Origin of the sequence: Klebsiella ornithinolytica NBRC 105727 = ATCC 31898 (genome assembly GCF_001598295.1) — a bacterium.
In the GTDB taxonomy this organism is placed as follows: Bacteria; Pseudomonadota; Gammaproteobacteria; order Enterobacterales; family Enterobacteriaceae; genus Klebsiella; species Klebsiella ornithinolytica.
Genome location: NZ_BCYR01000003.1, coordinates 224877 through 340219, shown reverse-complemented (window position 1 = coordinate 340219; position 115343 = coordinate 224877). Strand labels below are relative to the sequence as shown.

99 protein-coding genes, 3 pseudogenes and 2 riboswitches (2 of these 104 cut by a window edge) are annotated in these 115343 nt (G+C 55.8%); of the genes and pseudogenes, 56 read left to right on the top strand and 46 right to left on the bottom strand.

Annotated features, from left to right (window positions below; genetic code table 11):
* A protein-coding gene (gene adhP, locus ROR01S_RS09115) for an alcohol dehydrogenase AdhP (RefSeq protein ID WP_004861757.1) crosses the window boundary here: on the bottom strand, positions 1 to 283 show its 5' portion. 728 nt of this gene lie to the left of the window's left edge; 283 of the gene's 1011 nt are visible here — the first part of the coding sequence; it begins with the start codon at positions 281 to 283; its stop codon lies beyond the left edge, outside the window.
* A gap of 255 nt (positions 284 to 538) precedes the next feature.
* Between adhP and ROR01S_RS09110 the strand changes: the two genes are divergently transcribed.
* Both ROR01S_RS09110 and ROR01S_RS09105 read left to right on the top strand, forming a co-directional pair.
* Positions 539 to 1138: an inorganic diphosphatase gene (locus ROR01S_RS09110; RefSeq protein ID WP_004861761.1), complete on the top strand. Its 600-nt coding sequence runs from the start codon at positions 539 to 541 to the stop codon at positions 1136 to 1138.
* 201 nt (positions 1139 to 1339) lie between these two features.
* Entirely contained in the window at positions 1340 to 2317 is a 978-nt protein-coding gene (locus ROR01S_RS09105) for a bifunctional helix-turn-helix transcriptional regulator/GNAT family N-acetyltransferase (RefSeq protein WP_064357069.1), read from the top strand.
* 65 nt (positions 2318 to 2382) lie between these two features.
* On the opposite strand, the gene ROR01S_RS09100 is transcribed toward ROR01S_RS09105, so the two are convergent.
* The 5 genes from ROR01S_RS09100 to ROR01S_RS09085 all read right to left on the bottom strand — a co-directional run bounded on the left by ROR01S_RS09100 (position 2383) and on the right by ROR01S_RS09085 (position 8615).
* Entirely contained in the window at positions 2383 to 4095 is a 1713-nt protein-coding gene (locus tag ROR01S_RS09100; protein ID WP_064359361.1) for an ABC-F family ATP-binding cassette domain-containing protein, read from the bottom strand.
* A gap of 674 nt (positions 4096 to 4769) precedes the next feature.
* Positions 4770 to 5339 (bottom strand): M15 family metallopeptidase, encoded by a 570-nt coding sequence (locus tag ROR01S_RS25940; protein WP_004861768.1) that lies wholly within the window; start codon positions 5337 to 5339, stop codon positions 4770 to 4772.
* A gap of 256 nt (positions 5340 to 5595) precedes the next feature.
* Positions 5596 to 7293 (bottom strand): NAD-dependent malic enzyme, encoded by a 1698-nt coding sequence (locus ROR01S_RS09095; protein ID WP_064359360.1) that lies wholly within the window; start codon positions 7291 to 7293, stop codon positions 5596 to 5598.
* Positions 7294 to 7465: 172 nt separating this feature from the next.
* On the bottom strand, positions 7466 to 7606 hold the full coding sequence (sra, locus tag ROR01S_RS09090; protein WP_004861775.1) for a stationary-phase-induced ribosome-associated protein: 141 nt from the start codon (positions 7604 to 7606) through the stop codon (positions 7466 to 7468).
* 157 nt (positions 7607 to 7763) lie between these two features.
* Positions 7764 to 8615 carry a Vmh family MBL fold metallo-hydrolase gene (locus tag ROR01S_RS09085; protein WP_064359359.1) on the bottom strand — a complete coding sequence of 284 codons (852 nt, stop codon included), beginning with the start codon at positions 8613 to 8615 and terminating at the stop codon, positions 7764 to 7766.
* A 113-nt stretch (positions 8616 to 8728) separates the two neighbouring features.
* Between ROR01S_RS09085 and ROR01S_RS09080 the strand changes: the two genes are divergently transcribed.
* From ROR01S_RS09080 to ROR01S_RS09045, 8 genes are all read left to right on the top strand, one after another.
* Positions 8729 to 9613, top strand: coding sequence for a LysR family transcriptional regulator (locus ROR01S_RS09080; RefSeq protein ID WP_004861781.1), 885 nt, complete (start codon positions 8729 to 8731; stop codon positions 9611 to 9613).
* Positions 9614 to 9861: 248 nt separating this feature from the next.
* Positions 9862 to 10644: an SDR family oxidoreductase gene (locus ROR01S_RS09075; protein WP_015584377.1), complete on the top strand. Its 783-nt coding sequence runs from the start codon at positions 9862 to 9864 to the stop codon at positions 10642 to 10644.
* On the top strand, positions 10641 to 11018 hold the full coding sequence (locus tag ROR01S_RS09070; protein WP_015584376.1) for a nuclear transport factor 2 family protein: 378 nt from the start codon (positions 10641 to 10643) through the stop codon (positions 11016 to 11018). The genes ROR01S_RS09075 and ROR01S_RS09070 overlap by 4 nt, the downstream gene beginning before the upstream one ends.
* An 11-nt stretch (positions 11019 to 11029) precedes the next feature.
* Positions 11030 to 11899: a fumarylacetoacetate hydrolase family protein gene (locus ROR01S_RS09065; RefSeq protein WP_032717420.1), complete on the top strand. Its 870-nt coding sequence runs from the start codon at positions 11030 to 11032 to the stop codon at positions 11897 to 11899.
* Positions 11899 to 13122 carry a DUF3500 domain-containing protein gene (locus tag ROR01S_RS09060; RefSeq protein ID WP_015584374.1) on the top strand — a complete coding sequence of 408 codons (1224 nt, stop codon included), beginning with the start codon at positions 11899 to 11901 and terminating at the stop codon, positions 13120 to 13122. Before ROR01S_RS09065 ends, ROR01S_RS09060 begins: the two co-directional genes overlap by 1 nt.
* A 189-nt stretch (positions 13123 to 13311) precedes the next feature.
* Positions 13312 to 14616 carry a hypothetical protein gene (locus tag ROR01S_RS09055; protein ID WP_081213135.1) on the top strand — a complete coding sequence of 435 codons (1305 nt, stop codon included), beginning with the start codon at positions 13312 to 13314 and terminating at the stop codon, positions 14614 to 14616.
* A 67-nt stretch (positions 14617 to 14683) separates the two neighbouring features.
* Positions 14684 to 15064: a RidA family protein gene (locus tag ROR01S_RS09050; RefSeq protein WP_015584372.1), complete on the top strand. Its 381-nt coding sequence runs from the start codon at positions 14684 to 14686 to the stop codon at positions 15062 to 15064.
* A 131-nt stretch (positions 15065 to 15195) separates the two neighbouring features.
* Positions 15196 to 16041, top strand: coding sequence for a DUF2218 domain-containing protein (locus tag ROR01S_RS09045; RefSeq protein WP_064359357.1), 846 nt, complete (start codon positions 15196 to 15198; stop codon positions 16039 to 16041).
* A 73-nt stretch (positions 16042 to 16114) separates the two neighbouring features.
* On the opposite strand, the gene ROR01S_RS09040 is transcribed toward ROR01S_RS09045, so the two are convergent.
* From ROR01S_RS09040 to hpaD, 4 genes are all read right to left on the bottom strand, one after another.
* A complete protein-coding gene (locus ROR01S_RS09040; protein WP_015584370.1) occupies positions 16115 to 17161 on the bottom strand; it encodes an amidohydrolase family protein in 1047 nt (348 codons plus the stop codon).
* 45 nt (positions 17162 to 17206) lie between these two features.
* A complete protein-coding gene (locus ROR01S_RS09035) occupies positions 17207 to 18496 on the bottom strand; it encodes an FAD-dependent monooxygenase (protein ID WP_064359356.1) in 1290 nt (429 codons plus the stop codon).
* A gap of 49 nt (positions 18497 to 18545) precedes the next feature.
* Positions 18546 to 19787 carry an MFS transporter gene (locus tag ROR01S_RS09030; RefSeq protein ID WP_064359355.1) on the bottom strand — a complete coding sequence of 414 codons (1242 nt, stop codon included), beginning with the start codon at positions 19785 to 19787 and terminating at the stop codon, positions 18546 to 18548.
* A gap of 87 nt (positions 19788 to 19874) precedes the next feature.
* The gene (gene hpaD / locus ROR01S_RS09025; RefSeq protein WP_064359354.1) at positions 19875 to 20888 is read right to left on the bottom strand and encodes a 3,4-dihydroxyphenylacetate 2,3-dioxygenase; all 1014 of its coding nucleotides are present in this window, start codon (positions 20886 to 20888) and stop codon (positions 19875 to 19877) included.
* Positions 20889 to 21228: 340 nt separating this feature from the next.
* Here hpaD and ROR01S_RS09020 point away from each other — a divergent pair, with 340 nt between their 5' ends.
* The 4 genes from ROR01S_RS09020 to ROR01S_RS09005 all read left to right on the top strand — a co-directional run bounded on the left by ROR01S_RS09020 (position 21229) and on the right by ROR01S_RS09005 (position 26502).
* Positions 21229 to 21660, top strand: a complete 432-nt coding sequence (locus tag ROR01S_RS09020) for an OsmC family protein (protein ID WP_004861784.1) — start codon at positions 21229 to 21231, stop codon at positions 21658 to 21660.
* Positions 21661 to 21784: 124 nt separating this feature from the next.
* Positions 21785 to 22654, top strand: a complete 870-nt coding sequence (locus tag ROR01S_RS09015) for an oxygenase MpaB family protein (RefSeq protein ID WP_004861787.1) — start codon at positions 21785 to 21787, stop codon at positions 22652 to 22654.
* Between the two features lie 415 nt (positions 22655 to 23069).
* Entirely contained in the window at positions 23070 to 23987 is a 918-nt protein-coding gene (locus ROR01S_RS09010) for a bestrophin family protein (RefSeq protein WP_004861790.1), read from the top strand.
* Positions 23988 to 24201: 214 nt separating this feature from the next.
* A complete protein-coding gene (locus ROR01S_RS09005) occupies positions 24202 to 26502 on the top strand; it encodes an FdhF/YdeP family oxidoreductase (protein WP_064359353.1) in 2301 nt (766 codons plus the stop codon).
* Between the two features lie 46 nt (positions 26503 to 26548).
* Here the strand turns inward: ROR01S_RS09005 and ROR01S_RS09000 are convergent, their stop codons facing one another.
* Together ROR01S_RS09000 and ROR01S_RS08995 are read right to left on the bottom strand one after the other, a co-directional pair.
* Positions 26549 to 27169: a LysE family translocator gene (locus ROR01S_RS09000; protein WP_064359352.1), complete on the bottom strand. Its 621-nt coding sequence runs from the start codon at positions 27167 to 27169 to the stop codon at positions 26549 to 26551.
* Between the two features lie 83 nt (positions 27170 to 27252).
* Entirely contained in the window at positions 27253 to 28053 is an 801-nt protein-coding gene (locus ROR01S_RS08995; protein ID WP_064359351.1) for a helix-turn-helix transcriptional regulator, read from the bottom strand.
* Between the two features lie 185 nt (positions 28054 to 28238).
* Here ROR01S_RS08995 and ROR01S_RS08990 point away from each other — a divergent pair, with 185 nt between their 5' ends.
* On the top strand, positions 28239 to 29120 hold the full coding sequence (locus ROR01S_RS08990) for a LysR family transcriptional regulator (RefSeq protein WP_004861802.1): 882 nt from the start codon (positions 28239 to 28241) through the stop codon (positions 29118 to 29120).
* A 135-nt stretch (positions 29121 to 29255) separates the two neighbouring features.
* Here the strand turns inward: ROR01S_RS08990 and ROR01S_RS08985 are convergent, their stop codons facing one another.
* The 3 genes from ROR01S_RS08985 to ROR01S_RS08975 all read right to left on the bottom strand — a co-directional run bounded on the left by ROR01S_RS08985 (position 29256) and on the right by ROR01S_RS08975 (position 34039).
* Positions 29256 to 30665, bottom strand: a complete 1410-nt coding sequence (locus tag ROR01S_RS08985; RefSeq protein ID WP_064359350.1) for an MFS transporter — start codon at positions 30663 to 30665, stop codon at positions 29256 to 29258.
* 219 nt (positions 30666 to 30884) lie between these two features.
* Positions 30885 to 31907 (bottom strand): ABC transporter substrate-binding protein, encoded by a 1023-nt coding sequence (locus ROR01S_RS08980; protein WP_015584362.1) that lies wholly within the window; start codon positions 31905 to 31907, stop codon positions 30885 to 30887.
* An 8-nt stretch (positions 31908 to 31915) separates the two neighbouring features.
* On the bottom strand, positions 31916 to 34039 hold the full coding sequence (locus ROR01S_RS08975; protein WP_064359349.1) for a TonB-dependent receptor: 2124 nt from the start codon (positions 34037 to 34039) through the stop codon (positions 31916 to 31918).
* Between the two features lie 373 nt (positions 34040 to 34412).
* On the opposite strand from ROR01S_RS08975, the gene zapE reads away from it, so the two are divergent.
* Positions 34413 to 35438, top strand: coding sequence for a cell division protein ZapE (gene zapE / locus ROR01S_RS08970; protein ID WP_073972284.1), 1026 nt, complete (start codon positions 34413 to 34415; stop codon positions 35436 to 35438).
* Between the two features lie 51 nt (positions 35439 to 35489).
* Here zapE and katG read toward each other — a convergent pair whose 3' ends face one another.
* Complete coding sequence (gene katG, locus ROR01S_RS08965) at positions 35490 to 37667, bottom strand: catalase/peroxidase HPI (protein WP_004861819.1); 2178 nt, start codon at positions 37665 to 37667, stop codon at positions 35490 to 35492.
* 566 nt (positions 37668 to 38233) lie between these two features.
* Positions 38234 to 38332, top strand: a riboswitch (guanidine-I (ykkC/yxkD leader).
* Between the two features lie 56 nt (positions 38333 to 38388).
* On the opposite strand from katG, the gene ROR01S_RS08960 reads away from it, so the two are divergent.
* From ROR01S_RS08960 to mrdA, 8 genes are all read left to right on the top strand, one after another.
* Complete coding sequence (locus tag ROR01S_RS08960; RefSeq protein ID WP_015584358.1) at positions 38389 to 39447, top strand: putative urea ABC transporter substrate-binding protein; 1059 nt, start codon at positions 38389 to 38391, stop codon at positions 39445 to 39447.
* A 24-nt stretch (positions 39448 to 39471) separates the two neighbouring features.
* On the top strand, positions 39472 to 40287 hold the full coding sequence (locus ROR01S_RS08955) for an ABC transporter permease (protein ID WP_004861825.1): 816 nt from the start codon (positions 39472 to 39474) through the stop codon (positions 40285 to 40287).
* A complete protein-coding gene (locus ROR01S_RS08950) occupies positions 40284 to 41063 on the top strand; it encodes an ABC transporter ATP-binding protein (RefSeq protein WP_015584357.1) in 780 nt (259 codons plus the stop codon). Before ROR01S_RS08955 ends, ROR01S_RS08950 begins: the two co-directional genes overlap by 4 nt.
* Before the next feature lie 4 nt (positions 41064 to 41067).
* Positions 41068 to 41796 carry an urea amidolyase associated protein UAAP1 gene (locus tag ROR01S_RS08945; protein WP_015584356.1) on the top strand — a complete coding sequence of 243 codons (729 nt, stop codon included), beginning with the start codon at positions 41068 to 41070 and terminating at the stop codon, positions 41794 to 41796.
* A 10-nt stretch (positions 41797 to 41806) separates the two neighbouring features.
* On the top strand, positions 41807 to 42442 hold the full coding sequence (locus tag ROR01S_RS08940; protein WP_004861833.1) for an urea amidolyase associated protein UAAP2: 636 nt from the start codon (positions 41807 to 41809) through the stop codon (positions 42440 to 42442).
* 168 nt (positions 42443 to 42610) lie between these two features.
* Positions 42611 to 46216 (top strand): urea carboxylase, encoded by a 3606-nt coding sequence (gene uca / locus ROR01S_RS08935; protein WP_064359347.1) that lies wholly within the window; start codon positions 42611 to 42613, stop codon positions 46214 to 46216.
* A complete protein-coding gene (gene atzF / locus ROR01S_RS08930) occupies positions 46213 to 48012 on the top strand; it encodes an allophanate hydrolase (RefSeq protein WP_064359346.1) in 1800 nt (599 codons plus the stop codon). Before uca ends, atzF begins: the two co-directional genes overlap by 4 nt.
* Positions 48013 to 48235: 223 nt before the next feature.
* Positions 48236 to 50158: a penicillin-binding protein 2 gene (gene mrdA, locus ROR01S_RS08925; protein ID WP_004861842.1), complete on the top strand. Its 1923-nt coding sequence runs from the start codon at positions 48236 to 48238 to the stop codon at positions 50156 to 50158.
* A gap of 146 nt (positions 50159 to 50304) precedes the next feature.
* Here mrdA and ROR01S_RS08920 read toward each other — a convergent pair whose 3' ends face one another.
* The 6 genes from ROR01S_RS08920 to ROR01S_RS08895 all read right to left on the bottom strand — a co-directional run bounded on the left by ROR01S_RS08920 (position 50305) and on the right by ROR01S_RS08895 (position 57396).
* Complete coding sequence (locus ROR01S_RS08920) at positions 50305 to 51684, bottom strand: sugar porter family MFS transporter (RefSeq protein WP_064359345.1); 1380 nt, start codon at positions 51682 to 51684, stop codon at positions 50305 to 50307.
* A gap of 1 nt (position 51685) precedes the next feature.
* The gene (gene rbsD / locus ROR01S_RS08915) at positions 51686 to 52192 is read right to left on the bottom strand and encodes a D-ribose pyranase (RefSeq protein ID WP_004861848.1); all 507 of its coding nucleotides are present in this window, start codon (positions 52190 to 52192) and stop codon (positions 51686 to 51688) included.
* Between the two features lie 79 nt (positions 52193 to 52271).
* A complete protein-coding gene (locus ROR01S_RS08910) occupies positions 52272 to 53654 on the bottom strand; it encodes a sugar porter family MFS transporter (RefSeq protein ID WP_052626740.1) in 1383 nt (460 codons plus the stop codon).
* Positions 53655 to 53668: 14 nt separating this feature from the next.
* Positions 53669 to 54634 carry a 1-phosphofructokinase family hexose kinase gene (locus ROR01S_RS08905; protein WP_064359344.1) on the bottom strand — a complete coding sequence of 322 codons (966 nt, stop codon included), beginning with the start codon at positions 54632 to 54634 and terminating at the stop codon, positions 53669 to 53671.
* Positions 54631 to 55974 (bottom strand): FGGY family carbohydrate kinase, encoded by a 1344-nt coding sequence (locus ROR01S_RS08900; protein ID WP_015584351.1) that lies wholly within the window; start codon positions 55972 to 55974, stop codon positions 54631 to 54633. The genes ROR01S_RS08905 and ROR01S_RS08900 overlap by 4 nt, the downstream gene beginning before the upstream one ends.
* Positions 55975 to 55998: 24 nt before the next feature.
* Complete coding sequence (locus tag ROR01S_RS08895) at positions 55999 to 57396, bottom strand: FAD-binding oxidoreductase (RefSeq protein ID WP_004861858.1); 1398 nt, start codon at positions 57394 to 57396, stop codon at positions 55999 to 56001.
* A 168-nt stretch (positions 57397 to 57564) separates the two neighbouring features.
* On the opposite strand from ROR01S_RS08895, the gene ROR01S_RS08890 reads away from it, so the two are divergent.
* The 7 genes from ROR01S_RS08890 (at position 57565) to ROR01S_RS08860 (ending at position 64956) form a co-directional block, all read left to right on the top strand.
* Positions 57565 to 58416, top strand: coding sequence for a class I fructose-bisphosphate aldolase (locus ROR01S_RS08890; RefSeq protein WP_004861860.1), 852 nt, complete (start codon positions 57565 to 57567; stop codon positions 58414 to 58416).
* Between the two features lie 15 nt (positions 58417 to 58431).
* Complete coding sequence (locus ROR01S_RS08885; protein ID WP_064359343.1) at positions 58432 to 59418, top strand: YhfZ family protein; 987 nt, start codon at positions 58432 to 58434, stop codon at positions 59416 to 59418.
* Positions 59419 to 59578: 160 nt separating this feature from the next.
* Positions 59579 to 60319: a glutamine amidotransferase gene (locus tag ROR01S_RS08880; RefSeq protein ID WP_064359342.1), complete on the top strand. Its 741-nt coding sequence runs from the start codon at positions 59579 to 59581 to the stop codon at positions 60317 to 60319.
* Between the two features lie 186 nt (positions 60320 to 60505).
* Positions 60506 to 61498, top strand: a complete 993-nt coding sequence (locus ROR01S_RS08875) for an alpha/beta hydrolase (protein WP_064359341.1) — start codon at positions 60506 to 60508, stop codon at positions 61496 to 61498.
* An 84-nt stretch (positions 61499 to 61582) separates the two neighbouring features.
* Complete coding sequence (locus tag ROR01S_RS08870) at positions 61583 to 62323, top strand: response regulator (RefSeq protein ID WP_004861874.1); 741 nt, start codon at positions 61583 to 61585, stop codon at positions 62321 to 62323.
* Positions 62320 to 63681 (top strand): ATP-binding protein, encoded by a 1362-nt coding sequence (locus ROR01S_RS08865; RefSeq protein WP_064359340.1) that lies wholly within the window; start codon positions 62320 to 62322, stop codon positions 63679 to 63681. Before ROR01S_RS08870 ends, ROR01S_RS08865 begins: the two co-directional genes overlap by 4 nt.
* 84 nt (positions 63682 to 63765) lie before the next feature.
* A complete protein-coding gene (locus tag ROR01S_RS08860; RefSeq protein WP_064359339.1) occupies positions 63766 to 64956 on the top strand; it encodes a cytochrome c biogenesis protein/redoxin in 1191 nt (396 codons plus the stop codon).
* A 224-nt stretch (positions 64957 to 65180) separates the two neighbouring features.
* Here ROR01S_RS08860 and ROR01S_RS08855 read toward each other — a convergent pair whose 3' ends face one another.
* From ROR01S_RS08855 to ROR01S_RS08830, 6 genes are all read right to left on the bottom strand, one after another.
* Positions 65181 to 66662: a pyridoxal phosphate-dependent decarboxylase family protein gene (locus ROR01S_RS08855; RefSeq protein ID WP_160873090.1), complete on the bottom strand. Its 1482-nt coding sequence runs from the start codon at positions 66660 to 66662 to the stop codon at positions 65181 to 65183.
* 9 nt (positions 66663 to 66671) lie between these two features.
* On the bottom strand, positions 66672 to 68057 hold the full coding sequence (locus ROR01S_RS08850; RefSeq protein ID WP_015584344.1) for a diaminobutyrate--2-oxoglutarate transaminase: 1386 nt from the start codon (positions 68055 to 68057) through the stop codon (positions 66672 to 66674).
* Between the two features lie 306 nt (positions 68058 to 68363).
* Positions 68364 to 69299, bottom strand: coding sequence for an ABC transporter substrate-binding protein (locus ROR01S_RS08845; RefSeq protein ID WP_064359338.1), 936 nt, complete (start codon positions 69297 to 69299; stop codon positions 68364 to 68366).
* Between the two features lie 9 nt (positions 69300 to 69308).
* The gene (locus tag ROR01S_RS08840) at positions 69309 to 70049 is read right to left on the bottom strand and encodes an ABC transporter permease (protein ID WP_004861892.1); all 741 of its coding nucleotides are present in this window, start codon (positions 70047 to 70049) and stop codon (positions 69309 to 69311) included.
* Positions 70046 to 70774 (bottom strand): ABC transporter ATP-binding protein, encoded by a 729-nt coding sequence (locus ROR01S_RS08835; protein WP_048756848.1) that lies wholly within the window; start codon positions 70772 to 70774, stop codon positions 70046 to 70048. The genes ROR01S_RS08840 and ROR01S_RS08835 overlap by 4 nt, the downstream gene beginning before the upstream one ends.
* On the bottom strand, positions 70771 to 71463 hold the full coding sequence (locus ROR01S_RS08830) for a TenA family protein (RefSeq protein WP_004861896.1): 693 nt from the start codon (positions 71461 to 71463) through the stop codon (positions 70771 to 70773). The genes ROR01S_RS08835 and ROR01S_RS08830 overlap by 4 nt, the downstream gene beginning before the upstream one ends.
* 66 nt (positions 71464 to 71529) lie before the next feature.
* Positions 71530 to 71631: riboswitch (TPP riboswitch) on the bottom strand.
* A gap of 292 nt (positions 71632 to 71923) precedes the next feature.
* Between ROR01S_RS08830 and ROR01S_RS08825 the strand changes: the two genes are divergently transcribed.
* From ROR01S_RS08825 to ROR01S_RS08780, 10 genes are all read left to right on the top strand, one after another.
* On the top strand, positions 71924 to 73051 hold the full coding sequence (locus tag ROR01S_RS08825) for a BamA/TamA family outer membrane protein (RefSeq protein WP_064359337.1): 1128 nt from the start codon (positions 71924 to 71926) through the stop codon (positions 73049 to 73051).
* A gap of 17 nt (positions 73052 to 73068) precedes the next feature.
* Positions 73069 to 74028 (top strand): putative outer membrane beta-barrel protein, encoded by a 960-nt coding sequence (locus ROR01S_RS08820; protein WP_015584341.1) that lies wholly within the window; start codon positions 73069 to 73071, stop codon positions 74026 to 74028.
* 53 nt (positions 74029 to 74081) lie between these two features.
* On the top strand, positions 74082 to 75188 hold the full coding sequence (locus ROR01S_RS08815; protein ID WP_064359336.1) for a DUF4056 domain-containing protein: 1107 nt from the start codon (positions 74082 to 74084) through the stop codon (positions 75186 to 75188).
* A 228-nt stretch (positions 75189 to 75416) separates the two neighbouring features.
* Entirely contained in the window at positions 75417 to 76658 is a 1242-nt protein-coding gene (locus tag ROR01S_RS08810) for a GGDEF domain-containing protein (protein WP_064359335.1), read from the top strand.
* Positions 76659 to 76677: 19 nt separating this feature from the next.
* Positions 76678 to 77310 carry a class I SAM-dependent DNA methyltransferase gene (locus ROR01S_RS08805; RefSeq protein ID WP_064359334.1) on the top strand — a complete coding sequence of 211 codons (633 nt, stop codon included), beginning with the start codon at positions 76678 to 76680 and terminating at the stop codon, positions 77308 to 77310.
* Positions 77311 to 77523: 213 nt separating this feature from the next.
* Positions 77524 to 78477, top strand: coding sequence for a hypothetical protein (locus tag ROR01S_RS08800; RefSeq protein ID WP_064359333.1), 954 nt, complete (start codon positions 77524 to 77526; stop codon positions 78475 to 78477).
* A 131-nt stretch (positions 78478 to 78608) separates the two neighbouring features.
* Positions 78609 to 79034: a hypothetical protein gene (locus ROR01S_RS08795; protein ID WP_032724724.1), complete on the top strand. Its 426-nt coding sequence runs from the start codon at positions 78609 to 78611 to the stop codon at positions 79032 to 79034.
* Between the two features lie 5 nt (positions 79035 to 79039).
* Positions 79040 to 79594: an RNA polymerase sigma factor gene (locus tag ROR01S_RS08790; RefSeq protein WP_004861926.1), complete on the top strand. Its 555-nt coding sequence runs from the start codon at positions 79040 to 79042 to the stop codon at positions 79592 to 79594.
* A gap of 202 nt (positions 79595 to 79796) precedes the next feature.
* Complete coding sequence (gene hipB, locus ROR01S_RS08785) at positions 79797 to 80069, top strand: type II toxin-antitoxin system antitoxin HipB (protein ID WP_032717448.1); 273 nt, start codon at positions 79797 to 79799, stop codon at positions 80067 to 80069.
* A complete protein-coding gene (locus ROR01S_RS08780) occupies positions 80069 to 81400 on the top strand; it encodes a type II toxin-antitoxin system HipA family toxin (RefSeq protein WP_064359332.1) in 1332 nt (443 codons plus the stop codon). The genes hipB and ROR01S_RS08780 overlap by 1 nt, the downstream gene beginning before the upstream one ends.
* Here the strand turns inward: ROR01S_RS08780 and ROR01S_RS08775 are convergent.
* Positions 81333 to 82739, bottom strand: a complete 1407-nt coding sequence (locus ROR01S_RS08775) for a glycoside hydrolase family 10-like protein (RefSeq protein WP_015584334.1) — start codon at positions 82737 to 82739, stop codon at positions 81333 to 81335. The genes ROR01S_RS08780 and ROR01S_RS08775 overlap by 68 nt on opposite strands.
* Before the next feature lie 714 nt (positions 82740 to 83453).
* Between ROR01S_RS08775 and ROR01S_RS08770 the strand changes: the two genes are divergently transcribed.
* From ROR01S_RS08770 to ROR01S_RS27490, 8 genes and pseudogenes are all read left to right on the top strand, one after another.
* On the top strand, positions 83454 to 84512 hold the full coding sequence (locus tag ROR01S_RS08770; RefSeq protein ID WP_162180097.1) for a branched-chain amino acid ABC transporter substrate-binding protein: 1059 nt from the start codon (positions 83454 to 83456) through the stop codon (positions 84510 to 84512).
* A 99-nt stretch (positions 84513 to 84611) separates the two neighbouring features.
* Positions 84612 to 85526, top strand: coding sequence for an ABC transporter permease subunit (locus ROR01S_RS08765; protein WP_015584333.1), 915 nt, complete (start codon positions 84612 to 84614; stop codon positions 85524 to 85526).
* A 10-nt stretch (positions 85527 to 85536) separates the two neighbouring features.
* Positions 85537 to 86823, top strand: coding sequence for a high-affinity branched-chain amino acid ABC transporter permease LivM (gene livM, locus ROR01S_RS08760; RefSeq protein ID WP_015584332.1), 1287 nt, complete (start codon positions 85537 to 85539; stop codon positions 86821 to 86823).
* A complete protein-coding gene (locus ROR01S_RS08755; RefSeq protein WP_032717450.1) occupies positions 86820 to 87695 on the top strand; it encodes an ABC transporter ATP-binding protein in 876 nt (291 codons plus the stop codon). Before livM ends, ROR01S_RS08755 begins: the two co-directional genes overlap by 4 nt.
* Positions 87692 to 88408 (top strand): ABC transporter ATP-binding protein, encoded by a 717-nt coding sequence (locus tag ROR01S_RS08750; protein ID WP_004861956.1) that lies wholly within the window; start codon positions 87692 to 87694, stop codon positions 88406 to 88408. The genes ROR01S_RS08755 and ROR01S_RS08750 overlap by 4 nt, the downstream gene beginning before the upstream one ends.
* A gap of 261 nt (positions 88409 to 88669) precedes the next feature.
* A complete protein-coding gene (locus ROR01S_RS08745) occupies positions 88670 to 89545 on the top strand; it encodes an NAD(P)-dependent oxidoreductase (RefSeq protein ID WP_032717451.1) in 876 nt (291 codons plus the stop codon).
* A gap of 718 nt (positions 89546 to 90263) precedes the next feature.
* Positions 90264 to 90422 (top strand): hypothetical protein, encoded by a 159-nt coding sequence (locus ROR01S_RS27015; RefSeq protein ID WP_155728879.1) that lies wholly within the window; start codon positions 90264 to 90266, stop codon positions 90420 to 90422.
* A gap of 156 nt (positions 90423 to 90578) precedes the next feature.
* Positions 90579 to 90945, top strand: a pseudogene (locus ROR01S_RS27490) (ISNCY family transposase); the annotation flags it as partial.
* A 118-nt stretch (positions 90946 to 91063) separates the two neighbouring features.
* Here ROR01S_RS27490 and ROR01S_RS08740 read toward each other — a convergent pair.
* Together ROR01S_RS08740 and ROR01S_RS08735 are read right to left on the bottom strand one after the other, a co-directional pair.
* Positions 91064 to 91546, bottom strand: a complete 483-nt coding sequence (locus tag ROR01S_RS08740; protein ID WP_044351088.1) for a GNAT family N-acetyltransferase — start codon at positions 91544 to 91546, stop codon at positions 91064 to 91066.
* On the bottom strand, positions 91537 to 91815 hold the full coding sequence (locus ROR01S_RS08735; RefSeq protein ID WP_015584326.1) for a type II toxin-antitoxin system TacA family antitoxin: 279 nt from the start codon (positions 91813 to 91815) through the stop codon (positions 91537 to 91539). The genes ROR01S_RS08740 and ROR01S_RS08735 overlap by 10 nt, the downstream gene beginning before the upstream one ends.
* Before the next feature lie 641 nt (positions 91816 to 92456).
* Here ROR01S_RS08735 and ROR01S_RS08730 point away from each other — a divergent pair.
* Positions 92457 to 94382 (top strand): C1 family peptidase, encoded by a 1926-nt coding sequence (locus ROR01S_RS08730; protein WP_064359428.1) that lies wholly within the window; start codon positions 92457 to 92459, stop codon positions 94380 to 94382.
* Positions 94383 to 94539: 157 nt separating this feature from the next.
* Here the strand turns inward: ROR01S_RS08730 and ROR01S_RS08725 are convergent, their stop codons facing one another.
* The 6 genes and pseudogenes from ROR01S_RS08725 to ROR01S_RS08695 form a co-directional block, all read right to left on the bottom strand.
* Positions 94540 to 95088, bottom strand: a complete 549-nt coding sequence (locus tag ROR01S_RS08725; protein WP_004862054.1) for a hypothetical protein — start codon at positions 95086 to 95088, stop codon at positions 94540 to 94542.
* Between the two features lie 164 nt (positions 95089 to 95252).
* Positions 95253 to 97137: pseudogene (locus ROR01S_RS08720) on the bottom strand (potassium transporter Kup).
* A gap of 23 nt (positions 97138 to 97160) precedes the next feature.
* Positions 97161 to 97661 carry a DUF1003 domain-containing protein gene (locus ROR01S_RS08715; protein ID WP_004862067.1) on the bottom strand — a complete coding sequence of 167 codons (501 nt, stop codon included), beginning with the start codon at positions 97659 to 97661 and terminating at the stop codon, positions 97161 to 97163.
* Between the two features lie 340 nt (positions 97662 to 98001).
* Positions 98002 to 98352, bottom strand: coding sequence for a YcgJ family protein (locus tag ROR01S_RS08705; RefSeq protein ID WP_032724357.1), 351 nt, complete (start codon positions 98350 to 98352; stop codon positions 98002 to 98004).
* A gap of 143 nt (positions 98353 to 98495) precedes the next feature.
* Entirely contained in the window at positions 98496 to 98930 is a 435-nt protein-coding gene (locus ROR01S_RS08700; protein WP_054828890.1) for a GNAT family N-acetyltransferase, read from the bottom strand.
* A gap of 257 nt (positions 98931 to 99187) precedes the next feature.
* A pseudogene (locus tag ROR01S_RS08695) lies at positions 99188 to 100084 on the bottom strand (aminotransferase-like domain-containing protein); the annotation flags it as partial.
* Between the two features lie 103 nt (positions 100085 to 100187).
* Here ROR01S_RS08695 and ROR01S_RS08690 point away from each other — a divergent pair.
* Complete coding sequence (locus tag ROR01S_RS08690; protein WP_044351621.1) at positions 100188 to 101078, top strand: DMT family transporter; 891 nt, start codon at positions 100188 to 100190, stop codon at positions 101076 to 101078.
* 257 nt (positions 101079 to 101335) lie between these two features.
* Here the strand turns inward: ROR01S_RS08690 and ROR01S_RS27485 are convergent, their stop codons facing one another.
* Positions 101336 to 101503 (bottom strand): hypothetical protein, encoded by a 168-nt coding sequence (locus ROR01S_RS27485; protein ID WP_249087010.1) that lies wholly within the window; start codon positions 101501 to 101503, stop codon positions 101336 to 101338.
* 109 nt (positions 101504 to 101612) lie between these two features.
* Positions 101613 to 102068: a winged helix-turn-helix transcriptional regulator gene (locus ROR01S_RS08680; protein WP_004862084.1), complete on the bottom strand. Its 456-nt coding sequence runs from the start codon at positions 102066 to 102068 to the stop codon at positions 101613 to 101615.
* Between the two features lie 142 nt (positions 102069 to 102210).
* On the opposite strand from ROR01S_RS08680, the gene ROR01S_RS08675 reads away from it, so the two are divergent.
* On the top strand, positions 102211 to 103446 hold the full coding sequence (locus tag ROR01S_RS08675; RefSeq protein WP_064359331.1) for an MFS transporter: 1236 nt from the start codon (positions 102211 to 102213) through the stop codon (positions 103444 to 103446).
* Here ROR01S_RS08675 and ROR01S_RS08670 read toward each other — a convergent pair.
* A complete protein-coding gene (locus ROR01S_RS08670) occupies positions 103443 to 104327 on the bottom strand; it encodes a LysR substrate-binding domain-containing protein (protein WP_044351616.1) in 885 nt (294 codons plus the stop codon). The two genes, ROR01S_RS08675 and ROR01S_RS08670, sit on opposite strands and share 4 nt — an antisense overlap.
* Before the next feature lie 108 nt (positions 104328 to 104435).
* Here ROR01S_RS08670 and ROR01S_RS08665 point away from each other — a divergent pair, with 108 nt between their 5' ends.
* The 3 genes from ROR01S_RS08665 (at position 104436) to ROR01S_RS08655 (ending at position 106413) form a co-directional block, all read left to right on the top strand.
* A complete protein-coding gene (locus tag ROR01S_RS08665) occupies positions 104436 to 105017 on the top strand; it encodes a nuclear transport factor 2 family protein (protein WP_064359330.1) in 582 nt (193 codons plus the stop codon).
* A 199-nt stretch (positions 105018 to 105216) separates the two neighbouring features.
* Positions 105217 to 105825, top strand: coding sequence for a maltose acetyltransferase domain-containing protein (locus ROR01S_RS08660; RefSeq protein ID WP_004862093.1), 609 nt, complete (start codon positions 105217 to 105219; stop codon positions 105823 to 105825).
* A 39-nt stretch (positions 105826 to 105864) separates the two neighbouring features.
* Positions 105865 to 106413 carry a DUF924 family protein gene (locus ROR01S_RS08655; RefSeq protein WP_004862095.1) on the top strand — a complete coding sequence of 183 codons (549 nt, stop codon included), beginning with the start codon at positions 105865 to 105867 and terminating at the stop codon, positions 106411 to 106413.
* 111 nt (positions 106414 to 106524) lie between these two features.
* Here ROR01S_RS08655 and ROR01S_RS08650 read toward each other — a convergent pair whose 3' ends face one another.
* From ROR01S_RS08650 to ROR01S_RS08630, 5 genes are all read right to left on the bottom strand, one after another.
* Complete coding sequence (locus ROR01S_RS08650; protein ID WP_004862097.1) at positions 106525 to 107340, bottom strand: DNA/RNA non-specific endonuclease; 816 nt, start codon at positions 107338 to 107340, stop codon at positions 106525 to 106527.
* Between the two features lie 86 nt (positions 107341 to 107426).
* Complete coding sequence (locus ROR01S_RS08645; RefSeq protein WP_004862099.1) at positions 107427 to 108227, bottom strand: hypothetical protein; 801 nt, start codon at positions 108225 to 108227, stop codon at positions 107427 to 107429.
* Positions 108228 to 108903: 676 nt separating this feature from the next.
* Positions 108904 to 110148: a two-component system response regulator PgtA gene (pgtA, locus tag ROR01S_RS08640; protein WP_004862101.1), complete on the bottom strand. Its 1245-nt coding sequence runs from the start codon at positions 110146 to 110148 to the stop codon at positions 108904 to 108906.
* The gene (pgtB, locus tag ROR01S_RS08635) at positions 110114 to 112141 is read right to left on the bottom strand and encodes a two-component system sensor histidine kinase PgtB (RefSeq protein ID WP_004862103.1); all 2028 of its coding nucleotides are present in this window, start codon (positions 112139 to 112141) and stop codon (positions 110114 to 110116) included. Before pgtB ends, pgtA begins: the two co-directional genes overlap by 35 nt.
* Positions 112138 to 113394, bottom strand: a complete 1257-nt coding sequence (locus tag ROR01S_RS08630) for an ABC transporter substrate-binding protein (protein ID WP_370312173.1) — start codon at positions 113392 to 113394, stop codon at positions 112138 to 112140. Before ROR01S_RS08630 ends, pgtB begins: the two co-directional genes overlap by 4 nt.
* Positions 113395 to 113857: 463 nt before the next feature.
* Between ROR01S_RS08630 and pgtP the strand changes: the two genes are divergently transcribed.
* Positions 113858 to 115243, top strand: a complete 1386-nt coding sequence (gene pgtP / locus ROR01S_RS08625) for a phosphoglycerate transporter PgtP (RefSeq protein ID WP_064359329.1) — start codon at positions 113858 to 113860, stop codon at positions 115241 to 115243.
* Positions 115244 to 115314: 71 nt separating this feature from the next.
* Here pgtP and oxlT read toward each other — a convergent pair whose 3' ends face one another.
* Positions 115315 to 115343, bottom strand: the 3' portion of a protein-coding gene (oxlT, locus tag ROR01S_RS08620; protein WP_004862108.1) for an oxalate/formate MFS antiporter. The gene runs 1246 nt beyond the window's last position; only the last 29 of its 1275 coding nucleotides appear in the window; its start codon lies off the right edge, out of view; it ends in the stop codon at positions 115315 to 115317.

Genomic DNA, 115343 nt, shown 5'->3' with positions numbered 1-115343 from the left:
AGTAATCGCAGTGCCCACAGCCTTCGAAGAACCACGCCACGCTGGCGCGGTCGCCCGGTTTCAGGGAGGTGACGCCCGGACCAACCTGCTGTACAACGCCCACGCCTTCATGGCCCAGAATCACGCCGGTTTTATCGCCAAAATCGCCGTTTTTCACGTGCAGGTCGGTATGGCATACGCCACAGCACTCCATTTTCAACAACGCCTCTCCATGTTGCAGGGGACGCAGTGTTTTTTCCGTCACATCAACCTGATGATCGTGGGTAACAACGGCTGCCTTCATGTTTACTCCTTGAATTTTGAAGAAAAAATGGGTGTTTACTCTTAAATAATACTCATTAAGGATTAACCCTTATAGTCAGGAATGCAAGGGAGCTAGTGAAATATGTGGTTTAGAGCAGCACTAATAGCGCAAAATTCGAGCATGTGTGTGAATTTTGGCTGTTAATAATTATGCAATGAGGTCGTCATATTCTGTTCATGGCTAAGCGGCAGGCTGTTACAGGCAAATTTCTTATAACAACAGAGTGATACTACAATGCATCTGGTAAAAACTATCCTCGCCGCATCGCTGTTCCTGTCTGCCGCCGCTCAGGCCCACAACGTACTGGACTTTCCGCAGCCGGAGAACAACCCGGAAGAGTTTTACGCGGTCACGGAAATTCCGACGGGCGGTATCATCAAATATGAGACCGACGCGAAGACGGGATTTATTATAGCCGATCGTTTCCAGTCGATGCCGGTCGCCTATCCGGCTAACTACGGTTCACTGACCCAGTCGCTGGCGGGAGACGGCGATCCGCTGGACGTGGTGTTCTACACGCGTGCACCGATGGCGCCGGGGACGCTGATTAAGCTGCGGGCAATCGGCGTCCTGAAGATGATCGATGGTGGGGAAAAGGACGATAAGATTATTGCCGTGCCGGCGAGCAAAATCGATCCGACCTATGATGACATCAAGAATATCAGCGACCTGCCTGCCATTGAGCAGGAGCGGCTGCAGGCCTTTTTCCGCGTCTATAAGCAGCTGCCTGACGGGCGTAAAAAGGTGGAGCTGAACGGCTTTAACGATGCCGCTGCGGCAAAACAAGAGATTAAGCAGGCATGGGATGCGTGGAAAGCCAAAAATCCACAATAAGATAAAAACAGGCACCGCACGGTGCCTGTACTTTTTTAGCCGGGCAATGACCCGTTGCGACCGTGTTTAATCCTGACAAAGAGCCGATGAGCCGGAAGAAAATACCGTTCGTGTGCGCGGGCCGAATGGCGGCGTGGATTGACAGGGAGAACGCAATAATGGTTGTATTGTGCAACTATTAACTCACCTGCACCCATCGCCATGACGCATCCATCGCTTATTAACCAATCGCTCATCACTGAAATACGCCGCTCTTCCCGCCTGATGGTTCGTGAACTCGGCTTCATGAATTCTACGCTGGCAGCCACCGACTATTCACCCTCCGCCGTGCATACGCTGCTGGAAATTTCCGCACACGGGGCGATGACCGCCGCGCAGCTGGTTCAGATCCTCGGCCTGGAGAAATCAAGCGTCAGTCGGATGTTGTCCCGTCTGCTGGCCGCCGGCGAGCTGCAGGAAAAACCCGACGGCGAAGATGCCCGCTTCAAGCAACTAGAACTGACGGAACAGGGACGAGGGACGGTCGGACGGATTAACGATTACGGGGCGATGCGGGTCATTGATGCGCTTATGCATCTAGATGCCGGACAACAGCAAAACGTGGCGCTGGGGCTGACCGCGTACGCGCAGGCGCTGGCGAAATGCCGCGACGTACCAAGGCCCGCTGCGGCAAACAACGTGACGATTGTGCGCGGATACCGGCCGGGTATGATTGGCCGCATTGCGCAGATGCACGGCGAATATTATGCCCGGCACCACGGGTTCGGCCACTTTTTCGAAGGTAAGGTCGCCAGCGGGCTGGCAGAGTTTTCTGCCCGACTTGACGCAGAGTGCAATCAGATCTGGCTGGCCGTGCTGGAGGGCAAAATCGTCGGCTCCGTGGCCATCGATGGTGAAGATCTGGGCAATAACGAAGCGCATCTACGTTGGTTTATTCTCGACGACAGCTGTCGGGGCAGCGGCGTTGGCCGACGTCTGTTGGCCGAGGCGATGGCTTTTTGCGACCGTCGCGCGTTTTCTGCCGTTCAGCTGTGGACCTTCAGCGGGCTTGACGCCGCGCGCGCGCTGTATGAATCATTCGGCTTTACGTTACATAAAGAGTGGCAGGGCGATCAGTGGGGGATGATGATGACCGAACAGCAGTTCAGCCGATACCCGGCGGATGCAGCGTCGGCGTAACCACCGTCCTTGACCGCGTACACCCGGCTAAGCTGCCTCCACCTTAGCCGGGGATTCAGTCTCCTTTAACTCAGTCTGGCGGTAATGGCCGCGATCTCCTCGCGCCACTGCGCCTGCAGGTGGGGTTTCTGGTGCTTAGGTTTACGCGATACATCATCCGCCAGCCGTTGTTCCAGATCGATCAGCCGTTCCAGCAGGGCGTCATGGTCTTCGGAGACGGTGGTCGTCGCATCCGCGTCGGCGGGCCTCCCGGGCAGGGGCGCCCCGCCGCGCAGGCGGGTGTAAACGTCGTCGGCGCTATGCCACTCGCTCAGCCCGTTATCATCAATCAGCCAGAAGCGGTTACAACTCTGGCTTATCAACTGACGGTCATGACTGACCAGCAGCAGACCGCCGGAATACTCGCGCAGCGAGGCAGCCAGCGCCTCTTTGCCTTCCATATCCAGATGGTTGGTGGGCTCATCCAGCAGAAGCAGGCTATAGCTCGCCAGCGACAGCCCGACAAACAGCAAGCGGGAACGTTCGCCCCCGCTGAGGGTGCTGACCTTTTGCCCGTGGCGGCTCCAGCTGAAACCGGCGGAAATCAGCGCCCGCTTACGGCGTTCACCGGCGGGTTCGAAGCGCTCCAGCGCCTCCAGCAGCGTGGCATTATCCGCCAGCTGATGCAGCGACTGGTCGTAGTAGCCCGGATGTAATCGTGGATGCAGACGCAGGCCGACATCCGGCGCCGCCTGCTGCATCTGCCGCCACAGCAGGCGCAGCAACGACGATTTCCCGCCGCCGTTGCGCCCCATAATCGCCACCCGGTCGCCGCTGCGCAGACGCGCCAGCCCGGCGGTGAACAGGGCCGGTAATCCCGGAGCCGGGGGCACCGGCAGCTGTTCAATTTCGAGTAAACGATCGGCCCGCAGGGCGTCACCGTTCAGCGCCAGCCGCCACGGCGTGCCGGCGGTCAGCTCGGTTTGACTCTCCTTCAGGCGCGCGACCTGTTTCTCCATCTGTTTGGCTTTGCGCGAGAGATCTTCGTTGTCGTACACCTGTCCCCAGGTTGCCAGCCGTTTGGCGCTGGTGGTGACGCGGTCGATTTCTCGCTGCTCGGCTTTATGACGCAGGGCATCGCTTTCGTCCCGTTCCGCCAGCGCCTGACGCGCCGCGCTACAGGGAAGAGAGAAGGCGTGCAGGGTTCTGTCGCGCAGGATCCAACTGGCATTAGTTACAGCATCCAGTAAGAGGGGGTCATGGGACACCAGCACGAAGCTCCCCTGCCAGGTTTGCAAGAAGCTTTCCAGCCACAGCAGGGTCGGCAGATCGAGATGGTTGCCGGGTTCGTCAAGCAGCAGGAGATCCGGCTGCTGAATTAACGCTCTGGCCAACAGCAGTCGGGTATGTTGCCCGCCGCTTAGCGTTGCCGCTCGCTGGGTGAACGCCACCGTCGTAAAGCCCATTTCTGCCAGCAGACGTTCTGCCTGCCAGCGCTGTTGTTCACGCCCGCTGGCGGGAAGCCGCGCCAGAACCACCTCAATGAGCGATTGTTGCAGCAGGGCATCCGGCAGGTGCTGTTCAACCCGCGCCATCAGGCAATGGTGCGCCAGCGCCACGCTGCCGGCAGCGGGCGTCAGCGTGCCGTCCAGCACCTGCAGCAGGGTACTTTTGCCGCAGCCGTTATGGCCGATCAGACCGATGCGGTCGCCTTTTTTCAGGGTAAAGGAGAGGTCGGTGAAAAGCGGCCCGAATGCCGTTTCAACATGCAGAGATTGCGCGCTAAATAATGTACTCATAGTGAACTTACTCAAGAGTTACAGGCGTAAAAACGCCTCGTCAAACATCGCTGACGATAACCCGGTAAGCCCGAGGGAAGGGAATTAGTCTGGGGTGTCTTCGCTCAAGCTGAAGTTATCGCAGCACGATACCGATAACGCTTGAGCAGTGACGATTACCAAATGTCAGTGAAAACATAGATATTTCACATAACAGCATGGGGTCCTCCTTTTTCATTCAGTGAGTTGACAGGTGAAGGCAGTGTAGATGAAGAAAGACGTTTTGGCTAGTTAAATGAAATTTAAGGTACTGTTTTATTTAATTGCACATGACATGTAGATTTGACATTCATAAATAATGAGCGGTAATTGTAATAATATCAGGGAATATAAATAATTTAATATGTTACATTGTTAATTTTTATGAAAATTTTATTTAAACTCAAGTGTTCTATCATTGACGTGACATCTTCTTTACTCTGGGTAAGTTAATGGTAATTTAGCATCCTGAACAGCCGAACGTATGCGCTTTCGTTTTGTCAGCCGCTCAATACAATTCGAGTTGAAACTCTTCTGTAATATGATAGCGTTAACCTGGTATGTTCATTGAGTTTATTATTTTGCAATTAGAAATAAAACTCGAATGCGATTTGGTTTTTTTATTAAATTTTAAATCTCAATGTTTTATGTGGAGATTAGATTAAATTTTCATTTCGCCATTTTATTAATGTCGACTCGGCCACCTCAAAATGCATTGCATCTTCATTTGGAAAACTTACTCCCCAATACCATCCTCCGGCATTAAAATATTTTGAGAGGATTAGAAGGCCACGGAAACACTTATCATCACTTTGTTTATCAAGTACACCTGATAATTTGATATCTATTGCTAAACCCCAGGAATGATTAGAAGGATTGTCACCAAGGTGAAGAGTGCCATCTTTCCGCTTAATTTTAACTTTACGGGCACATAACATTCCAGCCGTACCTAGTATTGCATAAAGATCGGGTATTTCATTTTTTACCGAATCTAAAATATCGGTCAATGACTTTAGTGCCACATCCATGCCCGTACACTTAAATGGACCTACTGACTGCGTAATAATTCTATTTTTAAAGGGGCCAGTAACAGACTGGCAATCACCTGTGTAATTATCTCTCGGTTCTCCAAAAAGACTTATCAAAGTTGATAGTTTCGGTGAGCTAAGGCCAACATTTACACTATTAGCTCGGGGTTTATCTATCAGTTCAAGATACTTATTCATTATTCCTCCGATCGGTGCCTGCTAACGTTTCGAAGATGACACTGATAGAATAGATTAAAGATGTTATTTTTTACAATATCCCGACAAACAAAATCATTTATACTTTTATAAAACTAAAACATAACTATTGATATGAATAAATAACTATACTTTTATGAATATATAAAATACTAATTTACCCTGAGGCGAGCAGCATAGCATGATATGCTGCTCTGATACTAAGCCGGGCCTGAGATTCAGGCCCATTGAATACCGGTTAAATCGAGGTCCGGCGGTAGTTGCGATACTCCGGCAACCAGAAGTTATCGCTGATCGCCTGCAACAGCGCCTCGGCGGAGGTTTTCACCGCCACGCCCTGTTCCTGAGCGACTTTACCGACCGCGAAAGCGATCGCGCGCGAGACGGTCTGGATATCTTTCAGTTCCGGCAGCACCGGGCCTTCGCCGTTGTTGACCAGCGGCGAGTGCTTCGCCAGCGTCTCACTGGCCGCCATCAGCATCTCATCGGTGACTCGCGATGCCCCTGAGGCGATGACGCCAAGACCGATACCGGGGAAGATATAGGAGTTGTTGCACTGGGCAATAACGTACTGCTTACCTTTCAGCGTGACCGGCGCGAACGGGCTGCCGGTGGCAACCAGCGCTTCGCCGTCGGTCCAGCTGAGGATGTTCTGCGGCGTGGCTTCCACCCGAGAGGTCGGGTTCGACAGCGGCATTACGATTGGACGCGGGCAGTGCTTATGCATCTCGCGAATAATCTCTTCGGTGAACAGACCCGGCTGGCCGGAGACACCGATCAGGATATTCGGTTTCACATTGCGCACAACGTCAAGCAGGGAGAGCACTTCGTTGGTGGTATCCCACTGCTGCAGATTTTCACGCTTCTGCACCAGTTTGTTCTGGAACGGCAGCAGGTTCGGCATGGCGTCAGTCAGCAGGCCGAAACGGTCAACCATGAACACGCGCTGACGCGCTTCTTCTTCGCTTAATCCTTCGCGTTGGATCTGGGCGATAATCTGTTCGGCAATCCCGCAACCGGCAGAGCCGGCGCCGAGGAAGACGATTTTCTGTTCGCTCAGCTGGCTGCCCGCACCGCGGCTGGCTGCAATCAGCGTGCCGACGGTCACCGAGGCGGTGCCCTGGATATCATCATTGAATGAGCAAATCTCATTGCGATAGCGGTTGAGCAGCGGCATAGCGTTTTTCTGCGCGAAGTCTTCAAACTGCAGCAGAACGTCCGGCCAGCGGTGCTTAATGGCCTGGATAACGTCATCGACAAACTGATAATACTCATCGTCGGTAATACGCGGATGGCGCCAGCCCATATACAGCGGATCGTCGAGCAGCTGCTGATTGTTCGTCCCCACGTCCAGCACAATCGGCAGCGTGTAGGCCGGGCTGATACCGCCGCAGGTGGTGTACAGCGAGAGTTTGCCGATCGGGATCCCCATACCGCCGATGCCCTGGTCGCCGAGACCCAGAATGCGTTCCCCGTCGGTGACGACGATCACTTTGACGTTGTGGTTCGGGACGTTTTGCAGGATATCGTCGAGGTTGTGCCGGTTCTGATAGGAGATAAAAACACCGCGCGAACGACGGTAAATCTCAGAGAAGCGCTCGCAGGCGGCGCCGACGGTCGGCGTATAGATGACCGGCATCATCTCATCGAGATGGTTGCCAATCAGGCGATAAAAGAGGGTTTCGTTGGTGTCCTGAATGTTGCGCAGGTAAATATGCTTGTCGATCTCAGTTTTAAATCCCTGGTACTGGATCCATGCGCGCTCAGCTTGTTCCTCAATTGTTTCAACAACTTCTGGCAGCAGGCCGAGCAGGTTAAAGCTGCAGCGCTCTTCCATGCTGAAGGCGCTACCTTTGTTGAGAAGGGGAAATTCGAGCAGAACGGGGCCTGCGTAGGGGATATACAGGGAACGGTTTTTCTTATGGGTGAATTGCATCGCACTAACTCCTTGATGTTCACTTCAGACCGTGCGCGGCGATAAGCGTGCGGGCTGGCAGGGAATGCAGCGGGAGCAGTATAGAGCAGATGTTATCAAAGAGGGGAAATTGTATTAAAAAAACACCATCCTGACGAAAGGACGGTGTTTTTATCATCATTCAGCTGAGAAATTAACCCGCGCGGCGCTTACGGCCGGTGGCATGAGCGTGGTTAATTGTCGTTTCCACATCGCCGTCCAGCACCACTTTTTTCTGCTGGGACAGTTTATAGTTCAGACCGAGAAGATGACGTGCCTGGTGGTTCGATTTCATTCTTACTCCTTAATCCAGTTCTGTTTCAAGGACAAGCCCGGCGTGGCCGGACGAAATGTAACCCTAAGAACGGCGCGCTAGCGCGACCGTCTATCTATCGTGGTCTATTTTTCCGCCCCTGGCAACTTTATCACCCGGAATCAGGAATAGTCTGCGTTTACCACTTCATCTCGCCGGTGTTCACCTTCGCACTCAGCTCCAGCGAACTGACTTCCGCCAGCTCCGGCCAGCGCTGTTTCATCTCGGCGATCACCCCGGCGGAATCTTTGTGCGTTTTCAGCGCCTGCTCAAACTGCTGCAGATAGTCGCGGGTAAAGGCGATCGCGCGATCCCCGGCCGGCGGTGTGCCAAGATAGTGGCCCGGAATGACCTGCTGCGGATGGAGTGCGGCCATATCGTCGAGCGTTTTGCGCCACTGCAAGCGGCTTTCGGCGCTCTGGGTATCGGCCGTCCATACGTGCATACCCCAGGCTACACCGGTACCGCCGAGGATGGTTTTGTTCGCCGGGATCCAGACGAACGCCGCGTAGTGTTGCGGCTGACGAATTTCAACTTTTTCGCCGTCAATGGTAAAGGTGTTGGCCGCAATCACCTGCGGCGTATAAAGCTGCTTCGGTGCGCCATCTTTCATCTGCGGGCCCCAGAATGCCAGCTTCGCGGCCTGGGTTGCTTCGATGTGCTTGACCACCTCGGCCGTGGCGACAACTTTTGCGTCCGGGAAAGCCTTCACCAGCGGCTCGAGGCCGAAATAGAAATCCGGATCGCCGGAGGTAATGACAATGCGGCTCAGTTTCTTACCGCTTTTGCGGATCATATCGACCAGCTTTTCGCCATCTTTCACGCTAAATTGCGCATCAAACAGCACCGCTTCATGCGGGCCGGAAGCCAGCGTCGAGTTCACGGCGAAGATACCTTTATCCTGCGGGTTATAGGTCTGCAATGTTAAAGGTGCGGCAAACGCAGCGGAGCTGAACAGCGCGGTGGCAACGGCAAGGGCGGATAATTTCATGTTGGTTTTCTCTGTGTCTGTTGAATAACGCTATTTTACGGATTTCCTGATTTGCGAAAATTCCTGAAAAAAGAGATGCTGAGTTTCATAAAACGTGCAGATGGAAGTGAAAGATGGACAGAATTATTGCCGCGCAGGTCTACATGCGGATCTGCGAACTGGGGAGCCTGAGCGCCGCGGCCCGTGCGCTGGGGATGTCACGCCCGATGGTCAGTCGCTATCTGGAGCAGATGGAACACTGGGCGGGTACCCGCCTGATCCACCGTTCGACGCGCAAATTAACCTTAACCGCGGCCGGGGAGAAGGTGCTGCAAAAAACCCGCAGCCTGACGCAACTGTCGGATGAAATTGCCGGGCAGACCGAGCGGGCGGTGCCCAGCGGCACGCTCCGCGTCGCCTGCGCTCACTTTACGGCTATGCAGCTGATTTCACCGCTGTTACCCGATTTTCTCGCCCGTTATCCCCAGCTGCGTCTCGAACTGGATATCAATAATCATCCGGTGAGTCTGATCGGCGAGCGCATCGACGTGGCGATTCGCATCACCGATAACCCGGAGCCAGGAGCGATTGCCCGTCGGCTGGGGGTCTGTCGTTCGGTCCTGTGCGCATCGCCGCGCTGGCTGCAGTTACATGGCCAGCCGCAGACGCCGGCGGAGCTTAGCGAACATAACTGTCTGCACTACAGCCATTTTGTCGCGCCGAGCTGGCAGCTTACCGACTCGCAGGGCGAGGAGGTCTCGGTGACGGTTTCCGGAAACCTCAGCGCCGGGATCTCCTCATTACTACTCGAAGCGGCGGTAGCCGGATGCGGTATCGCGATGCTGCCGGAACTGGAAGCGCAGCGCGCGCTCAACAGCGGGGCGCTGAAGCCGGTGTTGCCGGGCTGGACGCCGAAAGCACTCAGCGTCTACGGCATCTATTTATCGCGCGACTATCAACCCAGCGCGCTACCGCTGTTCCTCGATGAGATCCAACAGCAGCTGGCGCAGCTTAGCTAGCGCGCTTTCGTACCGCCGATCCTGCGTCGCGCCTTGCGGGCGCGTGTGCTTCTGCCATCACTCACCTCGCTACCTGCTACCGGGTGGCGTCCGCACGTCTGTCTCTTGTTCGCGCCGACAGCGTCCTCTTTCGTGAGCCATCTCCGACTTTCATCTAATCCTCCTGTGGATATCTAGACATATCGCAATTTGAGATATATCAATATATGTACATTATTTTACCAATAATTAACATTCAGGAGCGGAGAATGGATCTGGGGATTGGCGGAAAACAGGCTTTCGTCTGCGCATCATCGCAAGGACTCGGTCTGGCCTGTGCGGCGGCGCTGGCGGCAGAAGGCGTGAACGTCACGCTAAACGGGCGTTATGAACAGAAGCTGGCGCAGGCGGCATCGGCGCTGCGCCAGCGCTTTCCTCAGGTTGCCGTCACCACCGTCACTGCCGACCTGACGCAGTCGGCGGGGCGCGCGGCGATCCTGGCGGCCTGGCCAAAAATCGACATTCTGGTGACCAATAACGCCGGGCCTCAGCCCGGCGCACTTGCCGACTGGCATGAAGAGGCGCTGCTGGGGGCGATGGCGGCCAATTTTATTCCTGCTGTACAGCTGATTCGCGCGTGGCTGCCGGCAATGCAGCAGCAGCGCTTCGGGCGGATCGTCAATATCACTTCGGCCATGGTCAAAGCGCCGCACTACATGATGGGGCTATCCACCTCGGCGCGGACGGCGCTGACTGCTATCTGCAAAGCGATCGGTCGTGAAGTGGTAGCCGACAATGTGACCATCAATAACCTGCTTCCGGAGCGGATCGATACGCCGCGCCAGGCATTTATGTTGCAGCGGCTGATGGATGAAGAGGGCATCAGTCTGCAAGAGGCGCGCCGACGCAATGAGGCGACAATCGCCGCCGGTCGCTTTGGCCGCCCGGAGGAGTTCGCTGCGGCCTGTGCCTTTCTCTGTAGCCAGCAGGCTTCCTATATTTCCGGACAAAATCTGCAGCTCGACGGCGGTTCCTATGAGGGGCTGCTATGAATACGGATCTCCTGGCGCTAATGACGCTTGAGACGCAGCGTCAGCAGGCACTGGTGGCCGGTGATAGCGTGCGTCTGGCGGGGCTCCTGGCCGACGATCTTGTTCATATTCACAGTACCGGAATGGTGCAGGGTAAGGCCGAGTTTCTCGAACACGTGGTGAAAATGGGCGGCTTTGTGGCTATCGAGCGGCCAACGCCGGATATACGCCTGCTGGGCGATATTGCCATTATCAGCGGCGAAACGCGCAACGTGGTCCGTGCACTGCACGATGGCGCCGAAAGGGTTCGCCACGGTTTTTCCACGCTGGTTCTGCGACGTTCCCCGCAGGGCTGGCAGATTGTGTTGTCACAAATGACGCCCTTTGCGGCGTAAGAAGGAGTGTTATGAAGCTCGTGCGCTACACCCACCACGGACGTACCCGGCTTGGCAAAGTGGTTGATTCTACGGTCATTGATTTATCCGAAATCACCGGCATCGATCACTCAATGCGCCAGTTGCTCAACGACCTGCCGGCGCTTCGCGAACGGCTTGAGCGGGCCACCGGGCCGGCCATTGCGCTGGAGGAGGTTCGCCTGGAGGCCCCGATTCACGACCCGCAGAAGTTTCTCGGCATTGGTATGAACTATCGCCAGCATGCCGAGGAGGCACGCCGGGCGGGGATCGCCATCCCGCCATCGCAAATGTGGTTTAACAAGCAGGTTTCCTGCATCAGCGGGCCCTTTGATCCGGTCGTTAAGCCGCGCGTTAGCGAGCAGATGGATTATGAAATCGAGCTCGGTGTGGTTATCGGTCGCCGCTGTCGCCATGTCTGTGCCCGCGATGCACACGCGGTGATTGCCGGCTATCTGATCGTCAACGATCTCTCCGCGCGGGACTGGCTGAAAAAATCGCCGACCTTTACGCTCGGCAAATCATTCGATACGCACGGGCCGCTGGGCCCGTGGCTGACGACCGGCGATGAAATTGCCGACCCGTTGGCGCTACAGATGACGCTAACGGTGAACGGTGAACAACGTCAGCACGCCTCAACCGGCGATATGATTTACAACATATATCAACAAATTGAGTATCTCTCATCGGTGATGACGCTGGAGCCGGGCGACGTACTTGCTACCGGAACACCGTCCGGGATTGGCGCGCCGACCGGACGTTTCCTGCAGCCGGGCGATCTGCTGCATCTGACCATCGACGGCCTGGGGGCGATAGAACATCGCGTGGTGGCAGAAGATGACGTCATAGCGTGGGAGGCGTGATGAGCAGCAACTCTTTTCGTGATTATCTTCTGCCTGCTGACGCGCCACGTATTCTGGCCGCGCGTAACGTGGATGTCGCCACCTATGGCGCCAGGATGCTGGCGACGGAAAAAGCGCGTGACCTACAGGCGCAGTGGCAGGCCAGCCTGGATGAAACGTTTCGCGGGATCACGACTGACGGCAGGGTACGCGAGGGGCTTTTCGCGTTAGCCGATGAAGGGTTTGCCGTCGACGAGGCGGTTGCCGCCGCCAGAGAGCTGCTGCGGACGCTGGAGCCGTCGCAGCGCCAGCGCGTCTGCCAGCCGATTGATGCGCCGCAGTGGCGTGCCTGGTATAACCCGGAAATTCCGTTCAATGACTATGGCGTGCGCCTGGAAGCGACGTCTCCGGCGACGCGCGAGGCATTTCTCGGGTTATTGAGGACCTGCACCAGCGAGCAGGGTTTTCGCAAAGTCTCTCGCCTGATGGATGCCAACCATTTCCTTGGCGAGCTGTATGACCTGAATAACATCATGAACCGCTGGAGCTTCCATTTCATGTTGTTCGGCGAGCCTTCGGCGGATCGGCCCTGGGGGTGGAATATCTACGGCCATCATGTCGCGTTTTGCTGTTTTATCGTCGGACGTCAGCTGACTATCGCCCCCACGTTTATGGGCGTGGAGCCAAACGTTATCGATCGCGGTGATGACAGCGATGCGACGCTGTTTACCGACGAAGAGCGCTGCGGCCTGGCGTTGATGCAGGCGTTGACTCCGCGGCAGCAGAAACGAGCAACGATTTTCCAGCAGATGGAAGATCCGGCGATGCCGCCAGAGCGCTTTAACTTCGCCGATCAGCGCCATCTCGGCGGGGCTTTTCAGGATAACCGAATAATTCCTTATGAGGGAATTTGTGTGGCGGAGTTCAGTCCGGCGCAGCGCAAGATGTTAATGGCGACGATTGCCTGCTTCCTTGATTTTTTGCCCGATGCTCCGCGACAGCGGCGGCTGGCGTGCATTGAACAGCATCTTGAGGAAACCTGGTGGTGCTGGATTGGCGGCTGCGGCGATGACGATGTCTTTTATTACCGTATTCAAAGTCCGGTGGTGATGCTGGAGTTCGATCACCATAGCGGGATGTGGCTGACCAATGAGCAGCCGGCGCGTTTTCATATTCACACGATTACGCGGATTCCCAATGGCAATGATTACGGCAAAGCCTTATTGGCACAAACGCGCAAATAAACCTGTCGGGTTTAATTTCTGTTGATATCACCCATCGCGAACGCAGAGCGTAGCGCGGGTGGGCGCATTGACGCGCCATTCTCTATGAGCCTGCGCGAACAGGCTCCGGGCGGTAAATAAAAATATCTCTGTCTCCTACAATGAGGTTATCTGGCAATGGAATTAAACTGTTCATTCAGAGTCTCAACGATGGCGTTATTTCCGCTGGCGTTGATGTGCGGCAGTTGTTACGCGAATACGGTATCTGCCGGTGGCGACTCTGATTCATTCAACGACTGGCTTTCGCAAGGGAATATTTACGGCGAAGTCAAAACTATGCATTTTTTTAAAGAATTTAACGGTACCGTTGCGGATAAACAAACGCACGCCTTTGGGGGTGATATTCAATATGTCAGCCCGGAACTTTATGGCTTTAGTTTTGGTGTTGCAGATTATGCGTCGTGGAATTTAGGTCTCAATCCCGATAACAGTGAAAAAACGGAAGTTTATCTGCCGGCGGATAATATCAATGTTCTGGGTAAGGCCTATCTGCGCTATCGGGGATATGGATTTAATCTACAGGGGGGACGAATTGCACTCGACACGCCTTTCGCCAACGGCGGCGAAGGTCGTACCATGATTCCGGCCTTATATGAGGGGGTTGGCGGCGATTACGCTTTGCTGGATAAGCAGCCGTTAAAGCTGTACGGCTATCGAATCTACCGCTTCAAACCTTTCAGCTCTGATACCTTTGGTAAGGGAGATACCGGGGCGCCAGAGGTTGATGATACGACGATCCCTTCGGTCGACAGCGATGGTTTCTCCACCTTCGGTCTGCGCTATGGCCACCTGTACGATGCCCAGGCCGAGGCCTGGTATTATCACTTTGATAAACGTGCGCAGATGGCTTTTGTCGGCGGCGAGCTGCCGGTACATGGGCTAAGCGTGGGACAATGGACGCCATTTTTCGGCGCACAGTATTTGCATGAATGGGATACATCGGATCAGTCCTGGCCGTATAAAAATATCGACACCGATCTTTATTCTGCCCGACTGGGGATGCGCTCGCGCAATCACAGTCTCTCGGTGATTGCCACTCATGTCCCCAGCAAAGACGGGGCGTTTTTAAATGGCGCCTATTTCGCACCATATAATTTCGGTATTTATGACACCACGCCGATTGAGGCCGGACAACCGCTGGCATCGATGATCACCAGTAATCAGCCCGGCGATGCGCTGGCGCTGCGCTATGTTTATCATAATCAAAACGCGCTGGCGGTATTAGGCTATACGCGTCTGAATTTAAAAGATTCCAGTGGGATTTATTATCCGATTGCCGCTAAGGATATTAATGCCGGGTTTATGATATTAGGCTATAACCTGACCCCGCGATTACATGCTGAATTTGAATTTGATTATATTGACTCGCCGTCGCCGATAACCGGTGATTATCATGCTGAACGCCTGCGTCTGGTTTATAAATTCGGCGCTATGATGCCGGACAGCGAATATTAATCGTGACGACATTGTCCTTTTATTAGTAGCAGGGTCTGCCGGCGGCAGATCCTGACTGGAGATAAATATGAGTAACAGAAAAAGTATTTATAGCGAGGCCTTCGTTCACGCCAATCCCGTTCCTGCCGCCTGTCGGATTGGCAATATGGTTTTTTCCGGTGTGATTTATGGCCGCGATCCGCTGACCCGGCAGGTACCGGATGATCTTGATGCCCAGTGCGCGCTGATGTTTGCCCATATCAAAACGCTAATTGAGGATGCCGGAGGGACGCTGGACAACATTGCCCGATTGACGCTGTTGATGGCGGACAGAAACGAGCGCGAAACGGTGAACCGCCACTGGGTCCGCTATTTCCCTGATCCGGCATCGCGTCCGGCCAGGTACGCCATCGATGCTAAACTGAACGGCAATATTCGCGTACAGTGTGATTTTATCGCCGTTCTTTAACTAACTTTTACTGACCGTTTCTCCGCTTTCCCGCGCGTATTCCGTTGGCGAACAAAATTCAGGCCTGCGTCATCTCTTTAAGATATATTTAAAGTTTAGTTATGTTGCAGTGGATGATAAAGGAGTCGACGATGGAACAAACACAACGCTCCGGAAAAAAGTCCGCCGGTAACGACACTCCGGCTGTCCCGCAGAATGCGGGGCAGACCGGGCGTCGTGGGCGGGTATTCGATTACGGTGAGCTACGCGTGCTGCTCCTGGCGATGCTGTCTGAACAGCCGAGCCATGGATACGAACTAATTCATGACATTAAAGAACGCTTTGGCGGGTTGTATAAGCCCAGCCCGGGGGTCATCTATCCAACCCTGACCTGGCTGTATGACCGCAACTATGCGGTTATCGACCTGGAAAAGGGCGGCCGCAAGCGCTACAGCATTACCGAAGAGGGCCGGGCATGGCTGACGGCTAATCAATCGGTTATGGAAATGCTTAAGTCGCGGGTGGCGCCGCAGGCGAACCGAGCATCGCCGGTGGAGCTGGTAGAGGCAATGGACCACCTGAAACGGGCGCTCAGCCTGCGGATGAAATATGAGCCGCTGCCTGCCGGTATGGTCGTGAGCCTGGCGCAGGCAATTCATCTGGCCGCCGAACGTATTGAACATCTGCTGACTACCCCGGTTGCGACGGAGGGCGTGCACACCAGTATCGCCTGCATCGCGACGCCCAATGCCTCGCGATTTATGCGCCGCATGTGCAGCCATTTCCAACATCGCACGCCGGTCGTCAGCGATGAGCACAGCGGGCAGTTTCGACTGAGCATCGGCGAGGTCCGGCTGGATGTGCAGGATAACCTGTTGCAGATTACGTTGAGCGCCACGGAAACCGACGATCTGGCCGAGATGGAAACCATCGTGGAACGCCATCTGGCGGAAGCGGCAGTGCGCGAAACGCTGGATATTCGCTGGCAGCGGACGTAAAAAAAACCGGCAGCCCTCTGCCGGTTTCTCGCTTTTGGACCCGATAATCTGATGTTTCGCGGGGCCGATTTCGTTAGTCGAGATGGAACATCCGTGCGGCATTCCCGCCGAGAATATTGGCCTTATCTTCCGCTGAAATATCCAGACTCTGAATGGTGTCCACCCCCTGGAAGAACCAGTCCTTGCGAATCGGGTAGGAGCTACCGTAGAGAATATTTTTCCCGCCGATCACCTTCACCGCGGCCTCCAGCTGAGCTTTACCCCATTGCGGCGCGCCGGAAGTATCGAAGAAGATGTTGTTGCTTAACTGCGCGCGCAGATTGCCGGTGCCGGTCTGGAAACGATCGACCGCATCGTTGAACTGATGCTGCGGCGGTACCAGCATATCGGCGAAGGCGTAAAACGCGCCGCCCAGCATGGAGTGGATAAAGCGCAGGTTCGGCAGCTCGTCAAACATGCCGCTGAACAGCTCGCGTCCGACGGCGGTGGCCTGGTCGATGCAGCGCCCGAACTGGCGGCGCTGGTTGGTGTACGGCAGTACGGAGTTAAAATCCACCGGCAGCGGCGTATGGTGAACCACAACCGGAATTTCCAGCGAGTTCAGGTAGTTGAGGTAAGGGCGGAAGGCCGGATCGTCGAGATAGATCTGCCCGTAGTGGGCGACAATCTGCGCGCCGCGGAAGCCGAGCTGATTCAGACAGCGGTCGACTTCGCGCAGACACTCTTCGGTCCCCCACGGCGGAACGACCGCCAGCGCCGACATTTTTCCGCCGCTGCGTTTCACGTATTCGGCCATTCGATCGTTGACCTTTTTACAGGTCTCCAGATCCAGCCACTCCTGCCATACCGGAAGACGGAAAATGGCGTGGTCGACGCCGGCTTTTTCCATGTCTGCCAGCTGACTCTCCAGCGTGTACTGACCTTCGGCGTAGTTGAGATTCACATAGCCTTTCGGCTGTTCGATGATCAGCTGACGCAGCGGTTTTCCTTCGATCTGCTCTACCCGGGTGTGGACCCCGTACTGTTTCGGCACGCAATCCAGAAATGCATTCAGCAGTTTTTCGTCGGAGAACAGGTCGCCTGGCAGCCAGTGCATGTTGGCATCGATAATTTTACTCATGCGTTCTTTCCTTTTGTTTTTGGTGTCATGTTGGTTGGTGGGGGGTTATTTCTGCTCGCTGGCAAAAACGGACTTATATTTACCGGGCGCTACGCTCTCTTTACTTCCAGGAATCCGCATCCCGGCTTTGGCGTGGTATTCGCTGAAGATAGCCAGCGCCTCTTCGTGGGGGAAAATGGCCTCAATATCGTCGAACGGTTTCCCGCTGCTGCGCTCTTCAACAATCCGACGAACCACCTCGGGGCCTTCGCCGCGTGAAGCCAGCACCAGCCAGTTCACCTTCTCGCGTCGTTCTTCCTCGTAGGCCCGCAGCGCCGCAACCGGATCGGCCACTGTGCTGAGCTTCTCAGCCAGCACGCGGGCGTCGACAAATGCCTGACAAACGCTGTTGCCGCCGCGCGGATACATGGCGTGCGCGGCGTCGCCCAGCAGGGTGATACGGCCAAAAGACCACTGGGAGAGGGGATCGTGATCGATCAGCGGGAAGAGGTAGCATTCGCGGGCGCGGCGGATCATTTCGCTGACATCCAGGAAACCGAGCTGGCAGTCATCGAAAACATGTTCAATCTCTTTGACACCGGTTTCCTGATTCCAGTCTTCTTCGCTTTGCGGTTTTTCGGCCTGCTCAATCACCCAGTTGACCAGCTGATTTCCCTGACCATCGACGTTGTCCTGAATGGGGTAGACGATCAGGGTGCCCTGACGAATCGGATCGCCGATGTGCAAAATCGAGCCGCCGGTTTTGATCGGCGGCATTACGGTGACGCCGCGATACAGCGTCAGGCCGGAAAAGTGACTACGCTGAGAGGCCGGGAGCAGCTGGCTGCGCACCACCGAGCGAATGCCATCCACGCCAACCATCACGTCGGCCCGTACCTGCTGCGGGGCCGCCGGGTTCAGGCTGTTATCAAACGTGACGGTCACCCCATGCTCGTCCTGGGTGAAGCTCAGGCAGCGACAACCTAGGGTAATCGCCTCGGGCCCCAATCGTTCCTGTACCGCACGATAGAGCATCATCTGGAGATGGCCGCGATGTACGAAGCGCTGATCGTGTTCATATCCCATATGTCGACCGCACTGTTCGGCGAAAATCTGCTGGCCGTAACCGGTGTAAAAAATCGACTCCTGAGCGTCGACAGAAATGTCGCAAAAAGCCTCGTACAGACCCAGTTCCGTCAGCTCTTTTACCGCGTAGGGTTTGATATCCACCCCGACGCCCAGCGGCTTAATTTCCTGAACGGCTTCGAATAAACGCGGTTTAAATCCCTGCTGGTGCAGACGCAGGGCCGCAGCCAGCCCTGCCGGACCGGCACCAATAATGACGATATCCAACATAATAACTTCCTCAGATTGTGTTATCGGCAGGCCAGCTGGCCTGTCATAGTCAGTTCACGGACGATTTGTTGATGCCAGCGCCGTCCGGGGCGCGGTGTTCAGCGGCAGGTTTATGGTTCGGATCGCGCAGCCAGACGGGAATGCCGACCAGACATACCGCCAGTCCCGCCAGAACCAGCAGCGATAGCGAATGGCCGGTATGATTCTGTAGAGCATGGAAAAACAGCGGCGGTCCCAGGAACACGCCAATCAGCGTCAACTGGGTGATAAGCCCGCTGGTGGCGCCAATGCTGTCGCGTGAAGGAGCCACCACCGGCGCCAGTGCCCACATTCCCACCAGCAGCCCGCTGCCAAAGGTAAAGACCCACGACGCCACCAGCGATGGCCACAGCCCCAGCTGCAGGCTGAAGATGACCAGCGCGGGAATACCGGTCAGTAAGATGCCCAGCGCGCCGATAAGCATCGCCCGGACGCCACGGTTGAGCAGGGCGCCGACCATCAGACAGCCGATGCCGTTACAGACCATCGCCACCACGTTCCAGCGCGAAACCGCCAGCGGATCCACGCCATAGCTTTTCGCCAGCCACGGTGCGAGGGTGGTGATGACGCCGGTTTGCAGAAACGCATCGGCGCCGAAAGAGATCCCCAGCAGCCACGGCAGCGGGCTCTTCAGCACGTCGCGCAGGCCCCGGGTACGGGAGAAGATGATTTTTTCTTCCGCACTGCGTCGTGGCAGGCAGCATTGCGCCACAGCGGCCAGCAGCAGGGTCAAGACCGAGTGGGCCAGGAACGCCACCCGCCAGTCGCCAAAGTGTTCGGCCAGACCGGCCGAGAGAAACGGCAGTAGAAAACTGGCGGGGACAAACGTTGACCACAGCGCCATCGCCATCGTCCTCTGCTTGCCGGTTGTGATGCGAATAAGCAGGGTGACGGCGGCGACGGCGGTCAGGACATAGCCCACGCCGGTAATCGCCCGACAGATCAGCAGCAGCGTAAAAGTGGGGGCAGCAATCACCAGCAGGTCGCCGGCAACAATAATCACCGCGCCAATCAGCAGCACCACGCGATCGCCGAAGCGGTCAACGGTATAGCCTGCCAGCAGCGCGCCGAGAGCGACCATTAAGGAAGGGAGCGACATGATCAGTCCCACCTGGCCGTGCCCGTCGATATGAAACGCGTGTGCAATGGCGCCCAGTTCGGTGACCGCTTCACTGACGGTCATCGCCGCCATCACGCCGAGGGCGTAGGTCACCAGAATTCTGAGATAAGCATTTTGAAAAAATGTAGCCACAATCGTACTCCTGGATGCTGTTAAGTTTGCTCACAGGCCGCGCGCGGCGCCGGAGCGTTGAGGTACAGCGTGTGACGATGTGCAATGTCAGGCGTCGTTGGCCATCGCCAGAAAACGTTCCAGGTCCGGCGGTTCAACCCGCAGCCGCGGAGGCTGCGGCGTCACGCCCACGAACGTTGTGGCCTCGGTAAACCATTTGTTTTGTGCCGGCAGTCCCCACTGATCGGCGCGTTTGGGATCCGCCAGATCCCAGCCGACGGCAGGTTCCGGGTCGATGTGCTGATAGTGGGTGTTGAACAGTTCAATGCGGTGGCCATCAGGGTCGCGAAAATAGATAAACAGCGCGCCGCTGATGCCGTGACGTCCAGGGCCGCGCTCCAGCTGCGGCGCGTAGCCCAACGCTCCGGCCACGTCACAGGCGCGAATCATGTCGTTGCTATCCGGGATGGTATAAGCGAAATGGTGCAGGCGAGGGCCGACGCCGTTAGTAAAGACAATATCGTGCGGGTTGCCTTTACGCTGCATCCACACCCCCCAGAGCTGCTCATTGCCGTCCAGCGTCGACCAGGTGTATTCGCTAGTGCGAAATCCCAGGCGCTGGTAGAAATCAAACGCGGTGCGCACGTCGCTGGCCTGCAGCTGATAATGATCGAGACGCTGGGCACAGGCGCCGCGGTAGCGATCGTACTGTTTAAACATCCGTTCGCGCGGCTCCATGGTCGCGCAGAACTCCAGCGGCACGCCGATGCTGTCGCTGACGTGCAGCGTCAGACCCTGCCAGGGGACATCAACCAGTTTGACATTCGCTCCTTGTGCGGCGAAATAATCCCGCGCCCGTTTGACATCGTCGTCACTGTGGACCCGCATGCCGATGCGCGCGCAGCCAGGCTGTGCGCTTTTACGTAGCACCAGACTGTGGTGACCGCGCTCTTCCAGGCCACGCAGCCAGACGGTGGAGGCATCTTCATCGCTGACGATCAGGCCCACCAGCTCGCGATAAAAATGTTTACTTGCTTCAAGGTCCCGTACGTTCAGGACGACATGGCTGGCCCGGGTCACATTAAAAGGAGGCTGGCCGACTAGCTCATTGATCTGCTGCATTGTAGGGTTCTCTCTTTCAGTCATCGCTACAGGTATCGGATACGTAGCAGCTCTGTGGCCGCCTGATCTTCTCAAGACAAAGCTCAATTGAGATATATCTTTTATCTCGATATATCTAGTTGTGAACTGATAGTAGATGAGCGGAAAAAATTCGCTATGGCGCGATGATGAAAATGTGATCTGTTGCGCGAATGTTAATCATTGTCATTTTCGTGTTAAAAATAACGACAGAAGGCGCCACCTGATAATTTTTTGTTTTATAGGGGATTTTCCTAATCCACACCCGAAAGACGCCTCACCATCTATACTTTGGGTTCGACATATCAACAGGAGCGATTACATGGCAATCCATAAGAAAGGTCAGGCGCACTGGGAAGGGGATTTAAAAAGTGGCAAGGGGACCGTTTCGACAGAAAGCGGGGCGTTGAGCCAGCAGCCGTACGGTTTCAATACCCGTTTTGAGGGAGTAAAAGGGACCAATCCGGAAGAGTTGATAGGCGCTGCGCATGCGGCCTGCTTCTCGATGGCGCTGTCGCTGATGCTCAGTGAAGCCGGCTATACGGCCACGGCGATTGATACGGTGGCGGTGGTGACGCTGGATAAATCCGGCGGCGGTTTTGCGATTACCCAGGTGGCGCTGCAGAGTCAGATTGTTCTGCCGGGCATTGAAGCCGATGTCTTTGACGGCATTATCCAGAAAGCGAAAGCCGGCTGCCCGGTATCGCAGGTGTTGAACGCTGAGATTAGCCTCGACTACCAGCTGAATCCTTGAGTCTTTAGTGCCCGTTGCTGGCGGGCACTCTGCATCCTCGCTGCGGATAAAGTCACGGCCTGCACATGAGTCCCGCGCCGAATAGTGGTATGTTTTGCTGTCACGGAGAGAATCAGGCAAAACAATGACCAGCATACGCGGAATGATAGAAGCTCAGGTTCTGGGCTTAACCGGCATGGCGCTGAAAGAGATTGATTTCGAGCACCCGCAAGGGGAGCCGGGGCTGTTCGGCCCCCGATCGGCCATCTGGCAGGTACACGGCGACTTTACGTCGATGCTATGCGGAGGCGTGAGCGCACTGTTGCTCCAGATGTTGCACCCGCTGGCGCTGGCCGGCGTCTGGGATCACTCCAATTTCCGCGACGATATCTTCGGCCGCCTGCGGCGCACCAGCCAGTTTATCTCCGCGACCACCTTTGGCACCACCATCGATGCGGAAAGGCTGATTGCCAAAGTGCAGGGCATTCACCTGCGGGTCAGCGGGCAGGATAAAGACGGCACGCCGTATATGGCCAGCGATCCGGCGCTGCTGACCTGGGTACACGTGGCCGAATGCAGCAGCTTTATGGCATCGCATCTGCGCTATAAGCGTACGGTGGTCAGCGAGGAGCGACAGACGCAATATTTCCACGAGGCGGCTGAGATTGCCCGCCGTCTGGGCGCGCGCGATATCCCGGTGACGCCGCAGCAGGTGACGGAATATCTGCAGGATATGCGCCCGCGTCTGCGCTGCGATGAGCGTACGCGGGAGGTGGCGAACGTGCTGCTGACCACCCGTTTACCCGGCCGTCTGACTCAGCCGGCAGGCCAGTTGATGATGCGTGCCGGGATTGATCTGCTGCCGCCCTGGGCGCAGGAGATGCTCTCTCTGACGCTGACTCCCTGGCAGCGGCATACCGCCCGGCTCGCGGTACAGGGTATCGCCAGGGTGCTTCGCGCATCGGTACGCAACGGCGCCTATCATTGTGCGATGCGCAGAATGGCCGTGAATTAACGTTTTTGTCGCGGATAGCACCTGTCGGCTATTATTTCAGAATAAAAAAGTCGGCGCGATTTATATTTTTATGCGCGTTTTCGGCCCTCTGTGAATTAAATTATCGGCTCGCTGGAATCGATTGCGTGTGGGCCCCGCGACAGGTGCGTTAACTGTCCAGAGGAGGCCGACGCCGGCAGGTTGATAATGTAGCCACATTAATCTCAGGGTTGATTCATTGGCGCTCTACCTCGCATCCCCGCAGTGGTTTTCATATTGCCCGATAAATAAAAAAGGACCATAATTATTGCGCCATTATTCCATCGCATATTAATGGTTAATAACAAACGCATTGTCGTGTTTATGTTCAATAAAATAATCCAATCGGTTAATAGATATTATCTATAGCCAGACTGGGCATTCAGGAAGTCATACAATGATCATCCGACCAGAACAACACTGGTTCCTTCGTCTGTTTGACTGGCACGGCTCCGTGCTGTCAAAAATCATTTTTCGCCTGCTGCTTAACGTCCTGATGTCGATTATCGCCATCATCAGCTATCAATGGTACGAACAGCTGGGTATCCATCTGACCGTGGCGCCCTTTAGTTTGCTGGGGATAGCCATCGCGATATTCCTCGGTTTTCGCAACAGCGCCAGCTACAACCGTTTTGTCGAAGCGCGTAATCTCTGGGGGACGGTACTGATTGCCGAACGCACCCTGATGCGTCAGCTGAAAAATATTCTTCCGACGGAGCACCAAACGCATCAAAAAATCGCCAGCTACCTGATTGCCTTTAGCTGGAGTCTGAAACACCAGTTACGTAAAACCCATCCCGGGGCTGACCTTAACCGGCTGCTGCCCCCCGATACCGTCGCGGAGATCCTCGGCAGCTCGATGCCGACTAACCGCATCCTGTTGCTGGTCGGTCATGAGCTGGGCCAGCTGCGCGAAGCGGGGAAGGTGAGCGATATCACCTATGGTCTGATGGACAATAAGCTCGACGAGCTCGCCCACGTGTTGGGCGGATGCGAACGCCTGGCCAGCACGCCGGTCCCTTTCGCATATACCTTGATTCTGCAGCGTACGGTCTATCTGTTCTGCACCTTGCTGCCTTTCGCGCTGGTCGGCGATCTGCACTACATGACGCCGTTCGTGTCGGTCTTTATCTCTTACACCTTCTTGTCCTGGGATTCGCTGGCGGAAGAGCTGGAAGATCCGTTTGGCACCGCGGCGAACGATTTACCCCTCAACGCCATGTGCAACACCATCGAACGCAACCTGTTGGATATGACCGGTCAGCACCCGCTGCCGGAAACGCTGCAGCCCGACCGCTACTACAATCTGACCTGATGGTTCTCTCTGCGTAACTGTTAAATAAGTTAAATCTAACGCGTGATAGATAACATTGATTATACAGTTGCGATCCCGATTGTTATGCTTTCGTTAACAAAAACGTCCGCCGCGGTGTTCTCCGGCGGACGAACTTTTTCACGTTGCGGATCGCCCTGATTAAGGTGATTCGGCACGTCGTTCTCGCTTATCGACGGCGCATTCTGGAGTAGATATGAATATGAAAAGACGCTCAGTACCTGGCGTGCATCCTTATGATGGCCCGGCTGGCGGCTGGGGCGCATTGAAAGCAACGGCCATCGCCGTGCGGACACAAATGGATGCCCTGGAGGCGCCCGTCACCCTGCTGCGCACCAATCAGCCTGACGGCTTTGACTGCCCCGGCTGTGCCTGGCCGGATAAAGAACACAAATCTACTTTCCAGTTTTGCGAAAATGGCGCCAAAGCGGTGACCTGGGAAGCGACCAGCAAACGCGTTACGCCGAAATTTCTGGCGGCGAACACCGTCACTTCGCTGTTGGCCAAAAGCGACTTTGAGCTCGAAGGCTACGGTCGCTTAACCCATCCGCTGGTCTACGATCGCGCCAGCGACACGCTGCGCCCGACCAGCTGGGAAAGCGCCTTCGCGCGTATCGGCGAAGTGGTCAGCGGCATGCAGCCGGACGAGGTCGAGTTCTATACTTCCGGACGCGCCTCCAACGAAGCGGCCTGGCTGTTCCAGCTGTTTGCCCGTGAACTGGGCACCAACAATTTTCCCGACTGTTCGAATATGTGCCATGAATCGACCAGCGTTGGGCTGCCGCAGTCGATCGGCATCGGCAAGGGAACGGTGTCGCTGGATGATTTTGATAAAACCGAGCTGGTGATTTCCATCGGCCATAATCCGGGAACCAACCACCCGCGTATGATGGGGACGCTGCATGAGCTGGCTCGTCGCGGCGTACCGATTATCGTGTTTAACCCTTTGAAAGAGCGTGCGCTGGAGCGTTTTGCCGACCCGCAGAATGTTATCGAGATGGCAACCCTGCGCTCGACAAATATTGCCTCTACCTATTTTCAGGTGAAGGCCGGTGGCGATGCGGCGGCGCTGAAAGGCATTGCCAAAGCGCTGCTGCAGATGGAAGAAGAGCAGGGTAGCGTCCTCGATCGCGCCTTTATTACTGAACATACGCAGAACTTCCCGGCGTTTGTCGATGATTTGCAGAAGACCTCCTGGCAAGATATCGAACGCGAATCCGGTCTCACCCGCGCTGACCTGCAGCGGGTTGCCGACGCTTACGCTAAATCGAACGCCACGATTGTGACCTATGGCATGGGGATCACTCAGCATAACAAAGGCACATCAAACGTGCGGCTGATCGCCGACCTGCTGCTGATGCGCGGGAATATCGGCAAACTCGGTGCCGGGATCTGTCCGTTGCGCGGTCACTCCAACGTCCAGGGCAACCGCACCGTCGGGATTACCGAGAAGCCGGGCGCCGCCTTCCTGGCGAAGCTGCAGGAGGTGTTTGGGTTCGTGCCGCCACACAAGCATGGCCATGACGCGGTAAAAGCGCTGCAGGCGATGATCGAGGGCAAATCGAAGGCTCTGCTGTGTCTTGGCGGTAACTTTGCGGTGGCAATGCCCGACCATGAGCGCGCGTTCCCGGCAATGCGCGGGCTGGATCTCAGCGTGCACGTCGGGACAAAACTGAACCGTTCGCATCTGCTGGTAGCGAAAGAGACGTTTATTCTGCCGTGTCTGGGCCGCACCGAGCTGGATATGCAGGAGACCGGGCGGCAGTCGATCACCGTGGAAGATTCCATGTCGATGGTGCACGCCTCGTCAGGAAAACTGAAACCGGCCTCGCCGCTGCTGCGTTCAGAACCGGCGATTGTTGCCGGTATGGCGATGGCGACCCTGGCAAACACTAAAGTCGACTGGCGCTCGCTGGTGGCAGATTACGACCGTATCCGCGATCTGATCGAACGCACCATTCCCGGTTTTGATAACTACAACGAGCGTATTCGTCACCCGGGCGGTTTTCGCATGCCGCTGCCGCCGACGGAGCGCATCTGGCCAACGCCAACCGGGAAAGCCATGTTCTCGGTGTTCCACGGCGTACATGAGAACGTCCATGTTGCGGGCGAGGAGGTGCTGCGGCTGGTCACACTGCGCAGCCACGATCAGTACAACACCACCATCTACGCCATGGATGACCGCTACCGCGGTATTTTTGGCCGTCGCGACGTGCTGTTTATGAACGAGCAGGATATGGCCAGTCAGGGATTCGAGCACGGCGACCGGGTGGATATCACCACCGCGCTGCCGGACAGCGATTTGCGTCTGGAGGATATTACGCTGGTGGCCTACAACATCGCGCCAGGCACCGTTGGCGCCTACTATCCGGAAGCCAACGTCCTGGTTCCGCTGGACTACATTGATGAAGAGAGCGGCACGCCTTCTTATAAATCCGTGCCGATTCGTCTGACCCTGCGCTCGAAAGAGATTCGGCCGGTCTCCGGCCTGCGCTAATCTGCCCGCGACCGCTGCCGACCTCAACGTCGGCAGCAAACTCTCGCTATTCTGGCGCCAGTACCAGCTTGATGCCAAGGCCGACAAAACCGGCGGCAAAAGCGACCCGCAGCCCCAGTAACACCCTGGGACGGGTCAGGACATAGCCGCGCATCGCGGCCGCGCAGGCGCCGTATAACATAAAGACCAGTAGCGTCATCAGCATAAAAATCCCGCTCAGCGTCAGCATCGCTTCCCCCGGGGAGGCGGCATCGCTGCGGATAAATTGCGGCAGAAAGGCGAAAAAGAAGAGCGGCAGTTTCGGGTTGAGAAGGTTAATCATCACGGCATGCGTGATGATTTTCAGCTGTGAATCGGCCTTGTCGCGGCTCTCTGGCGTGAGCGCGCCCCGTTGAGCGAGCGTATTCCATGCCATGTACAGCAGCCAGGCGACACCGAGATATTTGATCGCACCGAAGAGTTCCGGAGTGCGGTGGAGCAGCGCCGCCAGACCGGTGACGGCGGCAAGCAGATGCGGAATGATACCCAGGGTGCAGCCGAAAGCGGCCGCGAAGCTCCTGCGTCTTCCGGCAGCGAGTCCGGTGGCGATGGTGTAGAGCGTCCCGGTGCCGGGGGCGAGTACAACCAGCAATGAGGTGAGTAGAAATTCAGGGCTGATGAACGACATGGCGGTGTTCCTGTGAGAGAAATCAGTCGCTCTGAGTATTTCGCCACACCGCGGGCGCGTCTTGAATAAAATTGCAGGCGAGGTTACCGGACGGAGTGATAGCTGCCCGGGGTGGTGCCGAACTGTTTTTGAAAGGCGCGAGTCAGATGGCTTTGATCGGCGAAGCCGGCCATCTGCGCCGCATCGGCGGGGGAATGTCCGGCGCTTAACAGCCGACGCGCCAGCCGTACCCGGGACTGCACCAGATAGGCATGCGGGGTAATGCCCGTTTCGCGGGCGAAGCCGCGGATCAGCTGGAAACGACTCATGCCGCACAGCGCGGCGAGCATGTCGAGGGAGGTTTTTTCCTCCGGCGCATCATCAAGATACTCTTTTGCCAGCGCGATGGTCGGGGAGTAACGGGCCGGTGCCGTCCGGACGAGACGATGGCAGCCGGTTGCCCGCAGCAGACAGAGCAGCAGCCCCTCTTCAAGCGCCGTCTCATCGCCCGTGCGGGCGGTGATTTCAGCGAACAGTCGCTGCATGAGCAGGCGCAGCGGCGGGTCGTCGACCACCGGGCGCAGCAGGATATCCTCACTTTTGACCGCGCCCTGAAATTCATCGACGACGAGCTGCGGATCGAGGTAGAGCATTTGCCAGCTGCGGGGACCGTTCAGCGGTACGCCATCGTGCATTTCTCCCGGGTTGACCATAATGATCTGCCCGGCCGAGGCGTCAACCTGGCCAAGATGACTCCACGAGCGCTGGGCACCGCGAATGAAAATACCGAGGCCAAACTGCTCGTGAGCATGGCGCGAAAAGTGCTGTTCGGTCAGCAGCGACATGGCCTCGAGACCGGGGAGAGGCAAGTGATGCTGCTGGACGTGATGGATGCGGGGCGTCATGTGCTCCTCCCGAAGCGGTTCTGTGCGAGTGTAGTCCGCCGATCGTCACTTCCGCAAGCGCCGGACCGGCTTGTATTTGTCCGATGCTGAACGTAACATTTAACTAACATACTTTTGACCGGGCGAGGGGAGTCTGCATCGCGCCGGCGTTCGCATATAGCGAACGGCAACACACTGGATTAACCATGGATATTAAACAGCTCAAATACCTGATCGCACTCGATCAAACGCGTCATTTTGGCCAGGCCGCGGCGCTGTGCCATATCACTCAGCCGACGCTTTCGATGCGCATCCGCAATCTGGAAGAGGAGCTCAATCTGGTTCTGATTCAACGCGGGCAGCGGTTTGAGGGGTTTACCGCGGAAGGCGAACGTATTCTGGCCTGGGCGCGGGCGCTGCTGGCGGCTCATGACGGGCTGGAGGCGGAAGCGGCGATTTGTCGCGGCCAGATGGTGGGGCAACTGCGGGTAGGGATGGTGCCGCTGGCCAGCCTTAACCCGATGCAGCTGATTAAACCGCTGGCCGGGAAGTACCCGGAGCTGCAGTTCAGCCTGCTTTCTCTCACCTCGGAGCAGATTATCGATGGCGTCAGCCGTAATCAGCTCGATCTGGGCATTTGCTACCTTCACCACGTCGATAGCCAGCTTTTCAACATTAAGCGGCTGCCGGCAACGCGAATGGGGTTGCTGCATGATAAACGCCATTTTCAGTTTGCCGAAGGGACGCCAGACTGGGAAACGCTGGCCGCATTACCGCTTGGTTTTCTCACTAAAGGAATGCATTACCGTGAATCCATTGAGATGAGTTTTAAGAGTAAAGGGTTCACGCCGAAATATGTTTTTGAGAGCGATTCTACCTTCCAGATTATCCAGGCGGTGCAGGCGGGAATTTGCTGCGCCATTATGCCGCTCAACAATGGTCTGGAGGCGTTAAGCGATAATCTGGAGATTATTCCCATCGCCGAAACCGAAGTAGAGTCAATGCTGGCGCTGATCATGCGCAACCAGCAGCCGGTCTCGTCACTGGCGGAGAAATGTTTTGCCGATGCGCAGGTCATTTTTAATTAATATGGCCGGGGGATGGGAGGCCGTCCCTGGGGCTCAATGGCATATTCATTTGGCAGACTACGGCTTAGTGCGCTGACGATTGCCCGCTATGAGCCGACTGCGCCGCCGATAATCACCCGGCGGCGCAGCGGACAGTCAGATATTTTCCAGCTCGATACCGCGGGTTTTCGGGCCGTAAATACCCACCGAGAGCATCACCATCAGCATGCTGGCCACGATGAAGCTAATCACCCCCGGGGTGCCGGCGTATTGTAAAATCAGGCCGATCAGAAGGCTGGTGAGCGCCGTTGACAGGCGGCTGAACGAGTAGCAAAAGCCCACGGCTCTGGCGCGAATCCGCGTCGGGAAGATTTCCGCCTGGTAGGCATGATAGCTGATGGTCAGCCAGGCGTTGGACCAGGTAATCATAAACCCGCAGACAACCAGCATCACCGGGTTATTCTGCAGCGCAAACAGGGTACCGAACACCACCGTCATCAGCGCGGAAAGAACGATCTGCCACTTATTCTCAAACCGGTGGACAAAGCGGGTGCAGAACAAGCAGCCCAGCGGGTAGGCGAGAGTGATAAAAAAGGCGTACAGCAGGCTGTGGGTAATGCTCGCCCCCTGGCCGGAAAGCAGCGCCGGCAGCCAGTTGCCGAAGCCAAAAAAGCCGATCGCCTGAAAGAAATTCATCACCATCAGCATGAGGGTTCGTCTGCGGTATTCCGGCGCCCAGATCTCTTTAAAGGTTCCACTTTTGCGATGCGCTTCCCGGGTGTCCGGGATATGCTGCGGCGAAGGCGTGACGCCACAGCGCCGCTCCATCTGACACATCACCGCGTGCGCATCCGCATGGCGACCTTTCACCTCCAGCCAGCGGGCCGACTCCGGCAATTTTTTGCGGATGACCCAAATGATCAGCGAACACAGTGCGCCAAAGATAATCACCCAGCGCCAGCCGCTCAGGCCGAACAGCGTCGTCGGGACCAGCATCCATGACATCAGCGCGACGGCGGGAACCGAGAGAAACTGGATAAAAAAGGCAAAGGCGAACGCTTTGTTGCGCAGATGGGTCGGGACCCATTCGCTCAGGTAGGTGTCGATGGTCACCAGTTCAATTCCCAGCCCAATACCAACCAGGAAGCGGCACAAGATGACCCCTTCGGCGCTGTTCTGGAAAGCCATCAGCAGTGAAAACGCGCCGTACCAGGCCAGCGCAAACATAAAGGTCAATCGGCGGCCCAGCTTGTCCGCCAGCGGCGCCAGCAGACTGGCGCCGATAAATAATCCGAAGAAGGTGGCCGAGGCAAATGAGGCCTGATCGGAGATGCCAAAAATGCCCTGTTGGTCGGTATGAAAAATATGTTCTGCCAGCAGTCCGGTACTGATATACCCGGTCTGAAAAAGATCGTAGAGCTCAAAGAAGCCGCCCAGCGCCAGCAGAGTAATAAACGACCACAGGCCGACAGAGGCAGGCAGGGCATCAATGCGGCGGGTTAAGCTGGAGTGGGGGTGTTCTGCGGGTGCAAAAGGCGCATCCCCCAGAACCTGGGTGGTAGACATATTATTATTTTCCTCAGATAAAATGTTTGCCTGCTAATGTTATTAGATTGTTAATGGTTTTAAATTTTTAATTCCTCTTTCCATGGGACTTCCACAGCAAAAAATCTCGCCGATATGCAAAATGTCTACTGGATACGCTGGTTTCTTCGTAGGGTGGCCGACGGATTTGAAGTAAATGACCATGACACCGGCGGCCAGCATGATGCGCTGAGCCGCTGCTTAGCGACCCACTTTTACCTGCGGCGGCAGCGCCTGTAATATCCGCTCTGCTTCCGATCCGGTCAGCGAATAATCGAAAAAGCGCTGATAAAAATCGCGGGTGATGGCGATCATATCCAGATCGTTAAAACGCTGTGGTTGCAACCGTTTCGCCGCCCATTGGATCTGCAGCGCGCTTTCCGTGCCGTAGCGATCCCACGGGAACACGCCTGCCGGATTCTGCCAGACCTTGCCGTTTTTTACCGCCCGTAGCGGCGCGAACAGCTTGCCATAAGCCGAGTGCTGTAAATCGCCGCACCCGGCGCCGAGGATGATGATATCTGGCTGCCAGGCGAGCACTTTCTCCGGGGAAATTTCCTGCATATTGCCGGAGATTTCCGCCGCGGCGTTTCGCCCACCGGCCAGGTGAATCCAGGTATCGATTAGCGTATGGCTGCCGTCAACCTTAAGAGGCTTCAGCGACTGGATATGCAGCACCCGCGGCCGCTCGCCGTCCGTCAGATCCCGGTTGCGCTGAGCGGTAACGGCGATAACCTGTTGCAGATACCGGTTGTACGCCTGGGCCCTGGCCCGAACCTGGGGCGTATCGAAGACCGCTGCGGTGGTCTCTACGGCGTGGGCCAGCGACGGGTAGTCGGTAAAGTGCATTTCCATCACGGCTAATCCCGCCTGGCGATAGGCGTCCGCATCGCCATTGCCCTGCGCCACAAAGACCACCTGAGCATCGCGCGTCAGCAGCGCTTCGCTGGTGAAGTGGGGGCCGCGACTTATCAGCACCTGATTGAGCCGGGGAGCGATATGAAACATCCACGGGCGGCTATCCGGACGGTTAACCGTGGCGACGATACGGTCGCCGACGCCGAGCGTCATCAGCAGCGAGTGGTGCGCGAACCACCCCTCTGCCACCTGAGTCACCCGATCGGGCAATATCACCGGGTGCCCGGCATCGTCCGTCACCTGACGGTCGGCCAGCACCGGGAAAGCGAGTAGCAGCGAAAGCAGACCAGCGGCTATCTTTTTCATGTCGTTCCTCAGAAATCAAACTGTACTGACGCCGTCGCTTCGCGCGGTGCGCCGGGCTGAGCGCTGGCGTAACCTGCGCCGGTATAGCCTGTCAGCGCGCCGGGCACGATGTTGGTCCAGTAGTGGCGATTAGTAATGTTAGTAATTGCTAACCTGAAGGTGGTGTCGGTGCCAAACAGTCGGGTGCGGTAGTTGCTGCCGATATCCACGGTGGTATAGCTGGCGACCCAGCTGTCATTGGCATTATCCGTCGCCCGGCGCCCGACGTAGTGAATATTGCCGTTGACGTCGAGTCCAGGAACCGGGTCGATGCTGTAAATGGCCAGCAGGTTGGCGGTGAAGCGCGGCAGGCCGACAACCTGCTTATCATCGGCATCCGCGCTCGAGGTATTATGCAGACGCGGGTCGAGCCAGGTAGCGCCGCCGAACAGTCGTAGGTTAGAGGTGACGTGTCCGTCGGCCATCAGCTCCAGCCCGCGGTTTTTTTGCGTACCGTCTTCGGCAAAATCGCCGCTATCGTTGGTGTAGGCGAACGGACGTTCGGCCTGGAATAGCGCCGCGGTTAAGAGCAGGTCGCGGTGCGGGGCATATTTCGCGCCGACTTCCAGCTGATGGCTACGATAAGGGTCGAGAACCTCTCCGGCATTGCTGGCTCCGGCCGGCGCCGTGTCGCCCTGTTGCATGCTGTTTGCCCAGGTCGTGTAGAGCGTCACATTCTCCACCGGTTTATACATCAGACTGGCTGAGCCGCTGGTACCCCGGTCATCATGATTGCTGCTGCGATTTCCGCTTTTGTTGTAATTGTCGACGGTGAACAGGTTTTCGCTACCCGAGAGCAGCAGGCTCCACTGCGGGGTGAAAGTCAGCGTATCGCTCAGTAAAAAAACGTGCTGCGTGGTGGTGGCCGAATGATAGCGGTCGGTGAAGTCCGGGTAAGCAGGGCGGGCGTAATCAGGATTTTCCGCCAGCGAGGCGTGTCCCAGCGTTTGCGTCCCGCCGTTGCGTGGATTGTCGTTTTTCCACACGAAACCGCGCATGCCGACCGCCAGATCATGCTGCAGCCAGCCCGTCTCGACGCTGCCGGTAAGATTGGCAAGATAGCTGTTGATGGTAAAACGGCTGGCGGCAGAGTTGGCGGTTGTGGTGGTGTAATGGCCGCGATTGTCGGTGAGCGTATTGGTCACGGCGGTGGATTCGCGGTCGGCAATCTGGCGCAGTACGCCAATGTCCAGCAGCCAGTTACCGTCAAAATCATGCTTAATATGCAGGCTTCCGGTTGTGGTGGTGTCGTCGTTGCCGGCGTAGTACTGGCCATATTGGCTTTTGGTCGGATCCAGCGGCGACGGGAAACGGGTGCCTTTTGCGAGGGCAAAAGTACCGGGAAGACCTTTTTGATAGAAGTGGTAGTAGCTGAAATTGCTCTCCAGCACCGTCTGGTCGGTCAGCTGGAAGTCGAGCGCCAGACCCGCATACTGGTTGCGCTGACGGCTACTGTGGGTATAGCTGCTGCCGTCCTGATCCCGCAGATTGAGGCGATATTTTACTCTGTCGGCCGCGTCAACCGGCCCGCTCAGGTCCAACGCGGCATTCGCGCCGGAGGCGGTCCCACCGCCAACGGTTACCCTGCGCAGCGGCACATCGGTAGGCCGTTTCGAGACCAGGTTAAACATGCCTGCCGGGTTCGCCGGGCCATATAACGCGCCGGCCATACCGTTCAGTACCTCAATGCGTTGAAACTGTTCAGCGGGGTACTCGGTGGTCGACACCACGTTCAGGCCATCAATCATGCTGTTCTGGACCACGCTGCCCTGCATACCGCGGGTTTGTGGACGAACGCCGTCGCCCTGGACGGAGGGCAGATAACGGTAGATATCTTTGACGCTGCTGGCCTGCACCTGGCGGGTCAGAGAGTCGGAGAGCGTCTGCACGGACCACGGAACGTTAATCAACTTCTGCTTGCCGAGGTTGCCTACCGTAGCCTGCTGTTCAGCGGCAGGCGTAACATCATCAAGGGATTGCGTAAGCGGTTCTGCGGTGACAACCAGGGTTTCTGCCGCATATACGGGCATCGCCGGCATAATGAGAGAACAGGGAATCATCCCGGTAAATAAAACGAGTTTATATGAGCGCATTAATTTTGAGTTCAGACGAATGAAAGCGGAATGAGGCGGGTAAAATCTCGTCTCTGTCTGAAGGGTACGGTTTTTATTTGTATGACAAAAAGATAAAAAACATCGCTGTATATGTCAATATATAACGTTGGTTTTTGTAGGTCGGCACAGTCAACCTGCTACTGAATAAACAATGCTATTTATCTGTTTTTGCAGGTTTTAGTCTGCTGACGTGCCCCTGAAGAGAGCGATGGATTTTTTTCAGGTCCGCGAGAGGTATAAAACCGTTGTGCTGCAGATAAGCTTGTTATTGTCGTTCAGGGAAGGTGTAATCGATGAGGATTCCTCATCTTTTTCCGGGGCAGATGCGCCGGTAACACCACGAAGAGCGAAAATGACGCAAGGAATGACTGAATTCAGGTTTACTTCGTTTATGGCGCAGCGGGCTCAGGAGCTGGCGTTGGCCCTTGATGCAGATCAGCAGGCGCTGGTTAATCAACTGGACACGCTGGGGAGCGGACTGACCTCAGGCAAGGCCGCCGGCGCCAAAGGGCTATACGTCTGGGGGCGTACCGGGCGCGGCAAAAGTTTTATTATCGATCATTTCTTTACCAGCCTGCCGCTGGCGGAAAAGCGCCGGGTGCATTTCCACTATTTCTTTCGCGAACTGCATCAGCGGCTGAACGCGCAGCCCGCGCTAACCCTGCCTGAGGTGCTGGCACAGATGACCGACGGCTGTCGACTCCTGTGTTTTGATGAGTTCCATCTGCACGATCCGGGCGACGCCATGTTGGTGAAAGCGCTGCTTACGCTGCTGTTCCAACGCGGCATCATTCTGCTGGCTACCTCCAACTATCCCCCGGATCAATTACTGGCTAACCCGCTGTATCACGAACGTTTTGTGCCGTCGATTGCGCTGATCAAACAGCACATGACGATAGCCGCGCTCAATGGTGAAGAGGATTACCGGGCGCGCCATGCGCCGGCGGAAAATCCATTCTGCCGCGGGAGGTTTCTGGTGCAGCCCTCTGCACAAACCCGCCAGCGACTTGAACTACCGGATCCCTGCGTCAGCGCGCAGCCGCTGCAGGTGGGCTATCGTACGCTGCACGCCGCCTCTGCGCCGGCGCATTTTCTGCATTTTACCTTCAACCAACTGTGCATGGCGGCAACATCGGTGATGGATTATCTGGCGCTCTGTGAACGGCATGAGCGCTGGCTACTGGATGCGGTTCCGCCTTTGCGTCAGGCAGGCCCGGCGGCGCAGCAGCGTTTTATTAATCTGGTGGATGTGCTCTATGAAAAGCAGTGTCAGCTGATCGTGGTGGCTGCCTGCGGACTGAGCGAACTGGTGGCGGATGTCGAACAGGAAGATATTCAGCGTACCTACAGCCGGTTATTGCAGCTGGGGAAAACATAAGAGGGGAAGGGGAAAAGCCCCGGCGGGCATAGCGCCAGCCGGGGAGGGAGATTACAGATCGTAACGGTCGAGGTTCATCACTTTGGTCCAGGCCGCAACAAAGTCCTTAACCAGTTTCTCCTGAGCATCCTGGCAGGCGTAAACTTCCGCCAGCGCCCGCAGGACTGAGTTCGAACCGAAGACCAGGTCGGCGCGGGTCGCGGTGTACTTGCTCTCACCGCTCTGACGATCGCGGCCTTCGAACAGTTCGCCCTGCTCGTCGGTAGCGTTCCAGACGGTGGCCATGCTGAGTAAGTTGACGAAGAAGTCATTGCTCAGGACGCCGACGCGATCGGTGAAGACCCCGTGCTGGCTGCCATCATAGTTGGCGCCCAGCACCCGCAGGCCGCCCACCAGCACCGTCATTTCCGGCGCGGTCAGCGTCAGCTGCTGGGCTTTATCCAGCAGCAGCGTTTCTGTCGAGACGCCACCTTCGATACGGCGATAGTTACGGAAACCATCCGCCAGCGGTTCCAGCAGATCGAAAGACTCGATATCCGTCTGATCCTGACGGGCATCCACCCGGCCCGGCGCGAACGGTACGCTGACCTGTACACCGGCAGCCGCAGCGGCCTGTTCGACACCCACGACGCCTGCCAGCACGATGATATCGGCCAGCGACGCTTTACCCGAGGCTTTCTGAATGGCCTGCAGCGTCGGCAGCACTTTTGCAGCAACGGCGTTCACCGGCCACGATTTCTGCGGATCCAGCGCCAGACGCGCACCGTTAGCCCCGCCGCGTTTGTCTCCGCCGCGGAAGGTGGAGGCAGAGGCCCAGGCCACCGACACCAGCTCGCTGACCGACAGTCCGGCATCGGCGATGGCGGTCTTCAGCGTCGCAATATCCGCCGGCGTTGGGTTGTGGATGGCGGCCGGTAACGGATCCTGCCAGATCAGGTCTTCTTTCGGCACTTCCGGTCCGAGGTAGCGCGATTTTGGCCCCATATCGCGGTGGATCAGTTTGAACCAGGCGCGGGCGAAGGCTTCATTAAAGGCCTGCGGATCGTTGAGGAAGCGACGGGAAATCTTGCCGAATTCCGGGTCAAAGCGCAGCGTCAGGTCGGTAACCAGCATGGTCGGCTTGCGTTTTTTCTCCGGATCGAACGGATCGGGGATCAGGTCCGGGGCGTCTTTAGCTTCGAACTGAATAGCGCCAGCCGGGCTGCGGGTCTGGACCCACTCGTATTTGAACAGGTTCTCGAAGAAGTAGTTGCTCCACTGGGTCGGGGTCTGTGTCCAGACCACTTCCAGACCCGAGGTGATCGCATCGGGACCGGCTCCGCTGCCGTAGCTGTTTGCCCAGCCGAGGCCCTGCGCTTCAATCGGTGCGGCTTCAGGTTCTGGGCCTACGTGAGTGGTTACCGCTGCGCCGTGGGTTTTACCGAGAGTATGACCGCCGGCAATCAGCGCGACGATCTCTTCATCGTCCATTGCCATGTTGCCGAAGGTGGCACGAATGGCGGCGGCGGCGGAGAGCGGGTCGCCGCTGGCGTTCGGGCCTTCCGGGTTAACGTAGATCAGGCCCATTTCGGTGGCCCCCAGCGGCTGTTGCGCCAGGCTTTCCGGGTGACGATGTTCGAGCCAGGCCTTTTCATGGCCCCAGTCCACGTCCAGATCCGGTTCCCAGACATCTTCACGACCGGCGCCGAAACCGAAGGTGCGGAAACCGGCGTTTTCCAGCGCGACGTTACCGGCCAGCATATAGAGGTCGGCCCAGGAGATTTTCTGGCCGTATTTTTGTTTTACCGGCCACAGCAGGCGACGGGCTTTATCGAGGCTGACGTTATCCGGCCAGGAGTTCAGCGGCGCAAAGCGCTGCTGTCCACGGCCTGCGCCACCGCGACCGTCAACGGTACGATAGGTGCCTGCACCGTGCCAGGCCATACGAATAAACAGCCCAATGTAGCTGCCCCAGTCTGCCGGCCACCACTCCTGCGAATCGGTCAGCAGCGCTCTCAGGTCTGCCTTCAGCGCGGCATAGTCGAGTTTTTTGAACTCTTCACGGTAGTTAAAGTCTTCGCCGAGGGGATTTGAGCGGTTGGAATGCTGGTTCAGCAGGTCCACGCGGAGTTGATTAGGCCACCAGTCGCGGTTGGCGGTGCCGCCACCGGCACTTTGTGTGGGCTTCCCTGCGTGAAAAGGGCACTTCCCGGCGGATGCGTTGTTAGATGAATCGTTAGACGTGCTCATATCAGGCTCCGTTTGCTTTTGTGAATGCCATTACGATATACACTGCAACCAATAAGTGATACTTGAAAGAATCTACGGAATTAATAGTTATATCCTTTTAACAACAGGTGACAAAGAAATCCATAAAAAATTTGTGGATTAAAGCCAAAATACGTAAAGCAGCTTACGTATTTTCTTATTAGCTAATCAGTATAGGACACTGTAGCGAAGCCTCTGGTGATAAAAGCAGCGGTTGCAAAAAAAGCTAAGCAGGTGAATTCTGGTCATTTACTGGTTTCCGTCGCGACGACAAGAAATAAGATTACCGCGGACGAGTTCCTGCGTTTATATAACCCGGTAGTGCTTGCAAAATGTGCCCAGGCCTGTTTTTGCTTGATTGCCTGCGGCGGGTCGTTGGTCGCACAGATGACCTGCACCAAAGTTACGCATTGCCCCAAAACCACTCCCCATTGTGGTGTGATGCCACGCTACTTTCAGTTATCTCACTGAATTAAAAAGAACAATTTTCTGGCATGCCCTTTGCAATCAATACATCAGAAGGCAGCGCAACAGACAATCAAGATGATCCAATAGCTGGCTAGGGTTCCGGTTCACGCAGGTGAATGTCTGGTCCGAGAGCTGGCGACCTCTGCGAGGTTACACGGCGGGACAAAAGCCCGGGAGACAGCAGCACCGTCAGGTGTCGCGCTGCTCCTGTTTTTGTGCCAACCAGAGGTTCATAATGAAGACATCCCGTGTAATCCGCTCGTTCATGCTGTCGCTGGCGCTGCTGGCCAGTTTCCCTTCCTTTGCCGCCGTAAAAAAAGAGTTCAACGTCTGCTGGACGATCTATGCCGGCTGGATGCCCTGGGGCGCCATCAGCAACGAAAAAATTATTGATAAATGGGCCGCGAAATACGGCATCAAAATCAATATCGTCCAACTCAACGACTATATCGAGTCGATTAATCAGTACACCGCCGGTCAGTTTGATGGCTGCACCATGACCAACATGGATGCGCTGACGATCCCCGCAGCAGGCGGCGTCGATACCACCGCGCTTATTACCGGCAGCTATTCCGACGGCAATGACGGCGTGGTGCTCAAAGGCAGCGCTAAAACGTTAGCCGATCTGAAAGGGATGCAGGTCTATCTCCCTGAGCTGTCGGTTTCGCACTATCTGCTGGTTCGCGGTCTGGAGAAGGCCGGTCTGCAGGAGAAAGATGTCAAAGTGGTGAATACCTCCGATGCCGATATTGTCTCCGCTTTTGGCACCAGCAGCGTCCGCGCCGCCGTGGCGTGGAACCCGCAGCTGTCGGCGATTAAAAAGACCCCGCAGACCAGCGAAGTCTTTAGCTCAGCGCAGGTTCCCGGCGAGCTTATCGACATGATGGTGGTCAACACGCAAACCCTGAAAGATAACCCCGCGCTGGGTAAAGCCCTGACCGGCGCATGGTTTGAGATGATGGCCAAAATGCATGCCGGAGATGGTCAGGCGCTAAACGCGATGGCGGCAGATTCCGGCACCGATCTTGCTGGCTACCAGGCGCAGCTGAAAACGACCCACTTGTTCTGGACCGCCGCCGAAACCCTGACATTCATCTCCAGCCCGGAGCTGGCAAAAACCATGCAGCGCGTGGCGCAGTTTTCATTTGATAAAGGGCTATTGGGTGAAGGGGCGCAAAGCGCCGACTTCATTGGCATGCGCTTCCCCGGCGACGTCACCGTCGGCGATAGCGCCAATACCCGACTGCGCTTCGACGATAGCTATCTGAAAATGGCCGCCGCCGGCCAGCTGTAATCATTGATGACGGGAGTGAACGCCATGCGCCAAATTAACCGCCATCCACAGCAGGGCATGCGGCTGATGCTATTGCTGCTGCCCTTTGTGTTGCTGATCGCCGCCTGGTTTATCGGCTCCGCTATTCGCCTTGAGGCTAACCCGCAGGACAAGCTGTTGCCCGGTTTGTCGCAGATGGCGGCGGCCGTCGAGCGGATGGCGTTTACGCCGGACAAACGCAGCGGCGAATACCTGCTGTGGGGCGATACGCTGATCAGCCTGACCCGCCTGCTCATTGGGCTGGCGGTGTCCGCGCTGATTGGCCTGAGCATCGGGATCGTTGCCGGCGTGTTTCCGCTCTATCGCGCGGCGCTGTCGCCGTTGATGACCGTGGTCTCGATGGTACCGCCGCTGGCGATCCTGCCGGTACTGTTTATCGTCTTCGGTCTCGATGAACTCTCTAAGGTGATGCTGATCGTGATTGGCATCACGCCGATGCTGGCGCGCGATCTTGAACAGCGGGCGCGGGAAATCCCGGCGGAACTGTTTATCAAAGCCCAAACCCTCGGCGCCAACAGCTGGACGGTGGTCCTGCGGGTGGTCCTGCCGCAGCTGCTGTCCCGTCTGATCACCTCGCTGCGTTTGCTGCTGGGATCGGCCTGGCTGTTTCTGATATCGGCGGAGGCGATTTCCGCTACCGCCGGGCTGGGCTACCGCATTTTCCTCGTGCGGCGTTACATGGCGATGGATGTGATCATCCCCTATGTCATCTGGATAACCCTGCTGGCCTGGCTGATGGATCTGGGGCTGCGCCAGCTGCATAAAGTCTGCTTCCCGTGGGCCGAAGGAGGCCGGACATGAGTTTTATCCGCATCAACAATATCTGGCAGGAGTACGGCGACCATGTGGTGCTGGAGCGCATCAATTTAGAGGTCAAAGAGGGGGAGTTTTGTTCAATGGTCGGCGCTTCCGGCTGCGGGAAATCCACCTTTTTGCGCCTGCTGCTGGGGCAGGAGCAACCGACCCGGGGGGCGATTACGCTCGAGGGTCAGCCGCTGGCTCCCGAGCCGGATCGCAGCCGCGGCGTGGTGTTTCAACGTTATTCGGTCTTCCCGCACCTGAGCGTGCTGGATAACGTGACCGTCGGTCTGGAGCTGCCATCTTCGCCGTGCTTTGGCCGTCTGTTCGGTGCCCGCAAGCGCGCTGCCCGCGAACAGGCGGCACAGATGCTGGACAAAGTGGGGCTCGCCCACGCCCTGGACCGCTATCCGGCACAGCTGTCCGGCGGGATGCAGCAGCGGCTGGCGATCGCCCAGGCCTTTGTGATGCAGCCGCGGGTTCTGCTGCTCGACGAACCTTTCGGCGCGCTCGACCCCGGTATCCGTAAAGATATGCACGCACTGCTGCTCCAGCTGTGGAGCGAAACGCGAATGACGGTCTTTATGGTCACCCACGATCTGGCCGAAGGATTCAACCTCGGCACTCGTCTGCTGGTCTTCGATAAGGTACGCCACGACCCGCAGGCTCCCAACGCCTATGGCGCGCGCATTACCTACGATATTCCGCTTAATGAGACCCGGATGTCGCAGATGCTCAGCACCGGTACCGATAACAATGTCTATGCCTTAAGGAGATAGCCCGATGACAGCGCTTTTTCATACCTCACCAAATCTGCGCGAAGAATTTTTGCCGGGCGGGGGCCATACCTCGTTCATTTTACGCCGTGGACAGATCCTGCGTTTGACCGACATCGAGGGCGGTGCGAACGTCAGCATGATGATGCTCAACCCGCACGAGAAAAGCGAGCGCCTGAACCTGCCGGACACCCTCAAGGGACAGCACACCGCGCGACTGACGGCCGGACACTGTTTCTACTCCGATATGGGGCGGGTACTGGCGGGCATTATCGCCGATAGCTGCGGCTGGCACGATCCGTTCGGCGGGGTGCTCAATGCGCAAGAGACGGAAGAAAAATATGGTGCCGGTCGCTACCAGGAACTGCGCAACACCTTCCATCGCAACGGCACCGATAATCTGCTGGTCGAAATGGGCAAATGGGATCTCGGCCTCGAGGATCTGCTGATGGTGGTCAACTTGTTCAGCAAAGTCACCGTCGACAGCGAAGGGCGCTTTCAGTTTTGTGCGGGCCATTCCATCCCGGGTAGCTACGTTGAACTGTTCGCGCCGATGGATGTACTGATGGTCCTCACCGCGCTGCCGCATCCGATGAACCCGTCTGACGAATATGCTCCTCGTCCGGTCCAGCTGGACTGGTATCAGGCCGACGATGAGCAGGCGGCGGTCGAATCGCTGTTTACCCGCGATGAAAACCAGCGCGCCTTCACCAACACCCACCTGTTCGCCCTTTGAGGAGCCTGCGATGAGCCTTGTGACCAGTACCCGTAACCCCGCCGATGCCGTCTATCGCCACGTGATTCCCGCAGGCGAACCCTGGCTGTTCGAAATCAAAAAGGGGCAGACCCTGCGCCTGCTCGATCTGGAAGGCAACCAGGCTGTCGATACCCTGTTTTATTGCGCCGACAGCCCACGCGAGCGTTACGATCCGCAGCGCACGCTGCGCCGCCAGGGCAACGCCTACCTGACGACCGGCAGCGTGCTGTACTCCAACCTCGGGAATCCGCTGTTGACCATCGTGGCCGATACCTGCGGGCGCCACGATACCCTCGGGGGGGCCTGCGCGCAGGAGAGCAACACCGTGCGCTATGCGCTGGATAAACGCTACATGCATAGCTGTCGGGATAATTTTCTCTGCGCCTGTCTGCATGACGGCCGGCTGCATAAGCGTGATATTGGCGCCAATATCAACTTTTTTATGAACGTTCCGGTGACGGAAGCCGGCGGCCTGACTTTTGAAGACGGGATCTCTGGCGCCGGGAAGTACGTCGAGCTGCGCGCGGAGCGCAACGTGATCGTCCTGATCTCCAACTGCCCGCAGCTGAATAACCCCTGCAACGGCTGGAATCCGACGCCGGCGGAGGTGCTGGTATGGAACTGACCCGTTGGCAGCGCTGGCGCCTGCTGGCCTGGCGTCTGTTTGCCGTTCGCGCTGACCGCCTGTTAAGCACACCATCGCGCAAGCCCTGAATGCTTGTGCGCCTCGGGGACGGCCCCGGGGACGTCGAATTTTTTGGCGGGACGACCCGCCACGACGCGAGTCCCTTGTATGTTCAAAACCTTACTGATTGCTAACCGCGGCGCCATTGCCTGTCGAATTTTACGCACCCTGCGCGCCATGCAGGTGAAGGGCGTAGCGGTCTATTCCGACGCGGATCTCAGCAGCCTGCATATCCGTGAAGCCGATGAGGCGATCGGCCTTGGCGACGGCCCGGCGGCGCAAACCTACCTGATGACGGAAAAAATCATCGCCGCCGCTGTAAAAAGCGGGGCCGAAGCGATTCATCCCGGCTACGGTTTCCTGTCGGAAAACGCCGCCTTCGCCGAGGCATGTGAAGCTGCCGGGCTGGCGTTTGTTGGCCCGACGCCCGCTCAGCTCCGCACGTTTGGCCTGAAACACACCGCTCGGGCGCTGGCCAAAGCGCAGGGCGTGCCGCTGCTGGAGGGGACCGGTCTGCTGGCCGATAGCGTTGAAGCGTGCCGGGCGGCGGACGCCATCGGTTATCCGGTGATGTTAAAAAGCACCGCCGGGGGCGGCGGTATCGGGATGCTCGTCTGTCGCGACGCCCGCGAGCTGACGGACGCTTTTGAGACCGTACAGCGGCTGGGGCAGAACAACTTTAGCGATGCGGGCGTGTTTCTCGAAAAATACATTGAACGCGCGCGCCATCTGGAAGTGCAGATATTCGGCGACGGGCAGGGCGAGGTCATCGCCCTCGGGGTGCGCGACTGCTCGATACAGCGGCGCAATCAAAAAGTGATCGAAGAGACTCCGGCGCCCAATTTACCCACCGCAACGGCGGAGGCCCTCTGTGCGGCGGCGGTCGCGCTGGGCAAAGCGGTCAGCTATCGCAGCGCCGGGACGGTCGAATTTGTCTATGACAGCGCGGCGCAGCGCTTCTATTTTCTCGAGGTGAATACCCGGCTCCAGGTGGAACATGGCGTCACCGAGCAGGTGTGGGGCGTCGACCTGGTGCGCTGGATGGTGGCGCTGGCGGCCGGAGATTTACCGCCGCTCACTGCGCTGCTGGCCGATCTGACTCCTCGGGGGCACGCTATCCAGGCGCGTATTTATGCGGAGGATCCGGGCCGGCAGTTTCAGCCATCGCCGGGTCTGCTGACCGAGGTGCTCTTTCCACCGGCGGACGGCGAAACGCTTCGCATCGACCGTTGGGTAGAAGCCGGCTGCGACGTGCCGCCATTTTTTGATCCGATGCTGGCCAAAACGATCGCCTGGCGGCCAACCCGCGCAGAGGCTATCGCTGAACTGGCCCGGGCGCTGGCGAACACCCGCCTGTATGGCGTGGAAACTAACCGCATCTATCTCCAGCAGATTCTGGGCTTTGAACCCTTTACCCAGGGTGAACCCTGGACCCGTTGCCTGGAACAGCTGAACTATCGGGCCGCCACCGTCGAGGTGCTCAGCGCCGGGACGCAGACCAGCGTCCAGGATTTTCCCGGACGGCTGGGCTACTGGGCGGTGGGCGTCCCGCCGTCGGGGCCGATGGACGATCGGGCGCTGCGTCTCGGCAACCGGCTGCTGGATAACCCGCCGGGAGCAGCGGCGCTGGAAATCACCCTGAACGGGCCAACGCTGAAGTTTCATTGCGCAGCCCTGGCGGTGGTGAGCGGCGCCGGCGTCCCGGTCACCCTTGACGGTATCGCGCAAGAGATGAACCGCGTATTGCCGATCCCGGCCGGGGCGACGCTGAAAATCGGCGCCGTCGAAGGGGCGGGGGTCAGAAGCTACCTCTGCCTGCGCGGCGGCATCCAGGTGCCGGATTATCTGGGCAGCAAAAGTACCTTTACTCTTGGACAGTTTGGCGGCCATGGCGGGCGGGCGCTGCGCAGCGGGGATGTTCTGCATCTGGCGCCAGACGGCAAGGGAGAAACTGGCGCCGCGCTGCCTGTTGCGCTGGTGCCGCCGCTGGCAACGGTGCGTACCCTGCGGGTGATTTACGGTCCGCACGGTGCGCCGGAATTTTTTGCCGCAGATTACATCGACACCTTTTTTGCCACCGACTGGGAGGTGCATTTTAACTCCAGCCGTACCGGCGTGCGGCTGATTGGCCCTAAACCGCTGTGGGCCCGCGACAGCGGCGGCGACGCGGGGCTGCATCCGTCGAATATTCACGATAACCCTTATGCCGTCGGCGCGGTTGATTTTACCGGCGATATGCCGGTTATTCTTGGCCCCGACGGCCCGAGCCTCGGCGGTTTCGTCTGCCCGGTGACGGTGATTGAAGCCGATCTCTGGCAGCTGGGGCAGTTGAAAGCCGGCGACAAGGTGCGTTTTGTCGCCGTGGATCTGTCCACGGCCCGTCGACTGGCGGCTGGCTACCGGGAGGAGCTGGCGACGCTGGAGGCAATGCCCGTGGCGTGGCAACCCGCGCGGTTAACTTCCCCCGTGGTGATGAGCTGCGGAGAGGCGGATAAGCGTCTGGTGGCCCGTCTTTCCGGCGATACCCATCTGCTGCTGGAAGCGGGAGAGGCGGAGCTCGATCTGGTGCTGCGCTTTCGCATTCATGCTCTGATGCAGGCGCTGGAAAGCGGCTCCCGCGCGGGGGTGATTGACCTGACGCCAGGTATTCGCTCTCTGCAAATTCATTTCCAGCCGGAAACCCTGACGCTTGACGCGCTGTTGAGCTGGGTGAGCGTGGCGTGGGCGGCGGTGTGCGTCAGCGACGATCTGCAGGTGCCGACCCGGGTGGTCCATCTGCCGCTGTCGTGGGACGACCCGGCCTGTCGCACCGCTATCGATAAATATATGACGACCGTACGGCGCGACGCGCCATGGTGCCCGAGCAACCTCGAATTTATCCGCCGGATTAACGACTTACCGGACGAACAGGCGGTATGGCAGACGGTGTTCGACGCCAGCTATCTGGTGATGGGGCTGGGCGATGTCTATCTTGGCGCGCCGGTGGCGACGCCGCTCGATCCGCGTCATCGTCTGGTGACCACCAAGTACAACCCGGCGCGTACCTGGACGGCGGAAAACTCGGTGGGGATCGGCGGGGCCTATCTGTGCGTCTACGGTATGGAAGGACCCGGGGGCTACCAGTTTGTTGGCCGAACGCTGCAGATGTGGAATCGCTATCACGAGGTCGCCGACTTCGCCGGTAAACCCTGGCTGCTGCGCGTCTTCGACCAGCTGCGTTTCTACCCGGTTTCTGCCGAGGAACTGCAACAGATCCGCCGCGATTTTCCGCTTGGCCGCTATCCGCTGCGCATTGAGCACAGCACTCTGCGGCTGGCGGAGTACCAGCAGTTTCTGCAGCAGGAAGCGGTAAGTATCGACGCTTTTCGCCAGCATCAACAGCGCGCCTTCAATGATGAACGCGAACGCTGGATAGCCAGCGGCCAGGCGCATTTCGATAGCCAGGAAGTCCCGGCTGACGCGGGTGTCGAGGCGCCGCTGCAGCGCGGACAGCAGGGCGTGGAGAGCCCGATCTCCGGCAATCTGTGGCAGGTGCAGGCCGCCGCGGGGAGTCATGTGCGCGCCGGCGACGTTCTGGTGGTGCTGGAGTCAATGAAAATGGAGATCCCGCTGTTGGCGCCGTGCGACGGCGTGGTGCAACAGATGAATGTTCAGCCGGGGGCGTCGGTACGCGCCGGGCAACGTGTGGCGGTGATCCTGGAGGAGAACGTATGAGTCAGCCAACCTTTGATTTACGTCTTGCGACCCTGGCAGAGGCGTATCGCCGCGGCGAATTGACGCCGCGTGCGCTGCTGGCCGATCTCCGCCAGAAGGCGCAGACGCTGAATCCGGAGTATCAGTTGTTCATTCATATACTGACGGCGGAAGAGCAGGAACCCTGGCTGGCGGCGCTGGATACGGTTGCGCCGGAGACGCTACCGCTGTACGGCGTGCCGTTTGCCATCAAAGATAATATCGATCTTGCGGGAATTGCCACCACCGCCGCCTGTCCGGCCTTCGCCCGCACCGCGACTGAGGATGCCACTATCGTGGCCCAGCTGATTGCCCTCGGCGCTATCCCGGTCGGCAAAACCAATCTCGACCAGTTTGCCACCGGCCTGAACGGAACGCGTTCGCCCTACGGCCGCTGCCGAAACGCGTATCATGCGGACTATCCCTCCGGTGGATCCAGCGCCGGTTCCGCGCTGGCTGTCGCGCTCGGAGTGGCCAGCTTCGCCCTCGGAACGGACACCGCCGGCAGCGGGCGGGTCCCGGCTTCGCTCAATAACCTGGTGGGACTGAAGGCCAGCAAGGGACTTATCTCTACCGCCGGGGTGGTGCCGGCCTGCCGGACCCTCGACTGTACGACATTCTTTACCGCCACCGCCGACGAGGCCAGCCGGCTGCTGGCCCTGACCGCACGGCTGGATCCGCGAGATGCCTACAGTCGCCGCAACCCGCAGTGGAACAGCCATCAGGCGTTTGGCGCCCCGACGCCGGGATTTCGCTTCGGCGTGCCGCAGACGCTGAATTTCCTTGGCTGTGCGCAGAGCGAGTCACAGTTTATGCAGGCGAAAGCACGGCTGATAGCCCTTGGTGGCGTGCCGGTCAACCTCGATATGACGCCGTTTCTTGCCGCCGCGCGCCTGCTGTACGACGGCCCGTGGGTCGCAGAACGTTATGCGGTGGTGGAACCGTTGATTACGCAGCAGCCTGAGGCGGTGCTGCCGGTGATTCGCGAGGTGCTGGCGAAAGCGCCGGATACCGATGCCGTGGCCACATTCCGCGCAATGTACCAGCTGCAAGCGTACAAGGCGCAGTGTGACGCGTTGCTGGAGACGCTGGACTGCGTGCTGACGCCGACCTGTCCGCGCCCGGTGACGCTGGCCGAACTGGAGGCCGAGCCGGTGCAGCGAAATGCCGATCTTGGCTACTACACCAACTTTATGAACCTGCTGGATTATGCGGCGGTGAATGTGCCGGTCGGTTTTCTGGCAAACGGATTGCCCTCCGGCGTCACCCTGTTTGGCCGGGCTTTCACCGACCAGTACCTTCTCGGTGTGGCCGACGCGTTCCAGCGCGTACAGCCACTGCCGCTGGTCGGCGGGAATCTGCTGGCCGCATCGTTGCCTGCCGCCACCGGTAGCCACGATCGTATGCCGCTGGTGGTCTGTGGCGCCCATCTTGATGGCCTGGCGCTGAACGGGCAGCTGCGGGAGCGGGGCGGGCGTCTGCTGACGGCCATACAGAGCGCTCCGCGCTATCGGCTGTATGCCCTGGCCGACGGACGTCGTCCGGGGATGGTGCGTGATGAAAACGACGGCGCGGCCATCGCCGTGGAGGTCTGGGAGCTGCCCTCGTCGGAGCTGGGCTCGCTGCTGGCGGCCATTCCCGCACCGCTGGGGCTGGGCAAGGTCGAACTGTCCGACGGACGCTGGCTGAGCGGTTTTATCTGCGAAGGGTACGGTCTGCAGGGGGCTACCGACATTACCGGCTACGGAGGCTGGCGGGCCTGGCTGACCCGCGGCTGACCCCGGGGCCTCTGCCTTAACCGGGCAGAGGCCTTTTTTGTGACAATGTCACACTCATTTCATCCCCCGGGTTTGTGCTGGCGCCTGCCGGGTATCTAACATGCTGAAACATTTCTGCTAAATCATTAGCAACCTTTCTGTAGGGCTGACGCGTCGATAACGCTATTCTGCTGCGCTTTTTCTTTTTTTCGCCTTTTATGCAAACTCAAGTGAATTGCCGCTAATGACCCTATTGAGAGATGAAATTCGCGATCACTCAGCGGAAGAGATGCTGTTTATTCGTCGTGCCGCGATCGCGTTTCTACTGGTGGTGGTCTGCTTTGGCGTGCTGATTTTTAACCTCTACCGTTTACAGGTTAAGCAGCACGATTTCTATCAGACCCGATCGAATCAGAATGACATAAAAATGCTGCCTATCGCGCCAAGCCGTGGGCTTATTTTCGATCGCAACGGTATCCCGCTGGTACAGAACATCACCCTCTACCGCCTGCAGGTGATCCCGAGCAAAATTCCCGATATGACCGCATTGCTGAACGCATTGACACCGATCGTGGATTTGAGCCCCGATGATATCGCCAGTTTCCGCGACGATATGCACCACAACAGTCGCTACAAGCAGGTGACCCTGAAGTCGGCCCTGAGCGATGTTGAAGTGGCGCGATTTGCGGTCAACGAGTTCCGTTTTCCGGGCGTCACGGTGGAGAGCTACCAGCAGCGTGACTACCCCTACGGCGCCCAGCTGGCGCACGTGGTCGGCTATGTATCGAAAATCAACGACAGCGACCTGCAACGCCTGGACAAAAACGGCGAGGCGGAAAACTATGCTGCGGACCATAATATCGGCAAGCAGGGCATCGAAGGCTATTACGAAAAAGAGCTCCACGGCATGACCGGTTATCAGGAGGTGGAAGTCGATAACCATGGTCGCGTGGTGCGCCTGCTCAAAGAGGTGCCGCCGGTAGCCGGGAAGAATATCTACCTGACGCTGGATCTGCATTTACAGCAGTATATTGAAGGGGTACTGAAGGGGCAGCGCGCGGCGGTGGTGGTGGTTGATCCACGCGACGGCGGCGTGCTGGCGATGGTCTCCAGTCCCAGCTATGACCCAAATCCCTTCGTGAAGGGGATTGGCTATAAGGCGTACCGTTCTCTGCTCGATAACCCGGACCGCCCGCTGATTAACCGCGTGACCCAGGGGCTCTATCCGCCGGCATCGACGGTAAAACCCTATATGGCGCTGTCGGCACTTTCCGCTGGCGTGATTACGCCCACCACCACCTTTTTCGGCGCGCCGACCTGGACACTGCCCGGCACCCAGCGCCGCTACCGCGACTGGCTGAAAACCGGTCACGGGATGTTGAATGTCACCAAGGCGATTGAGGAGTCGGCGGATACCTTCTTCTATCAGGTGGCCTTCGAAATGGGCATTGACCGCATTCACAGCTGGCTGAGCAAGTTTGGCTACGGGCAGTTAACGGGGATTGATTTGAATGAAGAGTATGCCGGGGTGTTGCCGAGCCGCGAGTGGAAGCAGAAGGTGCATAAAAAACCGTGGTATCAGGGGGACACCATTTCGGTCGGCATCGGCCAGGGCTACTGGATCGCCACGCCAGTCCAGATGGTGAAGGCGCTGACGACGCTGCTCAACAACGGCAAGGTAAAAAATCCCCATCTGCTCTATTCCATGAAGCGCGGCAATAAGGTTGAACGCTATCAGCCGCCGGATAATACGCCGCAGGTGGGCGACCCGAAATCGCCGTACTGGGGCATCGTGCGCAACGGGATGTACGGCATGGCTAACTTGCCTAATGGCACCGGTTATAAACTGTTTCATACCGCGCCGTACCAGATTGCCGCGAAATCCGGTACCTCGCAGGTCTTCAGCCTGAAAGAGAATCAGACCTACAATGCGAAGATGATCCCGGTCAGACTCCGCGATCATATTTTCTATACCTTGTTTGCTCCGTATCAGCATCCAAAGGTGGCGATGGCGCTGATTCTGGAAAACGGCGGCGGCGAGGGTGTTGTCGCCGGGCCAACGGCGCGCGCTATCCTTGACCACATCTTTGATCCGGCCAACGCGCCTGATGTCGCACAGGGGGCTGAGGCCAGCGTTCCGCAGATAGACAGCGCCGACGCGCAGTAGAACAGGAGAGTATCGCCCGGTGTTGTGCTGGCCGGGCGAGGTTACAGCGGTAAATCGCCGTCAACATGATGTGGTCTGCCGAGGCCGGTGAGGGTACTTGCAGAACGTCAGCCAGAGGCGAGGCTGGCTGACGTTTTAGTGGGGATTCAGGCTTCACTCATTTCTGCACTGATTTGCTCAAGTGATTTGTTTTTTGTTTCAACAACGAAAAACAGGTTAAGTAAAAACCATAACAGGCAACATGCCCCGTACAGTAAGAAAGGGAAGCTGCCGTTAAAGATGTTGTTGAGGATCAGGCTGTTTGTGAGCATAGGAAATGTCTGTGAAACGATAAAACTCCCCGTCCAGATGAGTAGCGTGGCCCACGACATCAATTTATCACGGATCATATTTGGTGCCATTTTCGGGATGATAATCCATAAAATGGGGCCGATAGTCCCACCAAAAAAGAGGATGTAAACTATCATAATAACCAGCATAAGCACGCTGGTGACGCCCATCCAGATTAATATTCCGAGAAGCGTAATGGCAACAAAACAGACAAATGAACCGATTATTAGTAGTTTTCTCCTTCCGTATTTCTCGACGTTATACACCGCCCACACCGCCGCCGCAAAAAAAGCGATACCAATAATAATTTGCTGATAATAAGCCGTTTGTTCATTGGCAATTCCGATGTTCTCGAATAATACATTGCCATAATATAGCACGGCATTTATTCCGCACAGATTGGCCAGTAACGCCATGGCCATGATAGTGAAGGAGACTTTGCGGTATTTTTTAGACAACATCTTTTCATTATTATGCGTTACATTTTGCGGATTAAACGATTTTTTTATCTCCGCAATAGCCGTCTGGCTATCATATTGTTGCCCGTGAATGAACTTAAGAATGACTTCCGCTTCCTCCTCACGATGTTTATTAATCAACCAGCGAGGAGATTCCGGCAAAAAGAATGCTAAACCCATGAACACACAGCCAGGAACCGACATGGCACCGAGCATATAGCGCCAGGAGTACTGCGTCGCCCACTCGGCATCAGGCGTCCAGCCGGCAACCAGGGCATTAACCAGATAGACGGAAAGGATCCCGAAGGCGATCATCATCTGATAAAAACCGAGTGTTTTCCCCCGCACCTGGCTGGCCGAAATTTCACCAATATACACGGGGGCAGTAGCTGAGCCCAGTCCGACACCGATCCCACCGGCAATTCTGCAGAGAATAAACATGGTAAAGTTATAGGGGAATGCAGTACCAATTCCGGCAAGAAAAACCAACCCTCCGGTAATAATCAGCGCCTTTTTTCTTCCCAACCGGTTGGTGATAAATTGACCGCTGAAAGCGCCGATCATAAACCCAAGGACAACAGAAGATACGGCCCATCCCATCCCTATATCATCAAGGGAGAAAAAATTCCTTAAATGTAATATCGCACCGGCAATCACCGCGGAGTCAAATCCATAGAGTAAACCGGCCAGTGAGGCAATAAGGGATAACTTATAGCTCGTGGTATATACTGTTTTCATTTTATTCACCGGTTTTCTTTATGACGGGTACGGCCCCATTTTTGATTTTTGCCGATCTTTCTATATATTCAGGAATGATTTGCATTGAATCGTCAAACCACGCATCAGGATCGGTACTCGCCACCAGAGCAAAGTTGCCCCATGGCATTAAGGATCCTGAACGAATAATGACTCTGGCGCTGCCATAGACTTCAGCAACTAATTGCGCGTGAGGAATTAAAGTGAAATCAGCGCCTGAACCGGTAAATATTTCAGTGACACGCTGCAGGAGTTTCGGGTTTTTTTGCGGTACTTCATCGGCAAAAATTACATTCTCAATAAAAATCTCCTGTCGCAGGACCGATAAAATATCAAGTAAATCAATCATCCCGGCATAAAAAGCGAGATCGATTCGCTGGCTATGGGACGGGATTGGCGCACCTGCGTCGGTAACTAATACAATATCACCATGACCTAAACTGGCCAGCGCTTCGGCGATCTGCGGATGTAGAATTTTACCAGGTCTCATAATATTCTCCGGTTATAGTTATTTAGGCGTACAGAATCAGGTAATGTATTTTTCTATTTATCCAGACGGTGCCTGGTGATTATTTTCGATGTAATTCGGTTTCAATTTCCTCCAGCGTTTTCCCTTTGGTTTCCGGCACCTTCGTCAGGACAAAAAATAAAGCGATGATGGATATACCGGAAAAGATAAAGAAGGTATTTGCCGCGCTAATATTTTCCACCAGAACCGGGAAGTATCGTGAAACCAGGAAGTTTCCTCCCCATAATGCGAAGGTTGCTATTGATACGGCGATGCCACGGACGTGAATCGGGAAAATTTCAGCGATAATGACATAGGCTACCGTGCCGTAAGATACGGCAAAAATAGCCACATAGGCCAGAATGCAAATCAGCAAAAGCGTGGTTTGTGTTTCACTGGCGCGAAACAGAAGTCCGATACAGCCAAGAGCAATGGCCATTCCCGCCGAGCCGAAAATGAGCAACGAGCGGCGGCCAACCTTATCGATTATCCACATTGAAACCAGCGTTGAAATAACCAATACCAGTCCGATAAGTACGGTAAACGACATCGCGCCGCTGACATCAACTCCCGCGGTTTTAAATATTTCCGGGGCGTAATAAAAAATCGCGTTGATGCCTGTTATCTGCTGAAAGAGTGCAACGCAAAAGCCAACCACCAGCGCTTTACGTAAGCGCGGGGTGAAGAGTTCACGCAATCGCGAAGGAGAGTCGCTTAATAAGGCGGACTTAATTGCAGCGAGCTGCTCGCGGGCTGTTGTTTCATCGGGATTTATTTTGCGCAGTATAGTCAGACCCTGCGCATCTCGTCCTTTGCGTATCAACCAACGTGGGCTTTCCGGCACCCAGATCAGTAGCAACAGGAAAACAATTGCCGGTGCGATACCGGTGGCGAAAATAATTCGCCAGCCATGTTCAACATTCCATGCTTCACTGGCGTGACTGGCAATCACTGCGGCAATTGAAAAAATGGCCAGATTACCCACGCAGTTGAAAAGCTGATTAAGTGAGACCAGACGCCCGCGAATATGGGCTGGGGAGACCTCCGCAATATAGAGCGGGGCAATTGTCGTTTCCACGCCGATACCGACGCCCACCAGAATACGGAACCAGACCAACATTTCCGCCGTTGTCGCCATGGCTTCACCCAGAACGCCAAAAATAAAAATCAGCGCCGTTAACAACAGCACCTTTTTTCGCCCTACGGCGTCGGAAAGTGGTCCCGCCAGCGCAACGCCCACAATACATCCAATAATGATGGATGAGGTGACCCAACCAATACCATCGGCATCCAGTGCGAATCTGTTTTGCAAAAAACCAACGGAACCCGAAATGCTACCGTTATCAAAGCCAAACAGAAACCCGCCGACGGCGGTGACGATTGAAATCAACAGGACGTTGCGCATCCAGACATTTTTTGCCGTGACATGTGCATGACTAACCATAGTACCCTCCGTGATTAAGTCGGTGAGCGGAGCGGTGTTGGAATAGTGCGTACCGCGCAGCGCCGTTGTAGTGTTGAAAGCGGGAGTTCGGCAGCGAGGCCTGCCGTCGAGCTGGCGGCATTTGCTGCGCCACAGGCCGCTGCCAGCTTCAGATGTTCCACCCACCCAGCCTGTGGCCTGGAAAGTAGGCTGGCGATCAGTCCTGCGCAGTATGCGTCCCCGGAACCGACCGGGCTGGCTGTCATTACGGAGGGGGCTGTTAGTTCGAAATGGCCATCCGGCGTAAGGGCTAATGTCGGGCGCGGGCCATCGGTGATAATCACGCAACGCACCCCTTGTACCAACCATGTCTCAGGGAGAGGCAGCGACGACTCCGCATTAGCGTGGCGCAGTTCGTCGCGATTGATTTTGATAATATCCGGAAGTGCATTTGCAGAGTGCAGCAGCGCTGCGCCGTGCGTATCGAGTAGCGTAAGCACACCGCAGGCACGTGCCTGCGCTATCCAGTATCCGTACTCGTCAGGAGGCAGATTTTTTGCCAGTGAGCCGGTACAAATTAACGCATCCGCATGGGGTAATTCCTGCGCCAGCAGGGCATGGAGACGCTGATGTTCCTCCTGGCTGATGGGCGGACCGCCGGCGTTATATACGCTGGCTTTCTCTGGCGAGTCCGTTTCCGTAATGACCTCGCAGATGCGGGTGCTGCCGGCGATATCACACCAGCATCCGGCCAGCGCTTCTTGTTGCAAAAGCTCATGGCACAGGCGTCCGGTGGCGCCGCCGAGAAACCCCAGTAACAGCGGCACCGGCGCATCCGGTAAATATGTCGTCAGCTGTTTAAGTACCCGCGCGACATTGACGCCTTTACCGCCGGCCAGCGTTTTGTCATCCAGCAAACGATGAACGTCGCCAGGGCGCTGTTTATCAACCAGTAGCAAACGTTCGATCGCCGTATTCAGTGAAGCGATGATGACTTTCATAGCTGGTCCTCCCTGTGAGTCGCGATAAACCAGCTTTCACGGGCAATCATGGCGGCCCCCATCGCGACGGGTTCGGTTAATGTGCTGGCGAAGAGCGGCATTTTCCAGCGGCGTTTCCGGTGTTCAATCATCTCCGAACGCTGGAATAGCGATCCCATAAGTACGGCGTCCTGGGGGCGTATCGCCCCCATTTCACACATCTGGGTAAGCAGCTGGTAGGCGCGATCGGCGATGTGGTTGAGTGTGGCCTGAACTAATCCGGCGGGGCGAATACCGGCATTCAGGTGGTGTAGTGAAAAAAGGCCTTGAGCTTCGCTCTCATCCACCGACACCGACACCCCACGGGTGTCTGCATCAGTCAATAGATCGTTGAAAAGGTGGTCATAATCCCCCTGATAAAGCAGTTCAGCGAGTGTCTGGATTATTTTCCCGGAAGGGGTCGCGCAACCCATCACAAACTCGCCGGCTTTCCAGGTCCGTTCGATATCGACGCCAAGTTGCCAGGCAGCAGATGTATCAGGAAAATGAGGGGTTAACACCATCAGGTATTCTGATGTGCCTATCGAGTCGAAAACGTGGGTCGGCTGACTGTGTTGCACGGCCAGCGCACCGACGATTTGATCATGCCCGCCAATGAATACGCAGGCGCCCGGATACAGCTCAACACCCGGCAGCATCTGCGCATGGATTTCGCCACAGCACTCGCCGGTATCTGCCGGCGTCGGGAATAATGTTGGCGAAAGTCGCAGCTGTTGCAGCGTAGGTTCGTGCGGCTGCATGCTTTTGAGATCGATGCACTGCGAATGGGTCAGCTGCGAGGAGGGTGCGCGCCATTCTCCCGTTAACCGCCACATGATGAAAGTGCCGAAATCAACCCAGCGATCGATGTGATTCCAGAGTTCTTCATGATGCTGCCGTATCCAGCTCAGCCGTTCCGGACTTTGGTTTGGTCGTGAACGCATACCGGAGATGGCATAGTGCTCCTCGCTGTCCAGCCAGCTTTGCGTCTCGTTATCCAGCGCGGCGGCAGGGTAGTTTTCCCACCAGGCAAGAGAAGGGTAGACAATGTCCCCGCGGAGGTTCACGGCCACGGACTCTTCTTGTCCAAAGGTTCCAATAGAAATTGCGGCCAGCGGTCCGTGAGCCCGGGCCGCTGTACGGGCATAATCTGTTAGCTGGATCACCAGCATTTGCCATACGTCTTGCGCATCGTGGAAGGTCAACCCGTCACGTTGCAGGATGGGAGTGCGGCACTTTTTCACGGGTAAAAGTACACCGTCCTCGCTCAGACCGATGATCTTGATATGTGTCGTGCCAATATCTATACCGAGAAACCACATGGTGAATCCCCCTCGCTGTGCCGTTTATAATCCCAGCTTACCTGGATTCAGCGTTCCGTTAGGATCGAGTGCCTGCTTGACGCGGCGCAATAATAAATGTGCGGAACCGAGAGATTCGCGGGCATAAGGCGAACGAACTAATCCGCCGCCGTGGTGATGCGACAGTTCGGCGTGATGTTCCAGACAAACGCGCATAGTTTCCCGCCAGATGGTGCGCAATTTTTCTACCGCTTCGCGGTCGCTGCTCTCCCGCCCAAGGAGAATCATGTACATCGAGGTCCCCTGAGGATAAACGTGCGAAAAATGCGACAGCACTTCGTCCGCGAGCGGGGTAAGCATCTCGTGCAGAGCGTGATACAGACCGGAGATACCGTCCCAGGTATGCGCAATTTCGATGGTCTCGGCAAATCCCCCATGGCTATCAAGCAGTTTCTCCACGGTTGAAAAATCAAATCGGCGCTCCATCCATTTCAGCACGCCTTCTGAGCCGATGGATTTTCCGCCGTGGCGATGAACAATGGCCATAAAAGCATCCATTTCAGCGTGCGCGACGGCATCCACGCCCTGGGTGCCGAGGAACATCACCGGTTTATCCTGCAGTGGGTTTTGCATTGCATGACGAGCTTCATTGGTATCATACAGGCGCAGCAGGAACGGCCGCAGACCCGCCATGGCCTGCTCACGCATGATCTCGAGACCAGCGTCGATAGAAGGGAGTTCCAGAGAATCGTACAGGCGCGTCTGGGGCAGGGGGAATATTTTGAGCTGCACCGAGGTGACGATCCCAAGCGTACCTTCGGCGCCAATAAACAGCTGGCGGAGATCCGGGCCCATTGCTGCGCGCGGAGAAGCCTTAAGCCGCAGCTTTTCACCCGTAGCAAGAATGACCGTATAGGCGGTAACTAACTCTTCAATACCACCGTAGTAAGATGAAAACTGCCCGGTTGCCAGCGTGGACAGCCAGCCTCCGACGGTGGACTGATACAGTGATTGTGGCGAGTGACCCAGCGTCCAGCCCATCTGCTGGAGCTCATCTTCCAGCTGACCTCCGTTATAGCCGGCAGAAACTTCGACGGTGAGGTTCGTGATGTTGATTTCGCGGTGCTGCGTCATACCGGTTACATCCAATACGATGCCGCCGCGCGTCGGGAGAGGTTGGCCGGTTACTGAGGATGCCAGCGCCCTGGGGGTGACCGGCGTATCATTTGCCGTCGCCAGCGCCAGTACCTGTTGAATCTGTTTTTCGTCGGTGACTTTTACCACTACATCAGCCTGATAATCATGGCATCCTAAGCGTCTGAGCTTTGTGGACAGAGGCCAGGTATCGTGGCTGGATGCCTGCAGCGTTTCACGATCGCTGAGTACCTGTGACTCAGGGAGGATGCTTTTCAGGTCGGTGATGAGATGGGAAACGTCGGACATACTAACTCCTGTTTTTTCAGTTTAAAGGATTTTCCTGGCGCGATGAGACGGGGTAAAACGCACAGGGCATATTTCATTGACAGCACGTTAGTGGCTAATATACGATCAATTTGCAGAAAGCTGCAAATTGCATTTTAATATTTTCCAGACTTTGTGAAGGAGAGCAAAATGGATAGTCGCACCGGTAAGGCAGTTCGTTTAGGTCGTATTTTGCGCCCGGAAACGGGGCGGGCAGTGGTTGTTGCCGCATCCCACGGGGTGATGTCAGGTCCTCCCTCTGGACTGAAAACACGCGATGAAATTGAAACTGTTTTCGCTCAGTTGCGTGATGCAGACGGCGTGATGGTGACTCCTGGGATGATTCCTGTGGTTGAAAAGACCTTTATTGGTCGCGACCGGCCTGGTTTTGTCCTGCATCTGGACTGGAAAAATCATGCCCGTTCTATCTATACCCCGGGTAAAGACGGCCGCAGTGAAGGCGTTCTGGCACAACTAGCGCACATCGAAGAGGTGTCCGCGTGTGGCATTGATGCAGTGATGACCTACATGTATCTGGGGCAGAAAGATACGGCGCTGGAACAGGCCGAGATTGCGCGCAATACGCGTATTGTACGCGAATGTGAGCGGCATGGGATTGGCGTTATTATCGAACCGCGTTCTGCGCTGGAAGGTGTCGATCCCGATGCCCTGAGTGCCAAAGTCATGAGTCTGTATTGCCGTATCGCCGCGGATATCGGCGCGGATCTGGTCAAAGCGCTCTGGCCGGGGTCAGTGGAGGATTTTGCTGCTGTAACAAGCACCTGCTATACTCCGGTGCTACTCGCCGGAGGCGCGGGTGGCGAAGATCCGCACTCAACCCTGCAGCTGGCTGCGGATGCGCTTCGGGCAGGCGCCAAAGGGGTGATGTTTGGTCGACGTATTTTCCGCGCACAGCAACCTGCCGGCGTCCTTCGTGCGCTCAATGCTGTCGTGCATGAAGGTCAAAGCGTTGAACAAGCGTTACAGTATCTGGAACAGTAAAAGTCGGCGAAAACAATGACGGTTATTGCGCGTGAAGCAAAGCATCTTTCTCCGGTCGCATTTATTGCACGCTCGATTATTTCACTCGGCTTGTCCGGACGCCTTCCTACGACCTCCTGGTATCAGGATGTCCTGGAAATCGGTTCCGGGACCGTGCAGAAAGCGCTACAGGAACTAAAAAAATCCGGTGCGGTAACCCTTGTTTCTCGTGGTCATCAGGGGACCTTTGTGGTCTCCTGGGATTTTACATTGCTGTGGAACGCCGCCCGGATACCGCCGGTCCATATGCTACTCCCTCCTCGAGGCTCCCGGGAAGCGACCCAGGTGGCTTCCGCGCTGGTTGAGCAGTGTAGCCAATGGGGTGTCGTCACCACCGTTGGCTATCTGCGCGGCGCGCACTCGCGCCTGTCCGCCTTCAACGAAAACACCGCGGATATCGTTCTGCTCTCGTCCGGTTCGGCGCAAATGCTAATGAAGGATGCGGCTGCTGAAGGCTATGAGTTATTTGAAGTCGGCAACGGCAGCTATTACCGACCAGAAAGTCTGGTGGTGGTGGAAAAAACCGATACCGTGGCGGCGACGCGTTTGCGCGTCGGAATTGATTTTCACTCCAGCGATCATCAGCGTCTTACCCGCGCCCAGTTTCCGGAGACGCAATGCGAATACGTTGAGGTCGATTTTACCTTGCTGCCGCGTTCCGTCTTCCTTGGTGAGATTGATACCGGTGTCTGGCATCAGGAGCCTTCGCTGATCCCGCTGGATAAAATTGGCTTAACGATTCGTGCGCTGGATAATCCTCAGGCGATGGCGTTGGCAGATGAGATTTCCAGCGCTGTGCTGGTTGTTCGTTCAACATCACCGGTTGCTCAGCTATTGCGGCAAGTTGATTTCGATAAGCTCAAACGACAGGCTATGCAACCCGTAAACACGTCTGATCCTTACTTTGCCAGCGTGCCGGATATTCTCCGCTTCCAGAAAATTGCCTCGATCGCGCGTACCTGATAGTGCAATAGGGTGGTGCGTAAATCGTTTCCTTGCCGGCTTCCACGCGGAGCAGCGCTTATTCCCGCATGGTGTCACTCATAGAGATTGGTTATTTGTCGAAACAGCCGCCTTTCTCCATAGTGAAAGGACTGTAGAAAGCATCGAAGGGTAACGGGCTATGGCGTTGAGAAACAAACTTCTTATTGTGCAGACCGGCGCGCCGCCGGCGGAAATTGAGGCCGAACATGGCGATCTTCCGCAGTGGTTTGGCCGGCTGCTTGCCCCCTGGCGTCAGCAGATCGCCACCGTGCGTGTCTATGCGGGGGAAACATTGCCCGATCCGGATAGCCAGACCGTGGCGGTAATGACGGGGTCATGGGCGATGGTCACCGATCGGCTGGCGTGGAGCGAGAAAACCGCCGCGTGGATCCGTTCGGCGATGGCGGTAGAGATGCCGTTATTTGGTATCTGCTACGGTCATCAGCTGATGGCCGACGCGCTCGGCGGCGAGGTGGCGTACCATCCGGCAGGACGTGAAACGGGATGCAAGGCGATTACGCTTTCCGCTGCCGGACGAACGGACCCGTTGCTCAGCGACCGGCCGGCCCATTTCCCCGCGCACCTCAGCCATCTGCAAACGGTCGTCAGGCTGCCGCCGGATGCGACGGTGCTGGCCGCTTCAGCGCACGATCCCCACCAGATAGTGCGCTATACCCGCCATGCGCTGTCCACACAGTTCCATCCGGAATTTACCCCTGAAATTGCGCGTTCATTGATCCACTATCGTGATGACGTGCTGCGAACGGAGGGGATCGATCCCCGGCAACTGCTGGATAAGGTGGAGGCGTGTCCGGTCGCGGCGGGAATATTAACCCGCTTCGTGGCCAACTATCTGGAGCCGGACGTTGCACAGGCTTAACAGGCCGCTGAGGGCTTAACGTAAAGCGTTGGCCCGCACAGCGCGCCTTCCGTCTGTATCACAATGTATCTGCCGGGGGAGCAATACATCGCGATACAAAACCCCGCCATTCTGCGCATATGCCGTATACAAAACGCGGGTTAACTGTCTGGGTACGCTCTTCTCTTTCAGTTAACAGGTGGCTTTATGAACAGTTTATCTCGGGTCCGTAACGGTAGTGCGCTGATGCTGGCGCTGTCGGCTCTGTGGTCAGCCAGCGTTTGTGCGGCGGACGATGCCGGTGCATTCGATCATGTTCAACAGATTCAGGCCGGCGATCTGAATATCGGCTATGTCGATATCGGTCCGCGCGACGGTCAGCCGGTTATCCTGCTGCACGGCTGGCCGTATGATATTCATAGCTATGAGAAAGTGGCACCCGCGTTAGCGCAAAAAGGGTTCCGCGTTATCGTGCCGTATCTGCGTGGATATGGTACCACCCGTTTTCTCTCTGCGAAGACGCCGCGCAACGGACAGCCGTCGGCGATGGCGGCAGATATTATTCACCTGATGGACGCCTTGCAGATAAAACAGGCCGATGTGGCCGGTTTTGACTGGGGGGCGCGTACCGCCGATATCATGGCGGCGCTGTGGCCGGAGCGGGTTAAATCGCTGGTTTCGGTGAGCGGGTATCTGATTGGCAGCCAGCAAATCGGCGCCAGGCCGCTGCCGCCGCAGGCGGAACTCTCCTGGTGGTATCAGTTTTATTTCGCCACCGCGCGCGGCGAGGCGGGCTATCGGCAGAATACGCGCGATTTTGCGCAGCTGATCTGGCATCAGGCCTCGCCGGGCTGGGCCTTCAGCGAAGCCGAATTTGCGCAAAGCGCCAAAGCGCTGACAAACCCGGACCATGTTGCCGTGACCATCAGTAACTATCGCTGGCGGCTGGGCATCGATAAAGGCGAACAGAAATATGCCGCCTATGAACAGAAACTGGCGCTGCTGCCGACGATTGCCGTCCCGACCATTACGCTTGAGGGCGACAACAACGGTGCGCCGCACCCGACGCCGGAGAGCTATCGGGCGAAATTTAGCGGCAAATATGAGCACCGGACCTTAACCGGCAACATCGGTCACAATCTACCGCAGGAAGATCCCGCCGACTTTGTTAAAGCGGTGGTCGATGCCGACCGTCTGTAGCGCGTGCGCCGGAGGCGGCGAGTTGCGCTTCCGGCAACAGCGCATATTCTTGTTGAGTTGCATTCATTCACGACGGAGCCTGCGGTGGAACATATTGACCATATTCTGGTTGTCGATGACGACCGCGATATTCGTGAACTGGTGACCGATTATCTGAATAAGTCGGGATACCGCGCCACGGGTGCTGCAAATGGTAAAGCGATGTGGTCAGTGCTGCAGGGTCATCATGTGGATCTGATTGTCCTCGATATTATGCTTCCCGGCGATGATGGCCTGATCCTCTGTCGCCAGCTGCGTAGCCACGGTCAGCAAAATATCCCGGTTCTGATGTTAACCGCCCGCACCGACGACAGCGACCGTATTCTGGGTCTGGAAATGGGCGCCGATGACTACCTGGTCAAACCCTTCGTCGCCCGGGAGCTGCTGGCGCGGATTAAAGCGATCCTGCGGCGCACGCGCGCGCTGCCACCCAATCTGCAAATTACCGAAGCCGGCAGACTGATTGCGTTTGGCGACTGGCAACTGGATACCTCCGCGCGTCATCTGCTGGATAATGACGGCACTATCGTCGCGCTGAGCGGGGCAGAATATCGACTGCTGCGGGTCTTTCTCGACCATCCCCAGCGGGTGCTCAACCGCGACCAGCTGCTGAACCTGACCCAGGGACGCGATGCCGAGCTGTTTGAGCGCTCCATCGATCTGCTGGTGAGCCGCTTACGCCAGCGGCTGCGGGAAGATGCCCGCGAACCGGCCTACATCAAAACCGTGCGTAGCGAAGGGTATGTCCTCGCGGTCCCGGTTGCCATTCGCGAGGTCCGCGAATGAGGCTGTGGCCCGCTTCTCTGCGGTCACGGCTGATGCTGATGATTTTCTTCACCTTACTGCTGGCTAATGCCCTGACCCTTTCGCTGCTGCTGTATGAGCGGATGAGCAGTGCCCGCAGCGTGATGCTGGGAAACCTGGAGTACGACGTGGCAACCAGCGTGGCGATCCTTGACCGACTTCCCGCCGCCGAGCGTCCGCAGTGGCTGGAGCGGCTGGCGCGTGGCAACTATCGCTACCGGTTGTCCGCCGGCGTCAGCGGACACTATCCTGACAGCTGGCGTTCCCGCGATGCGGTGCGTTCTCTGCAGGAAGCGCTGAGCGGCAGCTATCCGGTCAGCATTATTGCGGTGCCCGGTCCGCGTGAACATATTCAGGCACATATCACCCTGCATGACGGAGCGCCGCTGAGCATTGATTTATGGCCGCGGCTGCCGGCGATTGCCCGCTGGCTCCCGGCGGTGCTGATCGTCCAGTTCCTGCTGCTGCTGGCGTGCGCCTGGTATGCCGTGCGCCAGGTTGTGCGTCCGATGACGCGCTTTACCCGCGCGATTGACGCCCTGCAACCGGCGAACAGCGCGCCAGGCATGATGGCGGAACAGGGGCCGGTGGAAGTACAGCACGCCGCCCGGGCGTTCAACGCGATGCAGACGCGCATTCGCGACCATCTACAGGAACGCGCGCGGATCCTCGCGGCAATTTCCCACGATCTCCAGACGCCGATTACGCGCATGAAGCTGCGACTGGAAATGACCGACGCGCCGGAACTGCGCGATAAACTCCTGCAGGACCTCGACAATATGAGTCGTCTGGTCAGGGAAGGGATTGCTTTTGCCCGCTCGGCGCAGCCGCTGGAAGAGAAGCGCCAACGCCTCGATCTGAACGCGTTTCTGGACAGCATCGCCCTGGATTATGCCGATGTCGGCAGAGCGGTTGCCTTTATCCCCGCCGAAGAGGGGCGCGTCGTGCTGACACAGCCTCAGGCGCTGCGCCGAATCATGACCAATCTGATCGATAATGGCTTAAAGTTCGCTGAGCGGGTCGATATTCGGTTGAGCTATGCAATGAATGGCGACCCCATCATTCAGGTGATGGATAACGGTCCGGGGATCCCGGAAGCGAGCCTGGAGGAGGTGCTGCAACCATTCTTTCGCCTGGAAAATTCGCGCAACCGTGAAACCGGCGGCACCGGGCTCGGCCTGGCGATCGCCGCGCAGCTGACCAGCCAGATGCCGGGAACGCTTCGCCTGGGGAACCGCCCGGAAGGGGGATTAGAGGCGATTATTCGTCTCGACTCCGCCGTTTTGTATCCGTCTGTATCTCGCGCTGAGACAGACAACTTAACAGACAAAAACCCGTAAATTCAGACACTTTATAACGACATTCGCCTGATGTAATACGCCTGCGGCCATGACCGGCCGCATGTTGATAACGAGGTGAATATGATGTCTCTTCCGATCGCTTTTTTCGGCGGTATGTTGACGCTGCTGAGTCCGTGTACTTTACCGGTGATCCCACTCATCTTTGCTAACCTTCGCGGTAAACGCAGCCATCTGCTGCTCCTGCTTGGCGGGATGGTGCTGATGTTTACCGGGATGTCGCTACTGGTGACGCTGGCCAGCAGCGGCATCGTCAGTCTGACCCTGGCCGGGCGCTGGCTGGCGCTGATTTTTCTGGCGCTGGTGGGGCTGAGCCTGCTCTCGCAACGTGTCGCCCAACGGCTTGCTTCACCGCTGGTGGCGCTGGGCAACCGTATCAACGATCGCAGCTATCGCCATGCCGGCGGATTCTCGGCGCTGCTGGCGGGGCTGGCCATCGGGCTGCTGTGGGCGCCCTGCGCCGGGCCGGTACTGGGGGCAATCCTTAGCTTTGCGTTTCTTAATGGCCAGTCGGTGACCACGGGCCTGCTGCTGGCCGCCTACGGCAGCGGTTGCGCCCTGATGCTGGCGCTGCTGTGGTGGTTGGGCTCAAAGCTGGTGGCGCGTCTGCATCGCGGGCTGGCCTTTAGCCAGCGGCTGCGTCAGCTGGCGGGAGGGGCGATCCTCGCCTCGGTGACATTGATTGCCAGCGGAGCGGACCGCTACCTGCAAGGCGCAAATGGTCTGACGCAGTCGCTGGAGCAACGTCTGAGCGCCAGCTTGCCGCAGCGGGCGCAGACAACGGTACTACAACCGGTTGTCGCGCCACAACCAACCAGCGATATACCCGCGCTGCTCGGCGGTAGCGCATGGATCAACAGCCAGCCGCTGCGCCCGGCCGACCTGCAGGGGAAGGTGGTTCTGATCGATTTCTGGACCCGGGGTTGTATTAACTGCCAGCACACCTTGCCGTATGTACGCGCGTGGGTGAACAAATATCGCGCCGCCGGGCTGCTGGTCGTGGGGGTGCATACGCCGGAATACCCGTGGGAACGCTCGTTGCCGGCGCTGCGTGACGCGGTGGCAAAATGGCAGCTGCCGTATCCGATCGTCGCGGACAACGGTTACGCTATCTGGAACGCCTTTGGCAACCAGTATTGGCCGGCACATTATCTGTTTGATGCCAGGGGGAAGCTGCGCTACACCGCTTTTGGCGAAGGGGACTACGTGCAGCAGGAGAAAATGATCCAGCAGTTGTTACAAGAGGCGAAAGCCTGAGTGGGGTAATAGTCCCGCTGGCGTTGCGCTGAAGCGGCCAGTGGCAGACGTTGACAGGTTATCAGTGGCCCGCTCAGCACTCAAATCGTGACGGTGTCACTTATTCCTGCTCCGCAGACAGAAATAAAAAAGCCGATAAGCTAAGTTATCGGCTTTTACCAACAAGTCTCATGGCGAGGATTGTTGAGTGGGGCGGCAGTCAACCACCGTCCCGCTCAAGGATATTACTTCGCCAGCAATTCCTGCGCGGTGCGTTCCACCAGATTCAGCAGCACCTTCACGTCTTCAAGCGTCACGATCGGGTTCAGCAGCGTCAGCTTCAGGCAGGTCATGCCGTTGTGCTCGGTCACGCCGACGTTTGCACGACCGGAGTCGAGCAGCGCATCCCCAACGCGTTGGTTGAGCAGGGCGATAGCGGCATCATCGCTGCCGGCCATCTGCGCCGGACGAGAGCGGAACAGCACGCTCGCCAGCTGCGGCTGCATGACCAGTTCCAGCGTCGGCTGAGATTTAACGTATTCCGCCACCTTTTTCGCCATGGTCACGCCGTGATCGATGATCGCCGCGTACTGTTTCTGGCCCAGCGCTTCCAGCCCCATCCACAGCTTCAGCGCATCGAAGCGACGGGTGGTCTGCAGCGATTTGGAGACCAGATTCGGCACGCCGTGTTCTTCATCGAACTCGGAGTTCAGATAGGCCGCCTGGTAGCGCATCAGCTCGTAGTGGCGCGCGTCTTTTAACAGGAACGCGCCGCAGCTGATGGTCTGGAAGAACTGCTTGTGGAAGTCCAGGGTAATGGAGTCCACGCACTCAATGCCGTCCAGATAGTCGCGGTACTGCTCGGAGAGCAGCAGTGCACCGCCCCATGCCGCATCCACGTGCAGCCAGATCTGATGTTCTGCCGCCACGCCGGCGATAGCACGCAGCGGGTCGATAGCGCCTGCGTCGGTTGTGCCGGCGGTGGCGACGATCGCCATGATCTGCTCGCCGTTAGCCTGCGCTTCGGCGATTTTCGCTTTCAGATCAGCGACGTCCATCCGCGCGAATTCGTCGGTTTTCACCAGCGTCACGGCGCGGTAGCCGAGGCCCATCAGCGCCATGTTCTTCTGCACCGAGAAGTGGGCATTTTCAGAGCACAGCACTTTATACTGACGCACGTCACCCGGCAGACCGTCCTGCTGGATAGAGTGCCCCTGACGAGCGAAGAAGGCGTCGCGCGCCAGCATCAGCCCCATCAGGTTGCTTTGGGTGCCGCCGCTGGTGAAGACGCCGGCGTCGCCGGCCGGGTAACCGACCTGAGCACGCAGCCATTCGATCAGCTTCATCTCAATGATGGTCGCCGACGGGCTTTGGTCCCAGGAGTCCATGCTCTGGTTGGTCGCGTTAATCAGTACTTCCGCCGCCTGGCTAACGACCAGGCTCGGACAGTGCAGATGCGCCACGCACTGCGGGTGATGTACCGACAGGCTGTCTTTCAGGAAGTACTCGATCGCACGTTCAATCGCCGCCTGGTTACCCAGACCCTGCTCGGTGAACTCAAGGGTAATGCGCTCACGCAGTTCGGCGACGCTTTTACCTTGATACATCTCAGGCTGCTGCAACCATTGCGCGACGGCCTGGCTGGTCTGGGCGATCGCCTGCTGATAAGCCTCAATACTTTGCGGCGAACCAGCAAGAATCGGATTCAATTTGGACATTGCGGTCACTCGCTCCACTCAGACCGGTTTGACACCGGCGGCCAGCATGGCCTGTTCAAATTTGTCGAGGAAAATTTCCAGCTCGGCGTTGCTGATCAGCAGCGACGGCAGCAGACGCAGTACGCAGCCGCCACGGCCACCGCGCTCGAGGATCAGGCCCGCTTCGAAACATTTCTTCTGCAACAGGGCGGACAGCGCGCCGTCAGCCGGGTAGCAGCCCATATGATCCTGCTCGCCATTCGGGTTCACGATCTCAATACCGATCATCAGACCCAGACCGCGAATGTGACCCATGACCGGGAAACGCTTCTGCATATCGGCCAGTTTGCCTTTCAGCCATTCGCCCTGCGCGGCCACTTTGCCGGCAATGTCGTTGTCTTTCAGGTGACGCAGGGTGGTCAGCCCGGTGGCCATCGCCAGCTGGTTGCCACGGAAGGTGCCGGTATGGTGGCCCGGTTCCCAGGCGTCAAACTGCTTCTTGATACCCAGAACGGCCAGCGGCAGACCGCCGCCGACGGCTTTCGACATCACGATGATGTCCGGCTCAATGCCGGCGTGTTCGAAGGCAAACAGCTTACCGGTACGGGCAAAGCCAGCCTGAACTTCGTCGATGATCAGCAGAATGCCGTGTTCCTGAGTCACTTTGCGGATGCGCTGCAGCCACTCAACCGGAGCCGGGTTCACGCCGCCTTCGCCCTGAACGGCTTCGAGAATGACCGCCGCCGGTTTACGCACGCCGCTTTCCACGTCGTTGATCAGGTTTTCGAAGTAGTAGGTCAGCGCTTTCACGCCCGCTTCGCCACCGATACCCAGCGGGCAGCGGTACTGATGCGGATACGGCATAAACTGCACTTCTGGCATCATGCCGTTGACGGCTTCTTTCGGTGACAGGTTGCCGGTTACCGACAGCGCGCCGTGGGTCATACCGTGGTAGCCGCCGGAGAAGCTAATCACCGAAGAACGGCCGGTGTATTTTTTCGCCAGCTTCAGGGCCGCTTCTACGGCGTCAGCGCCGGACGGGCCGGTGAACTGCAGGCAGTATTCTTTACCTTCTCCCGGCAGTAATGAGAGCAGGTATTCGGAGAAGCGATCTTTTAACGGGGTAGTCAGATCGAGCGTATGTAACGGCAAGCCGCTGGTAATGACACTTTGGATGCTTTGCAGCACATCAGGGTGGTTGTGACCAAGAGCGAGGGTACCAGCACCGGCAAGGCAATCCAGGTACTGTTTGTTATCCGCATCGGTTAACCACACGCCTTCCGCTTTTGCGATAGCCAGCGGCAGCTTGCGCGGGTAACTCCTGACGTTCGATTCGAATTCAGCCTGACGGGCCAAAAAGGTTTCGTTGTTAGCGTCCAATAAATCTGCACTTAAAGTATCAATACGGACTTTATCCGTCATCATATCACTCCCACAACCAGCGTTACGGTTGAACACTGGTTGAATAATTGGTTTTAGAAAATGAATCGCCATTCATAAAGCGCGCACAATATATGGCTTTTTAAATCGTCATTCAATGTTTTATTTATTGAGGTATTTTTACGTTATTTTTACACAACGAAAATCAATGGTAATACTTTGATTTATATGATTTATTTAAAGTGTTATAAAACCATTAAAAGTGTAATTCTTAGTGAGGGAAAGCGCCGGGTTTTATTACCGCTTCGCTAAAGTAGCTGACGGAAATTCTTCCGTCAGCCGTATGGTTACTCAATCCAGTTCGACCGCATAATGAGTTAAAGGTGTGATTTTTTTAACCAACTTGTTGTTATATAAAAACTGTTCATAAGCTTCGTAGCGGGCCTTATCCAGCGCCGCGGGATGGTCGGCAAACAGGGGTACCGTCTGCTGCCAGGCCTGCTGGTTCAGCTCGGTATTCAGCTCCGGATGAGCGGCGGCAAAAGCCTGCCAGGTTTCCTGCGGATGCGCGCGCAGATAGGCCACTCCCTCCTGCAGCGCGACGAGGAACTTTTTGATTTTGGCCGCATGAATTTCATCGCGGTTGGCGACAATCACCAGCTCGTCGTAGGCCGGAACGCCGAAATCTTCGACATTCATCACCTGCGGATCTTTACCCTGCAGCTTGAGCTCCAGCGCTTCAATATTACGATAGCCGCCAATCACCGCATCAACCTGGCCGGCCAGCAGGGCGCTGGTCAACTGGAAATTGACGTTAATCAGCTTGATGCTTTGCGGATCGATATGGTCATGTTGCGCCATAGTCGCCAGCGTAGCCTGCTCGATACCGCTAACCGAATAGCCGACTTTTTTCCCTTTCAGATCCGCGGGGGTTTTGATGCGCTTATCCAGAGCGATGATCGTGTTCAACGGCGAGTTAATCAACGTACCGACCCGCACCAGCGGCAGCCCCTCATCGGCGAAAAAGTGCACCTGCGGCTGATAGGTGATAGCCAGATCCGCCTGGCCGGCGGCCACCAGACGCGGCGGCAGGGCCGGGTCAGACGGCGGGACAATCTTCACGTCCAGGCCCTGCGCTTTAAAGGCGCCAATCTGTTCCGCCACCATAATCGGCGCATGGTCCGGGTTAATATACCAGTCCAGCACCAGGGTCAGCTTCTCGTTGGCCATCGCCTGTCCGCTGATAAGCGCGGTTAATGTGATGGCGGTGAAAACGGGTTTATGCATGATTATTCCTTATTCCGGTGTCCAGTTGATCAGCCGGTGTAATAGAGCATCCACTGCCAGCCATAGCAGAATGGTCAGCAGCACTAAAATAAACAGCGCCGCAAAGCAGACATCGGTTTGCATGCGCGCATTAGCATTGAGCATCACATAGCCCAGTCCTTCGGCAGAACCGACCCATTCGCCGATGATCGCGCCGATTGGCGCTACGGCCGCGGCCATGCGCAGGCCGGAACCCAGCGCCGGCAGGGCGGCCATCAGGCGAACATGTCGCAGCTGCGCCCCTGACGAGGCGCCCATCGTACGCGCCAGATCGAGGTAGTCGTGATTGACCCGCCGCAGGCCGTCAAAAAATGCCGACGTCACGGGGAAGAAAATCACCAGAACCGCCATCATCACTTTGGCGCTCATCCCGAAGCCAAACCACAGCACCAGCAGCGGAGCGAGGGCGAAAACCGGAATCGCCTGACTGGTCAGCACCAGCGGCATCAGCCAGCGCTGTAGGCGCGGCGAGATCATCATGCACAGGGCCAACACCACGCCGAGCAGTACCCCGAGAGTCAGGCCGCTGAGGATCTCGCTCAAAGTAACCAGCGTGTGCCAGCTCAGCCAGCTGCGGTTGTTCCACAGGGCGGCGGCCACCGCCGATGGCGACGGCAGCAGGAACGCCGGAATGCCGCTGTTACTGAGCAGCCACCAAAACACCAGCAGGCCGCAGAACACCACGCCGCCGCGGAAAAGTTTCCCTCTCATCCGTTGGCCCTCATCAACTGTTGCAGTAGCGCGGCTTGTCCCCTCAGCAGCGCCGGATCGTCCGGCGCCCGCGGCGGTTTCCCCGTCAGATGATGGGAGTCATCAATGCCGCCGGGCGGCGGCGAGAGCACCAGCAGGCGATGGCTGAGCCGGCAGGCTTCCATCGGATCGTGGGTAATCAACACCACCGTACGCTGAGTCAGCAGTTCCGCTGCCAGCGTCTGGATACGCGTGCGGGTAAGGGTGTCCAGCGCCGAAAAAGGCTCATCCATTAACACGATCGGCCGATCTTCATACAGCGTGCGCGCCAGCGCCGCCCGCTGACGCATGCCGCCGGAGAGCGACGCCGGACGATCGTCGGCGCAGTGGCTGAGTCCCACCTGCTCTAATAACGTCGCAACCCGCTGCCGATCGACGCGCTCTCCGCGCAGGCGGGCGCCAAGCGCTACATTGTCGCGCACGCTTAGCCACGGATAGAGCAGGTCCTTTTGCCCCATCCAGGCCAGACGAGGGGCCAGCGGGCGACCGTCGCTGGCCTGAACCTGACCGTGAGTGGGGGCGGCCAGTCCGGCGATAATTCGCAGCAGGCTGGTTTTTCCGGCACCGCTGGCGCCTAGCAGCGAAATCCACTGTCCAGCGGGAATATCAAACGACAACTTGTCAAAAATGACCCGTGAGCCGAAGCGCAGACTTAATTCCCGCACCGCGATAGTCGGAGCCGTCACTGAGCGACCGCCGCGGCATTCAGTCCCATCTGCCAGAAGTTGGCTTCCAGACGGGTGGCGGTGGTGAAGATGGCACCCAGCTCTGCGATGCGCGATTCGGCGCCGCGCTGCTGCCAGACGCGCTCCAGCAGGCCGATAGCCGCCGTGACACCGTCGAGATAGCCCGCATCGCCGTAGTTACGGATCCAGGAGGCATAGGGGTTGTCGGTGAGCCGGGTGGCCGGATTGTGGAGCAGTCCGAGGCCGATTTCCGCATAGCCAGCCACGCAGGGCATCAGCGCCACCAGCAGATCGAGCGCATCGCCGGAATGACCGATATCCAGCACGTAGCGGGTGTAGTTTACCGTCTCCGGCGCTTCGCTTTCGGCGGCCATTGTCGCTTCGTCCAGCCCCCAGCCCGCGCAATAGCCGACGTGCAGCGGCAGTTCGCCAAGAATCGCGTTCATTGAGGCGGCCGCGGCGCGCATCTCCGGGAGCGTGCGCAGTTTGCTGACCAGCAGGGCATAGCTACGGGCAAAGTGGATCAGGAACAGGTAGTCCTGAGTCAGATAGCGTCGGAAGGCGCGTTCGGGCAAGGTACCGTCGGCAAGCTGGCGGAGAAAAGGATGGGCAACGTACTGTTCCCAGTCGCCTCCCGCCTGCTGGCGCAGACGACCATAAATACCCTGGGTAAAGATCGGCAGAATCACAGGACCTCCTGATTACGGGGGAGATCCGGGTGTGCGGAAGTATGAACAGGCAATGGCGGTAAACTGGCAAAATTGCCGACCCGTCCCTTCGCTGGCATGACCCAGATCAGGTTCAAAGGGTTCGGCTTACGCCATCTCAGCCCTCACGGGACACCCCTCGGTTGCGCCATGTTATACGGCATTCACTTTTTGATTACAATCCCGGCCGCGGGCGAATTGGTATCTGAATATGTGACACCGTCACTTACCATGATGGCTAAAAACTCAGCGCCAGCATATTTTCGCCGTAGACCATTGGCTTTCTATGCGTTTTTAACTGGCTAATTTGTCCAGAATTAAAAAAAACCGCCGGCCGAAAATTGGTAGTTCATGGCACCATAGGATATATTTTCATTACCATGAAACCCATTATTCTTCAGCCACATGGGCATTCAGAACCCATCACGGCGCCGGAGAGTGCATGAAGTTTTCGCTACCGACCTTATTGCTGGCGCTCATCGTGCCACTTTCCCTTCCCGCCGTTGGCGCCGATCTGTTCGATCCCGAAGATGGCATGCTGGATATGAGCCGCTATCTCCAGGATAACCAGTACGGGTTTCTTCCGGTGCCTATGGTGATAACCGAGCCGGCGGTGGGCTACGGCGGGGGGCTGTTTGGTCTCTTTTTGCACGGTAAAGGGACGCGGGATGGCGATCATTTTATTCCGCCGCCGATCACCGCTTTTGGCGGCGGCGGAACGCAGAACGGGACCTGGTTTATCGGCGGCGGCCACCGGCATACCTGGAATAATGACCGTATCCGCTATCTGCTGCTGCTGGGCTACGCCAATATTAAACTGGATATCTATTCCGACGGATTGACCAGTTTTAACAAAAATACCGCTATCCATTCGCAGACCCGCGGCTATGGAGGTCTGCAAAAACTGCTGTTTCGCGTAGGCGACACGCCGGTATTTGTCGGGGCCTCTCAGGTGTATGCGAAAACCGACGTTTCCGCCGATAACCCGGTCGTTAATCGGGTATGGCAGCAGGTGCTGGGTCAGGAGAGTGCATCATCGGCGCTGGGCGTGGTGGCGGAATATGACACTACGGATAATTTTTTCTATCCTGAGAAGGGGTTATCGGTACAAAGCGAATATCGATTTTTCCGTTCATTGTTAGGTGGCGACTATCATTACGATCAGTTCTCTGTCGATGGGAAATACTATATCCCGCTCAGTCGCACGCTGACGCTCGCCGTGGCTGGCAACTATCAGTCGTTGACCCACCATGATAAGCGCCTGACGCCAATGGCGCGCCCTTATATCGAATTACGCGGGATTTATCGTTACCGCTATCAGGGGGATTATGTCAGTACGGCGCAGACCCAGCTTGCCTGGGAATTTCAGCCGCGCTGGATCCTGCAAGGGTTCGTCGGTATCGGCAGCGCCGCTGACGAGGCCCATTCATTGTGGGAGCAAACCGAAGTGGCGTGGGGGACAGGGTTTCGCTACCTGATAGCGCGCCAGTATGGATTACATACGGGGATTGATATTGCCTTCAGCGAACATGAACAGGCGCTTTATTTTAATGTAGGTTCCGGACTTTAAGGTCAGATGAGAAAAAAATGAGATGGACTAAAACCGTACTTACGTTGTTGTTAACGTCGGGCACCGCCTGGGGGGCCAGCACGACCGACAGTTCCGGCAGCAGTAACGACAGCTATTTTCCGATTTGGGGTGATGAGGCAAGGGCGCGTGGATACTCCATTCCGCTGCCTTTCGGGGTCAATTTAAGCTATATGAACATTCGCCAGGATATCCTGGTCGACAGTATCTCTTTTTCCGGACTGAAGCTCGGGAACCACCCGATACCGAGCGATATGTTCGCTATCGATGCCGGACACACGCGACAAAAGAGCAAGACCGAGAACCTGCGTCTGGATATGTGGGTGTTTCCTTTCTTAAATATCTACGGCATCGCCGGGCATACCAGCGGATCGTCGTTATCAAAAGTCTCCGTTGACGCCGATCCCTCAAAATATACCGGGATCGACCGGATTATTGCCGGATCCGTGCATCGGCTCCATGAAAACGGACAGCTGCAGGATATTGATTTTGCGCTCGATTTTAAAGGCACCACCTGGGGAACCGGGTTTACCCTCGCCGGCGGCTATGGCAACTGGTTCGGCCTGATCGATACCAACTATACCCGGACCGACTTCGATATTCTTGACGGTAAAATCTCGGCCACCACCGTGTCGCCGCGCATTGGCTATCGCTTTAATTTGCAAGGTATCGCCGGCCCGTCAAACTTAAGTATCTGGGTGGGCAGTATGTACCAGAACGTACAGCAGGAGTTCAAAGGCAATCTCTCCGATCTGCATATGCCGCCGGAACTCCAGCCGCTTATTGCTGCGGTTAATAAAGACGATCAGGGCAAGTTTGACGTGAAGCAGCGGCTCTCTTCTCCGTGGAACATGCTGGTGGGCGCGCAATATGAAATTACGCAGAACTTTAACGTCTTAACCGAGTTTGGTTTTAACGAACGTAATAGCTTCTTTGTTGCCGGAGAATACCGTTTTTAACCTCGCAAAATGCCGCCTGCGAGCGTCCGTTTTATGTCCTGGAGACGATGTTAATGCGTAATGGCTTGTTATTTTTGCTGGCGGCCGCGTTCTCGGTGTGCGCGAAGGATCCGGTATTACCGGTCGTTCCCACTCCCCGGGTCAAACCGGTGGTCAGCCAGCTGGCGCCGCCGGAATCGCTGCGTCCGTGCTGTGCTTTTGGCTATGATCTGCATGTCAGAGCGATTGGGGTGCCGCTCCCGGTCTATCAAATTGGTAATGTCCTGACGCTCGATACGTTGGGTAAGCATCGTTACAACGACAGCGCGCTGGGGGCGGTAAAAAATCTTGTCGGGCTGAGTGAAGAGGAAAACGGGCTGATCTATACCCGTCGCGGCGGGTTTATCGATATCGCCCACGTGCGCGATACGGCGGATAACACTTTTTATCTCTTCTCCCGCATTTACCCGAATCTTGGACAGGCGGGGCGCATTTTCTACAGCGAGGAGCTGGGCGTCAGACGGATCCAGCTCAATGCTTTTATGCCGCCGGCTTCCCTGTCCCGACGCTATGAGATTGCCGCCTGGCTCGCAGGCCGTCTGGCCTATGAACTTGCGCAATGGCATGAAATTGCGCAGTGGAATGGTTTCCAGTCAGTTCCCGGTTTTTCGGAGGAAATCTCCGCCTTTTCCCCGGAAGATCTCTATTCGAATCTGCTGGGCGCGCGGCTGGCCATCAGCGTCATTTTGCACGGCCATGCCGGTTCGGTTGACGACTATAACCGGGCGATGGACGTCGCGCTGAAAAAGGTGTTGGTGAAGCTGATGGTGGCTCCGCGTAGTGAAACGGAAAGTATGTTTCGCAAGCTGGATGGCGACTGGTGGAACAGCCAGCGTCGGGTTCCGGATAAATTTCTGGTGCTCAAACGCAATTACGATATGAGCGACGATCGGCTTCCGACGCCGGTCCCGTTCGAGAGGACGACGCCCTGGCGGTTAACTCTGCCGCAGACGGTGGACGGCTTTTCGCTCGCAGAACTTGGTCAGTTGCAAATTCATCCGGGGCAGGACATGCAGATGCTGCCGGTGCCGGAGACCTTCTATACCCCCGGGCAGTTCCAGGGACTGGCCGATCGCGCCGAACGGGCGGATCAAACCCAGCTTGAGCGTATCGAGAAATAACTCAGGAACGGCGAGCGCCGGGGAGAATGCCCGGCTTCTGTCAGCGGCAGCGCCGTTTTGCTTTCCCGGTACACTTTCCATAATCAAAAAGGAACTATACTTCCGGCGTCTCCATCTCGTGTCTGAACTTTCGACGTCATTTCATTAGCTTATTAGCCTACGCCGTTGGGCCATATTGGCGATGAGCGCGTCGTTCAGAAGCGTGGTGCCTGTTCGCTGGAGGGCTGCATGTTATTAAAAGAGTTAATGATTTTTGATTTATTAAGCACCCCTGTTTGGGTGGTTCATCCTTTTAAAGAAGCAGTCGTCTATTGTAATCAGGCTTCCAGAACCCTCAGCGGAGCGATGTCGCTGGATGAAATGCGCAAAGGTACGCTCTCCAGCTGCCCGGAACGCAGCCTGCAGAATTATCTGTACTACTTCAAAAATATTGCTGAAGTATTCGAAGTGTGGACGATTCAAACCCCGGAAGGTCTGAGTCCGGTTTATTGTAAAACCACCCTGATTAAATCCGCAGAATATGACACATTAATTCTTTTTGAAGCGGCAAAGATCCTGCAGCAAAATGACTCGTTTAAGGCGCTCCCCGCGCACCCTTACAAACGGCGCAGCAATAGTTTCTTTTCGCGATTCTTTATGACCAGTTCTGCCCCGATGCTGTTGATTGACCCTGAACAGGACGGGCGAATTATTGATGCTAATATCGCCGCGCTGCGGTTTTATAACTATACGGCCGATGAGATGCGCACTCGCCATACCTGGCAAATCAATACTCTGGGAAGGGACGTGCTTCCCGTGATGCGCAGCGTGGCAAGCTTACCCGGCGGCCACAAGCCGCTTAATTTTACCCATATTCTGTCCGATGGTTCTCTCCGCTACGTTCAGACCTATGCCGGACCGGTGGTGCTGAACCATATACGGTTGATGCTGTGTATTGTTCATGACATTACTGAAGAAGTGCATCTGAAGGAAGAACTTGAATTTGCCGCCACTCACGATCCTTTAACCGGATTACTTAACCGACGCGAGTTTTATCGTATTGTTGATTCTTCATTATTTCATTCAGGCGGTTTTTGCCTGCTGCTGGTGGATGTCGATAATTTTAAAGCGATTAATGATAGCTACGGACACCAAAAAGGCGATGAGGTGCTGCTGGCGATTTCCCGAATTCTTGAATCCGCTGCCAAAATTCAGGACAAGATCTATCGCTGGGGAGGGGAAGAATTTTTATTATTTCTCCCCGGCGTGTCAATCGCACCGGCGCTGGCGATGGCAGAAGCGATTCGCCACGCGGTCAGCTGTTATCATCTCCCCGAGCATGCCGGTACGGTGACGGTCAGTATCGGCGTCGCGGAACATCAAGAGGGTGAAGAGATCGATCAGCTGTTTAATCGCGTCGATAAAGCGCTGTATGCCGCGAAGAAAGAAGGGCGAAACCAGGTAAAACTTCATCTGGTCGAAAAATATTAAACACCTGGAGTATGAACGTATGCAATCCCCGGAACCTTCTCCCCCGGATAATCCGTGCGCTAAGGAGATCATCGATCTGTATGAGCGCCATGCCCGACGCTGGGCGGAACTGCGTTCAACCCACTTGTTTGAACAACCCTGGCTGGATACGTTTCTTGCGCGGGTGAGACCCGACGGTCATATTCTCGATATTGGCTGCGGTAACGGCACGCCTGTCGCCGCCTACTTTATCCGCCGGGGATATCGGGTGACCGGCATCGACGCCTCCCCGACGATGATTGCCCGCTGCCGCCGGGACTTTGCGCAACAACAGTGGATGGTGGCAGATATGCGCACCCTGGCGCTGGGGCAGCAGTTTGACGCGCTGCTGGCGTGGGACAGCTTCTTCCATCTGACCCGTGACGCCCAGCGCGCGATGTTTGCCCGCTTTGCGGCCCATGCCCGTCCGCACGCGCCGCTGATGTTCACCAGCGGGACCCACGATGGGGAAGCTATCGGGCGGTTTGAGGGGGACGAACTCTATCATGCCAGCCTGGCGCCGGAAGCGTATCGCCTGCTGCTGGAAACCCACGGTTTTGAATTACTGAAGCATGTTGTCAACGACCCGTGCTGCGGCGGGCGCACGGTTTGGCTGGCGGTAAAAAACGCCTGAATCTGTGCCTTGCAACGATCGGCTGAGCGCGCGGACGACCAGGGGCCGGCAGAAAATACGTCAATCCGCGCGTTGGCTCGCCAGGAGGGATGCAAAACTATCGCTATACTGAATTATCATACCGATCCGCTGTTTTTCGTCAGGTCAGTATTTCATTGTCAGCCCAGGCTTTCGGGTAACCCTTTGATCTCCGGGTGAGGTTTCAAATAAGAAATGATGGTTTCTTTGCCACGTGCCTGCACTCTGTCTGCTGCCCTGTTGCTGGTCAGTCCGGCCTGTCTGGCTCTTGACGGTAGCCATTTAAAACAGCGCGCCGATGCCGTGCTGATGCTGATGAGCTACACCGTCGTCCCCGACGTCACCGCCAGCGACCTCAATATCGGCTCCGGCACCAATGAGAAAAATCAGTTGTCGATTACCCAGTTCGGCGGCGGGGCGACCCTGAGTAAACGTTATCCGATCTATTTAGAGGGAACGCTGGGCTACAGCCGCTACGATCCGCAGTTTGTCCTGAGCAACGGCGATGACAGCCGCACTATTCCGGCGAAGTGGAACAGCCTGACCGGGACCGGCGGCATCGGCTTGGACTTTAATCTGTATACCGATAAGTGGGGCGGTACGCTGGTCCTGCGGCCCATTTTTAACTTTATGCTGGGGACCATGGCCAGCGACGTGCGGATCGGCAGCCGGTTGATTGAGCATAAGCGGGATGCGGACTTTAAATTTCTTGACGGTGGACGGCTTAATGCATACGGGCTCGGTGGTTCGCTGATGCTGGATTACGAACTGTTCTCCAAAGAGCAGGATATCGATGTTGAACTGCGCTATTCCGGCATGAGCCTGCAAACCTTTGGCAGCACGCCGGAAGCCGTCAGCGGACAGTCCAGTGCCGAAAACCTGGGGCTGTATCTGCGTCGCCGGGCGCCCATTTCCGACTGGACGCTGTTGAAAAGCCCGGTGCGCTACGTGCTGGAAGGCGCGCATACCGAGTATCTGGGCGATCAGCGCGGGCAGCTTGGGTTTAACGGTCTTAGTTCGCTGGGAGTTGGGCTGGAGCTCGACAGCAGCCAGTATCCCGTGTTCATCAGCCGCACGCGTCTCGTCGCCCGCTATATGTTCGGGGATAATACCCGGGGCTACGGCGTCGGTTTAGCAATGAGTTTTTAGTCGCGTTTGTTCTGACTGCGCATCGAACTGTGCAACTTGCCGCTTTTTTTATTTTTTTAGCAATATTCCCGCCGCTCATTCGTCTACCTCAGCACAAGGTTACTTTTCACTACGTTAATGAGGTCACACTGATGAGAGATTTTGGAATGCACGGCTATGCGCGCGATCGCCGGTTCGGTCATCATCGAATGGCTAAACCGCTGATTATCGGCGTGGTGCTGATCGCGATTCTTGGGCTGCTGGTGATGTCGCTGTGGAATGCGCTGCTGCCGGCCATTCTTGGCGTCAAGAGTATCGGTTTCTGGCAGGCGTTAGGTATTCTGGCACTGTCGCGCATTCTGTTTGGCGGTCTGGGCTTTCGCCCCGGCATGTTCGGGATGCGTCGCCGGATGCACGAACGCTGGATGAAGATGAGTCCGGAACAGCGCGAAGAGTTTATTCAGCGCTTCCACCATCGCGCTTCTCGCGACCCGCGCGGGCATTGCGGCTGGCACGAACGCCGGGAGGAGAAAACCCCGCCGCAGAACGACGCGGTCAAAACGACGCCAGACGAGTGAGTCAGATGAAAACAGGGCCAGGCGGGGAGTCGCTGTTGCTATCGGCAATCAACGCCTGCCGCTCACGGCTGAGCGCGTTTATCCGCGGTCGGACGCCGGTGCGCGATGATGCGGATGATATCCTGCAGGAAGTCACCTGTCAGCTGATGACCGTGGAACAGCCGGTGGAGAACGTGGCGGCCTGGCTGTTTCGTGCGGCACGTAACGAGATGACCGACCGGGCGCGTAAAAAGCGTGAGCTGCCCTTGGCGGGCTATGTGAGCCCGGACGACAGTCTGCCGGAGGATGAGCTCTCAGAGACGCTGTTTGGCGTACCGCAAACGCCGGAAGAGGAGTATCTGAAAGCGCTGCTCTGGGAGGCGCTGAATCAGGCGCTGTCCGAACTGCCGACCGCCCAGCGCGAAGTCTTTGAGAAGACCGAACTGCAAGGCTACAGCTACAAGGAGCTGGCTGAAGAGTGCGGGGCCAGCGAGCAGGCGCTGCTCTCGCGCAAACATAAAGCCGTTCTCTATCTTCGTTCGCGTCTGCGGACCTTCTACGATGAGCTGGTCGACGGCTAAGCCCGCCGTCCGGTTCCGAGCTTTCCTCTCATGCAGCTCGTCTGACTAAGCCCAAAACACCCAAAATATCCCCATAAGGGGATATTTTTATGTTTATCCTTTAGTGGGGATAAATGGCGGAGAGCGGCGAGCAATCCGGTTGACATTATCCCTGACAGGGTATAAACAGTGTTTTATCCGCAGAAGAGGATAAGGAAACCCGATGAGCCCTTCACCAACGATATACAGCCCGGTTCAGCTGGCAAACTATCTCAAGCTGGTGCGCCAGAAAAACCAGTGGACGCAGAGCGAGCTGGCTCAGCGTATGGGGATTAAACAGGCCACCGTCTCTAACTTTGAAAATCATCCCGAGAAAACGACGTTAACCACGGTGTTTAAAATTTTACAGTCACTGGAACTGTCGATGGCGATTTGCGAAAAAAATGCGCCGGATACCGACGATAACCGTGATAACCCGCGGGATCTGGAGTGGTAATGGCGACTCTCGTGACATGGATGAACAATGAGCGGGTCGGCGAGCTAATCAAGCAGGCGAACGGCGCACATCTCTTTCGCTATGAAGAGGCGTGGATGCGCAATCCGCGCGCCAGACCGCTCTCACTGTCGCTTCCGCTGCAGTACGGTAACATCACCGACGAGGCGGTATTTAACTACTTTGACAATCTGCTGCCGGACAGTCCGCGGGTACGGGACCGCATTGTTAAGCGCTATCAGGCGCGTTCAAAGCAGCCGTTTGATCTGCTGGCCGAGATCGGACGGGACAGCGTCGGGGCGGTAACGTTACTCCCGCCAGGAGAAAATGTGCCCCGCGGGGCGTTGAGCTGGGAGCCGCTGGATAACCACGCTCTGGATGCGTTACTGACGGCCTACCAGTCGGATATACCGCTCGGAATGGTCAACGAACACGATGATTTCAGGATCTCGGTGGCCGGGGCCCAGGAGAAAACCGCGCTGCTGAAAATCGGCGAGCAGTGGTGTATCCCGACGGGTACCACGCCGACTACCCACATCATTAAACTGCCCATCGGCGAGATCAAACAGCCGGATGCGGTGCTGGATCTCAGCGAAAGCGTCGATAACGAATATTTGTGTCTGGCGCTGGCCCGGGCGCTGGGTTTTGCCGTTCCGCCCGCCAGCATTATCCAGACAGCCAGTATCAGGGCGCTGGCGGTGGAGCGTTTCGACCGTCGCTGGGCGCAGGAGAAAACGGTGCTGCTGCGTTTGCCGCAGGAAGATCTGTGTCAGGCCTTCGGCATTCCGTCATCGATTAAGTATGAGTCCGACGGCGGGCCGGGCATTCGGGCAATTATGGCTTTTCTGGTTGGCTCCAGCGAGGCACTCGAGGATCGCTATAACTTTATGAAGTTTATGGTGTTCCAGTGGCTGATTGGCGCAACCGATGGCCACGCCAAAAACTTCTCGATTTTCCTCCAGCCGGGCGGCAGCTACCGCTTAACCCCGTTCTACGACATTATCTCCGCATTTCCGCTGCTTGGCGGAAAGGGACTGCACCTGAGCGATCTCAAGCTGTCGATGAGTCTGAAGGCCAGTAAAGGGCGTAAAACGGAGATCCAGACGCTCTATCCGCGTCACTTTCTCGCTACGGCTAAAGAGGTAGGGTTTGCCCAACAGCAGATGCTGGAGATTCTGCGCTATTTTGTCGATAACGTTCCCCGCGCGGTTGAGGCGGTAAAGGGGACTTTACCGCCTGACTTTTCACAACCGGTATATGAGGCGATCACCGATCGCTTACTGTGGGTCCATTCACGCTTGCAGAACGCAATGGCGGCGTCTCCGTCGGGCTGAGCGAGGGCCCGACGCGACTTCCCCAGCGGCTTTTCAGGTAGTTCACCGCCTGCCGGGTCTGCGGCTGGTTGAGATAGTTCTCGCGAAACAGGATCGTCCCCTGGATTTGCGGCATCGATTCGTTCAAATCCAGCTGTTTCTTCAGCTCCGGAACGCCGCCGTTGACCATCCAGTCGGGCTCATTTTTCGACGGCTCGCCAATTTTATACAGCGCCACGCCGATATACAGCCGGGTACCGGTCGGTTTCACCACGTCGGCCCACCATTTAGCAAGTACATCATAGCGGGCCGCATCACGGGCAAAGGGCCAGTACAGCTGAGGGGCGATGTAGTCGAGGAGCCCCTGCTGAACCCAGCTGCGGGTATCGGCGTAAGACTCATCATAGGCGGCCGCGCCGCGGGTGTCGGATCCTGCCGGATCGTGTGACCGGTTACGCCAGACGCCCGCAGGACTGACGCCGAACTCAACATCGGGATTAAGCTGCTTGATGGTGCGTGACACCTGGGCAATCAGCTGCTGGGTATTGTGTCGCCGCCAGTCCGCCTTTGAGGCATATCCTTGCCCATATTTCCGGTAGGTCTGGGTGTCGTTCAGCGCGGAACCCGGCGATTCGGTGTAGAAGTAATCGTCAAACTGCACGCCGTCAACCGGGTAGTGTTCCACCACTTCGGCAACGATGCTGGTTATCCAGTCGCGGACTTCCGGAATCCCCGGGTCGAGGACAAAGCGGTCGCCGGCGGTACGGATCCAGTCGCGATGCAGCACGAAGACGCTGGAGGGGATCTGCGACAGGGTTCCGTTGAGTTCGCTGACGGTTTTTGGCCGGGTGTTCACAGAGACGCGATAGGGGTTAAACCAGGCATGGACCCGCATACCGCGTTTGTGGGCTTCATCGAGCATAAACTGGAGCGGATCGTAGCCCGGATCCTGGCCGATGTGGCCGGTGAGCATATCGGACCACGGCAAAATTTTTGACGGCCACAGCGCGGTGCCATCCGGCTTGACCTGGAAGAAGACGGTATTGATGCCGAGGCTTTGCAGTTTATCCAGTTTATCGGTCAACGCTTTCTGCTGCTGACGGATCCGAACCGCAGGGTCGCCAGTCGTCACCGAGTCGACAGGCGGCCAGTCAAGACGAGACACCGTTGTCAGCCAGACGCCGCGTACCGGTTCATGGGTTTTGGGTAAATGGGGCTGTTTCAGCGCCGGAGGAAGCGGAGTCACCAGAGAGGCGGGCGGTTTACCGGAACAGCTCACCAACAACAGCGCGGCGGCCACGGCCGCGGCGGACAGGGTGACTTTAGCGAAAACAGGGACGCTACGAGAGCAGAAAATCATATTCGTCATCGTTATAGGCCGTTGCGTGAAGATGCATTCTCCTACGATTCGGATTCAAGTCAATCAGTGTGTGTATTCTCCCCGCGTCTGACCTGTTGTTATGTGGGCTGGGCGGGCGCGGCGGCGAACGACGCCGCAACAGCGTCGGGTCGTTATCGCCGCCTTTTGCCGTCAGATGAGGTCAGCCGGCACGATGGAAATCATAAGAGTGGGCTATGCGTCCATAGCGCGGAATCCCTGTTAACGCGCCGCTTCTCGCGCGTCTTGTTATATTGTTCACAATACCGCAACAAAATTATTCACTCTCATGATCATTTTCGCACTTTTGCACCAGGGCAGTGCGCAACGAGTGAAAAGAGCAACTATGTTTAGCTCGCTGGTCGATATGGACGCCGCAGTTCCCGACTCGCCACGTGATGGCAACAGACCTCCTGACTCGTACTGAAATGCACGTCAGCCGGAGGCGGTAACGTTGTTATCACGCGTTATTGCCATCCATCACTAAGCGATCTGACGCGCCATTTCTCCCTGGCGGGATTTTTGCTTCTTCCACCCCGGCCGTGACGGCACATTGTCAGCCTTCGGCAAACCAAACAGTAATTGATATTTTCCGCGCCGTAACAGGGCGCAAGGCTATAAATCGCTGAGGAATATCGAATGTCTCTGAAACTTAAAAAGTTGACTCTTCATTTTGCGATTGCGGGTTGTATGAGCGTGGCATTTTACGCACAGGCGGATGTGAAGATTGGTGTTGCCGGACCGTTTACCGGGCCGAATGCGACTTATGGCGCCCAGTACTGGAAAGGGGCCTCGCAGGCGGCGGCGGATATTAATGCGGCGGGAGGAATCAAAGGCGAAAAAATTGTGCTGGTTCAGGGGGACGATGCCTGCGAACCCAAACAGGCGGTCGCGGTGGCGAACCGTCTGGTCGATGAGTCCGGTGTCTCTGCCGTGGTGGGGCATTTCTGTTCGTCATCCACCATGCCGGCCTCCGAAGTCTATGATGAGGCTGGTATTCTGACGATCACCCCGGGCTCGACGAACCCGCAAATCACCGAACGCGGTATGAAAGATATGTTCCGCATGTGCGGTCGTGACGACCAGCAGGGGGCTATTGCGGCGAACTATATGCTGGATGTGCTGAAGGCGAAAAAAATCGCCGTGATCCACGATAAAGATACCTATGGCCAGGGGCTGGCAGATGCCACCCGCGCCGCGCTGGCGAAACGCGGGACGAAAGAGGTGCTGTACGAGGGGTTGTCCCGGGGCGAGAAGGACTTCAACGCGCTGGTGACCAAAATTGGTGCGCTGAAGCCTGATGTGGTCTATTTCGGCGGCTGCCATCCGGAAGCCGGCCCGCTGGTTCGTCAGATGAGAGAACAGGGGGTACAGGCGAAATTCTTCTCCGGCGATTGTATTGTGACGGAAGAGCTGGTGACCGCTGCCGGCGGCCCGCAGTTCACTGACGGCGTGCTGATGACCTTCGGTCAGGATCCGCGCACCATTGCGGAAGGGAAAGCCGTGATTGAAAAATTCCGCGCCAGCGGTTTCGAACCGGAAGGCTATACCCTGTATGCCTACGCGTCGATCCAGGCGATCGCCGCAGCCTATAATGCCGTTGGAGCCGATAACACCAAAGCCAGCGAATGGCTGAAAAACCACAGCGTCGATACCGTGATGGGCAAAAAAGCCTGGGATGGCAAGGGCGATCTGAAGGTATCCGATTACGTGGTTTATAAGTGGGATGATAAAGGCAAATATCACCAGCTTTAACCGCCAGAACTTTCCGCCCCTTCGCAAGGGGCTATTCGCGAAAAGGCAGCGGCGGTGCGCCAGGCTGTTCGCTGCCCGTTTACCGGCAGGATGGTGTCTATGGAAGCGTTCTTTCTACAACAATTGATCAATGGGCTGACGCTGGGCGCCGTATATGGATTAATCGCCATCGGCTATACCATGGTGTACGGCATCATCGGCATGATTAACTTCGCGCACGGCGAGGTGTACATGATTTCGGCCTATCTGTGCGCTATCGGGCTGGCGCTGCTCTCCGGTTTTGGGATTCACTCTTTTCCTTTGCTGATCTTCGGCACGCTGGTCTTCACCATTGTGGTGACCGGCGTCTACGGCTGGACTATCGAACGTATCGCCTACCGGCCGTTGCGCAACTCCACCCGCCTGGCGCCGCTGATTTCGGCTATCGGTATGTCGCTTATCCTGCAGAACTACGTACAAATCAGCCAGGGCCCCAATCAACAGGGGATCCCGACGCTGCTCTCCGGCGTCCTGCGTTTTGAGGTTGGCGACGGCATCGTGCAAATCACCTGGACCAAAATATTTATCCTTGTCGCCGCGCTGGTGGGCATGATCGTCCTGACCTGGATCATTCAGCATACCCGGCTCGGGCGCATCTGCCGGGCGACGCAGCAGGATCGGCGAATGGCCGCAATCCTTGGAATTAATACCGATCGGGTGATCTCGCTGGTTTTCGTCATTGGCGCGGCGATGGCCGGTCTGGCTGGCGTGCTGGTGACCATGAACTACGGCACCTTTGATTTCTATATCGGTTTTATCATCGGCATCAAAGCTTTTACTGCCGCCGTGCTGGGGGGGATCGGCTCGCTACCCGGCGCGATGCTCGGCGGTTTACTGCTGGGGGTGGCCGAAGCGCAGTTCGCCGGGCTGGTGAACTCGGATTACAAAGATGTTTTTTCCTTCGCGCTGCTGGTGGCGATCCTTATTTTCCGCCCGCAAGGGCTGTTGGGTCGCCCGATGGTTGCTAAGGTTTAAGGGGTCAAACATGGCTGAAGTGTCCCGTAAGCCAGGGCTGGATATCAGGCGCTGCCTGATCGACAGCATCCTGGCCGGATTGTGCGCGCTGATTGTATTTGGCCCGATCGTGGGCATTGTGCTTAAAGGTTACAGTTACAATCTGTCAACCCAGCGGGTGTTGATACTGGTTGGCATCGTGATGATTGGGCGACTGCTGCTCAGTCTGCTGCTGCAAAGTCGCAGCGGTCGCCAGTTTCTCGCCCGTTTTGAAGGAACGAATGATGGCGTATACGTGAGACCCGCCGGTTATCGTTCGCGGCTGCGCTGGGTGATTCCGCTGCTGGCGCTCCTCGCAATCCTGTTCCCGATCGTCGCCACGAAATATCTGCTGACGGTCGCCATTCTCGGGCTGATTTATGTCCTGCTGGGACTGGGGCTGAATATTGTGGTCGGTCTGGCGGGCCTGCTCGATCTGGGCTATGTGGCCTTTTATGCTATTGGTGCCTACGGGCTGGCGTTGGGTTATCAGTATCTGGGGCTGGGATTCTGGGCAATGCTGCCGGCAGGTGCCATTATGGCGGCCTTGGCCGGTGCGCTGCTGGGATTTCCGGTGCTGCGAATGCATGGCGATTATCTGGCGATTGTCACCCTCGGGTTTGGCGAAATTATCCGCCTGGTGCTGAATAACTGGGTCAGTTTTACCGGCGGACCGAATGGGGTTTCCGTCCCGGCGCCGACGCTGTTCGGCCTCGAGTTTGGCCGGCGGGCCAAAGACGGCGGGGTGCCCATCCACGAGTTTCTGCACATCAGCTATAACCCCAACCTCAAATTTATCTTTATCTACGCCGTGCTTTGTCTGGTGGTCCTGCTGGTGCTGTTTATTAAGCACCGGCTGACGCGAATGCCTATCGGGCGCGCGTGGGAGGCGCTGCGTGAAGATGAGATAGCCTGCAGGGCTATGGGGCTCAACCATGTGCTGGTGAAGCTCTCGGCGTTTATGCTGGGAGCCTCCACGGCAGGAATTGCCGGGGTCTTTTTTGCCACCTATCAAGGGTTTGTTAACCCGACCTCGTTTACCTTTTTTGAGTCGGCGTTGATTCTGGCCATCGTGGTGTTGGGCGGAATGGGCTCGACGCTGGGCGTGGTGCTGGCCGCGTTTGTCCTGACGGTGGCCCCGGAACTGCTCAGGGGGTTCGACGAATATCGAGTGCTGCTGTTTGGCGTATTAATGGTGCTGATGATGATCTGGCGGCCGCGTGGGCTGGTGCGTACCAGTCGTACGGGGGTAGCGGTACGGAAGGGAGTGGCGCCATGAATGACACTATTTTGCAGGTTGAGCATCTGATGATGCATTTTGGCGGCATTAAAGCGCTCAATGATGTCAATCTTGAGGTCAAAAGAGGGTCAATTACCGCGCTGATTGGCCCTAATGGCGCGGGGAAAACCACGGTATTTAACTGTCTGACCGGGTTTTATCGTGCAACCGGCGGGGCGATCAGGCTAGATGCCCGTTCGCGGATCACCGACGTGATTCAGGTTCTGGGGCAGAAGCTTCATCCGACGGATTTTCTTCATCCAGCCGCGCTGGGATCGCGGCTGTATTACAAAATGTTCGGTGGGACGCATCTGGTTAACCGGGCGGGGCTGGCACGAACCTTTCAGAATATCCGGCTGTTTCGTGAGATGTCGGTAATTGAAAATCTGCTGGTGGCCCAGCACATGCAGGTAAACCGTAATTTACTCGCCGGGATCTTAAATACCCGCGGGTATCGAAATGCCGAAAACCGGGCGCTGGATCGGGCCTTTTACTGGCTGGAGGTGGTCGGGATGGCGGATTGCGCTAACCTGCTGGCGGGAACGCTCTCCTACGGGCAGCAGCGGCGGCTGGAGATTGCCCGCGCGATGTGTACCGGGCCAGAGATGATCTGTCTGGATGAGCCGGCGGCGGGGCTGAATCCCGTGGAGACTCAGGCGCTGAGCAAGATTATCCGCTTCCTGCGCCAGTATCACGGCGTGACGGTACTCTTGATTGAACACGATATGGGAATGGTGATGGAGATTTCCGATCAGGTGATCGTGCTCGATCATGGCGACGTGATCGCCCGCGGCGAACCGAAGGAGATTCAGTCGAATACCAGCGTGATCGCGGCCTATCTCGGAACGGATGAAGAGGAGCTTGCCGAATGAGCCAACCGTTGCTTGAATTTCGTCAGGTTGATGTGTTCTATGGTCAAATCCAGGCGTTGAAACAGGTCTCCTTAACGGTTAATGAAGGGGAGACGGTGGCGCTAATCGGCGCCAACGGCGCCGGGAAGTCCACGCTGTTAATGTCCATTTTTGGCCAGCCACGCATCGCTGCAGGAGAAATTCGCTATCGCGGCGAGGATATCAGCCGACGATCTACCCATTTTATTGCCAGTAACGGTATTGCCCAGGCGCCGGAAGGGCGGCGAATTTTTGCCGATATGACGGTGGAGGAAAACCTGCTGATGGGGACAATTCCCGTAGGCAGCCGCTATCAGAATGAGGACAAAGCGCGAATGTATCAGCTTTTTCCGCGTCTTGAAGAGCGACGGGCGCAACGCGCCATGACGTTATCGGGGGGCGAACAGCAGATGCTGGCCATTGCCCGGGCATTGATGAGCCGGCCAAAACTGTTACTGCTGGATGAGCCCAGCCTTGGACTGGCGCCGCTGGTGGTCAAACAGATCTTCCAGATCCTGCGGGAGCTGACGCAGCAGGGCATGACGCTGTTTCTGGTGGAGCAAAATGCGCATCATGCGCTGAAGTTGTCCGATCGCGCCTACGTCATGGTGAATGGTCAGATTCAATTAACCGGAACGGGCAGGGAATTGTTGAATAACCCGGAGGTGAGAAATGCCTATCTCGGCGTCACCTGATAAGTGACAGCGTCACCATTTAAACATAAAAAAGCAGCGATATCCTGTCCGCCGGCGATTTCCCGCCGGCGTTTGTTTTTCTCGCCAGGGCAAGCCACTGATTTCTGCAGGATAAAGACGATAAACGTGCTGGCCTTTGTTCCGCGGATACGGGCATACTGAATGAACTTTACCCGGTTAGCATGCTACCGACGTCACCTGAACAGACGGATCGCTGCCCGGGACGCTATGCAGGTGCGAAATTAACGCAGGAGAAATAGAATGAACTTACCGGTTGTTGCCGTTATTGGGCTCGGCGCCATGGGGCATGCTTTTGCAAGCAATTTGTTAAAAAAAGGCTTTACCGTTCATGGCTGGAACCGTTCCCCTGAGCGGGGTGAAGATTTGATGGCCAGCGGATTAATCCGTCACGCGACCCCGCAACAGGCCGCGGCGTCGGCGGAGGTGATTCTGTCGGTACTGACCGATGGTGAGGCGACTCTGAATGCGATCCGCGAAATGGCTCCGGTTTGCCAGCCAGATGCCGTTTTCTGCCAGATGGGGACGATTGGCGTGGAAGAAACACAGGAGGCCGTTGACCTGCTGGCGTCGCTTCGTCCATCGATGGTCTATCTTGATGCTCCGGTGTCGGGAACCAAAAAACCGGCGGAAAATGCGCAAATTCTGGTGCTTGCCAGCGGGGATCGTCAGCGAGGCGCAAAGGCCGAGAGCGTCTTTGCCGCGATTGCGCGCGGCACACAATGGTTTGGTGATGCCGGCAACAGCCAGAAAATGAAGCTGGTACTGAACGCCTGGCTGATCACCATGATGGAAGGCGTGGCAGAAAGTACGCTACTGGCGGCGAAACTAGGTTTTACGCCAGAAGCGTTCTGGGGCGCGCTTGACGGTGGCCCGCTGGCGGCACCGTATGTGAAAGCCAAGCTGGAGATGATCGCGGCGAATGATTTTACTCCGCAGATGCAGCTCAGCCATGCGCTGAAAGATGCCCGGCTGGCGCTCGAAGCGGCGGAAGATACGCAGCTGCCGATTCTGGCCACCATCGCCGACTGTTGGGATGACGCCGCCGATGAGGGATATGCCGATCGAGACCTGGCATCGGTGTATGCCTGGCTGGCGGGACGGCCGACAACCGAGTAATAATGCCAAAAGAGCAGGGAGCCTACGTGAATTCTTGCGCATAATCGTACTGCGAAACATACAGAATTCACGTAGCGCACGATTTTTCCATTAAATCTTTATAAATCATAAGGTAATGCGCGAAATATTCCAGTTTTTGGGGATCGCTACGCCGACATCAGCGATATTTTCGCTGTAGTTGTGCCTGGGCGTGGAATATTACGTTTGTGTTCTGAGCACCATTGCTGCGCTGTACCTGCAGGGTTTTGTGTTATTAAGCCAGACGAGGCTGATTGTTTGACAATGCTTAACACCTTACTTTTTAAAGCGATCGTGATTTTAATTCTCGTTATGTTGTGTTGGGACTTTTTAAGAAAAAGAGTGAATACAAAAGTCGCAGAACCTGAAGACAAAATTGCCGCAGCCAACGCCAGAGAGCGCCATCAATGGCGCTATGCCAGGTGGGGATGGAATTTAATACAGCTCGTGTGCTGCCTGTATTTCATTTTTTCCGCTATTCGTTTCATTTTGAGTTAGCGACAAGCTGCCGGACCAGTGGTTTGACTGGGTCACTGGCGTTCGGGACACCGGGAATTGCCTGCACTGACGAGAAAACTGGAATGCGCCGGAGCCGGATTAACGCAGTGTCCGACAACGTGATGACTCAGTCAGGCCGTATTCAGCCAGACAGGACTGAGATAGTGCCCAATTCATCAGCTGGCAACTGAGGGTGAGCCGAATGGGTATTTATCCACATCCACAGACATTTGTGATTATGGTAGCAATCTGCGGTGGTGATGCTGAGTTGATGAAGCAGCAACAAGCAGCACGCAGTATGAAGATAATGTATCCCGAGCTGATGTATGAAAAAGGGCAGGAACTCAAGGCGGGCATCTAAAGTTTACTTATTGATATCTGGCATAGCATCAGGGCCGTATAACGTCAGGGTTCTTTAAATGCAATTTAACATAATATACATTATGCGCACCAATGATGTGGTAGCAAAGCTATAATGTCCTAAGCCGTATTCTTCACCATCGAGGGATTCCGATGCATTGTTCATGCAGCGGAGTTTTTCACTTTGGATGAAGTTAACCGACTCAAAATCATTCACGATGTTGTCGCCAGCGACTGACCACACAGATAGCCGCGCAGCGCCTTGGGTATCTTCGAGCGTCAGTGTCGCGACGTCTTCTTTCGCGTTACGCGAACACAGCTAACCGTCTCGAGGAAAAACCAGCAATAACCAGCTCCCGGCCGGTCTTGCCCGGTATGCACTCAACATAATCCGCGAACGCTATATCGACTTTGGGCCGACACTAGCACGTGAAAAACTCGCGGAACTTGATGACCATCAGTCCACAGAAACTGTCCGGTCGCTTAGGGTTAAAGCTGGTCTCAGGGTTCCCCGCAAACAACGAGTTTGCCACTCATTATCAGACTCAACATTCTTTACCGTTTACCATTTTAACCAGTAAGAAGTTCCATTCGTTTCCCACAATCTCTGTTGCCGGCTGTATCAATAATGAAACATCATTTTCATACTTTTATCGGGAACAATAATGTCAGTGTATTGATAATCGAGGGCTCGAATCCAAACCTGGTGTAAAACTCCCTGACTTCATCATTCAAGGCATGGACGAGAAGCGCCCTTACACCGACCTGAACTGCGATATGTTCTGTACGGTATATTGCATCCTTAAGCAGTGCCGCTCCGAGTCCCTTCCCTGCCCAGGCTGCATCGACCGCAAGCCTTCCCAGAACAATGACCGGTACAGCTTCAGGTGCATTACGACGGTATGCCCCCGGTACTGTGTTTCTGTGCACGCTCCCGGATGATAAGCTGTAATACGCGATGACCCTTTTTGTGTTTTCGGCACAGACCACAAAGACCCTTGAAATGCCTGTACTGTGGTTCTTCAGCGCCTTCTTCTTCAACCACTCGTTAAGAACCTGATCCTGACAACAAAATTCTGCTATGTTGTGTCCAGCGCTGAGTGGTTCCGGTGGTCTCATTCCCATGGCGATTTGCGGTTCATCAGGTTATCAATACGTGCCTGACGCTCCGCTGTCATAGGTGCGTCAAGCTCTTCCATGAAACTAGCAAACTGCTTATCGTCCAGCAGGAACAAGCGCTGATCCAACAGAATGTCCTGAGCTTCGCGACAGGCCACTTCAAGCATAAAATCAGTACGTGATTTAGATACAAGATTTGCGGCCATGTCGATAAGGTCGCGCTGGGATGTTTTCGCCCGAATGTTTATCGGAGCTTCACGAACGTCTGGTTTCATAGATACCTCATGTGTAGCAGTCGTATACACAATTATAGACTTTGTATATAAAATTGCTATACACATCTGTTGCGATTCAGGTCATTCTGGTGATGAATGGTCAGGCCAGAGTTTATATCCGGTGCCGCCATATCCAATACGATCGCTGTCGTTCTCCTGTGCCCTAAAAACCAGCCGTCCATTAAATGAAAATATGCGCTGGTATCCCGTAGACGGGATACCAGCGCATCACGCATCTGACTAATAAAATTTCAGTTCGGTCGGCTTGTCATTGCAATCACTGTCATCCTCGCCAATTGACGATTCTCGGCGCCCCGCTCTTCAACTCGTTCTCAGAGAGGTAAGTCAGTGGATTCGGAGCTGTGTCTCCGTAACGCAAAGCTTGCGAGGTAAAACGTTATCCAGTGGACGATGTTCCTCAATCGAATGCCACGGAGATAAGCCTGCAGGCAGAGAGGGTTTTATAAATGATTTTCTGCATCAGGCGTCATTCGCTACGAGGTATTGATGCTATGATCATCATTGCTCAGTTCGGTTGATAATGTGTTTCTTTTTGGCGATTGTTCGATCTGAACAATCCGGGCTGAGTTCCCTTCAGGAGATTCCTTGTTGAATACAACAAAATTCCTTTGGAGTCCGCTATGCCTACAAAGAAAAATAACCCAAACATAAATACCAACACGGTTTCTATCGGCGGTAGAAACTACCTCACACAGCTCAAACCGGGAAGTAAAAATCCAAGAGTACTGGATATTCTTCCCGACCAACCCGATATCAGGGATACGCTCTTCCAACCCAACTTGCGGGTATTAAGGCCGGAAATAAAACCGACTCTATCCTTCACTATTCGAGATCAAGGGAGAAATAACAGCTGTGTTGGTTTTGCGCTGGGGCATTATATCGATATTCTGATGTCCGCCAATAATGATCTAATAAATAATCGGGTCAGCGCACGGATGCTTTATGAAATGGCCAGGGCTAATGATGAGTGGGCAGAATCACCTCATGAAGGTTCCAGTCTGCGTGGGGGGCTTAAGGGCTTTTATCGTAATGGTGTCTGTAAGGAGAGTAGCGCGCCTGCTAATAAGAAATCCTGGACGTTAACCTATGAACTGGCAAAAGAAGCACGTGAAATCAGGTTGGGTGCTTATTATCGGCTGTTACCAGAACTTAGCCACTACCACGCAGCCCTGAATGATATCGGTGCTATTTATATCTCCGCGCAAATTCATAGCAACTGGTATGTTGTCAAAAACGGTAGCATCATTCCGGGCGGTGAGCCCTTTGGTGGCCACGCGTTCGTCATTGTTGGCTATGACAAAACCGGTTTCCTGATCCTCAACACATGGGGTGAGGAATGGGGAGATAAGGGCATAGCTCACTGGGATTACAAAGACTGGGCCGACACGGTGATGGATGCATGGGTTTTGCAACTCGGTGTGAATGCCCCCTCTGCCTTCGATGCTATCCCCAGAATGTTCACAAATGCTCCCTCTGGGCTTTTTGGTTTATCTTCCCCGACCCGGGATGAAATTCTCGGTCATTTTATCAATATTGATGATGGGAAACTAAAAACCACGGGTAAATACTTCTCTCCGGTTGGCCTCGAAATAGAAGAGACAGCAAAAAGATTACTTTCGCCTACTAGCAATAAGGGGGATGGATTTGATCATCTGGTTATTTATGCTCACGGAGGACTTAATTCCGAGGAAGCTGAGGCCAAACGCATTGCTAAATGGAAGAGGTCGGGGATTTTTGATGGCAACGGCATTTATAACTTTCATCTGATGTGGGCATCCGATTTTATTGGCGAAGTGTTTGGCGGAATTTCCGCCGCCTCAGATATTGCCGGAGTCAGCTTTAGTGATGATTTTATGTATGAAACAGGACCGGTAAAAGCCGCTGGGAGTCGCGCCTGGCGTAATATGAAAGGAGATGCTCAGGCAGCGTTCAGCGGCGACCCTGATTATGATGGCGGCTATCGTGGACTATTGCCATTGCTCAAAAAACTGGATCAGGCCAGGGTGAAAAAGATCAAAATTCATTTGGTGGGACACAGTGCCGGGTCAATCGTTTTGGGCAGGTTACTTACCACTTTCGGCCGTTTTGAGCTGAATACTCTCTGTATTGAGAGTATTCATTTGATGGCTCCAGCCTGCACCGTGGATTTTTTCAATGAACATTATCAGCCTCTGCTCACAGATAAAGGGAGTATAAAGCTAAACGATAAAATTTATCTGTATATGATGCAGGATGACCTGGAGTATAAGGATATTGTTGGCCTGCCATCTGTCCCATGGCCAAAATACCGCCACTCCCTGCTGTATCTGGTATCTCGTGCATTTGAGGAAAGAAAAAATATGCCATTAGCTGGAATGGAAATTTATAAATCTGGAATGCCGAAAGGAAATAATTTGATAATCTATCATTCGCAAAGCAACGAGACAAAATCAACCTCTCACGGGGGCTTTGATAACGATTTAAGCACCATGACTACTATACTGAAATGTATTAAAGGGGGGGCATTATCCCACCCTCCCAGGGAGGATGATATGACGGGATATTAATCCATCTATACGGATAAAACATTGAGGTAGAGAGCGCCCGTTGTTATTCAAATCAGCGCATAACAACGGCCCTCTTAGACATTTTGATGACAGGCTTCTCCTTCTCTAAAACGAACGCTTATGTCATTTTCGAAATATACGCTTTCTCACGACTATTTTATCTAAAGCTCCACTGTGCCGTAATGACAAATACTGACGGTATGATAATGCCAACATCCATCCCAAAATAAGATGTAAAATTATACTGGAACCCATGATAGATATAGGGAGAAAAACCGATTCCTGTCGCTTTCTTAAAATCATGGTATGAGCCATGATCGCCACAATCACTGAAAGCATCAAAGAAAAACTCACCGACATAGCCATATATTCCCTTGAAAACCCAGCCATTATCCCACCCTACCCAATCCCTTCTTACGCCGGCAGCCAGGCATCTGTCATCAAAGCTGTTTTTCATTGTGCCGAGCACAAAACTATATTTTGAATCATCAGAGAATTTTCGCTCCACGGATATGAAGTTATTTTCAAAATTCTCAGTATACTGCCCGTGGTTATGGGTTAAATGATAAACATATGAGCCCGTATTGATTGAGTACAGGTTTATTTCATCCGCAGAACAATACCATGTAACCAAATACAAAATTCCGCACCACAACCATGTGGTATATCGTTTACGGCCATCCGGTTTATATCGCGCATTATCCATACACCCTCACCTTGACTAACGTACTGAAAATGATGACTGATTTTCTAATGAACCGCTGATTAAACAATTCTACTAAGCTTTGACAATATGCTAATTTAGCGCCAACGCTGGCTCCGAAGCCGATAAGACCGCCGCCGGATGAACGCCATTTCTCTACCACCGCGCTAAATTGCTACCCGCCGACCAATTTCCACCACCTGATCGCCCGGCAAACGATAGTAATTGGTAATGTGGGTGCTGTTTCTCACCATAAACGCAAAACAGTTACGCTGCCACGCGACCATGCCATGCCCCTCGAGCGCGATGATCGTCTCGTGTCCCAGATACCAGGTGATCTCTTCTGGAACAAACGGAACCGCCAGTCCAGGGACGCTATGAAGAAGCTGCGGAATATGCGGTTGCTCCATAAAGCCATAATGCGCAACGCCCTGCAGATAACCCGGTGCCCGCTCGGTAAGCACCAGTCGCTTCCCCGCATCCACATAAGGGATGTTCTGTACTTCAATGGTCAATGAGATGACCTGCTGTTGCAGAGCGCGGTTACGCGCGACGTGCCAGCGCATAACCGGCGGCACGCCATTCTGACTACGGGTTAAAAACACCGCAGTACCCGGTACGCGAGGAATCTTCAGCCGGTTGATTTTCTTGAAGAACTCGTCAACATCCATCACTTTCTCATTAATCGCGCGTGACGTGGCCTTCACGCCGCGGTTCCAGATAATCATAACGCCGCAAACCACGGCTGCCAGCATAAGCGGGATATAACCGCCCTCCATGACTTTGACCAGATTGGCAATCAGAAAACTGCTGTCGATCAGCAGAAAACTGATGGCAACCAGTGTACTGGCAAGCAGATTCCAGCCCCAGATTTGCCGCATAGCCATGAACAGCAGCCCGGAGGTCATCAGCATCGTCAACGACACTGCGATCCCATAGGCTGCGGCGAGGTTCTCTGATGATTTGAATGCAATCGCGAGACCGACGGTAACGATCATCAGCAGCCAGTTAATCGTGCCGATATAGATTTGCCCGTAGCTCTCCGCGGTGGTTTGTTTGATATGCAAGCGCGGAAACCAGCCAAGCTGAATCGCCTGTCGGGTCATTGAAAACGCCCCGGTAATAATGGCCTGACTGGCAATGATAGTGGCCAGGGTGGCCAGAATAACCAGTGGAATTTGCAGGAACGGTGGGCAAAGACGGAAGAAGATATTCTGTGAAATGTCCGCACCTGAAAGAATTATCGCTGACTGGCCCGCATAGTTGAGTAATAACGCCGGAAACGCCAGGCCAAACCAGGCCAAACCAGGCCATCCAGATTGGTTTTCTACCGAAATGGCCCATATCCGCATAAAGGGCTTCGGCTCCGGTGACACACAGAAACACACCGCCTAATACCAGGAAGCTGCTGAACCCATTTGAGAGTAAAAAGGAGACACCGTAGGTCGGATTCATCGCCAGCAGCACTGCCGGATGCTGGACGATACCCGATATCCCCAGCGCAGCAATCGCCAGAAACCACAATGTCATCACCGGACCAAAAATTTTACCTATTTTGGCGGTGCCGAATGGTTGAATAGCGAATAAAGTAACCAGGATCACTACCGTGGCAGGTAATATAAAAGAGTGTGCGTCAGGAAAGATAATATTCAGCCCTTCAAGGGCAGAAAGCACGGAAATAGCGGGCGTAATTGCGCCATCTCCGTATATCAGCGCCGCACCAGTCAACGCAGAAAATGTCACCCACTTACTATCTTTACCTTTATGTACCAACAATGACATCAGGGCCATGATTCCGCCCTCGCCATTATTATCCATACGCATGGCGAAGATGGCATATTTAACGGAAGTAACCAGAATAAGTGTCCAAATGATAAGTGATAATAAACCCAGAATGACATCGGGAGTGGGACTATCGCCGGATAACAGCAGTATCGTTTTTAGCGTATACAGTGGGCTGGTGCCAATATCACCAAAAACCACTCCCAGCGCTCCCCCTGCCAGCATGAGCTTTCCTGATGTCCTGTGGCTTGCTGAGTTATTATTAGCCATAATTCCCCGTCCATCTGGCCGTTTTATTGAATATTCAGGTTCTGATGTTGGGCGAGCTGCAGCGTTAATTTCTCAATGCGCTCAGCCATTTGCCGCGTCAGGTCCGTTAATTCGGTATTTTGCTGCAATAAAATCATCAACTGTTCTGATTGCCGCTGTGCGAGCCCCTGCCTTTGGCTTATATCTTCCGCCAGCTCTTCACGGTGCTGTGCATCGGCTAACGCGTGCGCCCCGTCGCGCTCAGCCTGTCGGGTTTGTGCCAGCAGGATCAGCGGCGCCGCGTAGGCCGCCTGTAAACTGAAGGCCAGATTAAGCAAAATAAAGGGATAAGGGTCAAACCGGGTCCATCCGATAATATTGATAAGGATCCAGACAACGACAATGACCGTTTGTGCCACCAAAAACGTTGGTGTACCAAAAAAACGTGCGAATGCTTCAGCTTTCAGGGCAAACCATTCATCACCAAACGTATGCGAGTAGCGGGATAAGGGTCGATGAAAGCGGAAAATATCCTTCTTATTCATAGGACACCTATAAGAGAAGCTGCGTTCCTGAAAGAGAAAAGCGTTTGTTCTGTATTAAGAATATAGCTAAAGGTACCGGGATCGGCCTGGCCATCCTTATGAAAGGACGTCGGTATTTTCAGGAAAACAGCGCGCCGTCAGGCGATCGGGATGGAACACGCTCTGGGCAAGCGGCGCCTCATTGGCCCTAAGACCAGATCGGATGGAATACGTGGCGGCGACAACAACGGTTCGGGACCCGCTTTGCAGATGATACAGCGGGTTCAGAACAGGGAGCACAGGGCTGCAGCGAGTACATCCCGTGAATTCCCTGCCCTTCACCAAGGGTGAGCGGGAAGTCTTACTTCCCGAACAGCAGCCGGGTATATTTTGTCGAAATCGCACCGCTGTGTTTACCATCCGCGCCATAATATCGGTCTTCACGGCACAGCTTTTCCTTAATATCGCAGAACGTGCCGCCGGCAAAGGTAAACGAAGTCGGGTCAAACTGCCCCTGTGAACTCAGTCGTTTCGCCGCTTCTTTGCCCAGATATTTCGCAGTCATGGCCTGAGAAACGCCGTCTGTCGCCGTGGCGCAGATATACTTATCGCACAGGACGTGTGCTTCCGGCGAGTGAAGGGAAACAGGTTGTTTCGCCCAGACGGGAATGGCTGCCGTCGCCAGCAGCAATGACAATAGGCATGGTTTCATGTTGATATGCACTGAATAATCCCGTTAAATATTTTATGTGTGTTTCGGATAATGCGCATTGCTCACGCTAAGCAATGTCAGACTATTTGAATATATTGTCGCTGTCTACATCAGATAATTCTGCAAGTCGGCAAACGGGCGGCTTATCTGATATAACCCTGCTCACGCATTCTTATTACAGCTTCATCACTCAGGCAGACCATACCCGTCGTCAGTAATTCAAATCCGTGACGCTGATAAAATCCGGTTTTATCCGGCACCGAATAAATAAAAATTTTCCCGTAGGGTAACAGCACATCACATATTGTCTGCATTAACTGACGGCCATAGCCCAGCCCTTGATAACGCGGATCTACGGCCACATCGGCCAGATAGCTACACCAGGTGAGATCGCTTATCGCTCTGGCTACCGCAACCAGCTGGCCGTTGTGGAAACCAAACCAGCAGAACGTACTGTGGCGAAAGGCCTGTTCAAGCAACGATATATCGCGTTGCCCCAGCCCGGAAGCCGCGATAAGTTCTGCCATTGCCCGCCAGTCAACCGAGTTAAGCCCCTCTTTACCTTGCAGCATCATCATTGTGGCATCCTTTAAAACCGCAGATATTAGCGATCGTTTATAGCAGGGAACGGCTGAAATTTATATGTGCGCTCAATATTCCTTCATGCGCCTGGTCAGGGCAGGATCAACGCTTGTGGCGCCTATTCTGGATACAGAGTAATAAGACTCAGCTCTAAGCCGCGGAAAATCTACGTAGCATGGCGATTTAAATAAGCAGGTTCACCATATTTATCACACATCCCCCTTCTCCTGCCGCGGATACCCTATCCGGATCTCCCTTCCCTCAGTCCGGTGGCCACATTTTTGGAAAATCCGTTGATGTAGAGAGTACGTTCCGGGGCAAAAACAGCGACCGGCGGAGGAGGACGATGAGCCAGATAGGCATACGCGGCATCTTCAATGATCACAAGGTCATGAGTACGGGCAATGTCGGCCAATATTTTACGTTGTCGTTGGCTCAGCACCCAGCCCAGCGGGTTATGTAACGTGGGCATGGTATACACGGCGCGCACATCTCGTGTCTGGCAAAGTTGCTTCAAGGCGGCGAAGTCCGGACCATCGGACAGCGAAGGTATGGCGATAAGTTCGAGATGGTAGAGCGCGGCCAGGGCTTTAAAGCCGGGATAGGTCAGCGCGTCAACGGCCACCACATCGCCTGGTCTGAGCAGGCCCATCACCGCGACAGCCAGTCCATGCTGGGCGCCGTTGACGATAATCACATTCTCCGCTGATGGCTGAAAGCGGTGCCCGGCAAGATGTCCGGCGATGATCTCGCGTTCGCTAAGCCGGCCGGCATGAGGCTGATAGCGTAAATGTGATTCAATATCACCGGCGGCGGCCACCCGTCGCAGAGCATCACGTAGCGCATCGCCCTGCCCAGGTAATGTCGGATAGTTAAAGTTCAAATCAAGGACATCGCTGGCCACCGCGTGCTGATCGACGCCGTGACCAGGCGGCAGCGCAATCTCTCTGACGAACGTTCCCCGCCCGGTCTCACCGCTGACCAGCCCCATCGCTTCCAGCTCTGCATAGACCCGCGTCGCCGTTGCCAGAGAAATATGCTCCTTTGCCGAAAGATCCCGATGAGTCGGCAAACGCGTCCCCGACGCGATGTCACCGCGGCGAATCGACGCCGCAAACCGATCGACGATGGCTTTATAGCGGGCTTTCATCCAATGTATCCATGACAATAATTTGATTGTATCAGATGCGTGAGATTACCATCGGCTCACCAGATGCTCAAGATAATGAGTGTTCCCGCAACGTGAGGTCATAGTGGTAAATTCTACAGCATATAAAACGGCACCGGGTTCAGCTTCCGGCTGGCTAAATGGTTTGCTCGGCGTTGTGATATTCAGCGGGTCTTTACCCGCCACGCGGGTCGCCGTGGTCGATATAGACCCGTTTTTCCTGACCTTCCTGCGGGCAACGATTGCCGGGGCGTTGGCGATGATACTCATTTTTGGCTACCGGGAAAAACGCCCGCGTGCGGACCAACTTTTACCGCTGCTTGTGGTATCGCTCGGCGTGGTCGTCGGTTTTCCTTTACTGACCGCAATGGCGCTGCAGCACGTGACGTCGGCGCATTCCATCGTCTTTTTAGGGCTGCTGCCGCTGGCCACGGCGATTTTCGGTGTGATTCGAGGCGGCGAACGACCAACACCCATTTTCTGGCTCTTCTCTGGGATGGGGAGTCTGCTGGTCATGGGATTTGCGTTATCCCAGAACGCCGCCGTTTCGCTGACCGGGGATCTGCTGATGCTGGCCGCGGTGATGGTCTGCGGTCTGGGATACGCTGAAGGGGCAAAACTGACTCGCGTGTTGGGCGGCTGGCAGGTTATCAGCTGGGCGCTGATTATTTCCCTGCCCTTTATGCTGACAGCATCCATTCTGACCCTGCCGGCCTCTTTTAGCCAGATCTCTGCTTCCGCCTGGCTGGCGCTGGGTTATGTTTCACTCTTCAGCATGCTGATCGGCTTTATATTCTGGTACAAAGGGCTGGCGGCCGGTGGGATTGCCGCCGTCGGCCAGCTACAGCTGTTACAGCCATTCCTTGGGCTGACGCTATCGGCTACGCTCCTGCATGAAGTTGTCAGCCCGCTGATGATCCTGATCACCCTGGGCGTGATCTTATGCGTGATCGGCTCGCGAAAATTTGCCAGGTAACCTGCGGCCGGGATGATAAATAATCGCCGGTGGCCAGTCGGAAACCAATCGGCAAAGAGAAATCACCAGGCTTCTGGTTCCCGCAGCATATGGACAATATTGCAGGGGTTCATGATCCATCCCCCCTTAAACCCTTCCGGCAAGGGCTCAACCGCATCGCAGCGCACGACGCCGTGCTGTTCGATATGCTTTTCCGCGGCGTGAAAATCGGGGGTGAACAGCTCCAGCCAGACTTCCGCCTGACTGAGGCCCGGCGCTTAATCGATCCACAGTCGGTTTGGGCCAAGGATGAAGCCGGTGGCAGGCGCTTTGTCCGTAATCTCCGGAAGCCTGAGCGTTTGTCGGTAGAAATCCAGCGTCTGTTGATACTGGTGCGGGGGAACCTTCATCGCAATATCAATTCCCCCCTTAATTTCAGTATTCATAAAGCTGACCTCGTTTCGCGGGATGAACATCGCCCGATTCTGCGCGCTTGTTGCCAGCGCCGGGAAAGTGGAATGAGTATAGCTTACCGACGGCGCCGGACTTTCCGCGCTACTCGCCTTTCACCACTCGCCGACGATGGCAATCCTGCGGCGCCAGCGTTTTACCTTCAGCAGAACGCACCTCCAGCGGCATAACCACCTGGTTCGATGCCTTATCCAGCAGTACCGAATGCACCTCTCCGCGTTCAAACATATAGCGCTCACCCCACTGCCGCATGGCCACCACGATAGGAAATGCGGCGCGACCGCGCTCGGTCAGCACGTACTCTTTATAAGCGCTCCCGTCTGAGGCCGGGCAGATCTCGAACACGCCCAGATTAACCAACTGTTTCAGGCGTGAGGCGAGAATGTTTTTTGCCAGGCCGAGATTCTTTTGGAATTCACTGAAGCGTCGGACATCGTCAAAGGCCTCACGAATAATCATCATGCACCAGCGTTCGCCGATTGCCTCCAGAGTCCTGGCGACAGGACATTCACCGTCGGTGAGTGATTGCTGCTTCGCCATACGGCCTCTCCTTCTTTCACTGGGCGAATTGTTCAGTCGCCAGAATAAACGCAAATAAAACTAGTTGCAAAAAAAAACTTCTACGTCTAATTATGAGTAATCTGGTTTTAAAAAGAAACCGCAATTGATACGGAAAAACACCATGAAGATGAAGCCAGGCCTGAAAGAAGAGACGGCGTTAACGTACTGCGTAGCAGAGTCGAACCGGGAAGAACAGCGGTTAACACCCTGGCTCACCTGCCTGTTTTCACTGACGGCGGCGCTGGCCGTCGCCAATGTCTATTTTGCCCAGCCTTTGCTTGAATCAATGGCAACAAGCCTCAGCGTACAGTCCGCGACGGTCGGGTTGGTGGTGACCCTGACGCAGATCGGCTATGCGGTCGGTCTGCTGTTTATTGTGCCGCTCGGCGATCTTGTGAATCGCAAATATCTGGTTATTACCCAGCTGTTGCTACTGGCGACCGCGCTGGCGGTCGCCGGGCTGTCACAACGCTGGTTTATGTTCCTCGGCGCCATGGCGCTTGTCGGGATGATGGCGGTCGTTGTGCAGATCGTGGTGGCCTGTACCGCCGCGCTGGCCGCCCCTGCCGGGCGCGGTAAAGCGGTAGGGATGGTCACCAGCGGCGTGGTGCTGGGGATTCTCCTCGCCCGCTTAACTTCAGGGGTGATTGCCGATTTTGCCGGATGGCGCGCGGTATATCTCAGCGCAGCCAGCCTGATGCTGTTGCTGGCCGCGGTGCTTGCTCAGGCGATGCCGGCCGTCAGAAAAACGCCCATGGCTGGAAACTATCTGGCGCTGATGACATCGGTTTTGCACCTGCTGATGACGGAACCGACGCTACGGGTCAGAGGCGTCTTTGCTCTGTTGATTTTCGCCGCCTTCAGCGTTTTGTGGACCGCCCTGGTCTTACCGCTCAGCGCTCAGGGACTTTCCCATACGCAGATCGGCTTATTTGGCCTGGCGGGCATCGCTGGCGCCCTGGCCGCGTCAAAGGCCGGACGCTGGGCCGATCGCGGGGCAGCGCAGCGCGTCACCGGCGTCTCTTTGGCATTACTGCTCTTTGCCTGGGCCCCGATCGCCAGGGCCGAAACCTCCCTGCCGCTGCTGGTCATCGGGGTCATCATTCTCGATTTCGCCGTACAGGCGGTTCATGTCACTAACCAGAGTCTGATCTTTGCCGCACGGCCCGACGCACAAAGTCGCCTGGTCGGGGCATATATGTGCTTTTACTCTGTCGGCAGCGCGCTGGGGGCCGTGGTGGCGACACAATGTTATGCGCACTGGGGCTGGAATGCGGTCTGTCTGGCCGGTGCGGGCATCAGCGCGGCGGCGCTGTTTTTCTGGCTGGGGTTACAGAAAAGATCGCCTGTCCGCTAGGTGTGCGACAGGGTGGCCAGGGCGAGATAGGCGGCGACGGTGCGACCCGGTTCGGTTGCACGGCCGATAATCACCAGATTCGCCGCCACTTCCGGTGCGTTAAGGTTACGATAGACCAGGCCCGGGATGTTAACCTGCTGCAGCGGCGCCGGAATTAGCGCCAGCCCGAGGCCCGCCGCGGCAATCGCCAGCACGCTCAGAGTACTGCCAGAACGATGGGCAACATGGAACTGGCTGCCCAGCATTTGCCCCAGCACAAGGTAAAGCTGTTCATGATTATCGTGAGTATCATGCAGAACCAGAGGCTCTCCGGCGAGCATCTCCACCGTCAAACAGGCGTGAGCGGCCAGCGGATGATCGTCTGCCAGCGCGACCATCATCTTCCAGCGCCCCGCCTGATATACCGTGATGCCGGGTGAATGGGTGGTACTATTATCGGGTGTGTAGCCAACATCTATCTGCCCGGCAAGAATCGCCGCCACCTGCTGCTGCGGGCCGATCTCCTCAATCGTCACCTCCGCATCCGGGTAGCGTTTTCTGAACTGCCGCAGATCGCTCATCATTTTACCGCTGAAGATTGCATTGCCGGCAAATCCGACCCTTACACGCCCCGTTTCGCCGCGAAGGGAGCGCGCCACGGCCAGACGGGTATGCTCGACCTGGTCTAACGTCCGCTGGGCCTCTGCTTGCAGCAGTTTCCCGGCATCGGTGAGCTCAACGCGGCGGCTGGTGCGAATAAACAGCGCCCCGCCCAATTCCGCTTCCAGCGCTTTGATCTGCATGCTGAGTGCGGGTTGAACAATATTCAGCCGTTCGGCCGCGCGTCCGAAGTGCCCTTCCTCCGCCACGGCCAGAAAATAGCGCAAATGACGTAACTCCATACACCCCCCATTCATCATTTAAAATGATTATTCAGTCAGATCTATCTATTTGAGTTTAACCCTGCCGTTCCGCAAACTGAAGGCCGTCAACTAACAGGAGCTGAAGCTATGAACAATCGCCAACAAGACCGCCAACAACTCAACGATCTGGTGAATGGCTGGATGCATCGCGACCTCGGTGAATGGGCCGCGCTACGTCAGCTGTTTCATCCTGATGGCACGATCGAAATTACGTGGTTTGAAGGGCTGGCGAGCGATTTTGTCGACGGTTCCATGCTGATGGGCGCATCTGACCTACGCACCAAACACCTCATCGGCACCCCCGTGATCACCTTCAATGCCAGCGGGAACAAGGCTATTCTTGAGACCAACGCCATGATCATCGCTGAAAACGTCAAACTCAATCTGGGCTGTGAATGCCATAACCGGTTCTACGATCTGGCAGAAAAAAGAGACGGCGTGTGGAAATTGTTTCACCGGCAGAGCATTTACGATATGGGTACCTTTACCTTCCCGCTCGGTCCGGTTGAAATTGACCCGTCGGTAGCGCTGGCTTACCCCCGCGAATACGCGGCTTTGGCCTATCTTCTGCAACAGAGTGGTTTTCCGCTGGGACGGATTTTTGCTACCCGCGGCAGCGAACTGGAAGCGAAGATGAAAGCCGATGCGAAAAGCTGGCTGTTGGCCTAAGCACACAATCAACAATCCAGGTTCGATTTTTAGCACAAATCCGTGATATGTATAAAAAAGTATTTTTATAACCTCATTGATTTCTCGGCTTATCACCCTGGCTGCAGCCCGTCCTTCGCCTCAGGCTTAAGCGGAGGCGGGATGGCACGCAAACCAGATGACGTAAGCCCCCTACTTCAACAATGCAAAGGATCTCAAGATGATGACGCAAAGGGAACGCCTCGCCAGTGGCTACCTGTACACCGATATGGATGAGGGGATGCCGGAAGAGCGGCTTCGGGGTAAGATGCTGGCGTATGAATTTAATCATACGTCCCCCGCAGAACCCGAGAAACGCGTGGCGTTGATCCGCCAGATGATGGGCCGCGTCGGGAATAACGTCTGGATTGAACCGCCGCTGCACGTGGCCTACGGCAGTCAAATTAGTATCGGCGATAACTTCTACGCAAATTTTAATCTGGTGGTTGTCGATGATGGCAAAGTGATTATCGGCAATAATGTCATGATTGCCCCTAACGTCACCATCTCGACGACCGGACACCCGATTGACCCCGCGGTTCGCATTACCGGTCAGCAGTTTTCACAGACCGTCACCCTGGAAGACAATGTCTGGATCGGCAGTGGCGCTATCATTAACCCTGGCGTGACCATTGGCCGTAACAGCGTGATAGGCGCCGGAAGCGTGGTAACAAAAGATATTCCCGCCAACGTGGTGGCCGCCGGCGTTCCCTGCCGGGTGCTCAGACCGATCGGCGAACAGGATCGCCGGAACGCGCTGGCAGGTTTGCCGGTGATGGATGCGGAGTAAACCACTGGCAATCGTCGAGGATTGATAACAGGAGCGAAAATGTCGCTTAATACGATGAGTGATGCCCGGGAAATTCTGCAATTCTGGTTTCATCAAATTCCGCCTGAACGCTGGTTTCGATCGGACGCGGGTTTTGATGAGCAGATTCGTCACCGTTTTTCTGATGTTCATCAGGCAGCCTTGCGCGGTGAGCTGGCCGAGTGGCGGGAGAGCAGCTCCGGTCGGCTGGCGGAAATCATCGTGCTCGATCAGTTTTCGCGCAATCTGTTTCGCAACAGCCCGCTTTCATTCGCTGCCGACGGTATGGCGCTGGCCCTGGCACAGGAATTGGTCAAACAACCTGACTTTGACCAACTTCCTGTTGAAAGACGCGATTTTGCCCTGCTGCCATTTATGCATTCGGAATCGCCGATAATTCATGCTGCTGCGCTCAGGCTCTATCAACGCTACGCGAGCACACGCTCACTCAGAGCAGAAACAGAGCACAAGCGGGTGATTGACCAGTTTGGCCGCTACCCGTATCGCAATCAGGCGCTCGGCAGAAGATCCACGCCGGAAGAGCGCCGCTGGCTTAATCAACAACGATAGCCCCGCCCGGACGACACACATTCATGGCGCTGGCGTTGTATGAACACTTACCCCACTGTATCCCCATCACGGCCATTCTGCGGTCTGAGTTTAACAAGCCAGATTATCGTTTTACAGGCAACCCATCTCGCTGGCTAAAGTCCCTTTCGTTGCTTTGATATGAGCCGAGACCTTCGCAGGCAGCGAGGACCAAATAGAAAGTTTTGGGTTTGTTTTACTCTCAATCAAGTCTACGGTGACCTGGTAATCGCAAAAATTAGCTGTTTTAGGCGTTGACTGATCCATCAGAAACGCTGCGTATTGTCCTTTATCAGGACTGACGCCAATAAAAATGATCTTCCAGTAGGCACTTGGAATTTCAACCGAAGGGTCCGCCGGTAAAGTGGCGATATGTCGTTCGAAAAGTGGTCCGGTGACTGAATAAACAGCCGTAACATCACTTCTGTTAGCCAGTTCTCGTTCTTTATCTTCTAACCTAACCCAGGCTCCCTGATTGAGGTCCGCCTTTTGTGGAGTAATATTCGACAGATAATTGAGTGATGGCCAGTCTGACGCGCCTCCTAACCCAGCCAACGGTGCCTGGTGTCCGCGGTCTACCCCAAGGAGCGTATTAGCATTTTGATAAGCATCCGGGGATAATGTATCAGCAGGTGGTAATGCGGGATCCCGCTTCCAGTCTCTCGGACGGCCGCTCGCCTGACTGGATTTTGTCATTTTATATGCCACCCAATTAGCAAACTTAGTATTGCTATTATTATTCAGGGTATAACTATCGCGAACTAATGTCTGATCACTGCCACCGCTCGGGCATCCAACTTCACAATTATCTGTTGTTACAGGAAATTGAGTCGAGGGTTGATAACTGGTAGTACAAGAAAATAATAAGAACACAAACCACAAGCATAAATATCTATAGTAAATACGCATCTTAACACCTCATAGCATTACGCTTGACCACGCCAATATTAAACGAAAGCGCTGCAATTTATTGCAGCGCTTTATTTAAAAAAACGTCATTCCAGACACAGGGCTTTTACTGTGCTGCCACTTTTAGCCGGCGTTTTCATATCATTCAACCACTGTTCCATGGTGGTTTTTTCTTGTTCCGCAAACAGATCTTTAACCCGTTCCCAGCTCGCACGGGAGAGACTATATAACGCCTGTTGCAATGAGTATTCAGACTTAAAGGAGATCACGCCTTTGCTTTGGGTCGACGAAATCTCAAATGTGCTGGCATATAGCGTGAAAATCACCTGGTCGTCGCCAGTTTGCAAAATGTTTTGCGTAAAGTTTGATGATTTCTGATCCTGGTTTGCATAGCTTAGCGCGGCTTTTGCTAACGAGGTTACGGAAGATTTAATCTTAGACTGGTCGCTTTGTGTAAGACCATCAAAAGCATCGACAAATGAGTTGATGAGCTCATCTGCGTTATGGCTTTGTTGTTTAATATTTTTTGTCTCTGCGCTTAGTAAACTCAGACACGGAACGTTGGCCACGTTCTGAGTAAACCTGGTGAAATAGACTTTATTCCCGGTACCATCAGGATCCAGCGCGTTATAACCTGATTGCACGCGACAGAGGTTTACAATGGTTTGCAGGCCATCAAACATTGTTTGCGGGGCTGACGATGTTGCATTAACAAGTTTACTTGCGTGAATATTACCATCAATATAATCCTGCGTCGCAGCGGCTATCGCAGGGTTCATAACAAGTATATCTTGTGAGTTAAACAAGAATATATGATCATGATTTACCGGGCTGGTAATGTAGTTAAACCAGGTCTGTGTTCTGTCTTTAATATCTTCCGAACTCATAGTTTATCTCCGAACAATATTAAACAGATGCAATCACTGTACCATTGCGAAGAGCAAAGCAAGTGATTGCCTTGTGGTTGATTACCTATTAAAAGACGATGATTTAACATCAAACTGGCAGTGTAAAAGAGAAACGAAAACGTGCATTGCTGGTTGCAATGATGATTGCGCCAGAATATCTGGCGGGCTGCAAATTTGATGTTTTACTAGCTTATATTCTGTCCGAATTTTATCCATCAAATATTCCATGCAATCTTCAAAATTATATGTCGAGGTTGCTTTAATGAGCGAAAAACAACGCGATGATTATTATGAAAATAATGTATGGAGCGGACAATAAACATTTGCACAGATGCGGATGGATATCTTAAAATATGTGTTTATTCGATCATTAAAACTGTGTGATTTTATTTTTAAGGATAAAATTCTTTATTTAAACGAAACGACAGAAAACCAAATTTTCAGATGAAAAAAATGACACGTGCCGGCCACCGTCAGCTTGAGTGCGGGGAACAAAAAAATGCGCCCACAGGCGCACCGCTAACGCTTTGCAGATCGATTCTTCCCTGACCGTTGGTGTCACCCGGACACCGGCAAAGACCCTAATCATGGCGCTCGAGCAGCAGTAACCCGCTAGCGGTAAAGCGCCATTGAGCTCAAACACCGCCCCGCCGGCTTAGCGATAGTGGTGCTTGTCTAAGCCAAATTTCTTCATTCGCAGGTAGAGCTTTTTACGCGGGATCTGCAAATACTCTGAGACATCGTTGATCCGGCCCTGATGGATGTTCAGGGCCTCAATAATGATCTGCCGTTCATAATCCTCAACCCGCTGGTCTAGTTGCATCGGTTCAACCTGATGCAGCAGCGGATTGGGGATCTCGGCCAGCGGCATCACCCCGACGGCAAACAGCCTGGCGGCATTTGCCAGTTCGCGCACGTTGTTCGGCCAGTGGCGATTGACCAGCTTTTTAGCCAGCGCCGTCGGCAGTTCAGGTACCGGATGATTCAGCCGTAAGCAGGCCTGCTGTAGGTAGTGCAGAAACAGGGGCTCGATATCGTCGAGACGCTGTGCCAGCGGCGGGCAAAACTGCTGGGTCATGGCAAAACAGTAATAGAGATCGGGAACAACCAGGTTGTTGCCCACCAGGGTAATCAGCGGCTGAAGCCCCGTGGCAACCAGTCGACACGGCGGTTCATCCTGCGCTTGCTGATGGGCCAGTACCAGCTGCTGCGCCTGGCTCAGAAATTCGATATTACGCAGAACCAATGTGCCGCCCTGCGCCTGCTCACACCACGCCTGCAGCGGTGTCTCCTGGCCTTGCAGGATATCGCCGAAAATTATCGGCCGATCGCCGCGCGTGCTGAGGCGATGCAGGTAGCATGCCGCCAGCGTTCGCCCCGTTCCCCGTTCGCCATGAAAATAGACCGCGACATCCGTTTCGGCCAGCTGCTGAAGCGTTTGTCGCATCTGAATCACCCACTCGCTGCGACCAATCAGGTTGTCTTCCAGCTGCTCTTTTTGCCACTGTCGCCGCATCACCTGCGACTGACGCTGGGCCAGCGCTTTATCGACCAGCTCTAACAGCTGTCCGGGATTAACCGGTTTTTGCAGAAAATCCCAGGCGCCTTGCTTTACCGCCTCAACCGCCATCGGGACATCGCCGTGGCCGGTAATTAATATCACCGGCAAATGCGGATCGTGTTTAAGCAGTATCTTCAGTAAATCGATACCGGAACAGTGCGGCATACACACATCGCTGAGCACAATGCCGGGCCACGCCTCGCTGACCAGATCCTGTACGCTTCGCGGATCGCCGCAGGCGTAAACCCGATGCCCGGCCTGGGTGAGCAGCTGAGTATAGGCATCGAGGACATCGCTATCATCGTCAATCAGCAATATGTTGTGGTGATCGGTCAGCATGACTTATTTCCGTAGCTAAAAATTGCAAAACAACACAGGCATGACGATCCAGCGTCGACGCCAGCCGTAGATGCCCTTCCATCTGTATCATTAACGATTCGCTGATCGACAGGCCGATACCCAGCCCCAGCTGCTTGCTGGTGACAAATGGCTTGAGGAGCGACCCCGCCAACGCCAGTGGCCAGCCGCCGCCATTATCCGCGATCATCACCGTCCAGCCTTCAGCCGTGCGCTCCCACGCCACGCTAATGCAGGGCGCCGTCTGGGCGGCATCCAGCGCATTGGTGAGCACATTTACCAGCACCTGCTGGATGCGCACCTCGTCACCGAGTACCCGTGGTTCATCAGGCGGCAGGTTCAGTACGCCGCACAGCGGTTTATGGCGCAACGCCAGCAGCTCCCAGGCGGCAACGAATGCCTGGCGCAGACTGACGGCGCGGGCGGGCGTATCCGCCTCCGCACGACGAGAGAACTGCCGCAGGTTGCGGATAATGGCGTCAATTCGGCCAATCAACCCTTCCGCCCTGACCAGGGTCTGGCTGGCGCTGGCCATCTGTTCATGCTTAATGGCGGTACGGGCGCTGTAGAGATACATCGACAGGGCGTTGAGCGGCTGATTGATTTCATGCGCCAGCGTTGTCATCGTCTGCCCGACAACCGCCAGCTTGGCCGCCTGAACCAGCTCATCCTGGGTCGTACGCAGATGGATATCGATCCTCTTGCGCTCAGCGATCTCCTGTTCCAGCAGCTGGCGTTGTTGATTAAGCTGTCCCAGGGTATGGCGCAGCAGTTTCCCGATGCGCCCCAGTTCATCTTCGCCATACACCGGAATAGCGGCGTTAACATCGCCCAGTCCGATACGCACCACCGCCTGATTCAGCTGGCTAAAGCGTTTAACCAGCCGCGAGCGGATAAAATAGTGGTTGAGCAAATATGCCAGCGCCAGCGCCAGCAGCGTGGCAATCAGAATCAGACTGCCGCTGAACCACATGGTATGTTCCAGGCGCTGATTGAACGCGCGCATTTTACCGTGGCTGTCGCTGAGCTGGGACTCCAGCTGGGCGCGAAAACGCGCCAGCGTACTCTCTTTGGCTTGCGTCACCTGCGCCAGCGCCTTTTGCGCTTCAATGTATTCCCGAATCGCGGCCGGCATTTTGTTTTCCGCGATGCCGGTGTCGAGCAGCTCATCGATGGTTTGCCGCAGGGTGATCGTGCTGGGATAGCCTTCCAGCAGATGCATATTGTCATCGGCGGTGTTTTTAAGGTAGGTCAGGTAGCGAATATGCCCTTCCACGTTACCGTCGCCCTCCGTGCTGGACTGCACCTCGCTGAGTCTGTCGCGCAGGTCGCTAATAATCTGGTTCTCAATGCGCGCCAGGGTGTAGACCTGCTGCTGTTCTCCCTGTACCGCCCGCAGATTGGCCTGCAGACGGTGAACGGCATGGCCCTGCTTCTCCTCCATCTGATCCAACAAGGCGCCCTGCTGCCAGCTGAAGTCCTGCACCAGGGAGTTCATCTCCGAGGTGAAGTCATCATGCAGCCAGTTAATACGCGCGGTGATTTCATTGACCTTTTCCCGTGCGATAAACATGTTGTAGAGCGAGCGATCGAGCCTGGCGAGCAGCTGCCGGCTGTCGCGAAGCGTCAGCTCAATTTGCTGGCGTTCCGGCCTATCAAGGCGCTGGCTTAACCTGTCGATGTCATCCAGATGTTGCAGGATCTGGTTACGTAATTGCAGGCGCGACGTGGTATTGGCCGCCAGTAAAAACTCATTAAGCTGATCGACCAGCGTATTCAGGCTATTTTCAATCAGGAACGAGGTCTGAATTCGCGGGAAATAGTCGTTGAGCGCATAGCGAATTTGCGAGCTCTGTTCGTGCCAGGAATAGAGGCTGACACCGCTGACGACGAGGGTCAGCAGCGCGCCGGTCAGGAACGCGCCGCGCAGACTGGCGCTGATAGTCAGATTTCTGATAAAGCCGGGCAACCTCATTTCAGGTTCTCCAGCTTGACGATTGCCTGCCGCTGTTGTTCCTGGAAAAAGAGCTGCCACTCCATCATGAGCTGTTCGGCCCGATCTTTATTATCCAGCTGTCGGAGATAATCCTCATCGCGACTCTGCTGCTCGCTGACCGGCATGGCGGTCAGCAACGCACGGACCTCCGGTAGCGGCGTCTTAAGCCGGGCTTCAGCATTGTGCAACGCCCGCCAGGCATCCTTTAGCTGCGACAGACGAAAGCTGATCGCGGTATCAAACAACTTTTGCACCAGACGCTGACGTTGCAGGATCAACTGATAATTGAGCGAGGGTTCGCTCAATAGCTGGCGCTGCCGCCGCGCGCGCGGCGTATTTCCCGGGTCGGGGATAATCGAGTATTTTCCGGTGTTGGTATCCGAGAGCGCCTGCTGGCCTTCCGGACTCAGCAAAAACTGAATAAAGCGCCGGGCATCCGCCGGGTACGGGTTATGACGAATCATCGCAACGTAGGTAGGTGATGCCGCCGAGTGCGGAAAATAGTGAAACGTCAGGTTGGGATCGTCGAGCAACAGATTGGCGTAGTTATCAATCACCGGGCCGACCGAACCTAAGCCGCTTTTGATTTTATCCGCCACGCCAAAACTGCGGCTGGAGATGGTGATCAGGTTTCCCGCCATGCTCAAAATAATTTCCCAACCGTGGTTCCAGCCCTCCTGTTGCAGCAGCGATTCCACCATCAGATGGTTAGTATCCGAACGCGAGGGGCTACTCATTAATAAGGTGCCCTGGTAGCGCGCCTGCATCAAATCGTCCCAGCTGCCGGGCAGCGGCAGATGGCGCTCGCTGAGATTACGCTGGTTAATGAGCAAACCAAAACCGGAGATGGCCACCGCGACCGCGGTACCGCGGATCGAAGCCGGTACCCGCTGCTGCGACTGGGCCGGCGCGTCCGGGTAGACAGCCAGCCGCTGATGTTCCTGCAGGTGCTGCAGCAGCATGGGTGAGGAAGTCAGCACCAGATCGATATTCTCGCCTCCGGCGCCGTCCAGCAGTTGTTCCAGTGAGGCGCTGGTGCGATTCAGGGTACGGATGATCACCGATTGCGGCTGAGTCTGCCAGCGGCTGATGATATAGGCGGTCGCATCAGGTGAGAACGTGGTGGCAATCACCAGTTCATTCTTTTTGGCCTCAGCGCTAAAGACCATCAGCAAACTGAGAAAGAGCGCAATACCCCATCCGCGCTGTCGTTTATTTGACCACTTCGTCATGAAATACCCTTCCCGCTGAAATGGTTTTGTGATCGTTTTCATAAAACAAGAACCTGAATAAATAATATCTCGCTGAGGTTTGTGACAAAAAAGTTCATTGCCCGGCGCTTTGCTTAAAGCCGGGAAAATATCCACACTCAGCTTAATCTCGCAGAATAATAAACAGCCTAGCACCGCTATTAAAATCATACTGTTAACAAGGTCAAACTAACAAGAATGCAGGCCCTTTGCGCCGTTGCACCATATGCCCCCGGCCCGCATGAGTATTTCACAAAATGAGTGATGCCAGAAAAATATATTTGGGTCAAAAAAAGAACATCTGGATTTATATTTGAGTCACTTTTGACTCAAATAGCCTGGATTGTATTGTCGCTTTGTTTTCACCACAATCGATAGCGTACTGAAAACCGCTTAATTGAATTATCCCGATATTCACCACCGCCAATAAAATACAGGTACGGTTATGCTTTCATTATTAAAACCCAAGGTCGCCTCGGCCACGATTCCTGCACAACAGATTGCCCCCACCTATAAACGCTATCGTATGCAGGCGCTACTGAGCGTCTTTCTCGGCTATCTCGCCTACTACATCGTGCGTAACAACTTCACGTTGTCGACCCCCTACCTCAAAGAGCAGCTTGACCTGAGCGCCACTCAAATTGGCATGCTCAGCAGCTGCATGTTGATCGCCTACGGTATCAGCAAAGGCGTGATGAGCAGCCTGGCGGATAAGGCCAGCCCGAAAGTCTTTATGGCCTGCGGACTGGTGATGTGCGCGGCGGTGAACGTCGGGCTGGGCTTCAGCAGCGCGTTCTGGATTTTCGTGGCGCTGGTAGTGATCAACGGGCTGTTTCAGGGCATGGGCGTTGGCCCCTCGTTTATCACCATCGCCAACTGGTTTCCACGCCGCGAACGCGGCCGGGTCGGCGCATTCTGGAACATTTCGCATAACGTTGGCGGCGGTATTGTCGCCCCCATCGTCGGAACCGCTTTTGCGCTACTCGGTACCGAACACTGGCAGACCGCCAGCTATATCGTTCCCGCCGCGGTTGCGGTGCTGTTTGCCGTTGTGGTGTTGATTCTGGGGAAAGGCTCCCCGCGCAGCGAAGGGCTACCGGCGCTCGACGAAATGCTCCCGGAAGAGAAAGTGTTGCTCAATACCGGCAAAGTGGAAAAAGCGCCGGAAAACATGAGCGCATGGCAGATCTTTTGTACCTACGTGCTGAAAAACAAGAACGCCTGGTACGTGTCGATGGTCGACGTGTTCGTCTATATGGTGCGCTTCGGGATGATCAGCTGGCTGCCTATCTATCTTCTGTCGGTGAAGCACTTCTCGAAAGAAGAGATGAGCGTCGCCTTTCTGTTTTTCGAATGGGCGGCTATTCCGTCGACGCTGCTGGCCGGCTGGCTGTCGGATAAGTTGTTTAAAGGTCGCCGCATGCCGCTGGCGATGATCTGCATGACGCTGATCTTCTTCTGCCTGATTGGCTACTGGAAAAGTGATTCGCTGTTTATGGTCACGGTGTTTGCCGCCATCGTCGGTTGCCTGATTTACGTCCCGCAATTTCTGGCCTCGGTACAGACCATGGAGATTGTGCCGAGCTTTGCGGTCGGTTCTGCCGTCGGTCTGCGCGGTTTTATGAGCTACATCTTCGGCGCGTCGCTGGGGACCAGTCTGTTCGGCGTGATGGTAGATAAGCTGGGCTGGCACGGCGGTTTCTATCTGCTGATGGGCGGCGTGGTGTGCTGCATCCTGTTTTGCTACCTGTCACACCGCGGCGCGCTGGAGCTGGAACGTAAGCGTCAGGAGGCGGCCAGCGCGCACGAGCTGTCGCTGGCACAGGCGTAAATTCGTCAGTATGAGATAAAGAATAGCCCCGGCGGCCACAGGCTGGCGCCGGGGTGGAGACCTGAGAACCTTTAGCGAAGCGCGGCAGCGTCACTGTGTT

Excerpts from the sequence above, each read along its gene's own strand:
- pgtP (WP_064359329.1), top strand. The coding sequence starts at position 113,858 with ATGCTTTCATTATTAAAACCCAAGGTCGCCTCGGCCACGATTCCTGCA.
- ROR01S_RS08730 (WP_064359428.1), top strand. The coding sequence starts at position 92,457 with ATGCCTACAAAGAAAAATAACCCAAACATAAATACCAACACGGTTTCT.
- ROR01S_RS08790 (WP_004861926.1), top strand. The coding sequence starts at position 79,040 with ATGAAAACAGGGCCAGGCGGGGAGTCGCTGTTGCTATCGGCAATCAAC.
- ROR01S_RS08910 (WP_052626740.1), bottom strand. The coding sequence starts at position 53,654 with ATGGTTAGTCATGCACATGTCACGGCAAAAAATGTCTGGATGCGCAAC.
- ROR01S_RS09100 (WP_064359361.1), bottom strand. The coding sequence starts at position 4,095 with ATGAGTACATTATTTAGCGCGCAATCTCTGCATGTTGAAACGGCATTC.
- ROR01S_RS08630 (WP_370312173.1), bottom strand. The coding sequence starts at position 113,394 with ATGACGAAGTGGTCAAATAAACGACAGCGCGGATGGGGTATTGCGCTC.
- ROR01S_RS08890 (WP_004861860.1), top strand. The coding sequence starts at position 57,565 with ATGGATAGTCGCACCGGTAAGGCAGTTCGTTTAGGTCGTATTTTGCGC.
- ROR01S_RS08875 (WP_064359341.1), top strand. The coding sequence starts at position 60,506 with ATGAACAGTTTATCTCGGGTCCGTAACGGTAGTGCGCTGATGCTGGCG.
- ROR01S_RS08745 (WP_032717451.1), top strand. The coding sequence starts at position 88,670 with ATGAACTTACCGGTTGTTGCCGTTATTGGGCTCGGCGCCATGGGGCAT.
- ROR01S_RS09075 (WP_015584377.1), top strand. The coding sequence starts at position 9,862 with ATGGATCTGGGGATTGGCGGAAAACAGGCTTTCGTCTGCGCATCATCG.
- ROR01S_RS09005 (WP_064359353.1), top strand. The coding sequence starts at position 24,202 with ATGAATATGAAAAGACGCTCAGTACCTGGCGTGCATCCTTATGATGGC.
- ROR01S_RS08670 (WP_044351616.1), bottom strand. The coding sequence starts at position 104,327 with ATGGAGTTACGTCATTTGCGCTATTTTCTGGCCGTGGCGGAGGAAGGG.
- ROR01S_RS08940 (WP_004861833.1), top strand. The coding sequence starts at position 41,807 with ATGAGCCTTGTGACCAGTACCCGTAACCCCGCCGATGCCGTCTATCGC.
- ROR01S_RS08845 (WP_064359338.1), bottom strand. The coding sequence starts at position 69,299 with ATGCATAAACCCGTTTTCACCGCCATCACATTAACCGCGCTTATCAGC.
- ROR01S_RS08700 (WP_054828890.1), bottom strand. The coding sequence starts at position 98,930 with ATGATGATGCTGCAAGGTAAAGAGGGGCTTAACTCGGTTGACTGGCGG.
- ROR01S_RS08650 (WP_004862097.1), bottom strand. The coding sequence starts at position 107,340 with ATGCGTATTTACTATAGATATTTATGCTTGTGGTTTGTGTTCTTATTA.
- ROR01S_RS08655 (WP_004862095.1), top strand. The coding sequence starts at position 105,865 with ATGTCGCTTAATACGATGAGTGATGCCCGGGAAATTCTGCAATTCTGG.
- ROR01S_RS09085 (WP_064359359.1), bottom strand. The coding sequence starts at position 8,615 with ATGAAATTATCCGCCCTTGCCGTTGCCACCGCGCTGTTCAGCTCCGCT.
- ROR01S_RS09010 (WP_004861790.1), top strand. The coding sequence starts at position 23,070 with ATGATCATCCGACCAGAACAACACTGGTTCCTTCGTCTGTTTGACTGG.
- zapE (WP_073972284.1), top strand. The coding sequence starts at position 34,413 with ATGACGCAAGGAATGACTGAATTCAGGTTTACTTCGTTTATGGCGCAG.
- pgtA (WP_004862101.1), bottom strand. The coding sequence starts at position 110,148 with ATGCTGACCGATCACCACAACATATTGCTGATTGACGATGATAGCGAT.
- uca (WP_064359347.1), top strand. The coding sequence starts at position 42,611 with ATGTTCAAAACCTTACTGATTGCTAACCGCGGCGCCATTGCCTGTCGA.
- ROR01S_RS08955 (WP_004861825.1), top strand. The coding sequence starts at position 39,472 with ATGCGCCAAATTAACCGCCATCCACAGCAGGGCATGCGGCTGATGCTA.
- ROR01S_RS09050 (WP_015584372.1), top strand. The coding sequence starts at position 14,684 with ATGAGTAACAGAAAAAGTATTTATAGCGAGGCCTTCGTTCACGCCAAT.
- ROR01S_RS09015 (WP_004861787.1), top strand. The coding sequence starts at position 21,785 with ATGACCAGCATACGCGGAATGATAGAAGCTCAGGTTCTGGGCTTAACC.
- ROR01S_RS08665 (WP_064359330.1), top strand. The coding sequence starts at position 104,436 with ATGAACAATCGCCAACAAGACCGCCAACAACTCAACGATCTGGTGAAT.
- ROR01S_RS08975 (WP_064359349.1), bottom strand. The coding sequence starts at position 34,039 with ATGCGCTCATATAAACTCGTTTTATTTACCGGGATGATTCCCTGTTCT.
- ROR01S_RS08850 (WP_015584344.1), bottom strand. The coding sequence starts at position 68,057 with ATGATGACGGATAAAGTCCGTATTGATACTTTAAGTGCAGATTTATTG.
- hpaD (WP_064359354.1), bottom strand. The coding sequence starts at position 20,888 with ATGCAGCAGATCAATGAGCTAGTCGGCCAGCCTCCTTTTAATGTGACC.
- ROR01S_RS08840 (WP_004861892.1), bottom strand. The coding sequence starts at position 70,049 with ATGAGAGGGAAACTTTTCCGCGGCGGCGTGGTGTTCTGCGGCCTGCTG.
- ROR01S_RS08780 (WP_064359332.1), top strand. The coding sequence starts at position 80,069 with ATGGCGACTCTCGTGACATGGATGAACAATGAGCGGGTCGGCGAGCTA.
- atzF (WP_064359346.1), top strand. The coding sequence starts at position 46,213 with ATGAGTCAGCCAACCTTTGATTTACGTCTTGCGACCCTGGCAGAGGCG.
- ROR01S_RS27485 (WP_249087010.1), bottom strand. The coding sequence starts at position 101,503 with ATGAATACTGAAATTAAGGGGGGAATTGATATTGCGATGAAGGTTCCC.
- ROR01S_RS08880 (WP_064359342.1), top strand. The coding sequence starts at position 59,579 with ATGGCGTTGAGAAACAAACTTCTTATTGTGCAGACCGGCGCGCCGCCG.
- ROR01S_RS27015 (WP_155728879.1), top strand. The coding sequence starts at position 90,264 with ATGGGTATTTATCCACATCCACAGACATTTGTGATTATGGTAGCAATC.
- ROR01S_RS08680 (WP_004862084.1), bottom strand. The coding sequence starts at position 102,068 with ATGGCGAAGCAGCAATCACTCACCGACGGTGAATGTCCTGTCGCCAGG.
- ROR01S_RS08810 (WP_064359335.1), top strand. The coding sequence starts at position 75,417 with ATGTTATTAAAAGAGTTAATGATTTTTGATTTATTAAGCACCCCTGTT.
- ROR01S_RS09105 (WP_064357069.1), top strand. The coding sequence starts at position 1,340 with ATGACGCATCCATCGCTTATTAACCAATCGCTCATCACTGAAATACGC.
- ROR01S_RS09070 (WP_015584376.1), top strand. The coding sequence starts at position 10,641 with ATGAATACGGATCTCCTGGCGCTAATGACGCTTGAGACGCAGCGTCAG.
- ROR01S_RS09035 (WP_064359356.1), bottom strand. The coding sequence starts at position 18,496 with ATGTTGGATATCGTCATTATTGGTGCCGGTCCGGCAGGGCTGGCTGCG.
- sra (WP_004861775.1), bottom strand. The coding sequence starts at position 7,606 with ATGAAATCGAACCACCAGGCACGTCATCTTCTCGGTCTGAACTATAAA.
- ROR01S_RS08750 (WP_004861956.1), top strand. The coding sequence starts at position 87,692 with ATGAGCCAACCGTTGCTTGAATTTCGTCAGGTTGATGTGTTCTATGGT.
- ROR01S_RS25940 (WP_004861768.1), bottom strand. The coding sequence starts at position 5,339 with ATGAATAAGTATCTTGAACTGATAGATAAACCCCGAGCTAATAGTGTA.
- hipB (WP_032717448.1), top strand. The coding sequence starts at position 79,797 with ATGAGCCCTTCACCAACGATATACAGCCCGGTTCAGCTGGCAAACTAT.
- ROR01S_RS08990 (WP_004861802.1), top strand. The coding sequence starts at position 28,239 with ATGGATATTAAACAGCTCAAATACCTGATCGCACTCGATCAAACGCGT.
- pgtB (WP_004862103.1), bottom strand. The coding sequence starts at position 112,141 with ATGAGGTTGCCCGGCTTTATCAGAAATCTGACTATCAGCGCCAGTCTG.
- ROR01S_RS08905 (WP_064359344.1), bottom strand. The coding sequence starts at position 54,634 with ATGAAAGTCATCATCGCTTCACTGAATACGGCGATCGAACGTTTGCTA.
- ROR01S_RS08800 (WP_064359333.1), top strand. The coding sequence starts at position 77,524 with ATGATGGTTTCTTTGCCACGTGCCTGCACTCTGTCTGCTGCCCTGTTG.
- ROR01S_RS08825 (WP_064359337.1), top strand. The coding sequence starts at position 71,924 with ATGAAGTTTTCGCTACCGACCTTATTGCTGGCGCTCATCGTGCCACTT.
- ROR01S_RS08675 (WP_064359331.1), top strand. The coding sequence starts at position 102,211 with ATGAAGATGAAGCCAGGCCTGAAAGAAGAGACGGCGTTAACGTACTGC.
- ROR01S_RS09020 (WP_004861784.1), top strand. The coding sequence starts at position 21,229 with ATGGCAATCCATAAGAAAGGTCAGGCGCACTGGGAAGGGGATTTAAAA.
- ROR01S_RS09055 (WP_081213135.1), top strand. The coding sequence starts at position 13,312 with ATGGCGTTATTTCCGCTGGCGTTGATGTGCGGCAGTTGTTACGCGAAT.
- ROR01S_RS08820 (WP_015584341.1), top strand. The coding sequence starts at position 73,069 with ATGAGATGGACTAAAACCGTACTTACGTTGTTGTTAACGTCGGGCACC.
- ROR01S_RS09060 (WP_015584374.1), top strand. The coding sequence starts at position 11,899 with ATGAGCAGCAACTCTTTTCGTGATTATCTTCTGCCTGCTGACGCGCCA.
- ROR01S_RS08755 (WP_032717450.1), top strand. The coding sequence starts at position 86,820 with ATGAATGACACTATTTTGCAGGTTGAGCATCTGATGATGCATTTTGGC.
- ROR01S_RS08900 (WP_015584351.1), bottom strand. The coding sequence starts at position 55,974 with ATGTGGTTTCTCGGTATAGATATTGGCACGACACATATCAAGATCATC.
- katG (WP_004861819.1), bottom strand. The coding sequence starts at position 37,667 with ATGAGCACGTCTAACGATTCATCTAACAACGCATCCGCCGGGAAGTGC.
- ROR01S_RS08735 (WP_015584326.1), bottom strand. The coding sequence starts at position 91,815 with ATGAAACCAGACGTTCGTGAAGCTCCGATAAACATTCGGGCGAAAACA.
- ROR01S_RS08815 (WP_064359336.1), top strand. The coding sequence starts at position 74,082 with ATGCGTAATGGCTTGTTATTTTTGCTGGCGGCCGCGTTCTCGGTGTGC.
- rbsD (WP_004861848.1), bottom strand. The coding sequence starts at position 52,192 with ATGAGACCTGGTAAAATTCTACATCCGCAGATCGCCGAAGCGCTGGCC.
- ROR01S_RS08715 (WP_004862067.1), bottom strand. The coding sequence starts at position 97,661 with ATGAATAAGAAGGATATTTTCCGCTTTCATCGACCCTTATCCCGCTAC.
- ROR01S_RS08960 (WP_015584358.1), top strand. The coding sequence starts at position 38,389 with ATGAAGACATCCCGTGTAATCCGCTCGTTCATGCTGTCGCTGGCGCTG.
- ROR01S_RS09095 (WP_064359360.1), bottom strand. The coding sequence starts at position 7,293 with ATGCAATTCACCCATAAGAAAAACCGTTCCCTGTATATCCCCTACGCA.
- mrdA (WP_004861842.1), top strand. The coding sequence starts at position 48,236 with ATGACCCTATTGAGAGATGAAATTCGCGATCACTCAGCGGAAGAGATG.
- ROR01S_RS08920 (WP_064359345.1), bottom strand. The coding sequence starts at position 51,684 with ATGAAAACAGTATATACCACGAGCTATAAGTTATCCCTTATTGCCTCA.
- ROR01S_RS09040 (WP_015584370.1), bottom strand. The coding sequence starts at position 17,161 with ATGAGTAAAATTATCGATGCCAACATGCACTGGCTGCCAGGCGACCTG.
- ROR01S_RS08805 (WP_064359334.1), top strand. The coding sequence starts at position 76,678 with ATGCAATCCCCGGAACCTTCTCCCCCGGATAATCCGTGCGCTAAGGAG.
- ROR01S_RS08645 (WP_004862099.1), bottom strand. The coding sequence starts at position 108,227 with ATGAGTTCGGAAGATATTAAAGACAGAACACAGACCTGGTTTAACTAC.
- ROR01S_RS08765 (WP_015584333.1), top strand. The coding sequence starts at position 84,612 with ATGGAAGCGTTCTTTCTACAACAATTGATCAATGGGCTGACGCTGGGC.
- ROR01S_RS08725 (WP_004862054.1), bottom strand. The coding sequence starts at position 95,088 with ATGGATAATGCGCGATATAAACCGGATGGCCGTAAACGATATACCACA.
- ROR01S_RS09000 (WP_064359352.1), bottom strand. The coding sequence starts at position 27,169 with ATGTCGTTCATCAGCCCTGAATTTCTACTCACCTCATTGCTGGTTGTA.
- ROR01S_RS09080 (WP_004861781.1), top strand. The coding sequence starts at position 8,729 with ATGGACAGAATTATTGCCGCGCAGGTCTACATGCGGATCTGCGAACTG.
- ROR01S_RS08740 (WP_044351088.1), bottom strand. The coding sequence starts at position 91,546 with ATGGGAATGAGACCACCGGAACCACTCAGCGCTGGACACAACATAGCA.
- ROR01S_RS08865 (WP_064359340.1), top strand. The coding sequence starts at position 62,320 with ATGAGGCTGTGGCCCGCTTCTCTGCGGTCACGGCTGATGCTGATGATT.
- ROR01S_RS08860 (WP_064359339.1), top strand. The coding sequence starts at position 63,766 with ATGTCTCTTCCGATCGCTTTTTTCGGCGGTATGTTGACGCTGCTGAGT.
- ROR01S_RS08895 (WP_004861858.1), bottom strand. The coding sequence starts at position 57,396 with ATGTCCGACGTTTCCCATCTCATCACCGACCTGAAAAGCATCCTCCCT.
- ROR01S_RS09065 (WP_032717420.1), top strand. The coding sequence starts at position 11,030 with ATGAAGCTCGTGCGCTACACCCACCACGGACGTACCCGGCTTGGCAAA.
- ROR01S_RS08775 (WP_015584334.1), bottom strand. The coding sequence starts at position 82,739 with ATGATTTTCTGCTCTCGTAGCGTCCCTGTTTTCGCTAAAGTCACCCTG.
- livM (WP_015584332.1), top strand. The coding sequence starts at position 85,537 with ATGGCTGAAGTGTCCCGTAAGCCAGGGCTGGATATCAGGCGCTGCCTG.
- ROR01S_RS08980 (WP_015584362.1), bottom strand. The coding sequence starts at position 31,907 with ATGAAAAAGATAGCCGCTGGTCTGCTTTCGCTGCTACTCGCTTTCCCG.
- ROR01S_RS08985 (WP_064359350.1), bottom strand. The coding sequence starts at position 30,665 with ATGTCTACCACCCAGGTTCTGGGGGATGCGCCTTTTGCACCCGCAGAA.
- ROR01S_RS09110 (WP_004861761.1), top strand. The coding sequence starts at position 539 with ATGCATCTGGTAAAAACTATCCTCGCCGCATCGCTGTTCCTGTCTGCC.
- ROR01S_RS08705 (WP_032724357.1), bottom strand. The coding sequence starts at position 98,352 with ATGAAACCATGCCTATTGTCATTGCTGCTGGCGACGGCAGCCATTCCC.
- ROR01S_RS08660 (WP_004862093.1), top strand. The coding sequence starts at position 105,217 with ATGATGACGCAAAGGGAACGCCTCGCCAGTGGCTACCTGTACACCGAT.
- ROR01S_RS08950 (WP_015584357.1), top strand. The coding sequence starts at position 40,284 with ATGAGTTTTATCCGCATCAACAATATCTGGCAGGAGTACGGCGACCAT.
- ROR01S_RS08945 (WP_015584356.1), top strand. The coding sequence starts at position 41,068 with ATGACAGCGCTTTTTCATACCTCACCAAATCTGCGCGAAGAATTTTTG.
- ROR01S_RS08995 (WP_064359351.1), bottom strand. The coding sequence starts at position 28,053 with ATGACGCCCCGCATCCATCACGTCCAGCAGCATCACTTGCCTCTCCCC.
- ROR01S_RS08795 (WP_032724724.1), top strand. The coding sequence starts at position 78,609 with ATGAGAGATTTTGGAATGCACGGCTATGCGCGCGATCGCCGGTTCGGT.
- ROR01S_RS09045 (WP_064359357.1), top strand. The coding sequence starts at position 15,196 with ATGGAACAAACACAACGCTCCGGAAAAAAGTCCGCCGGTAACGACACT.
- ROR01S_RS08885 (WP_064359343.1), top strand. The coding sequence starts at position 58,432 with ATGACGGTTATTGCGCGTGAAGCAAAGCATCTTTCTCCGGTCGCATTT.